We start from the raw sequence: 114,001 nt of genomic DNA, 5'->3' as shown, positions 1-114,001 counted from the left end.
GATTTGTGAACCCGCCGCAACGCGTTGTGTGTGCCCGCTGGCACGCGCGCCGACAGCCGTTCGTCTAGCCGCGACAATCTTCGAGGATCCGTCGATAGAACGCTCCTCGTGCTCCAGCGCCCAATGGTCCTGCGACACATTCCCGATCCAGGTTCAATTCTCCCACGGGCACGATTTGCCGCGCGATTTCGGGCGGTGTCGTTTCGTCAGACGTTCCCGTCCTCCAATCGTGAAATGCGGAGGAGTATCGAACGACCGCTCCGCTCGCTGGCAAGTCAAGCAACCCACCTTCGGCAAAGAACGTCAGTCCGTCTCCCATTTCTTCCCCGATGAGTTTGAGCCTGTCACCCAAGCGATGCTTGAGGATGGCGACAAACACGATCGCGGCGGAGAACGTGAATTTATCGACAAGTACGACGACCCGCTGACTTGCGCTTTGCGCGATTGCGTCGATCAAAGGCATCGTCAGAAGAAAATCACCGCCGGTGTTTCCGCGAACGTCAAAAAAGAGTGTTTTGTCAGAGCAAGCGCGCACGCGATCCGCTGCCTCGGATATGGCTTTGCGCAGCGCATCTTTGCCTGGGTCAAAGAAGCTCGGCAGTTGAATTGAAAGCCCAAGTGCCTGCCAATCCTCAATCTCCACAAAGCTCTCGGGTTCCCATGCTGGATCGGCTTTGCCGTGCTCGTTTCTCGGGTAGAGCGTCGACGCAGGAACGGTGTTTCCATTTGCTACTTTCAGATTGGTTGTCTGCCCGTTTTCGTCCTGCACATGATACTCGGTCATACCGTCGTCGGACGAAAATCCCAGCCGTTCCAACGCGTACGGCCAAGCCAGGATAATCGGACCGATGACCCGCTTCCTCTGGCGCGTTCCCGCCAGAAATTTGTCCGCCGCGGCCTCGATTTCGCTTACAGCTGCGCCATTGACTGCCAGCAGCTTGCCTTGTGGGGCGATCACCCTTGATGCCGATCCAAGGACTTGGACGGAACGCCCCACGCTCACGAACCGCAGAGGCAACACCGAGATGGCATCATTTGGGATCAGCCTTGTGTGCCCGTTGTTGGGAAGTGCCACAAGGCGCATCGCCGACAGCAGAAATGCCTCGACCGAGCCCTCAAGTGCGTATCGCCGACTGTCGCTGACACAGCTGTCTATCGCCGCCCTTTCGATCCGCCAAAAGCTGGGGTCGTTTGGCAGGACAGTCTCCAGAATGAGCTCCAGGTCATCGATCAGCGACATGGGTCACAGTGCGCATGGCCGATCGGCAATGTCCAGATTGGGTGCGGGTCCGGCGCTCTCCCGGCCCGGACCCTCGCTTTGCAAGGCTATGCATCGAACCAAAAGTTTCTGTTGCAGGGCGCAGCCCGATTGGCCTGTACACCGGTCAACAACGGCTATTTACTTCTTCGCAAGAACAGCATTGGAACCCGCATCATGAAAATCGCCACCGCCGCCTACAATCTCGACTGGCTGGACAGTTGGGCGCAGTACGAAGACAAGCTGGACGCTTGGGTTTCGCAGGCCGCTGGGCAGGGGGCTGAACTGCTGGTGTTTCCCGAGTACGGCGCGATGGAGCTTTCGACGCTGGCCGGGGCCGAGGTTGCGGGGGATCTCGAACGCTCGATCCAGGCGGTATTCGAGCGGATGGAAGATGTACAAATCCTGCATCGGCGCCTCTCGGCCGCATACAATGTGTACATTCTGGGTGCGTCCGCCCCGGTTCAGGCCGGCCCAGTTCGCCCGGTGAACCGCGCCGAATTCTACGCCCCCTCAGGCGCGCAGGATCATCAGGACAAGCAGATCATGACCCGGTTCGAGCGCGAAGATTGGGACATCGCGCCGGGCGGACCGCTAAAGATCTTCGAGACGGCGCTGGGCCGTATTGGCGTTCTGATATGCTATGACAGCGAGTTTCCCCTGCTGGGCCGTGCCCTGTCAGAGGCCGACGTGATTCTTGTGCCGTCCTGCACCGAGGCCCTGTCGGGCTATTGGCGGGTCCGCATCGGCGCGATGGCGCGTGCATTGGAGAATCAATGCGTTACGGTGATGGCTTCGCTGGTGGGTAACAATGAATGGTCCCAGTCCGTGGACGCAAACACTGGGACCGGAGGCGTTTTCGGCCCGCCGGACAAGGGCTTTCCACAAACCGGCGTGCTGTCGGAAGGCGTGCTCAACCAGCCCGGCTGGACCTACGCAGACGTCGATCTGTCGGCGATCGCCGAAGTTCGGGCGGATGGCCATGTCCTGAACCGATCCCACTGGACCGAGCAGACGCCCCGAGTCGAATCGGTCACAATGTCGCGTCTTTAAGTGATTCCACCCTTGAAATAAGGCCGAAATAGGCTCATTTAAGCGCCACCTGCGGATTCTGCAGGGCAACGCAAAGATGGAGACAACATGGCCAAGGAAGATACGCTCGAATTTCCCGGTGTCGTGAAGGAACTCCTGCCTAATGCGACGTTTCGGGTCGAGCTGGAAAACGGCCATGAGATCATCGCACATACGGCAGGCAAGATGCGCAAAAACCGCATCCGTGTTCTGGCCGGCGACAAGGTTCAGGTCGAGATGACCCCCTATGATCTGACCAAGGGTCGGATCAACTACCGCTTCAAGTAACGCCTGCCGCAATGGCGTTCATTCTAGGATCGGGCAGCCCCAGACGGCTGGACCTGCTGGCTCAGCTTGGCGTGCAGCCCGACGCCATTTCTGCCCCTGACATTGACGAAGACCCCCAAAGGGGCGAGCTTCCGCTGCCGTATTGCGCGCGCATTGCCCGCGAGAAGGTGCATGCCGTGAAGGCGGCCCCGGACGATATCGTCCTGTGCGCCGACACGACGGTTGTGCTGGGTCGACGCATATTGGGCAAGCCCGAGGGTGCGGGACAGGCAGCCGAATTTCTGCATGCCCTTTCAGGACGTCGCCACCGTGTGATCACCTCGGTCGCGGTGCGTCGCGGCGATCGGGTGTTGCAGCGTGACGTGGTCAGCCAGGTCAAGGTCAAGCGACTTTCGGACGTGGAAATCAACGCCTATCTCGCTACCGGCGATTGGCAGGGCAAAGCCGGTGCCTATGCCATCCAAGGGCCCGCGGGCGCCTTCATTCCGTGGATCTCGGGCTCGTTCACCGGTATCGTCGGGCTGCCCTTGTCTGAAACCGCAGGACTGTTGCAAGGCATCGGTTACCCCCTGTATCGCGAGGCATCATGAAAGGTCGAACGATCATTCTGGATCACATTCAAGGCCGCGAAGCTGCGGCACTGATGGTGGATGGCAAACTGGATGATTTCCTGATCGCTGCCGATGCGCCCGCCCCCGGAACCATCTACCGGGCCCGGGCCGAGCGGGCGATCAAGGGGCAGGGCGGGATGTTCCTGACAACGCCGGATGGTCCGGCTTTCCTGCGGCAGGTCAAGGGCTTGGCGCCGGGTGAGATGCTGCTGGTGCAGGTCACGGGTTATGCCGAACCGGGCAAAGCCCTGCCGGTGACGAACCGCATCCTGTTCAAGAGCCGCTATGCCATCGTCACGCCGGACGCGCCCGGGCTGAACATCTCTCGCTCGATCCGCGATGACGAGGAGCGCGACCGGCTGCTGGTGATCGCGCATGAGCAGATGGACGGCAGCCCCTTCGGTTTGATCCTGCGCTCCGGTTGCCAGGGCGCGGATGCCGATGAAATCGCCGAAGACATCGCTGCCATGCGAGCGCTGGCCGAGCAGGTCGTGAACGACACCGGAGACGCACCGGAAACGCTGTCCGAGGGCGACGGACCGCATGTCCTCGCCTGGCGCGAATGGGTGGAGCCGGCCGAGGTCTCGACCCAGGCGGGCGGGTTTGCGGACCATGGTGTGCTCGAGGCGCTGGACGTTGCACGTGGTGCATCCCATCCTTTGGCGGGAGGGGCGCATATGTATATCGAACCCACTCGGGCGTTGGTGGCCGTGGATGTGAACACCGGTTCGGATGGCTCGCTGGCTGCGGGAACAAAGGCCAATTTCGCCTGCGCCAAGGAACTGCCGCGCGCCCTGCGCGTGCGCGGGCTGGGCGGGCAGATCACGCTCGACCTTGCGCCGATGCCCAAAAAAGACCGGCGCGGATTCGAATCCGCACTCCGCGCTGCCTTCAGGGCTGACAGTGAAGAAACGATCCTCGCCGGCTGGACGCCGCTGGGGCATTTCGAATTGCAGCGAAAACGCGGCCGTATCCCATTGTTGGAGGTCCTGAGATGAGCTGCCCGATCTGCGGAGAAGATACGGTCAAACAGTTTCGTCCGTTTTGCTCGAAACGCTGCGCCGATATCGATCTGGCAAAGTGGCTGAACGGCTCCTATGCGGTTCCGTCGCAGCGCGAGGATGACCTTGATGATGAGATTCAGGATGCTGTTGAAATCAAGGATCGCCCCCACTGAAAAAATCTGAAAAAGCCTCTGGACACCGCGTTTGGCAAGTCATAGAAGGCCTGCACCCAACGGCAAACGCCGTTCCCGTGCCCGGGTAGCTCAGGGGTAGAGCAGTGGATTGAAAATCCTCGTGTCGGTGGTTCGATTCCGCCCCCGGGCACCATTCCCAACAGGTAAGCTACTGTTTCCCTTCAGCTTAAACTGGAGATGACCAAGGACGTAGCACATGCTGGAGAACAAAACGTCCCCTTCTCATTTGTGATAGCAGGGGTTTTCTACTTCACACGACGGGTCCCGAAAGACCTCGATCACCACAATACCACCGGAAAAACATAATTCTCGCTACGGACAAGATCAGCGGCGGTCGCAAAGTCCCGAACGCAAAGAGCTGCTCAGCAACTCGATGAACACTGGTACCACTTTGGCATCCAAAACGTAGACCTACCGGGCAAGCATCTCCTGAGGATGGGAACTGCCGCCGAGCTTGGGTCCTCGATGTCATGCACCGATCAAGCCAGCGCTGACGCTGTAAAGCTCTCAGAAGCCGTATCAGTTTATCTGCAATTTCAAGGATTTAGTGGCTGGGGTGGTAGGATTCGAACCTACGATACACGGTACCAAAAACCGCTGCCTTACCACTTGGCTACACCCCAACGGTGAGCGGCTATCTACGATTGTTGGTGACGGTGTTCAAGTGCTTTCGCGCAAAAAATCGAGACCTGCGAAAATTTTTTTGCGGGCGATCTATTTGGTCTCCAACAGCACCGCTCCGGTTCGGTTTCCGGCCTCGACCGCGCGGTGTGCGGCGGCGCATTCTTCCATCGAATAGACCTTTTGGATCGGGCAGTTCAGCGCGCCGTCGGCCAGCGCGTGGTGGAGGTTCGCGATGGCCTCGTCGCGCAGATCGGTCGGCAGCAGATACACCAGAACCATTTCCAACGTCACCGATTTGAACATGAGCGGATAAAACGGAAGCGTCGGCGTCATATTCTGCGCCGAGCCATACGCATTGATTCTGCCGCTTTCGGCGATAACTGCAACGTTGGTTTCGACGTTTTGGCCAAACTCCACATCGACGATGCGATCGACCGGACGCCCATGATTGGCGTCCAGGATCTGTGCGGGCAAATCGGTCGCCGTGTAATCCAGTACCGCATCAGCTCCGGCCTTTGTCACACGTTCGAAGTTGCGTGGACTGGCTGTGGCCAGCACCTTTGCTCCGCCCCATTTGGCCAACTGGACGGCAAGATATCCGACCGTCCCTGCACCGCCGTGAACCAGCAGGGTTTTACCCGACACCGGGCCTCCGGAAAACACGGTGTGGCTGGCAGTCAGGCCGGGAATGCCAAGGACGGCACCGGTTTGCAGCGCGACCGTGTCGGGCAGGTGAACAGCCTGTTCCGAAGGTAGGGTGATTTGGGTTGCGGCCGTCCCGAACGCACGACCCCACTGGCCGTTCCAGATCCAGACCCTTTGACCCACCCGCGAGTCCGGAACCCCCGGTCCGACAGCAGAGATGACACCTGAACCGTCGCTGTGCGGCACGATCACCGGGAAAGGCGGCTTGGTGATCCCGGGCCGTGCCCCCGCACGTGCCTTCACGTCCGAAGGGTTCACCCCGGAGTAAGCCAGCGCAACGGTCACTTCGCCCGGGCCCGGGGGTGTATCCGGTAGTTCTTGAATGGACAGAACATCGGCGGCGGGTCCAAATGTATGGTAGGTGACGGCTTTCATGGCGGCTCCGGTTTGTCGCGTCGTGACGTTCACCCTATCGTCGCCGGCCAGGAATGCTAGCCTGTCAAAAAACCATGGGAGATCAGAGTATGAAGGCGTTGCGCACACCGGACGAACGGTTCCAAAATCTGCCCGACTATGATTTCGCACCCAAGTACCTTGAGGTGGATGATACTGAAGGCGGCGCGTTGCGGGTCCACTATCTGGACGAGGGGCCGCGCGCGGCAGCTCCAGTACTGATGATGCACGGCGAGCCCAGTTGGTCTTATCTGTACCGTCACATGATCCCGCCAGTCGCCGCTGCAGGCCACCGGGTCATCGCTACGGACCTTGTGGGTTTCGGTAGATCCGACAAACCCGTCGACCGCGGCGACTATACCTATGCGCGGCATGTCTTCTGGATGGGTGAGGTTCTGCGTCAACTCGATCTGCGGGACATCACCCTGGTCTGTCAGGACTGGGGCGGATTGATCGGGTTGCGCCTATGGGCCGAGATGCCGGACAGGTTCGCCCGGGTGGTTGTCGCCAACACGGCCTTGCCAACCGGGGACCAGCCCTTGGGCGAGGCGTTTGCCGCCTGGCGACAGTTCAGCCAGGAGGTGCCGGATTTCCGCGCCGGTCGCATCGTCTACGGTGGAACGGTTTCAAAGCTGACCGAGGCCGAGGTCGCCGCCTATGATGCGCCGTTCCCTGACGATCGTTACAAGGCCGGGGCGCGACAGTTTCCGATGCTGGTGCCTGACCGCCCCGACGACCCCGAGTCGGAACCGAACCGACAGGCTTGGAACGTTATCCGCGGTCTGCAAACCCCTGTCCTGACGGCTTTTGGTGCTGAGGACAGGATCATGGCCGGGGTGGATGGGGTTTTTCAGAAACTTTGTCCTGGTGCGGCGGGACAGAACCATGTTGTGCTGCCGAAAGCCGGTCACTTCCTTCAGGAGGACGTGCCCCAGGAACTTGCAAAAACGGTTCTGGCCTTCATCCGCGAGACGGCCTGAGCAGGGGTCTCACTCCCGGATTTCGTCGGGCTCCACGCCCCAAAGATTGCTTTTGAGGGTCCAGCCGCGATAGCCACCGGCCGAAATGCGGCACCAATCCACCGTGCAGGTGCCCAAGCGGGCCACGACGCCTGTTTCGAAATGAGCGTTGACCGGGGATTTGGGATCGGGGCTGGCGTAGACCGGCAGCATGTCCGATTCAATCAGAACCGTGCGGACACCTGACAACAGAGCGTAGTGGACCCATCCGCCGGCCCCGTCGCGATCCTGAACCTTGCGCCAGTTGCCGTATTCGGCCGTCACCTGAAGTGGCATGCCGCGGCGCTTGAACACCCAGTCAACACGATGAGTCAGCGAAGGGCCGCGGCGTACGTTCGCCTCGGCCGCCTTCATCGACACGTAGCGCGGCAAAGGCAGGTTCGTCACCTGCCCACGTTTTTCCTGCGCGTGCGCGATTGCGCCTGTCAGGAACAGAAGCGTTGTTAGAAATGCCAGAACTGGGCGTTTCGCCCTCAAGAAAGCACTCACTGCCTGCCCGCTGATTTGCCTGTCTGCCGTGTTTCAAAAAAGGTTGGGGCGATGCCCATGGGGTTCTTGTGCCCCGGCTGATCCTGCGCCACGATGCCATGACGCGCATCGGAATGCAAAGCGGTAGGAGGGCTGAAGTGCCAAGAGAACGTCTGAGTGTTGTTGTAACGCGACGGTTGCCCGAAGTGGTCGAGACACGTCTGAGCGAGTTGTTCGACGTCCGTTTGCGGGACACCGACACACCGATGACGCGCGACGAGTTGGTCGAGGCGGTCAAACAGGCCGATGTGCTGGTTCCGACGATCACGGACACGATCGACGCGGGTGTTTTGGGCCAGGCCGGAGAGCGGCTGAGGCTGATTGCGAATTATGGTGCCGGTGTCGACCATATCGATGTCGCGACGGCGCGTCAGCGCGGCATCCTGGTCTCGAACACGCCGGGTGTTTTGACCGACGATACCGCCGACATGACGATGGCGCTGATCCTTGCCGTAACCCGCCGGATTCCCGAGGGTTTGTCGGTTATGCAAAAGGGGGACTGGACCGGCTGGGCGCCGACGGCTTTCCTTGGCGGGCGGATAGGAGGCCGGCGTCTGGGCATTCTAGGTATGGGGCGGATAGGACAGGCCGTCGCGCGCCGGGCCCGTGCCTTCGGAATGCAGGTCCACTACCACAACCGTCGCCGGTTGCGTCCCGAAATAGAACAGGATCTTGAGGCGACCTATTGGGAAAGCCTCGATCAGATGGTGGCGCGTATGGACGTGATCTCGATCAACTGCCCATCAACGCCGTCGTCATTTCATCTGATGAACGCGCGACGTCTTAAGCTGATGAAGCCGACGGCGGTCATCGTGAATACGTCGCGGGGCGAGGTGTTGGACGAAAACGCGTTGACGCGGATGATCCGGGCGGGCGAGATCGCAGGGGCTGGGCTGGACGTCTACGAGCACGGCACCGACGTGAATCCTCGACTTCGGCAGCTGCCGAATGTCGTGCTGCTGCCGCATATGGGGTCGGCGACGCTCGAGGGTCGCATCGAGATGGGCGAAAAGGTCATCATCAATATTAAGACGTTTGAAGACGGGCACCGGCCGCCTGATCAGGTCGTTCCCGCGATGCTGTAAGAACACGCCAAGGCATACGGGCTCCTGCTGTTTGCAAGGCAGAGCTTTGCCGTCTTTGGCGGTCGTCCCCGCACATGGTTGCGGGACAGCACGGTGCCGTGCACTGTCAGATTCAGCATTTGGATAAGGAGGTTTTTTATGTGCTCCAATTGGTTCCCTACTGTTGTGGCCTGCGCGCTGACCCTGGCGAGTCCAGTGTTTGCCCAGCAAACCGCCGATGAGGTCGCGCCCGAGGGTGCATCCGACGGCCAAGTTCAGGCCTTGACCGACGAGGTGATCGCCGCGCTGAAGGCCAAGGCCGACGGCGTGCCTGTCAAAGCTGAAACCTGGATGGTTGCGGCGGCCAACCCGCTGGCCGTCGAGGCGGGTGCCAAGGTTCTGGCTGCCGGTGGAACGGCAGCGGATGCAATGGTCGCCGTTCAGGTTGTCTTGGGCCTGGTCGAACCGCAGTCCTCGGGTTTGGGCGGGGGGGCCTTTCTGGTCTGGTACGATGCGGCCAGCGGACGCCTGACCACCTTGGATGGGCGAGAAACCGCGCCGAGAGAGGTAAGCCCGACCCTGTTTCTGGACGAAAGCGGCGAGCCGCTCAAATTTTTTGACGCGGTTGTTGGCGGGCTTTCGGTCGGGACACCCGGCACGCCTGCATTGTTGGAGGAAGCCCATCGGCGCTGGGGGCGTAGCCCTTGGCCCGGTCTGTTCGAGGATGGTATCCGCCTAGCCGACGAAGGGTTTGTCGTTTCGCCGCGGCTGGCGGGCTTGATCCAGGCCGACGCTGAACGTCTTGCACGCTTCCCTGACACGGCCAACTACTTCCTGCCGGACGGCGAGCCGTTGGCCCAGGGTCAGCGCCTCATCAACCCAGACTATGCCGAAACCCTGCGCGTTCTGGCGTCCGAAGGGGCTGCGGGCTTTTATGGAGGAGAGATCGCGGCGGACATCGTGCGGACTGTCCGAAACGCTCCGGGCAACCCGGGGGTTTTGTCCGGAGTTGATCTGGCGCTGTATCAGGTTATCGAGCGTGAGCCGATTTGTGCCACCTATCGCAGTTATGAGGTCTGCGGGATGGGTCCGCCGTCCTCGGGTGCGCTGACGGTTGGACAGATCCTTGGCATTCTCGACAATTACGATTTGGCGGCGATGGGTTCCGAAAGCGCCGAAGCGTGGCGGCTGATCGGCGATGCCTCGCGCTTGGCCTTCGCGGATCGCGGTCGCTACATGGCCGACAGTGATTTCATTCCGATGCCGACGCAGGGCCTGATCGATCCGGCCTATCTGGCCGAGCGTGCCGCCTTGCTGGATGACGCTGGGGCGTTGACAGAGGTTGCGCCGGGAAATCCTGAGTTTGACCACGCGCTGAACTGGGCCGACGATGCGTCGATCGAACTGCCGTCGACGTCCCATATTTCGATCGTCGACGCCTATGGAAACGTGCTTTCGATGACCACGACTATCGAGAACGGTTTTGGTTCGCGTCTGATGACCAACGGCTTTCTGCTGAACAACGAACTCACCGACTTTTCCTTCCGGACTCACAGGGATGGGGTTCCTATTGCCAACCGGATCGAACCGGGCAAACGCCCCCGTTCCTCAATGAGTCCGACGATTGTCATGCAGGACGGGTCTCCGGTTCTGGCGATCGGGTCTCCGGGTGGCAGCCGGATCATCGGTTATGTTGCAAAATCAATCATTGCCTGGGCGGACTGGGGTATGGACGTCCAGCAGGCGGTCGCCCTTCCTCATCTGGTGAACCGTTTCGGGACCTATGATGTCGAGGTCGGCACAAGCGCCGAAGGTTTTGCGGACATGTTGGGCGAGCTGGGTTTTGAAGTGAACGCGCGGGATCTGACCTCGGGCCTTCATGCCATCGAAATCCGCGACGGTCTGCACGGCGGAGCCGATCCCCGTCGAGAAGGGATCGCACTGGGCGAGTGATCACGTCGCAGCGATGGGTATTGCTCCTGTGGCGTGGGCCTTCTAGTCATTGTCTGGGCCTGCACCACTGCACCAAGGGAGGGTTGCCATGGTTGAAGCGACAGCATTGTTCCGCAATGCGGCGGGGATCGACACCGCCATCAGCATTCTGAAACAGCGGTTCGGGGACCGGTTGCAGACCGGCGCCTCGGTCCGCGAGCAGCACGGACACACAACGACCTGGATCGAAAACCAAAGCCCGGATGCGGTGGTCTTTCCCACCTCGACCGAAGAGGTTTCGGACATCGTCAAGACCTGTGCGGCGCACAAGGTTCCCGTGATCCCTTTCGGCACCGGAACGTCGCTGGAAGGTCACGTAAACGCGCCGGCCGGCGGCGTTTGCATCGATCTTGGCGAGATGAACCGGGTCTTGGCCGTGAACGAAGGTGATCTGGATTGCGTCGTGCAGCCCGGGGTCACCCGCGAGGACTTGAATACCCATCTGCGCGACAAGGGCCTGTTCTTTCCGATTGATCCCGGAGCCAATGCCTCATTGGGCGGGATGGCGGCGACCCGGGCGTCGGGTACCAATGCGGTTCGCTATGGAACGATGAAGGACAATGTCCTGAGCCTCGAGGCGGTTATGCCCGATGGCAAAATCATCCGCACAGGCCACCGGGCCAAAAAATCTTCGGCCGGGTACGATCTCACCCGCTTGCTTGTCGGTGCCGAGGGCACGCTGGGCATCATCACGGAGCTGACTTTGAAACTGCACGGCATCCCCGAGGCGATTACTTCGGCCCGGTGTTCTTTCCCGACGGTTGATGCGGCCTGTCAGGCCGTGATGACGACCATTCAATTCGGCGTTCCGGTCGCTCGGATCGAATTGCTGGACGCGATGTCGGTCAAGGCTGCCAACGCGTATTCCGGGCTGAAGCTGCCGGAAACGCCGTTGCTTCTGCTTGAGTTTCACGGCTCGGAGGCCGGCGCAGCGGAGCAGGCCGAAACCTTTGGCGAAATCGCCGAGGATTTTGGCGGCACGGGCTTTGTCGCTACGGCCAGCACCGAAGAAAGGTCCAAGCTCTGGCAGGCGCGGCACGACATGTACTGGGCGTCCCTCCAGCTTCGGCCCGGAGCGCGTGGAATCTCGACGGATGTCTGCGTCCCGATCTCGCGCTTGGCCGAATGCGTCACCAAGGCTCAGGACAAGGCAGCCGAGTTAGACCTGCTGGCCCCGGTCGTCGGTCATGTCGGCGACGGAAACTTCCATACGCTGGTGCTGATCGACATGGACGATGCCGACGAAGTGGCGCGGGCCAGTCAGTTTGTCGGATGGCTCAACGATCTGGCGATCTCGATGGACGGGACCTGCACGGGTGAGCATGGAATCGGGCAGGGCAAGAAACCGTATCTGGTCCGGGAACTTGGGGATGCGACCCGGTACATGGCGGCGATCAAGGCCGCACTGGATCCTGACAACATCATGAACCCCGGCAAGATCGTCTGACCAGGCCGGGAAGGCGCACGCAACCATCGGCTGTTGGTGCGTGCCTGTTGCCGGATTCGCGCCGCAACGTGTACGGCAGGTCGGTTTTGCACCGTTTTGCGTCGGATGGACTTGGCGCTGATTGGTCTCGTTCGGCATAAACCTTGCCAAACAGACTCAATCCGGAGAGCGGGCGTATGAAAACCCAAGTCAAAGCACTGGTCGTCGGCGGCGGCGCCGTTGGGACCTCGATAGCCTATCATCTGGCCAAGGCGGGCTGGGATGATGTCATGCTGATCGAGAGGGACGAGTTGACCTCGGGCTCGACCTGGCACGCTGCGGGTTTGCTTCCGCTGTTCAACATGTCCTATGCGACGACCCATATCCACAAATACTCGGTGGATTTCTACAAGACGCTGGAAGAGGAAACCGGCCTGAACGCGGGGTTCGCGGTGGTTGGAAACCTGCGCATGGCGCAGACGCAGGACCGCATGGATGAGTTCATGCTCTATGCCTCGACTGCCGAGACCTGCGACGTCAAATATGAATGGTTGACGCCCGAGCAGATCAAGGAGCGCTGGCCGCTGATCGAAACCTCGGATCTGAAGGGCGCGCTTTACCATACCGAGGACGGTTACATCAATCCGGCCGACGTGACCCAGGCGATGGCCAAGGGCGCCCGCCAGCGCGGTGTCGAGATCGTGCGCAAGATGCAGGCCGATGCCTTCCATTGGAACGGAACCCATTGGGAAGTCACCTGCACCAAGATGGTCGAAAAGGGTGGCAACCTTGTCCCCAGCGACGAGCAGGTAGTCATCACCGCCGAGCACGTGGTGACCGCTTCGGGAAACCATGCCCAGCGTACCGCCAAGCTGCTGGGCATCAAGATGCCCGCGATCCCGGTCGAGCATACCTTCATTGTCATGGACAAGGATCCGGAACTGGTGAAATGGCGTGAAGCCGGCAATCCGGAACACCCGGTCGTGCGCGACGCCGACAACGAATCCTACGCACGTGAGGAGCGCGGCGGCTGGATCCTAGGCATCTACGAGCACGGTGCCCCGGCACGCTTCGAATACGGTGTGCCCGACAGTTTCCGCGCTGACCTGTTCCCTCTGGACCTGGACCGGATCGCCGATCAGTACATGGCCATGGCCGAGCGTGTCCCGTCCTGTGCCGAGTCCGGCCTGAAGGACGATTTCAACGGTCCCATCTGCTATACGCCTGATGGCAACCCGCTGGTCGGCCCGGCGCCGGGCCTGCGAAATATGTGGCTGGCCGAAGGGTTCAGCTTTGGCATCACCGCCGCCGGCGGCACCGGCTATTATCTGGCGCAGATGATGGTCGATGGCGAAGCCGAGATCGACATGGCTTCGCTGGACCCCAAACGCTATTCGTCCAACTGGATGACCACCGAATTCGCCGCGCGCAAGAACGAAGAATGCTACGAGCACGTCTACATTCTGCACCACCCGGACGAAGAGCGCGAGGCCTGCCGTCCGCTGCGCACCGTTCCGGCCTATGATCGTCAGAAAGCCCGCGGCGCGCAGTTTGGGTGGGTCAACGGTTGGGAACGCCCCAACTATTTTGGCCCGGTCGATGCCCCCGACAACTTCGACAAGGAAAGCCGCAGTTTCCGCCGTGGTGGATGGTGGCAGTTTGCCGTCGAAGAAGCCAAGGCGATCCGCAACGGTGTTGGTCTGATCGACGCGTCAGCCTTCACCAAGCATGTCGTCAAGGGCCCCGGCGCCACGCAGTTCCTCGACTGGTTCACCTGCAACAAGCTGCCCAAGGTCGGGCGCATCAATCTGACCTATGCGCTAACGGCGCACGGCACCACGCGTACCGAGTACACCATCGTTCGCCTGAAAGAGAACGAGTACTACCTCGTCTCGGCCGGTGCTTGGACCGAGTATGACGCCGACTTCCTGCGCAAGGCGGCCGAGGACAAGATGGACGAGTTCGGCTACATCGAGATCCAGGACGTGACCACCCAGTGGGGCGTCTTTGCCATCGCCGGACCGAAATCGCGCGACGTGCTGAAAGAGGTCATCAAGGACGCCGAGCCGGATACCGCCCTGTCGAACAAGCGCTTCCCGTGGCTGTCGGCACGTCAGATCGAACTGGGCATGTGCCCGGTCAACGCGATCCGCGTGGCCTATACCGGCGAGCTGGGCTGGGAATTGCATCACCCGATCGAAATGCAGAACTACCTGTTCGACCTTCTGGAGGCGGCCGGCGAGATGCACGGCATGAAGCTGGTCGGCGCCCGCGCCCAGAACTGGCTGCGTCAGGAGAAATCCTATCGCGCCTTCGGCACCGAACTGGGCCGCGACGCCACCCCGCTCGAGGCCGACCTGCCGCGTTTCGTCGATTTGGACAAGGAGTTCCACGGCAAGGACAAGCTGATCGAAACCGGTGTGCGCGTGAAATGCTGCACGTTGCTGATCGACGGGCCCGAAGATGCCGACCCCTGGGGCCGCGAGGCGCTGTATACTCCGGAAGGTGAGCGCGTGGGGCGTCTGACCTCGGGCGGGTATTCGGTGGCTTTCGAGAAATCCATCGGCATGGGCTATGTAAAGCCCGAACTGGCCGTGGAAGGTACCAAACTGAAGGTCAAAATGCTGGACCAGCTGTGGGATGCGGTCGTGACGTGCGACAGCCCCTATGATCCCAAGAACGAGACCATCCGCAAGGACGGTTGATCGGACAGAGGCCCCGGACAACTCCGGGGCCTTTTTTGGCTATGCGCTGAGTTCGTCGAAGCACTCCAGCGCCTTGGCTGCGTACATCATCGACGGACCGCCACCCATCTGGATCGCCATGGCCAGAACGTCCGAGAATTCCTCACGCGAAGCGCCCGCCTTGACCAGTGTTTCGGTGTGCAACGAAATGCAGGGTTCGCAACGTACTGCGATGGACATGCCCAAGGCGATGAACTCCTTGGTCTTGAAGTCCAGTGCTCCGCCTTCCTTGACCGATTTCCCGAGCGCGCCGAAAGCGCGGGCGGTATCCGGTATGGCTCCGTTCAGGTTGCGCAATCCGCTGCGCGTTTCAACAAGCTTGTCTGACCAGGTCATGTCTTGCGCCTCTTTTACATATTGCATCTTGCATATGTATCAGCGGCGTCGGAACGGCTTTGATCTTGATCAGATCGAGGGCTTTTCTGCGACAAAAGCCAGATTGTTCGCAGGCATTGGAACCACTCCGACAACCCGCAGCCCTGTGCTTTCCAGATAGTTGCTGATCTGGCTGTCGTCTTTGTAGCCTATCTCGGGATCTTGCCGGGTCAGGTCGGCATGAAAGCGTCGGTCGCCGTCGCTGATCAGCTTGCCCTGGCGCATGAACGGTCCGTAGAGAACGAACCGCCCCCCGGGGCCAAGGGCCAATGCGGCCTCGGAAAGAATATTCCGGGCTTCTTTCCTGCTGATCAGATGCAGCAGGTTGATCAGAATGATAAGGTCCTGGTTGCCAAAGTTTTGGTGCCACCCGGGCAGGGTTGCGTCCAGCTCGACGGCGGGAAGGATGTTTGGCAGGCCCTCCGCATAGGCGTCGATGCTGGCCCGGCGGGCGGGATCGATCTCGCTCGGCTGCCAAGTGAGGTCGGGAAAGATACGGGCAAATGCGGCGACGTGTTGGCCCGTACCGCTGGCCAGTTCCAATGCGTTTCCAGTTGCGATGGGCATCTCGGCCAGCAACGCGCACAAGGCGTCCGTATTTCGGCTGGCCGCAGGGGCGATCATCTTCGCGCCGTCTCCCTGAGAGGCGACGCTTGCCGTCGGAGGCAGTTTCCGCCCGCCCATCAGCGTAACCGGGACACGGTAAGCGCGGAGACCATCGCGGCATCCAACTCGGGCGCGCGGCCAAGCGCAAGATCCGCAACCAATCGCGATGCTGCCGGTGCGGTTTGAAATCCGTACCCTCCCTGACCGGCAGACCAGACAAAGCTTTCATCCGACGGGTCGGGACCCAGAACAAGCGTGCCATCCGGGGCAAAGCTGCGCAGCCCGGCCCAATTGGTCTCGACACGGGTGACCGGGCTGGTCACCATTTCTTCGTATCGGGCCAGGCCCTCGGCCAGCACCATATCGTCGGCATAGGCGTCATGCGGTTCGACCGGGTCGGCCTCGGACGGTGACACCAACAGCTTGCCGGCATCCGGTTTGGAGTACCAGGTCTCACCCGCGCCCAGCATCATCGGCCAATTTTTCACATCATGGCCCTCGGGTGCTGGCAGTCGGGCCATGGAACGGCGGCGCGGCGTGATTCCGATCGGTGCGATCCCGGCCATCCTTGCGACCTCGTCGGCCCAGGCACCAGCGGCATTGACGATGGTGCGCGCTTGAAAGACCTCGGCCGCCTCCACCAGCCAATGGCCGTCCTTGCGGATCCGCGCCACTTTTTGGCGGGTCAGTACCGATCCTGCGTTGGCGCGAATGGTGCGGGCGAAATCCTGCAGCACGCGGTCGGTGTCGATGTCGTAAGCGCCCTCACTCAGCGCCGCGTATGCGACGGTTTCCGGGTTCAGGACCGGAACATGGACCATCGCATCGGCGACTGAGATTTCTGTCATTCCCAGCTCGCTCAGGTCTTTGCGGAACTGCTCGGCCTGATCACTTTTGGCCACCAGCATCAACCCGCGCGGGGTCAGATACTCGTTCGAAAAAAAGAACTCGGCGCTGGCCTTGTTCAGAGCCACGACCGAAGGTGGGCCATAACCTTCTTCGAACAATGCCGCCGATCGCCCCGAGGCGTGATAGCCCAGCGCGTCCTCGGCCTCGAGTACGGTTACCGATCCATGCTCGGACAGACGCGCGCCGGCGCTTAGGCCGGCAATGCCGCCGCCGATGATCAGAAAATCAATCACTGGACCTCCTCCAGCCGGTCCGTCGCCGGTGGCGGTGTCTGGCTGAGCGCCGTGATGCGGGCATAGAGCTCGGCCGGAAGGTCGAACGTCAGAGCAGCCAGCGACGGTGCCAGCTGTTCGGCAGATCTGGCCGATATGATCGGCGACGGGGCAAACGGGCTGGCGGCAACCCAAGCGACGGCAAGCGTCGCCGGATCCACACCGGTCTGATGCCCCAAGAGGGCCAACTCGGCAGCTGTTTCGGCCATCCATTCAGCCCCATAGCGGCTGGCGTATCGGTCATCTTCGGACAGTCGGCCGGCTGCACTGCCATCGGTGTACTTTCCGGTCAGCAACCCGCCACCCAGCGGCGAGTAGGCAAAAACCGAGATACCTTGATCCGCACACATTGGCAGGATCTCGACCTCGGCCTGCCGCTTGACGAGGTTGTACATCGGTTGCAGCGCGTCGATGGTCAGGTCGAAATCCGCGGCGACGCGCACGGCTTTCATCACTTGCCAGGCTGCAAAGTTGGACAAGCCGACATAGCGGATCTTGCCCGCATCTTTGAGCTGGGCAAAACACACCATCGTTTCGGCAAGATCGGTGTCCGGATCGAACCGGTGCAGGTACAGCAGGTCGACCATGTCCTGACCCAGACGTTTGCGGGACATGTCGAACTGCGCACGGATGTTGGCCGCGCCGGCGCCGCCTGTGTAGCCCGCTTTGGTGGCGATCGTCAGTTGCTGGCGCTGAGACGCGATCATCTGGCCCAGCAACGTTTCCGACGCACCGTCGGTATAGACATAAGCTGTATCGAAATGCGTGATGCCGGCCGCGCGACAGGCGTCGAACATGGCCCGGCTTTGTTCGGCATCGGCGCGGCCCCCGAACTGCATCGTGCCAAAAGTGAAACGGCCAATGTCAGTGCCGTCGGGATTGGAAAGCCTGAGTGTCATGAGAGTGCCTGAAATGAGCCCGGCGAACGGGGGACTTTGATCAATTGTCGTCCCAAGTTTTAATCAGGGTTGAATTTGAGCATCAACCCTTTCAAACATTCACAACCAAAAACGCAGGAGGGCGGGGTGACCAGCGCAGACCTACACCCAATGGCCACAGGGCACATTCCGTCATATGTGACCCAGGCGGATGGCAGCGATTTTCTCTTCAATTTCATGGTGATCTTCACGGTTGGTCTGATCCTGCTGATCGGTGTCGCGTATTTCACATTGCACTCGATCCCCGAGAAGATGGCCCATGAGAACAACCACCCGCAGTTTCAGTTGGTTGGTATCCTGGCGTTGTTGGCCCTGTTTACGCACAACGGGTTATTCTGGGTTGCCGCCATCCTGGTTGCAGGTTTTCAGTTTCCTGACTTTGCTGCGCCCCTGCGCGCGATTGCAGATGCAATTCGGTCACTGGCACCCGGGGCGTCTCCTCCGCCCGCCGAGCCCGACCCTGAGCCCGCCGCTCCGCAGGGGCACTGACGCATGATCGAAACATTTCTTTGCGCACTGGTCACTGTTCTGCCCGACTTTCTGTTCCGACGCTTCGTTCAGGGAAAGCGGATAGGTCACGAAATCACGCTGTTCACCATGTGGTACGAACTGCGCTGGGGGCTGACCGCCTGCGCAATCCTTGCGCTGACGGTGATTACCACGCTGTTCTACTTCCATCCGGCAAGCAAAACGGCGGCGTCCTATTTCCGGACCGTGACGATTCTTCCGCAACTGGGTGGGCGCGTGTCCGAGGTCTATGTGACCAACAACCAGATGGTCACCGCGGGCCAGCCGATCTTTCGTATCGAGGATTTTACCCAGCGCGCGCAGGTCGAAGCCGCACATGCCCAGATTGCTCAGATACAGGCCTCGCTGAAGGTTGCGCAAACGGATCTGGCCGAGGCCGAAGCCGGCATTGCAGGCGCGCAGGCGGCGCTGGCGCAGGCGCTCGAGGATTTGGAGCGCAACACGACACTGCGCGATCAGGGATCCAGCGCAGTCCGCCTGACCGAGATCGAGCGACTGGAGAACCTTGTCGCCGAGCGCGAGGCAAAGGTTCTGGCCGCGCAATCCCAAAAGGCGGCCGTTGTTCAGAAGATCGAAGAACTGATCCCTGCCCAGTTGGCCAGCGCCGAAGCGCAGCTGGATGCCGCTCTGGCCGAATTGGACAAGACGACAATCAGCGCCGGTGTGACGGGCCGTGTCGAGCAGTTCGGGCTGCGGGTCGGCGATTTTGTCAGCCCGCTGATGCGCCCGGCAGGAATTCTGGTTCCGACGGATTCCGGGCGCGACCGGTTTCAGGCGGCTTTCAACCAGATGTCTGCGCAAGTGATCAAACAGGGAATGATCGGAGAGCTGGGCTGTATGACGCGGCCATTCACGGTGATTCCGGTCGTTGTGGTCCAAGTGCAGGATGTGATCCCTTCGGGACAGATCCGGCCCACCGACGAATTGCGCGACGTTCAACAGAACACAACCCCCGGATCAATCCTCGTGTATCTCGAACCGCTTTATGAAGGGCTGGCCGACAAGGTCCCCCCGGGCAGCAACTGTCTTGCCAATGTCTACACCGACAATCACGACAGGCTTGAACACGAAGATTTGGGGTTCTGGGAAAGGGCATTCCTGCATGTCGTGGACACGATCGGTGTGGTTCATGCGGCAGGCTTGCGATTGCGTCTGATCCTGATGCCGGTGAACACGCTGGTTCTAAGCGGTCACTGATGGCGGGAACGTGAGTGCTCTCGCGCTATTGTGTCTGGAAATGGCGCCTGTCCCCGGTTAACTGGCGCACATGTTTGATGCGCAAATCCGCCCGATTATCGACCCGGCCCTGAACGCTCAGGGCCGTTTTCTCGCGCGGTTGGGCTTTACGGCGAACCAGGTGACGCTGATTGGGCTGGCACTTGGTTTGGTCGCAGCGGGCCTGATCGTGGCTGGCGCGACGTACTGGGCGTTGGTGCCTTTGCTGCTGTCGCGCCTCGCGGATGGCCTGGACGGTGCCGTTGCGCGTGCCCGGGGCGGCACCGATTTCGGTGGTTATCTGGATATCACCTGCGACTTTCTGTTCTACGGCGCGATCCCCTTCGCATTTATTCTGGCTGACCCGGCCTCCAATGGCGTGGCCGGTGCTTTCCTTTTGCTGTCCTTCTATTTCAACGGCACCAGTTTCCTGGGCTTTTCGCTGCTGGCCGATCGGCACGGTTTGAAGACCGACGCCAGAGGGCAGAAGGCCCTGTATTTTTCCGGTGGGTTGCTGGAGGGGGCCGAAACGATTGGTTTCCTTGTTCTTGTGTGTCTGGTGCCAGATGCGTTTGCCGCCTTGGCGTGGATATTCGGCAGCTTGTGTTTCCTGACCGCCACATCCCGGATCGTGTTGGCAGCGCGCAGTTTCGGCAACCGTTCCGGGAACTGAAAAAGCCCGCCGTTTCCGGCGGGCTTTGGGTTTGTTGACAGTACATGTCCCGCTTATTGCGGGATGTCGCCTTCCAGCCCTTCGACATAGAAGTTCATGCCGGCCAGAGTGCCATCATCGGCCACTTCACCCTCGGCCAGCCAGGCGCTGCCGTCTTGCTTGTTCAGCGGCCCGGTGAACGGGTGATAGCTGCCATCTGCAATCGCGGCTTTCAGGGCCAGCGCCTCTTCTTTGACGTCGGCCGGAACGGCGTCGGAAATCTCACCGATTTCAACCATGCCTTCCTTGATGCCGTCCCAGGTGTTCACCGACTCCCAGGTGCCGTCCATCACGGCCTGGGTGCGCGCGATGTAGTAGGGCGCCCAGTTGTCGATGATCGAGCTGACGCGCGGCATCGGAGCATATTCGCTCATGTCCGAGGCCTGGCCGAAAGTGATCACGTTGCCGGCTTCTTGTGCGGCCGCCTGCGGTGCGGTCGAGTCCGTGTGCTGCAGGATCACGTCTGCGCCCTGTTCGATCAGAACCTTCGCCGCGTCGGCCTCTTTCGCCGGATCGAACCAGGTGTAGGCCCAGACGATCTTGAACTCGACATCCGGGTTCACCTTCTTGGCGTGGATGAATGCCGAGTTGATGCCGCGGATCACTTCGGGGATCGGGTACGAGCCGATGTAACCGATGATGTTCGACTTGGTCATCTTGCCGGCGATATGACCTTGGACAGCGCGACCCTCATAGAAACGCGCCGAGTAGACCGACACGTTGTCGGCGGTCTTGTAGCCCGTGGCGTGTTCAAATTTCACGTCCGGGAATTTCTTGGCCACGTTGATGGTCGGGTCCATGTAGCCGAACGAGGTGGTGAAGATCAGGTCAGCGCCTTCCAGCGCCATCTGGGTCATGACGCGCTCGGCATCCGGGCCTTCGGGCACCGATTCCACGTACACGGTTTCGACCTTGTCGCCAAAGTGCTTTTCGACGGCCTGACGGCCCTTGTCGTGTTCATAGGTCCAGCCGCCGTCGCCCACCGGGCCGACATAGACGAAACCGACCTTTGTCTTGTCCTCGGCCACGGCGCCCGTGGCAAGGCCAAGTGCCATGGCGGCGCTTGCCAGAAGTGAAGTGAATTTCATTTAGTTACTCCCCAAGTTGGTACAGTTGGCCCCTAGTGCGAGGCGTGGAAGGTCCGGCCCAGTGAGGCAGGTGCGCTGCTCTTGTCGGCCGAAAGGATCACAAGCACAAGGATCGTGATGATGTAGGGCGACATTGCCAGATACTCGACAGGTATGGCAACGCCCGCTGCCTGTAGATTAAGCTGCAAGACCGTGATTCCGCCAAACAAATAGGCACCCAGCAAGGCACGCCACGGTTTCCAGCTGGCAAACACCACCAGAGCCAGAGCAATCCAGCCGACTCCGGCGGTCATGCCTTCGGTCCACTGAGGGACCCGGATCAGGCTGATATATGCACCGCCAAGCCCCGCACAGGCCCCGCCGAACAGGATCGCCATAATGCGGATCTTGATGACCTTGTAGCCGAGAGCATGCGCGGCATCGTGGTTCTCACCCACCGCACGAAGGATCAGCCCGACGCGGGTGTATTTCAGAGTGGCCCATACCGCTGCCGTCAACGCGATCCCGACATAGAGGATCGGATCATGTTGGAACAGGATCGGGCCGATGACCGGAATATCGCTGAGCAGCGGGATATGGATGTCCCCCATGCTGGGCGGTTTGATGCCCACATAGCTTTGGCCCAAAAGGGCACTGAAGCCCAAGCCAAACAGCGTCAGCGCAAGACCGCTGGCCACCTGGTTCGCCAGCGCGAACTGGGTCAGCAGAACGAACAGCAACGACAGCAGTGCACCGCCGACGGCCGCCGCGACAAAACCCAACCATGGCGAGCCTGTCTCGACCGAGATGGCAAATCCGCTGATTGCGCCCACGATCATCATGCCTTCGACGCCGAGGTTCAGAACGCCGGCCTTTTCGACGACAAGCTCTCCGATCGCCGCGAGCAGAAGCGGGGTTGCGGCAACCATCAACGAGGCCAGCAAAAGAACGGGATTGATTTCTCCAAGGTCCATGGTCACGCCACCTCGCTACGGGCCGCACGGATGCGGTAGTTGGTCAAAAGATCGAAGGCCAGCAGGAAGAACAGAAGCATTCCCTGGAACACCTGGATGGCCGCAGCGGGCAGCCCCAGCTGCGATTGTGCGATTTCGCCACCGATATAGGTCAGCGCCATCAGGCCGCCGGCCAGCAGGATGCCCACCGGGTGCAGACGGCCCAGAAACGCCACGATGATCGCGGTAAAGCCGTAACCCACGTTGAAGTCGATGCTGACCACGCCGGACGGGCCCGAGACCTCGAACATACCGGCAAGACCGGCCAACGCGCCCGACAGCCCCAGGCAAAACAGTATCAGCCGCGGGGGATTCACGCCGGCAAATCGTGCCGCGCGCGGAGCTTCGCCTGTAAGGCGGATGTGAAATCCCAGCATGTGCCGGTTCAGCAGGACATAGGCAAAGATCACCGCGATAAAGGCCGCGACGACGCCCCAGTGCATGCCGGTTCCGGCAAACAGTTCGGCATTGTGGGCACTTTCATAGGACTGCAGGTTGCGCGAGCCGGGAAACCCGAACCCCTCAGGGTTTTTCAGCAGACCCAGCGACATCGAGGCCAGAAACTGCTCGGCCACGTAAACCAACATCAGGGAAACGAGAATCTCGTTGGTTCCAAACCGAACCTTGAGCAGGGCCGGGATCATCGCCCAGATCCAGCCGCCGAACGCGCCGGCGATCACCATGATTGGAAAGACGTACCATGCATCCAGAGGGTAGAAGGCCAGGCCGGCCGCGGCGCCGAAGATAGCGCCCATGATGTACTGACCCTCGGCGCCGATATTCCAGATACCGGCGCGGAAGCCCAGCGACAGACCGATGGCGATCAGAACCAACGGTGCGCCCTTCACCAGCAGTTGCGGTCGGTAGTAGAATGAGAATTCTCCGAACAGGGGTTCCCAGAAGATGGTTCCGATCGCTTCCACCGGGTTTTTGCCCAGAATTGCAAACAGCAACCCGCCGAAAACCATGGTCGCCAGCACTGCGACCAGAGGGGTGGCATAAGACCACGCCTTGGACGGCTGTGGCCGTTTCTCCAACACTATCATTTGCTCATCCCCCCAAAGTCTTCGTCTTTTTTGGATTATTGCGCCAGAGGCGGCACCGTAGGCTACACATGGGCCACCTCCATCCCATGCGCGCCGCCCATCATCAGACCGATCTCTTCGACGGTCAGGCCAGTTGTGGGTCGCGGAGCGCTGAGGCGCCCTTCGTTCAAGGCGGCGAAACTGTCGGAAATCTCCATCAGTTCATCCAGATCCTGGCTGATGCAGACCACCGCCGTTCCCTTGGCCGCAAGGTCCAGAATGGCCTGACGGATCGCAGCGGCTGCGGCGGCGTCGACGCCCCAGGTCGGCTGGTTCACGACCAGAACTTCGGGGTTTTGCAGGACTTCCCGGCCGATGACGAATTTCTGCAGGTTGCCGCCCGACAGCGACCGCGCGGCGTTTTCCGGCCCCGGGGTCCGCACGTCGAATGCCTGAATGATCTTCTCCGCAAACACGCGGGTGTCGGCCCATTTCAAAAAACCGTTCTTCTCCAGAGACTCGCGCACCGAGCCGGTCAGCAGAGCGTTTTCCGTCAGGCTCATGTCCGGCGCCGCGGCATGTCCCAACCGCTCTTCTGGGGCCGTCAGCACACCCAGTCTGCGCCGGGCCGTCGGGCCCAGTTTGCCGATCGGCTGGCCGTTGAAGCGGATCGCATCCGCGTCCGTCAGGATTTCACCGGACAGAACGCCCAGCAGTTCGTCCTGACCGTTGCCGGCCACGCCGCCGATGCCAAGGACTTCGCCCTTGCGGACGGTCAGGTGCACGTTCTTCAGCGCGGTCCCGAATTCGGAAGGGGACGGAACCGAAAGCCCGGAAACATCCAGCGCGACGGGTCCGAACTCGCGCCCGGACCGTTCAGGAGTCTGAAGGGCTGATCCCACCATCATTTCGGCCATGTCGCGGGCGGATGTTTCGCTGGGTGTGCATTCACCCACGTTCTTGCCCAGCCGCAGAATGGTGGCGTGGTCGCACAGCGTGCGGATTTCCTCCAGTTTGTGCGAGATGTACAGGATCGAAGTTCCTTCCGACCGCAGTTTTTTCAGTGTTTCGAACAGGATATCTACCTCCTGCGGGGTCAGGACCGAGGTCGGTTCGTCCATGATCAGCAGCTTTGGGTCCTGCAGCAGGCAGCGGATGATCTCAACTCGCTGGCGTTCACCGGCGGACAGGTCACCAACCCGACGATACGGATCCAGCGGCAGGCCATAGGTCTCCGAGACCTCGCGAATACGCGATGCCAGATCACCCATCGGCGGCGGGCTTTCCATGCCCAGGGCGATGTTTTCGGCCACGTTGAGCGCGTCGAACAGCGAAAAATGCTGGAACACCATGGCGATGCCGTCGGCACGGGCCGCACGCGGCTCGGCCGGCGCATAGGGTTGGCCGCGCAACAGCATCGTGCCGCTGTCCGGCTTGACCAGCCCGTAGATCATCTTCACCAGCGTGGATTTTCCCGCGCCGTTTTCGCCCAGGAGGGCGTGAACTTCGCCCTCACCGATGTCAAAGGACACGTGGTCGTTGGCCACGACGCCGGGATAGGCCTTGGTCAGCCCCTGCAAGCTCAGTAGTGGAGTGGTCACGCGCTCTGGTCCTTCTTCAAGTCGTTCTGTCGGGCGGGGCGCAGAATTTGCGCTGCCACACCAACTGCGATCATCTGCGGGTGCTTGCCCAACGATGGGTCACCGATCGGGCAGGTGATCCGGGCGATCTGAGCCGGTGAGTGACCCAGCGCAGCCAGGCGCGAACGGAATCGCGCCCATTTCGTAGCCGAGCCGATCAGCCCGGCAAAGTGAAAACCGTGCGTCAATAGCCGGTTGCACAGTTCCAGATCCAGATTGTGTGAATAAGTCAGCACCAAGTGCTCGGCTTGGACCGGTGCGTGGCGCACGAGGTCGGCCGGGTTCGCTGCCGGAACCACGGTTACACCTGCTGGGATGTCAGCTGGAAACCGGTCGGCGGCGGTGTCCACCCAGGTGATGGCAAGATCGGGGAGAGGCGACAGCACATCCACAAGCGCCCGTCCGACATGACCGGCCCCCCAGATCCACAATTGGCGGGTCGGTGTGTGCACCGGCTCGATCATCCAGCCGTCAAGCAATTGTGGGTCAGGCGCGATACCCTGTGCGCGTGCGGTTGCCAGCAGCCGCTTGACCGACAATGGCATGTCACCACCGGCAGTCGGGCGTGCGATGACGGTATCGTCCAGGGCCTCGATGGATTTCAGGTCATAGACCTCGCTCAGCAGCGTTACGGCACCGCCACAGCATTGCCCGAGGTCGGGACCCAGCGCATGGCGGGACAGGCAGGTTGGGCTTTGCTGGACCCGGGCGGCCTCAGCCGCCTGATACTCCAGCGTACCACCCCCGATCGTGCCGGATTGCCCGCCCTTCCAGACCAGCATCGCGGCGCCGACCTCGCGCGGGGACGAGCCTCGAATTGCAGCAATGACCACGCGGGTCACCTTGCCATGCGTCTTGACCGCCTCCCTCAAAGTCTCCCGGTCAAATCCCATCAGGTACCTCCACGCATGCGTTGAATGGCGGTCCAGACCTCTTCGGCGGTGGCCGGGGCATTGATCGCAGGATACCCGTCGCCGCAGGCCGCAACCGCGTTCGACAACGCCAGCCAGGCCGAGATGCCCAGCATGAAAGGCGGCTCGCCCACTGCTTTTGAGCGATAGATGGTGTCTTCGCGGTTCTGACCATCCCAAAGCGCAACGTTGAACACACCCGGTCGGTCCGAACAGGCGGGGATCTTGTAGGTCGATGGCGCATGGGTGCGCAGCCGGCCTTTGTCGTCCCAGACCAGTTCCTCGGTCGTCAGCCAGCCCGCACCTTGCACATAGCCGCCCTCGACCTGCCCGATATCCAGCGCAGGGTTCAGCGAAGCACCCGCATCATGCAGGATATCCGTCCGAAGGATGCGGTTCTCGCCGGTCAGAGTGTCCACGGCGACTTCGGTCACCGAAGCTCCATAGGCGAAATAGAAGAACGGGCGCCCGCGTCCGGCGATCCGGTCCCACTCGATCTTGGGGGTCTTGTAGAACCCGGTTGCCGACAGGCTGACACGCCCCTGATAGGCCAGCGCCGCGGCTTCGGCAAAGCTGTAGCTTTCCTCGCCCACACTGACCCGGCCATCGGCAAAGACGACCGCCGATGGATCGGTCTGATGCCGCTCGGCCAGATAGGCGGCCATCCGGTCGCGGATCGTGTCGCAGGCGGCCTTGACCGCCATCCCGTTCAGATCGCTGCCGGACGAGGCCGCCGTGGCCGAGGTGTTGGGCACTTTGGCGGTATCGGTCGCGGTGATCTTCACCATCTCCAGCGGAATGCCGAACCGCGCGGCCGCCACCTGCGCCACTTTCTGGAACAGGCCCTGACCCATCTCGGTGCCGCCATGGTTCAGGTGGACCGAGCCGTCCTGATAGACATGCACCAGCGCCCCGGCCTGATTCAGGTGGGTGAGAGTGAAGGAAATCCCGAACTTGACCGGTGAAAAGGCGATGCCCTTCTTGATCACGCGGTTTTCGGCATTCCACTTCTCGACCGCCGCCTTGCGGGTTGCGTAATCGCAGGACTCCAGCAAGGCTTCGGTCATGGGATGCAGCTCGAAATCGGTGACTTCCATGCCATAGGGGGTGGTGTTCCCACCCGCGGGCACTGGCCGCACCACCGAGCGGCCGGTTTCGACGGCGCCGCGGCTGGTCAGATCCTCATGCGGATCCGGGTGGCCCAGCGGCTTGTCCCTCACCGGTTCTTCAACGCCTGCATGCGCCGGTTCATAGTAGTTCCGCCGCCGCAGTTCGACCGGGTCCAGACCCAGCACATGCGCGGCGTGATCCATCACCCGCTCGATGCCGACCATGCCCTGCGGCCCACCAAAGCCGCGATAGGCGGTTGCGGACTGTGTGTTGGTCTTCAGCCTATGGCTCTCGATCCGCGCGTTGGGCAGAAGGTAGGCGTTGTCGGAATGCAGCATCGCGCGGTCGGCGACCGGCAGCGACAGGTCCTGCGCCCAACCGCAGATGGCGTAGTGCAGGAAGGAAACACCCTGAATGTGGCCGTTTTCGTCAAAGCCGGCCTTGTAGCTGATGCGGAAGGCGTGGCGCTTGCCGGTGATGGTCATGTCATCATCCCGGTCATAGCGCATCTTGCAGGCTCGACCGGTTGCCCGTGCCGCAACTGCGCAGGCCACGGCCAGGGCGTTGCCTTGGCTTTCCTTGCCACCGAACCCGCCGCCCATCCGCCGGGTTTCGACCCGCACCGCATGCATGGGAACGCCCAAAGCGTCAGCCACCTTGTGTTGAATCTCGGTCGGGTGCTGGGTCGAGGAATGCACCAGCATGTCGCTGCCTTCGTTCGGCGCCGCCAACGCGGCCTGACCTTCCAGATAGAAATGCTCCTGCCCGCCGATCTCGAACGAGCCTTCGACCACATGCGCCGCCTGCGCGATGGCGGTTTCCGCATCGCCCTTGGCATAGATGCGGGGGCCGTCCTCGAACCGGCTGTCTGCGGCCAGAGCCTCTTCGATCGTCAGGATCGGCGTTTCCTCGGCATAGTCGATCTTGCCCAGCCGTGCCGCCTTGCGCGCCGCCAGATGGCTGGTGGCGACAACCAGAAACACGGGCTGGCCCACGTAATTCACGGTGCCGTCGGACAGCAATGGTTCGTCATGGATCGAGGGCGAGACGTCATTGGCAAAGGGCAGGTCCTCAGCGGTTATCACCATCACGACCCCCGGGGCCGCGCGGACATCTGACAGGTCCATCGCCGTTATCCGGCCCTTGGCGATCGGGCTCAGGCCGAACGCCAGATGCAACGTGCCCTTGGGCGTCGGAATGTCGTCAACATAACGGGCGACGCCGGACACATGCAGGGGTGCGGCGTCATGGGGCAGCGGCTTGGTCACGCTCATGCCGACACCTCCAGCACATTGGTCAGCTCGCCCTGATCTTCCAGGAAATAGCGTTCGAGCATGGCCTTTGCGGTCTCCAGCCGGTAGCGGGCCGAGGCACGCATGTCGCTCATCGGGGAATAGTCCTCGGCAAAGGCCGGCAAAGCGCTTTGAACGGTTTCCGCCGTCCACGGGCGACCGGTTAGCGCGGCCTCAACCTGAGTCGCGCGTTTCGGCACACCGGCCATTCCGCCAAAGGCGATCCGGGCTTGCGAGACGACGCCGTCAGAAACGGTAATGTTGAAACAGCCGCATACGGCCGAAATATCCTGATCGAACCGTTTGCTCAGCTTGTAGCATTTCAGCCGATCGGGTTGACGCAGAAAGCTGACCGCTTCCACGAACTCGCCGGGCGCGCGATCCTGCTTTCCATAGTCAATGAAGAAATCTTCAAGAGGGATCGACCGCCTCTCGTCGCCCTTGCGCAGGAGCAGCGTGGCCCCCAGCGCAATCAGCGCGGGCGGGTTGTCTCCGATGGGCGAGCCGTTCGCGATATTGCCGCCCACTGTGGCCGCGTGGCGCACTTGAACGCTGGCATAGCGCCGGATCATCTCGGCATAGGACGGATGCAGATCGGCCATCGCCGCGCCCAGGCGGTTCATGTCCACCATCGCGCCGATGTGGACCTCGTCTTCGGTGATCGAGATCTCCTTCAGATCGTCGCAGCCGCCCAGAAAGATCACCGGGTCCAGGTTCCGCAGCTGTTTTGTGACCCAAAGGCCGACATCGGTGGCACCCGCGATCAAAGTTGCACCGGGATGGGCGGCAAAGACCTTGGCCAGTTCGTCGGAGGACTTCGGCAGAAGGGGTGAGGCCGGCTTGGCTGCAACCGGCTTGTCCTTGACCCAGACCGGCACCGGCTGGTCTTCAACGGCTTTTGCCGCGCGGATGATCGGCGCATAGCCGGTGCAGCGGCACAGGTTGCCGGCCAGTTGCGTGTCATGATCCGTCGCGCCATTCGCGTGGCTGGCGACCATCGACATCACGAAACCGGGCGTGCAGAATCCACATTGCGAGCCATGAAGGTCCACCATCGCCTGCTGCACGGGATGCGGCTCGCCGTCGGGCCCGCTCGCCCCCTCGACCGTGCGCACTGCCTTGCCGTGCAGTTGAGGCAGAAAAAGAATGCAGGAATTCAGCGCCTTGGCGCCGGCCTCATCCGTCACCATGACGGTGCAGGCCCCGCAATCGCCCTCGTTGCAGCCTTCCTTCGTGCCGGTCAGACCGCGATCCTCGCGCAGCCAATCCAGCAATGTGGCCGTCGGATCGACATCCGCCAGCTCCACTGTCTCTCCGTTCAGAAGAAACGTGATATTCATTCTTGAAACCCGTCGCCTTACCCGGTTGCGCCCATGGGTGCTCCTGTCTCGATGCGACGTAGAGAAAGAAGCGGGCTTGTAGCTTGCCTGAAGATGTTAGAAACAGCCTGTGCGCGCTGGCAAGAAAAACTGCCTGCCGAATGTACCATTCCCGATCCCATGCCTTGATATGCACCACGTTTTTATTATCTAGGCATCTGAATTGAAAGAGATTTTGGTGTAACCCAGGTGGCGTCGGCTGAAGCACCTTCTGGAATCTCCGAATAATGCGCGGCTATTTTTTCAGCAATCACCTCTAACTGTTCCGGCTTTTTCCCGGGTCGCGAGTGCGATAGCCTGCCTCGTATGAGCAGTACCCCTCGATTCATCCACCTCCGAGTTCACACCGAATACTCCCTTCTTGAGGGGGCGGTGCGCCTGAAGAAACTGCCAACGCTGTGCGAGCAGATGGACATGCCGGCCGTTGCGGTGACAGACACCAACAACATGTTCGCGGCGCTGGAATTTTCGGTTACCGCAAGCGGTGCGGGTGTGCAGCCGATCATGGGCTGCCAAGTTGATCTGGCATATGTCCAAGCGCAGCCGGGGGAAAAACCCAAGCCCCCCGCGCCGATTGTACTGCTGGCACAGTCTGAGACGGGGTACGAGCATCTGATGAAGCTCAGCTCGTGCCTGTATGTGGACAAGGGCGGGCAGTTGCCGCAGGTCACGCTTGAGGAGTTGGCTGCGCATTCCGATGGGCTGATCTGCTTGACCGGCGGACCGGACGGCCCCGTTGGCCGCCTGTTGCAGCAGGGCCAGCGTCCGGCGGCCGAGTTGCTGGTAGATCGGTTGGCCGCGATGTTCCCCGATCGGCTTTATATCGAACTGCAACGTCATCCCGGCGAGGATGGCCAGCCCGAGGCCGAGCGCCTGACCGAGCGCGGCCATGTGGAAATGGCCTATGCCAAGAACCTGCCTCTGGTGGCCACGAATGACGTCTATTTCCCGACCTCGGATATGTATGAGGCGCATGATGCGCTGATCTGCATTGCCGAGGGTGCCTATGTCGACCAGCAGGAAGGTCGTCGCCGCCTGACCGCGCAGCATTACTTCAAATCTCCGCAGGAAATGGCCACGCTCTTTGCCGATCTGCCCGAGGCGATCGCAAACACGGTCGAGATTGCCAAACGTTGCGCCTTCATGGCCTACAAACGGGATCCGATCCTGCCGAAATTCGCCGATGACGAGGTCGAGGAGCTACGCCGCCAGGCCAACGAGGGTCTGCAGGCCCGACTGGCGGTGATCCCGCACGCTGTCCCAGCTGAGGAATACCAGAAGCGTCTGGATTTCGAATTGGACATCATCGAGGGCATGGGGTTCCCCGGTTACTTCCTGATCGTTGCGGACTTCATCAAATGGGCCAAGGATCATGACATCCCCGTCGGTCCGGGCCGTGGCTCGGGCGCGGGTTCGCTGGTGGCCTATGCGCTGACGATTACCGACCTTGACCCGTTGCGTTACAGCCTGCTGTTCGAACGCTTCCTGAACCCCGAACGGGTGTCGATGCCCGACTTTGACATCGACTTCTGCATGGACCGCCGCGAAGAGGTGATCCGGTATGTTCAGCAGAAATACGGCCGCGACAAGGTTGGCCAGATCATCACCTTCGGCGCGCTCTTGTCCAAGGCCGCGGTGCGCGACATCGGGCGGGTGCTGCAGATGCCTTACGGCCAGGTGGATCGCCTGTCCAAGATGATCCCGGTCGAAGGCGTCAAGCCGGTGTCGATCGAGAAGGCCCTGAAAGACGAACCGCGTCTGCGCGAAGAAGCCCGCAACGAAGAGGTGGTCGACCGCCTTCTGACTTATGGCCAGCAGGTCGAGGGGCTGCTGCGCAACGCTTCGACCCACGCCGCTGGCGTGGTGATCGGCGACCGGCCGCTGGACGAGCTGGTGCCGCTCTATCAGGACCCCCGCTCGGACATGCCTGCCACCCAGTTCAACATGAAGTGGGTCGAACAGGCCGGTCTGGTGAAATTCGACTTTCTGGGCCTCAAGACTCTGACGGTCATCCAGAACGCCATGGACCTGATCTTCAAGTCCGGACGGCCATTGCACGTGGCGGCCGACGGTCGGCAGCTTTATGAGCCGGCCGAGGGGGCCGAGAACCAGATCAACGCCATCCCGCTGGATGACCCGGCCACCTACAAGCTCTATTCCGCGGCCAAGACCGTGGCGGTGTTCCAGGTTGAAAGCTCGGGCATGATGGATGCGCTCAAGCGCATGAAACCCACCTGCATCGAGGACATCGTGGCGCTGGTCGCGCTCTACCGTCCCGGCCCGATGGAGAACATCCCGACCTATTGCGAGGTCAAGAATGGCCAGCGCAAGATCACCTCGGTCCACCCGCTGATCGACCACATTCTGGAAGAAACACAAGGCATCATCGTCTACCAGGAGCAGGTGATGCAGATCGCGCAGGTCATGGCGGGCTACAGCCTCGGCGGCGCCGACCTGCTGCGCCGCGCGATGGGTAAAAAAATCAAAGAGGCGATGGACGCCGAGCGCCCGAAATTCGAGGCCGGGGCAGCCGCGAACGGGGTAGATGCCAAGAAGGCGTCCGAGGTGTTCGACCTGCTGGAGAAATTCGCCAACTACGGCTTCAACAAATCTCACGCGGCGGCCTACGCGGTGGTCAGCTATCAGACCGGCTGGCTGAAGGCGAACCACCCGGTCGAATTCATGGCCGGTGTCATGAACTGCGATATCCATCTGACCGACAAGCTGGCGATCTATTTCGAAGAGGTCCGCAAGGGTTTGGAACTGCCCTACGTGCCGCCTTGCATAAACCGGTCGCAGGCAACGTTTGATGTGGTGGATGGCAAGCTGGTCTATGCGCTGGGCGCGCTCAAGAACGTGGGCGTCGAGGCGATGAACCTCGTGGTGCAGGGCAGGGGCGACAAGCCGTTCGTCAACCTCTTTGACTTTGCCCGCCGGGTCGATCTGAAGAAGGTCGGAAAACGGCCGCTGGAGATGCTGGCGCGCGCGGGCGCCTTTGACGAGCTGGACAAGAACCGCCGCCGGGTCTTCGAAAGCCTCGAACAGCTGGTGCAGTATTCGGCGGCGATCCACGAACAGAAGAACTCGAACCAGGTCTCGCTGTTCGGCGAGGCGGGCGACGACCTGCCCGAACCGCGCCTGTCGAAATCGCCCGACTGGCTACCCGCCGAACGGCTGAGCGAAGAGTTCAAGGCGATCGGCTTCTACCTCTCCGGGCACCCGCTGGACGACTATATGCCCGCGCTGAAACGCAAGCAGGTGATGACGCTGGACGAGGTTACCGAAAAGGCACGCTCGGGTCCGTTGATCGCCAAGATGGCCGGTGTGGTCGCCGGGCGACAGGAGCGGAAATCGGCCAAGGGCAACCGTTTCGCCTTTGCACAGCTGTCCGACCCGACGGGGGCGTACGAGGTGACGCTGTTCTCGGAAACCCTAGAGAAATCACGCGAATATCTGGAAACCGGCGCGCAGGTCGTGCTGACGGCCGAAGCCACGATGGAGGCTGACCAGCTGAAGCTGCTGGCGCGCTCGGTCGGGCCGGCGGATTCAGTCGTGGCCGAGGCCGGCGCGACCGGGCTTCGTATCTTTTTGGACCAATCACAGGCGCTGTCGACGGTCGCCAGCGTTCTTGCGGATGCTGCGGGGGCGGCCAAAAACGCCTCGAAAGGGCCGATCCATTTGTGTCTGCTGGATCCGGGCTTGCCGGGAGAGGTCGAGATGGACCTGGGGCAGGAATTCCCGATCAATCCCCAGATCAAGAGTGCCATCAAATCACTGGATGGGGTCTTGTCCGTCGAAGAGGTCTAGGGTGGCGGTCCCGCCAAACCCTAGTAGTCACGCTCGAAGAAAATCCCGATGCCGGTATCGCCGCGCCCATCTACGGTGCCGCGCACCGTCACGCTGTCGCTGACGTCCAGGTTCAGGTTCACCTCGGTGTCGCCTTCGGTGTTCACGGTGAAATCGGTGTACAGGTTGTCGCTTAAATAAGCACCGGCGCCTAGACGCCCGCCGCCGCCCTCGGTCGCGCCGACGTCGACAGTATCTACGCCCGTGGCGTCCCGAACGCCCTTGGTGGCATCGCCACCGGCACCGCTCAGCTGGGCCAGCGACGCGGCCATCTGGGCGATGACAAACGGGGACAGTTCGGAAAAGCGGTTGCCGAACAGCAGCATGGCCAGCGCCTCTTCGGCGGGGCGTTCGGGGTCCGAGAAAACATCGACTGTCGGAGAATCCAACGGGCCCGCGATTTCCAACGTTGCGGTTCCATCCGAAGTGCTGGCCGAGGATTCGAATTCGATATACGGCGTCAGGTCGCCCTGCAGGCTGACCACGCCTTTGGTCAGCGCCAGCCTCCGGCCAAGGATGTCCAGATTGCCGCGGATCAGTTCGATCTGGCCCGATGGGATGACGGATTTGGTGGTGCCCTTGATGAAGATCGCACCGCCCAATTCAGCATTCACACCGCGACCTCGCACGAAAACCGCCTTGGGGGCCAACAGGCTGATGTCGAGAGATATGCGAGAGTCCGATTGCGACGTTTTCTCTTTTTCTACCAGCTGCGCCCGTTCCCGAGTGACGTAGCTGGCATTGCTTTCGTTCACGTGTTCGATCTTCGGGATCGGCGCGGCCCCCACCGCGCCTGATGCCGCGGCCAGGTTGATATTGGTCTCGCCAAACGTGATCTGCCCGGCCAGCGAACTGTTCCCTGCCAGGGCGCCCGTAATTGCGATCTGGCCGTTCAACGTGGTCTCGTACAGAAGATTGTCGGTCAGGACGAGATTGTTGATTGCAGTTGTGATCTGCGCGTTGAAAGGCGGTGTCAGGTCGACCGGGCCACTGACCGTAAATCCGCCTCCGGCGCGCATGCCGCCGCGCATCGAAATCGTTGCTCGGCTGTTGGCAAGGTCTACAGTTCCGCCGATATCGGTGATGGTCTGCCCAACGCTGGGGATCGCCATCGACGTCCCTGAGGTGGTGATCTGACCACTCAGCGACTCCAGCGCCGGCTTGCCCTTCAACGCCAGGTCGAACCGGGCCGATCCGTCGATCTTGTTGGGCGTGATGAAGATGTTTGCAATGCCCAAATTGACGCCGCCCTGTGCGGAGATGTCGGCATTGCCCGAGGCTTCGTCGTAGGTTCCCTTGACTGCACTGCTGATCTCGGCCGGTCCGGCGGCATTGGCATCAATGGTCCACACGCCGTTCTGGCGCGTTGCATTGCCTTTCGCCGTCAAGCTGCCCGGAAACTCGGGCGCAAAACGTTCGACCCGATCAAACTTGGCGTCAAAGTCCAGGTCAGCCGAGCCATCCGTATTTACGCTGCCGACAAGATTGGCATAGGACGTCTCCGGGCCGGTCACTCTGACCGTGCCCTCGACACCGCTGGATGTGGGGGCCACATTCCCGTTCACCTTCAGCGGTCCCGTCAGGCTCTGTGAAACCCGGGCGAGGTCGTCCAACGCGGCGGAGAAGCTCAGCCCGCCGCTTTCGCGGCTCAAGATGCCGGATGCGTTGGCGGACAAGGCTGTCCCTGCAAGCCGGAAGTTGCGGATGTTCAACCCTTCCTCGCCGTTCGATGCGTCGACTGTCAGCGTCGTCTGTCCGGGGATCAGCGCATCCACCGCTTGGATTCCGGTCAAGATGTCCTCTGCATTGATTTTGCCCTGCACGTCGAAGACTTTGCTGCCACGGGCCCCTCGACCGGTCACATCCGCCGTGACCGCGCCCGCCAACGTACGGCCTGCCAGTCCGGAAAAGACGGACAGGTCGGGGGCATTGACCTGCGCCTGACCGTCAAAGGCCAGGTTTCCGGTCGGATCGTCGATGGTTGCCGCGACTTGGGCATTCAGCGCGGCTGCGTCAACGGTTGCCTTGCGGATTTCGATCCGGTCACCGGTGCGCGCGCCGTCGAAGTTCAGGACGACGCGCCCGGTCACAAGCGGATCCACCTGATCCAGCCCGGTTTGCAGGTCTGTAGTCGTCACCTGCGCAGTGCCATCAAACTCAAGGGTCTGCACGGTGCCCTTGCCATCCACCTGGGCCTGAACGGTCCCCGCAAGGTCGCGCTTGGCGAGGCCGGAGAATACCGAAAGGTCAGAGGCATTCACCCGGGCCTGGCCGTCGATGGTGAAATTGCCGTTCGGAGTGGTGACCGCGCCATCCGCCTGTGCGTTCAGGGTTTCGCCGTCGATGGTGAAAGCGCGGATCAGGATGCCGTTTGCATCCCGCTTGGCGTCCAGCGTGATGTCCGTCTCGCCCGCTATGATGGGGTCGATATCGTCCCGACCAGTGGACAGGTTTTGTCCGGAAACGGCCAGCTTGCCGTCAAAACTGCCCTCCAACGGCGAGCCCGCCCCCTCGACCCGGACCGATGCCCGGCCGCCCAGATCCAATTTGGCGACCTCAGAGAAACGAGACAGATCGGACGCCTGCATCGTTGCCGATCCGTCAATCTTCAGACCGCTTTCAAGCCCGCTGACGACAGCATCGGCGGTCGCTGAATAGTCGGTTCCCCCAAGTTCGAAACCCGAGAGTCGGAGCGACTTGTCCCGTCCGTATTCGAACAGGCCATCAAGGGTGACGCGATCGCCCACCGCTGTGTTCAGAGCAGGATCAGCCAAGTCCAAACCGTCCAGAGAGGCTTGAAGGTCTCCGGTCAGGTCCAGACCGCCGATCTGAGTCAGGGTGCCCTGCGCGGTCAACCGCGTGTGCGCAATCTGGACTTGGGGTGTGACAACATTCTCGGTCGTCAGGCTCAGGTCCCAATGATTGCCGTTTTCGTGGTCGAAAAGCGCAGAGAGCTGTGCGGCCTTGACGGATGTGTCTCCTCCACCGAATGGCAGGACCACGTCGTCCCCGGCCGGCGGCGAGATCCTTGCCTGGACGGCTACCAGTTGCAGCGCTCCGCCTGTTCCAAGGCTGAGCTGCGCTTCCAGTTTCAAAGCTTCGGACGTGATGTCCGCCTCGGTAATCTCCAGCGCACCTTGGGCTCCGGTGCGGCCATCGATATACAGACGTGTATCCGTACCGAAGAAGGTATCCATGTTGGTGGCCAGAAATGGGGTCAGGTCGCCGCCCAGGTCGGCGGTAAAGGCAATGCCTTCGTCTGCCGCCCCTTCCGTCTTCTCTATCCCGCGCAGGCGCACCTGGCCCGAGACACGGTCGACATTGTCACTGCTCAGCCCGATATCCGCCGTGAAATCGGTGATCGGACCGGACCCTTTGGCCGTCAGGCCGATGGGTGGGCTGTCCGGTATTTTCAATGCGGTCGAAATCAACCCGCCTGACGCCTCGGAGACGGTCAAGTCCAGGTCGATTTGCCGGCTTTCGTTCTGGAAACTGGCCACAAGATTTATCTGATCGCCGGCCCGGTCCAACCGGTTGATGTCCAGCTTGGTGTCCAGCGCGCCATCGGCCAGATTCAGGTTTCCGTCCACTGAAAGGTCTGCTGCAACGCCGATCAGCGGTTCGCCCAGGGACAACTCGTCGACGCGCAGTTCACCGATCTCGATCGCCACGGGCAGTTCGGGCAGTTGAAAGGGTTCGGTCTCGGCGGTGGCGGCCGGTTCGTCTGTGGTGGTCTTGCCGGGTGCGCGTGCGATGTCGATTTCTTCGGCGGTCAGGGCGTTCACGGAAAACCGGCCGCGGATCAGGGCCAGCCGGTTCCAATCCAGCTCGGCGTTTTTGATGGTCAGCCAGACTCCTTCGTCGTCGGCCACCGTGATCTCCTGGATGCGTGCGCGAGAGCTCAGCGCGCCCTCCAAGCCGATGACCCGGATATTTCGGTTGTCTCCGGATAACGTGTTCTGCAGGAAATCGGTCAGCAGACCGCCGCTCTCTTCCTCTTGCGCGGCCACGGGGCCGGACAGGGCAAAGGCGGTTGCCCCGACTGCCAGAGGATATGAAAGGTAACGCCTCAAAATGCTTGCCCAATCCCGATATAGAACTGCAGCCCGTTGCCCGTGTCACCTTGCACAGGCACCGCCAAGTCCAGCCTTAGCGGGCCGAAGCCGCCCAGATCGTACCGAACGCCAAGGCCCGCGCCCGCGTGGTACTCGGCGCCACTGCCGATGAACGAGGACGTGTCTACGATACCGTAGTCGTAAAACCCAACAAGAGACAGCTTTTCGGTGACCTTGCCGCGTACCTCGCCCGACAGGCCAAGAAAGGACTTGCCGCCGGCAATGCCCGTGCCGACGGGGACACCAAGGCTTTCATAGGGCTGACCGCGCACGGTGCCCGCGCCGCCGGAGAAGAACAGGAAATCCGGTGTGACACCATCCGCCGGGGGGCCGAGGATCGATCCAAGTTGCACCCGCCCGGCCAGCACGATCCGGCCGCCAGTGCCCAGGCTGGTATAGGCGCGACCGTCGAAAAACAGGCGCAGCCCGGTATCCGTGCCCGAGATGCCGACAAAGGGCATGAACTGGCTGTCCAGGTAATACCCGCGGGTGGCGCTGACCTTGCTGTCGCGTTTGTCCCACTCGGACCGGAACGGAATGATGAAATATCTGAACTTGCGGCCGTCACCATAGGCGTCGTCAGCGTTCGAGATGGAAAAGCCCACAGCCGCCTCGGCATACAACTCGTCCGAGAACGTCCGCCGCGCACCATAGGTCAGCGAGGCAACCGACACGCTGTAATTGTCGGTATTTCGGCGCTCGAGCAGCGCGCTCCAGAAGGTGTTGTCGTCCGGGCCCAGTCGGTCGGGCTGATCCAGACGCAGACCCAACCGCCCGTCGATATCCTCAGACCCGCCGATGTTTCGGATGGCGGCCTCAAAGCGCAGCCGCTGGGCGCGCCGGAACACGTTGCGGTGGGTCCACGTCGCGGTCAGGTCCAAGCCATCGCGCGAGGCCAGTTCGACCCCGAACGTCAGGCGGCGTTTGGGCAAGTCCTCGAAGGTGGCGTCGAAATCCAGCGTGCCGTCCGGGTTCGGCGTGTCCCGTTCCTGGATCGAGACGGTGCTGAACGTACCAGTCCGCCGCAGCCGTGTGCCGACCTTTTGCAACTTTTCGGGCGAGTAGACCTCGCCCGACGGGAAACCGGCGATTTTCTCGATCGAACTGTGGCGGACATCGGTGCCGCCTTCGATATACATCTTGCCGAACTTCAGGCGCGGCCCCTGATCCAGGTCGATCCGGGCGTCCAGCTGGGCCTGTGCGTGCCGGGCGATGATCTGTTGATCGCGCAGTTTCGCTTTGGCGTGGCCCGCGTCCTTCCAGGCCTGAATCCCGGCCGAAGTCGCCTGTTGAATGGCGCCGGTCGTGGCCAGCTTGCCGGGGGCAAACTCTTCGGGCAATTCGGTATCGGGGGCCAAAGGCTGAACGACTGCGGTTCCGAAATTGTACGCTTTGCCGGGGCGAATGGTGATCGTTGCCCGATTGATCTGCGCAGGAACGCTCAGCGAGCTGAGATCTGCCGCTTCTTTCCCGTCCAGCTTGATGCTGACCGACGGGCCGAAATATCCGGCATCATAGAGGATTTGTACGATCGTTCGGTAATCCGACAACGCGGCTGACAGAACTTCAAGCGGCGTGTCCAGCCCCCGGTTGTCGGCAGTCATGACCGAGGACGTTTCCTCAATCTGCTTTTTCAAGTCGTCCGACAATCCTGGCGCTGCAAGCGATGTTTCCAGTGCCATCGCACAGGTCGGGGCGAGGGCAAAAAACACACCCGCACACCAGTTCTTCAGACCGCCCCTACGTCTGCTCGCCTGCATCAAATGGCTCCACCTGTCCCGGGCCGCATTGATTTGCGCTGCTTGTCGCGGCGCCGCGATCCCTTGGAAACAGTTAGATCATCTCAAACCGCTCAGGCAAAGAAATAAACGCGGTTTTCCCAGTTCCCATGCGAAGTTGTGGAAAAGCTGCCGCTACAGGCCCGCGTTTCGGAACCAGCGGATAATGGCCTCGCGGTCTTCGGGTTCCATATAGGTGACGTTGGCCGGCGGCATCGCGTGGCTGACTCCAGCCTGCAGATAGATTTGCTCGGCATTGCGCGCGATGTCACCTTCGGTCTCCAGAAGAACACCCTTGGGGGCCCAGAGGATTCCGTCCCAGACGGGCTCGCGCGCGTGGCACATGGAACAGCGCCCCAAGACTACGTCATGGGCTTCTTCAAAGCCGCTGGCCTGCACAAAGCGCTCCTCGAACTGGGTCAGAGGCTGCGCCTCGGCCTCTTCCAGCGGTTTGTACATCGGCGCAGTGGACAGCCACATGATGGCGATGAACAGCAGGGCCGTCACAAGCCAGGTCCAGGTCGGGTTGCCGGCCCGGGCGTGGCGCGTATTGAAGTAGTGCCGGATGGTGACACCCATCAGGAACACCAGCGCCGCGATGATCCAGTTGTATTCGGTCGCAAAGGCCAGCGGGTAATGGTTCGACAGCATCAGGAAGACCACCGGCAAAGTCAGATAGTTGTTGTGGGTCGAGCGCAGCTTGGCGATCTTGCCGTATTTCGGGTCCGGGGTGCGGCCGTTTTTCAGGTCATCCACCACGATCCGTTGGTTGGGCATGATGATAAAAAACACATTGGCCGTCATGATCGTGGCGGTGAAAGCGCCCAGATGCAGCATCATCGCGCGGCCAGTGAAGATCTGGTTGTATCCCCAACCCATCGCCACAAGCAGAACGAACAGTAGCAGCATCAGCAGGGTCGGACGCTCACCCAGGCCAGATTTGCACAGGAAGTCATAGATCAGCCAGCCCACGGTCAGCGACGCCGCCGAGATCAGGATGCCCTGCCAAAGCGCCAGATCGGCCTTCTGTGCGTCGATCAGATACAGCTCGCCGCCCACCCAATAGACGATCATCAACAAGGCCGCACCGCTGAGCCAGGTTGCATAGCTTTCCCATTTGAACCAGGTCAGGTGGTCGGGCATCCGCTCGGGCGCCACAAGGTATTTCTGAATATGGTAGAAGCCGCCGCCATGCACCTGCCATTCCTCGCCATCCGCAGGACCGGGGATGTCGCGGTTCAGGCCGAGGTCCAGCGCGATGAAATAGAATGACGATCCGATCCAGGCGATTGCCGTGATGACATGCAGCCACCGCACCGCAAATGCCATCCAGTCCCAGAACACGGCGAATTCATACATGCAAAGCTCTCCGATTGCTTGCCGACACACTAGGCAAACGGGATTTTCTTCGGTATTCCCGTATATTGTCAAACTGTATCAAAAAAAACGAAAAGATGTCCTATCTCGACAATATCCGTACCTTTGTCCGGGTCTATGATCTTGGCAGCATGTCCGCGGCCGGGCGCGATCTGCGAATCTCGCCAGCGGTGACTTCGGCGCGGATTTCCCAGCTCGAAGATCATTTGGGTGTGCGATTGTTCCAGCGTACGACCCGAAACCTCAGCCCGACCGAGCAGGGCCGGGCGTTCTACCCCGGTGCGGTTGCGGTTCTGGATGCCGTGAACGAGGCCGAAGCGCAGGTCGTGCACCTGACCGAAGCGCCCCGGGGATCGCTTTTCGTAGCGGCTCCACTGGGGGTCGGGCGACGGCTGTTGGCGCCTCAAGTGCCTGAATTTCTTGCCGACTACCCCGAGATTGACGTGCGGCTGCGTCTGACGGACAGGTCTGTTGATCTCACGACCGAAGGGCTGGATCTGGCGTTCTTCATCGGTCAACCCGAAGACAGCACATTGCGGATCCGCAAAATCGCGGATTGCCAGCGTGTCTTGTGTGCTGCGCCAGACTATGTCGCGCGCCGAGGCATGCCCCGGACCGGGGCGGAGCTGATCTCGGACCGGCACGAATGCCTGAACCTGCGATTCCCCGGGGCGACCGAGTTCCAATGGCTGCTGCAGACAGCCGAAGGACTCAAACGGTTTGCGGTGTCCGGACGGTTCGAGTGCGACGATGGCGATGTTCTGACTGATTGGGCGCTGGCTGGGCAGGGGATCGCGATGAAACCCGTTTTTGAAGTGGCCGAGCATCTCAAGGCCGGGCGACTGGTGCCCGTTGCCGTCGACACGCCACCGGTTTCGGTCCAGATGGCTTGTCTCTACACGCATCGGCGTCATCAGGACCCCAAAGCGCGACTGTTCATGGATTTCATGATCTCGCGGATCGGCGATGTGGTGCGGATGTCGCAGGTCTGAGGGGTCAGCTGCCCCGGTAGGTCGAATACCCGAATGGCGACAGCAAAAGCGGAACATGGTAATGCGCCTCGGGGTCGGACATGCCGAACCGGATCGGTATTTGATCAAGGAAAAGAGGGTCTTCAACGGCTTGCCCGGAGGCCCGCAGGTAGTCCCCCGCAAAGAAGATCAATTCGTAGATACCGGTTTTGAAAGTCTTTTCCGGCAGGATGGGACTGTCGGTGCGCCCGTCCGCATTGGTTTCCATCTCAACCAATTTCCGGTGCGAATTGCCCGACACGCGGTACAACGCGATTTTCAGCCCCTCGGCCGGACATCCCCGCGCCGTGTCCAGAACATGGGTCGTCAGATAACCTGCCACGAGTAGCTCCTGCTGTTGTCTGTACGTTTCGTCTTCGGATGCCATTTTAGGCAATCCGGTTTGCATTGCCCACCTTGCGGCAAAGGCCATGGCGCAGGGAACGCCGAAACAACCGGAAACAGCGTTCGGATTGATTTGATAATCCATCACGGTTTTATGGGATAAACCGAATGGAAGCCTGAAATTGAAGACGGAAAGCAGAATGCAGCCCCCCCGATACCCCCGCGACATGATTGGATATGGAGCCAACCCGCCAGAAGCCCAGTGGCCGGGCGGGGCCAAGCTGGCAGTGCAGATCGTGCTAAACTATGAAGAGGGCGGCGAAAACTGCGTGCTGCATGGCGACGCCGCGTCCGAAGCGTTTCTGTCCGAAATCGTGGGCGCCGCACCCTGGCCCGGCCAGCGTCATTGGAACATGGAATCCATCTATGAATACGGCGCCCGCGCCGGTTTCTGGCGGCTGCATCGCTTGATGGCCGACTTGCCGGTGACCGTCTATGGCGTGGCCACCGCGCTGGCGCGCTCGCCCGATCAGGTGGCGGCGATGAAATCCGCCGGTTGGGAGATCGCCAGCCACGGCTTGAAATGGGTCGAACACAAGGACATGCCCGAAGACGAGGAGCGCGCCCAGATCGTCGAGGCGATCCGCCTGCACACTGAGGTGGTCGGAGACCGTCCGCGCGGCTGGTACACGGGGCGGTGCTCGGACAACACCGTTCGGCTGGTGGCCGAGGAAGGCGGGTTTGCCTATGTGGCCGACACCTACGCCGACGATCTGCCTTATTGGGTGCAAACCGGCGGGCGCGACCAGCTGATCGTGCCCTATACGCTGGACTGCAACGACATGCGCTTTGCCACGCCGCAGGGGTTCAACTCGGGCGATCAGTTCTTTGCGTATCTGCGCGACAGTTTCGATGCGCTCTATGCCGAGGGGCAGGCGGGCGCGCCCAAGATGCTGTCGATCGGTCTGCATTGCCGCCTGGTCGGCCGGCCGGGCCGGGTGATGGCGCTGAAGCGGTTCCTGGACTATGCGCGCGGCTTTTCCGACGTGTGGTTCGCGACCCGGTTGCAGATTGCCGAACACTGGGCGGCGCAGCACCCGCCGCAGGATCGCCCACGCCCCTCGCAGATGGACCGCGACGCCTTCGTGGCGGCCTATGGCGGCATCTTCGAACATTCACCCTGGATCGCCGAGCGCGCCTGGGCGCTGGAATTGGGCCCCGCTCACGATACGGCGGGCGGGCTGCACAACGCGCTGGCGCGGGTGTTCCGTTCGGCCTCGTCCGAGGAACGTCTGGGCGTTCTGACTGCACACCCGGATCTGGCGGGCAAGCTGGCGCAGGCCAAACGCCTGACGGCCGAAAGCACCTCGGAACAGGCCTCGGCCGGGTTGGACGCCCTGACCGACGCCGAGCGCGACGCCTTCACCGATTTGAACACGCGTTACACCGAAAAATTCGGCTTTCCCTTCATCATCGCGGTGCGCGACCACGACAAGGCCTCGATCCTGCATGCGTTCCAGCGGCGCATCGAGAATGACCGCGAGACCGAGCTCGCCGAAGCCTGCTGTCAGGTCGAGCGCATCGCCGAGTTCCGGCTGCGCGACGTGCTGCCCTCATGACTCGGAACATTCCTATCGCGCCGCTGACGGCCCAAGCCTTTGCGCCGTTCGGCGACGTGCTCGAGGTTTCGGGCGCACCGGACAAGATCATCAACCAGGGTCAGTGCGGGCGGTATCACGACCGGGCGGTTCTGGACTTTGCGGACGGGCGCGCGGGGATCAGCCTGTTCGACGCCAACCCACGGACATTGCCCTATCAACTGGACATGGTCGAACGTCACCCTCTGGGCAGCCAGGCCTTCATTCCCATGTCCCACCAGCCGTTCCTGGTGATCGTCGCGCCGGATGAGGATGGCGTTCCCGGCCGGCCGCTGGCCTTCGTGACGCAACCGGGGCAGGGGGTAAACTATCATCGCGGCACGTGGCACGGCGTGCTGACGCCGCTGCACGCGCCAGGCCTTTTCGCGGTAGTCGACCGTATCGGTTCAGGCGCAAACCTCGAGGAGCACTGGTTCGACACCCCTTACGAGGTGGTTGAACGCTAAGCCAATTTTGAAGCCGTCGGAGAAGCGGCAAGACCCCCATGAGAAAACAGGGAGACAGTTGAGATCATGGCCGAAACTTCGATAGGAACACCCGATCAGCTTCGGGATCCGAATTACACGCCTGCGCTGCACAAGGCGATACCACTTGGGATTCAGCACGTTCTGGCAATGTTTGTGTCAAACGTGACCCCCGCCATCATCGTGGCCGGTGCGGCCGGGTTTGGCTTCGGGTCGAACTCGCCCGATTTTCCCGAGCTGCTGTATCTGATCCAGATGTCGATGCTGTTTGCAGGGTTGGCGACCTTGTTGCAGACCATCACGCTGGGCCCGGTTGGTGCGGCATTGCCCATCGTTCAGGGAACAAGCTTTGCGTTCCTGCCCATCATGATCCCATTGGTGGCTGGCAAGGGCGTTGAGGCCCTTGCCGCGCTGTTCGGAGGCGTTCTGATCGGCGGCATCTTTCACGCCTGCCTTGGGATGTTCATTGGCAAGATCCGCTTCGCTCTGCCGCCATTGGTCACGGGCCTTGTTGTGACGATGATCGGATTGGCACTTGTCAAGGTCGGCATCCAATATGCGGCGGGTGGTGTCCCTGCGATCGGTACGCCGGAATACGGATCGCTGCTCAACTGGTCTGCGGCACTGGTCGTCGTGATCGTCACGCTGGGCCTCAAGTTCTTTGCCCGCGGAATGCTGTCGGTGTCTGCGGTTCTGGTCGGATTGGCTGTCGGCTATGTCTACGCCCTGATGGTCGGAATGGTGACGTTCGAAGCCATTGGAACAAGCTGGTCGCGGGCCGCTGGTTTCGCGCTGCCGGTGCCCTTCAAATATGGGTTCGAATTCTCGCTGGCGGCGGTGATCGGGTTCTGCCTCATGGCTTTCGTGTCAGCGGTCGAAACCGTCGGTGACGTTTCGGGCATTACCAAAGGTGGTGCGGGTCGCGAGGCCACGGACAAAGAGATCGCGGGAGCGACCTACGCAGATGGTGTTGGCACGGCTGTCGCCGGTATCTTTGGCGGTTTGCCGAATACCTCGTTCAGTCAGAACGTTGGTCTGATCGCGATGACCGGTGTCATGAGCCGCCATGTCGTCACGATTGGTGCGCTGTTCCTGATCCTATGCGGACTTGTTCCCAAGGTCGGCGCCATCATACGCACTGTTCCGATCGAAGTTCTGGGGGGCGGTGTGATCGTCATGTTCGGCATGGTGGTGGCTGCCGGTATTTCGATGTTGTCCGACGTGGACTGGAATCGCCGCAACATGGTGATCTTCGCAATCTCGCTGTCGATCGGGCTCGGTTTGCAGCTGGAGCCCGGCGCGGTTCAGCACTTGCCGGACACAATCCGCATCCTGATGACAAGCGGACTGTTGCCCGCAGCGCTGATCGCCATCGTGCTGAACCTCATTCTGCCGCATGAACTGGCCGAGGAATCGACCGAAGAGGTCTCGGGCGGAATGGCCGGTCACGGCGCTGGCAGTTTGCCGCACGACTGAAACCTGTAACTCAGCCCTGCAGCGCCAAGCGCGCTGCGGGCTATTCCGTCTGAGCCATCATCCCGGCGACATCGAGCATACGGGCCGAAAAACCCCACTCATTGTCATACCATCCGAAAACCCGGACCTGATTTTGCCCGACGACACGTGTTTCCGGTCCGGCAATCACCAGCGATTCCGGTCGCGCACGCAGATCGGACGAGACCAGCGGCAAGTCGGTCCAGCCGAGCACCTTTGATGCCTCGACGGCGCGGCTCAATTCGGCAGAGAACAGCTCCGGATCCATTCCATTTTGCAGGGTCACGACCAGATCGATGGCCGAGACGCTGGCAGTGGGCACCCGCACAGCCGCACCGGAAATACGTCCGGCCAGATGCGGCAGAACCACGTCGATCAGATGGGTCGCGCTTGACGTGGTGGGTACCATCGACAAGGCCCCAGCCCGCGACCGCGCCAGGTCTCCACGCGGAGCGTCCACCATCGGCTGGCTGTTGGTGTAGCAGTGAATCGTGGTCATGTGCGCTGAGGCGATGCCCCCGATCTCGTCGATCACCTTGGCCAGCGGCGCCAGCGCGTTGGTGGTGCAGGACGCGTTCGATACAATCCGGGCATTGCCCAGCATGTCTTCGTTGGCGCCCAGAACGATCGTTGTCTCGGCGGCCGGGGACGGGCCGGAAATCAGCACCTTGCCAGCCCCTGCCTGCAGGCCCCGGATTGCGACATCCGAACTGCGCGCGATACCCGTGCAATCCAGCATCACGTCCACGCCGGACAGATCGACATCGGCAAGGTCGTCGCTGTGGCTCAGTGGAATCGAATGTCCATCTACCTGCAAGGCCCCGGCGCTGGTTTCGACCGAACCGGCATAGGGGCCGAACGTGCTGTCGTACTTGAACAGATAGGCACAGGTCTCCAGCGGTGCGATGTCGTTGATCAGCACCACTTGAACATCCGAACCCGCTGGCAGGGCCATGACCTGCCGCAGGATCGTGCGGCCGATGCGGCCGAATCCGTTGATTGCGAGTTTCATGCGCAAGCTATGGCAGGCCGTTTGACCGACCTCAATGCCCGTATGGCGTCGCCGCTATCCGCAGCTGACCTGCGAGAAGAACTGGCCCGAAATATTCTGGTACATGCTTGACCGGATCACCTTGCACCCGGTTGCCTGCTGGATGGCCGCAATGGCCTGAACCGTGCGCAGGCGCGGCGGCGGGCCGAACGGGTTGAGGTTGTTGTTGTCGCGGGTCGCACGATACACGACAGGGGCGTCCGCAACCTGCGTCACAGCCCATGTGCGGCTCATGACGGATACGGTTTTGGTCGCTTCCTTTGCCACGACCGGGGCGGTGTCGACGGCGACCATGAGGCCGATCATGGCCAGTGCCGTCAGAGGGGCGCGCAGTTTCATCGACCAATCTCCACGAATGAACAAAACGAAATCACCTCTGATTTCAGCAAATTCCGCCGTCCCTGTGAACCCCTGCCGACGCAAAAGCCCGTTTTCAGAACCTTTTGCTGGTCATCGTGTGGACAGTTTCAACGGCATGTGCCGATTGACGTCCTTGTAGAGCAGATACCGGAATCGCCCCGGCCCGCCCGCGTAGCAGGCTTGAGGACAGAACGCGCGCAACCACATGTAGTCACCGGCCTCGACCTCGACCCAATCCTGGTTCAGTCGATAGACGGCCTTGCCCTCAAGCACATAAAGCCCGTGCTCCATGACATGCGTTTCGGCAAAGGGGATGACCCCGCCTGGTTCAAACGTGACAATGTTCACATGCATGTCATGGCGCAGATCACTTGGATCCGCGAAGCGCGTGGTGGCCCACCGACCTTCGGTGCCGGGCATTGGGGTTGGGGCGACGTCGCGTTCGTTGGTGATGATCGGATCGGGGGCCGGCAATCCGGGTACGGCCTCATAGGCCTTGCGTACCCAATGGAACCGGGCCACGGCGTCAGAGCGGTTGTGCAAGGTCCAATCGGACCCGGGCGGAATGTAGGCATAGCCCCCTGTGTCCAGCTCGTGGACCTGCCCCGCAAGGGTCAGGGTAACCGACCCTTCGACGACGAAGACCACGCCTTGGGCGTCCGGGTCCGTCTCGGGCGTATCGCTGCCGCCGCCCGGCTGGACCTCCATGATGTATTGCGAAAACGTCTCGGCAAACCCGCTGAGGGGGCGCGAAAGGACCCACAGTCGGGTCTGTTCCCAAAACGGCAGAAAGCTGGTCACGATGTCGCGCATCGTGCCTTTCGGGATGACGGCATAGGCGTCAGTGAACATGGCGCGGTCGGTCAGCAGCTGAGTCTGGTCCGGAAGCCCGCCGGTGGGCGCGTAGTAATTTTGATGAGCCATTCCTGTGCCTCAAGCTTGGTTTGCGATTACTATGGTCCCATCAGCGGCGGGCCGATAGCGCCGGCAGTCCGATAGGTTTGTTCGGCATTATTTGAAGGTCCGGCCGCTGGGGCTTGGCCCTGATTGCATGGATGTATATTCTTGGTGCAGATCAATTTTCACGAAAGCGAGTTTCGCATGACTGTCCGGTTGCCTGCTGCCCTGTTTGCGCTGTTTTTGTCGGGTGTCGTGGGGGCGGTCGATGCCAAGCCTCTGTCCCGGATCATCGCTGAAATGGGGCTGAGCCCGGACGACTATCAGGTTCTGGACGCGACGACGTCTTCGATGCTGGCAGGCGGGACCCCAAGCGTCGGGCAGGAGCGCAACTGGGTCAACGAGAAAACGGGCACCAAAGGCACGGTCAGGATACGGGACGTGAAGGACAACTGCGTTCACTTCCAGCACTTTGTGCAGCCGTCCGGGGCGGCGCCCAACCCGGAAATCCGCACCCGTCAGTGCAAGGATGCCAGCGGCAATTGGATTCTGACGCCGTAATCGCGGCTCAGTAACCGCGGCTGCGGTCAACCTCGTGCAGCAGGGGCTGACCTGCGCTCAGCCGCAGAAAGTTCTGGGCAACATCCGCCAACGCATCACCCAGATGCCATCCCGACACATGCGGTGTGATCGTGACCGCCGGGTGCCGCCATAAGGGGCTGTCTTTGGGCAACGGCTCTTGTGCGGTCACATCGAGAACCGCGTGCCCAGGACGACCCCGGTCAAGTGCCTCGATCAAGGCTTCCTCGTCGATCAGGTCGCCACGTCCCGCATTCAACAACTGGCTGCCGTCCTTCATCGCGCCGAGCATTTCTGCGTCAAACAAGCCGATGGTTTCGGGGGTCGAGGGCAGAATCGCGCAGACATGGTCGCAACCGCGCAGCATTCCCGGCAAAGCATCCTGCCCGTGCAGACAGGTCACATCTTCGATTTGCTTGGGCGACCGGCTCCAGCCGATGACCTGGAACCCGACATCGCGCAGCATGCGGGCGGTACGGCTGCCGATATGGCCCAGCCCCAGAACTCCGACTACGGTGTCAGATGTCAGCACCGGCGCTTTCGGCCGCCACTCGGCCCGCCGCTGAGCGTCCGCGTGAAAGCCCATGTTCCGGTGAGCGTACAGGATATAGGCCAGAAACCACTCTGCGATGCCTTGCGCCGGGGCGTCCGGTTTCAGGCGGGCCACGCGGACATGCGCGGGCAGGGCGGGGTTCGACACGATTGTCTCGACTCCGGCGCCCAACTTTTGCACCAGCTGCAGATTGGGTAGGCGGGTCGCGTGATCGTCCCGCAGGCCGACAACCGCCACCATGGTGACCTCGGCCGGGTCACCAATTGTGCTTGGCGTGCGCACATCGGCCGTTGGTGCATGTTGCCGTACTTCTTCGGCAATCTCGGCATCGCTCATCCAGTCGGACAGCCCGGTATCGATTAACAACGCCATCTGCGCCCCTCTTCCGTTTCAAATTGATTGCAAGTGACGTGCCGTCACGCGGCTGGACACAGTTGCCGCAGCTAAGCCATCCTCGGCGCAAAGGTAAAGCCCGGTTCCGGGATCTACGGAGGATTCTTCATGAACATGTCATTTGTCTTGCGCGAGGAGAACCGGGCGCTGCTGGAGCGGGTCCGCGACATGATCCGCAACGAAATCATGCCCCTGGAAGAGGAATACCAGGCCGAGATCAACAAGGGCGACCGCTGGCAGTACACCGAACGCCAGGCCGAGATCCTGGAAGGGTTGAAGGCCAAGGCCAAGGCGGCAGGTCTGTGGAACTTCTGGCTGACCGACAGCGACAAGGGCTTTGGCTTGACTACGGTCGAATACGCCTATTTCGCCGAAGAGATGGGCAAGACCCCGCTGGGCGCCGAGGTGTTCAACTGTTCCGCCCCCGACACCGGCAACATGGAGGTGTTCGAGCGCTACGGCACCGAGAAGATGAAAGAACAATGGCTCAAGCCGCTGCTCGAAGGCGAGATCCGCTCGGCCTACCTGATGACCGAGCCGGATGTGGCCTCGTCGGATGCCACGAATATCTCGATGTCCTGTGTGCGGGACGGGGATGACTATGTTCTGAATGGCGAGAAATGGTGGTCGTCCGGCGCGGGCGATCCGCGCTGCAAGGTCTACATCGTGATGGTCAAGACCGGCGGCGACGACCTGCCCAAGCACAAGCGCCAGTCGATGATCGTGGTGCCCGCCGACACGCCTGGGATCGAGATCCTGCGCCCGATGGAAGTATACGGCCATGACGACGCGCCGCACGGGCACATGCATATCCGGTTCACCGATGTCCGAGTGCCGGCCGAGAACATCCTGCTGGGCGAGGGCCGCGGGTTCGAAATCGCGCAGGGGCGCCTCGGGCCCGGTCGCATCCATCACTGCATGCGCGCGATCGGCCAGGCCGAGATGGCGCTGGAGCAGATGTGCAAACGCGCCCTGCAGCGCGAAGCCTTCGGCAAGAAGCTGGCGCAGCTGGGTGCCAATTTCGACATCATCGCCGAGTGCCGGATGGAGATCGAGATGGCCCGCCTGCTGTGTCTGAAGGCCGCGTGGTACATGGATCAGGGCGATGCGCGCGCGGCGGCTCCGTGGATCAGCCAGATCAAGGTCGTGGCGCCGCGCGTCGCGCTGAAGGTGATCGACGAGGCGGTGCAGATGTTCGGCGGGCAGGGTGTCAGCCAGGATACGCCGCTGGCCACCGCCTGGACGCATGTGCGCACGCTGCGGCTGGCCGATGGCCCGGATGCGGTGCATCGCCGTCAGGTTGCGCGGGCCGAACTGAAAAAGCATACCCAGGAAAAGATCTGACATGCAGGACGCGGCGATGCAGCCAGTGGTGGGTAAGACCGCTTATTTCCGGGTCGCGCCCGACGGGGCCTTTGTCGGAAATGACCCGGCGCGCGGGCCGTGGTCGGCTGACCACTGTCATGCCGGCCCGGTTGCGGGCCTGATCGTGCGCGCGGCCGAGATCGAGGTCGGCCCCGACAAGATGCTGACCCGCCTGACCGTCGATCTGCTGCGCCCGCTGCCTCTGTCCGGTCTTCGCGTGGCCGCCGAGACCGTGCGCCACACCAAGACGCTGGCCACCACGCGCGTCACGGTGCATGACCTGGACGATACGCTGTGCGCGACCGCCACCACGATGCATCTGGCGCGCCGGGATCTGGGGCCGGTGCCGAATGTGGCGATCCAAGGCCCCGACCTGTCGCAGATCGAAGACGGCCCGTTTCCCATCGGCGAAATGCGGCATGACCTGCCCGGCTTTGCCCATCATTCCGAGGTGGCCTATCCCAAAGGCGGCAACCAGGGGGCGGGGCCGAAAACCATCTGGATGCGCACCCCGCCTCTGCTCGAGGGCGAAACCCCCTCGCCGATCCAGTCGTTGTGCCCGCTGGCCGATTGCGGCAACGGAATTTCGTGGAATGCGCCGACCTCGGAAATGGGGTTCATGAACACCGACCTGACGGTGCAGATCCACCGCGAGCCGACCTCCGACTGGCTCGCCTCGGACTCCGTGTCGCACTGGCAGCCCAGCGGCATCGGGATGTCGCAGTCGGTTCTGTACGATACTCAAGGCCCGATCGGCACGGCGCTGCAGACGCTGGTCCTGTTTCCGCCGAAATGAGCGGCAAAATCCGTGCTTACCGCCGAACCGCGTTGCCAGCGCCGGTCGGGCACCCTATCTTCGCGTTCATGCGCTGGATACCCACCTTGTTCGCCTGTTGCCTGCCGTTTACCGCGGTGGCGCACCCGCATGTCTTCATCGACACCGGGCTGGAATTCATCGTGGACGAGTCGGGCAACCTGACCCATGTCCGCGTAACTTGGGCCTATGACGAGTTCTACTCGCTGCTTGTGCTCGAAGACATGAGGTTGGATCAGGACGGCGACGGCGTACTGTCCGAGGCGGAGGAGCAGCGCCTCGCCGGTTTCGACGCGCAGTGGGTCGAAGGATACAACGGCGATCTGGTCATCCTGGCTGCCGATCAGCCGGTTGCCTTGTCCGGCCCGCTGGAGCCACGCGCCACGACCGAAGATGGCCGCATCGTGACCACCCATCTGCGCAAGGTCGAGGGCGACCCGGTGGTTGCCCAAAGCCTATCGGCCAAACCCTATGACGAGACATTCTATACCGCCTACGAAGTGACGCGTCCGGTCACCGTTTCCGGGCCTGAATCCTGCCGGATCGACAGGTTCGAGCCGGATATCGACGGCGAACTGGCCCAGATGCAGGCCTTTCTGCTGACCCTGGACGCCGACTATGACCTCGAGGAGAACGACATCCCCCTGGTCGGTCAACGCTTTGCCACCGAGATCCGCGTTTCATGTCCCGCTACCTGATCCTGCCGGTCGGCCTGGCAATAGCGCTGCTGCTGTGGTTCTGGGGCAGCGGAGGCTTTGACAGCCTCGCGTCCTGGGCCGCGGGCGAGCAGCGGGAATTCCAGAACCAAATCGCCCGTGCCCTGCGGGCCGCGCGGGCCGAACAGCCCGAGGCCGTGGCCACGCTGCTGGCCGTCTGTTTTGCCTATGGGTTCTTCCATGCGGTGGGGCCGGGCCATGGCAAGGTGCTGATCGGAGGGTATGGGCTGGGCCGCAATGTCGCCTTTCTGCGCCTGTCGGCGATCAGCGTACTGTCCTCGCTGGGGCAGGCCGTGACGGCGATCGTTCTGGTGTATGCAGGCGTTCTGGTGTTCCAGATGTCGCGGGAAAGCTTGGTCGGCACCACCGAGCAGATCATGGCCCCGGTCAGCTATGGTGCGATCGCGGCCATCGGGCTGTGGCTGGTTCTGCGATCGCTGCGCAGTTTCGCCCGGCGCGGTCGTTCGGACAGTGCCCCGCATGACCATCACCATCATCATGATCACGGGCATCATCACCATCACGACAGTGAGGCTTGTTCCGATTGCGGGCATCGTCATGGCCCCACCGCCGAAGAGGTGGCCCAGGTCGGCAGCCTGCGCGAGGCGCTGATCCTGATCGCCGGCATCGCCGCGCGACCGTGTACCGGAGCTTTGTTCGTGCTGATCCTGACCTGGCAGATGGGCATCGCGATGGTCGGTATCGCCGGGGCCTTTGCCATGGCGCTGGGCACCGCGACCGTCACCACCCTGGTTGGCTGGACGTCGTTCGGGTTGCGGGGAGGGCTCTTGGCCTCGGCCTCGGCTACGCGGTTCGCGGCCGTGCTGGCGCCCACGATCGAACTGGTGGCCGGGCTGCTGATCGCGGTGATCGCCGGTGGATTGCTGCTGCGCGCGCTCTGACGTCAGTCGAAAACAGGATCGGGGTAGCCCACCCGCGCCAGGTACAAACCTTGCGGAGGGCAGACCGGCCCGCAGGCCGCGCGGTCGGCAGCCTCGAGCGCATCGCGCACGTCCTGCGGTGTCCAGGCGCCCGCGCCGACCCGTTCGAGCGTGCCGACGAAACTGCGCACCTGGTTGTGCAGGAAGGACCGGGCGCGGACGTGGAAATGCACCTCGGGGCCGGAAAAGCCCGGAACCTGTTCGACGCGCAGCTCGTCCAGCGTCTTGACCGGGCTGGCCGCCTGGCAGATCGAGGACCGGAAGGTGGTGAAATCGTGCCGCCCGATCAACATGTCGGCCCCAGCCTGCATCGCGGCGACATCCAGCGGATGCCCGATCTGCCAGACCTGGCCCTTGTCATGGGTCGCGGGCGCACGGCGGATCAGTATGCGGAACAGGTACTGCCGCTCGATGGCCGAGAACCGCGCATGCCAGTCATCCGCCACCCGCGCGGCCTTGAGAATCGCCACCGGCAACGGCTTGAGGTGATAGTTCAGCGCCTCGGACAGGCGGAACGGGTCCCAATCTTTTTCCAGGTCGCAATGGGCCACTTGCCCCAGCGCGTGAACGCCCGCATCCGTGCGCCCGGCGGCCGCGATCGTGTGTGACCCGGGCTGTAGTTTCGACAACGCCGCCTCGATGGCGCCCTGGACCGAGGGCAGATCCTTCTGCCGCTGCCATCCGGCAAACGGCTCACCTTGGTATTCGACTTTCAACGCGTATCTGGGCATGGGCTGCTGGTACCCTGCCGGAGGCGCCCGGGCAAGGGCAGGCGGCAAAAGCGCTGGCAACCGGGGCAGCGGCTACCTATCTTGGGACAAACAAGAAATGCGGGGCGGCGGTTTGGTCATCTCATCACTGGCAGACAGTCTTGTGCGCGGCGTCGAATCCGTCGGCGACCGCGTGTCCGAGACGTTTTTCGAACCGGTCGTGCGGCTGGGCGTCACCGGTCTTGCGCGGTCGGGCAAGACGGTGTTCATCACGTCGCTGGTGGCCAACCTGCTGGACCGGGGGAGGATGCCCGGCCTGGTCGCCCAACAGGAGGGGCGCATCAACGCCGCCTACCTGCAGCCGCAGCCCGACGACACAGTGCCCCGGTTCGATTATGAATCGCACCTGTCGGCCCTGACCGGGCCTCAGCCCCATTGGCCCGACAGCACCCGCGCCGTGTCCGAGCTGCGCCTGTCGTTCAAGGTCCGCCCTGCCGGGCTGCTGGCTGGCCTGCAGGGGCCACGCACCGTGCATCTGGACATCGTCGACTATCCCGGCGAATGGCTACTGGATCTGGCACTGCTCGAAAAAAACTATGACGACTGGTCGCGCGAAACGTTGGAGCGGATCGCGCAGCGTCCGGCCGCGGCCGATTTCCTGGCCCAGATCAAATCCGTTGATCCGGCCGACCCCCATGATGAACCCACCGCGCAGGCCCTGGCGCGGGGCTTTGCCGACTATCTGACTGCCGCGCGGGATGCGGGGTTTTATGACTGCACGCCGGGCCGGTTCCTGCTGCCGGGCGATCTGGCCGGGTCGCCGGTGCTGACCTTTGCGCCGTTGCCGGTCGAGAGCGCCGCGCGCCGCCGCAGCCTGCACCGCGAGATGGAGCGCCGGTTCGAGGCCTACAAATCGCAGGTGGTGAAGCCCTTTTTCCGGGATCATTTCGCCCGGATCGACCGGCAGGTGGTGCTGGTAGACGCGCTGGGCGCGATCCACAAGGGTCCGCAGGCGGTCGAGGACATGCGCCGCGCCATGGGCGACATCCTGTCGGCCTTTCGGCCCGGCCGCAATGCGTGGCTCAGCCAGATGTTGCTGGGCAAGCGGGTCGAACGCATCCTGTTCGCGGCCACCAAGGCCGATCACCTGCACCACCTGCAGCACCCGCGCCTGACCGCGATCATGGAGGCCCTGACCCGCGAGGCGCGCGACCGCGCCAGGTTCGCCGGGGCCGAAACCGCCGCAATGTCCATCGCCGCGCTGCGCGTGACGACCGAAGAGATCCGCAATCACAACGGCGTCGAACTGCCCTGCGTGCGCGGTAGTTTGGAGAATGGAAAACAGGCGGCCTTCTACCCCGGAGAGCTGCCCGAAGACCCCGCCCATCTGCTTAATCCTGCGCGTAAGGGGGCCGACACCTGGCTGGGCGAGGAGTACGGGTTCATGACCTTTGCCCCGGCACATCTTTCGCTGCGCCCCGGTGACGGCCCGCCGCATATCCGGCTGGACCGCGCCGCGCAGTTTCTGATCGGAGACCGGCTGTGACCGTCACCCTCAGGCCCGCGCGCAGCCTCGACGCTGGGGCGGTCGGAGAGATCCTGCACGGCTTTGCACGCGAAAACGACTGGATGCCCGAGCTGCATTCGGGGGCTGAAGCCATCGCTTTTTGTGGGCAGATGATCGACAAAGGATGGGTCACGGTTGCCGAACAGGGCGGCAAGGTCGCAGGCTTTTTGGCCATGGACGGAACCGAGGTTCATTGCCTGTACCTGAGTCCCCCTGCGCGGAATCAGGGGATCGGCACACAACTGCTGGACAGCGCCAAGGCAGGTCGCCGAGAACTGGCGCTGTATGCGTTTCAGGCCAACACGGGCGCGTGCCGGTTCTACGAACGGCACGGCTTTATAGAAGTGGCCCGCAGCGACGGGGCCGACAATGATGAACAACTGCCGGACATTCGGTTCGTATGGCGGAAAAAGGAGTGACGCATGGCCAAGGGTCCGGTTCTGATCGAGCTTGACGAGGATGCCCCGGCCGCCGACGTGGCGAAGGCCGCGCCGGTACCGGATATCGCGCCACCCCAGGGGCAGGCGATGCAGGCCGCGGCCCGGCTGGCCGCGCGCAAGCCATCGGTTCTGGGCCGGTGGTTCTGGGGGTTGGCGCTGGCGGTGGTGGGGGCGGCGGTCTCTGTCGCCGCGTGGGATTTCGCCACCTCGTTGATCGCCAGCGTTCCGGTGCTGGGCTGGATCGTGACCGGCCTGATCTGCGCGCTGGTGCTGGTGGCCCTGCTGATCGCGCTGCGAGAACTGGCGGCGCTGGGCCGGCTGTCGCGGGTGGACGGGATGCGCCGCGCCGCCGATGCCGCGCTGGCCGATGCCGATCTGGCGCAGGCCCGGGCCGTGACGCAGCGCCTGATCGCGTTCTATCGCGGGCGCGAGGATACGCGCTGGGGCCGCGACCGTCTGGCCGAACGGATCGAGGAACAGTTCGACGCCTCGGGCCTGCTGGGACTGGTCGAGGACGAATTGCTGGCCCCGCTGGACGCCGCCGCCAGCCGCGAGGTCGAGGCCGCCGCGCGCCAGGTCGCGACGGTGACGGCGCTGGTGCCGCTGGCGCTGGCCGATGTGGCGACGGCGCTGCTGGCCTCGTTGCGGATGATCCGCCGGATTGCCGAAATCTATGGCGGGCGGGCCGGATTCCTGGGGGGCTGGCGATTGACCCGAGCAGTGTTCGTTCACCTAGTGGCCACGGGCGCGGTGGCCGTGGGTGACGACCTGCTCGAACCGGTTCTGGGCGGGTCGGTCCTCAGCAAGCTGTCGCGCCGCTTTGGCGAGGGGCTGGTCAACGGCGCCCTCAGCGCCCGCGTCGGCGTGGCCGCGATGGAGGTCTGCCGACCGCTGCCCTTCTCGGACCGCCACAGGCCGTCGACCCGCGGCATGATCTCGCGCGCGCTGAGCGGGCTGTTTTCCAAGGGTTGATCTGCCGCAAAGCCAACGGGCCGCTGCGCAGGGCACAATCTCCCGGGAAGGGAGACCAGCCATGGCGGATCACGGCCACAGCCAACAGGAAATCGCAGACCGGATCGACGCCCCACCCGGGCGCGGGTTCCTGCGTGACGTGGTCTATGGCGGGATCGACGGTTCGGTGACCACGCTGGCCATCGTGGCAGGCGTGGCCGGGGCCGGGCTTTCGCCCTTTGTCATCGTGGCCTTGGGCCTGGCCAACGTGCTGGCCGACGGATTCTCGATGGCTGCGGGCAACTACTCGGGGACCAAGGCCGAGTTGGACAATATCCGCCGGATCCGCGCCATCGAAGAGCGCCACATCCGCCTCTACCCTGACGGCGAGCGCGGCGAGGTGCTGGAGATCCTGTCCCGCAAGGGCTTGTCGGGCCGGGTGCTGGAGCAGGCAACCGATGCGATCACTGCCGATCGTGACACCTGGATCAACCTGATGATCGAGGGCGAATACGGGCTGGGCAGCGTCGATCCGCATCCGCTCAAGGCTGCTGCGGCCACCTTCGCGGCCTTTGTCGTGGCCGGCATGGTTCCGCTCGTGCCGTTCTTGTTGGGTGTCGAGGGCGCGTTTGCAGCCTCGGTCCTGATGACACTGGGCGTGTTCTTTGCCATCGGCGCGATGAAAAGCCGGTGGTCTCTGGCACCCTGGTGGCGTTCGGGGCTTGAGACGCTGGCTATTGGTGGAGCGGCGGCGGCAATTGCCTATGTCGTCGGGTCCCTGTTCCATCCCTAGATCACTGGCGCCAGATCGCAACAGGCTGAAACCATTCGGGATTTCCCGACTGTCTTACCGCACCTGCACAGGATAGCCTGTAATGCAGATTTGCCCGGAGGTGCGGTTTGGAATCTCTGCTTGTTCTTGTTGGCTTGGTCGTTTTGGCGATGCCGGTATCTATTGTCGTCTTGCTGGTCGGCCATGCCCGTCTGCGGCGGCGGGTCGAGCAGTTGGAGAGTCGGTTGGGTGCCGGGCCGCAACCGGACGCGGAGCGGCCACCACAGACGCAGTCCGCGCCAATCGAAGCACCGACGCCTGAACCGCGACCGGCCCCTTGGGGCCTGCCGAAACAGGAAAGCCCACCGACGCCGGACCAACGGCCTGACGCTGAAGAATCGGCAACTGTTACTGAGAGTGCATCGCCTCCGGCCGCGGTTGTGTTCCGCGCCGAACGGTTCGACGATCTGGGCGCGTGGCTGCGCGAGAACTGGTTCTATGCCGTATCCGCCCTGTCGCTGGCGCTGGCGGGGATTTTTCTGGTGCAATACGGGGTCGAAAACGGGTTGCTGCCGCCCACCGCGCGCGTGTTGGCGGCCTTGGGTTTCGGCGCGCTGCTGATCGTGGCCGGAGAGGTCGTCCGGCGCCGATACGGCGATGACGAGTCCTCGGCGACTGCCTATCTGCCTTCGGTGTTTTCCGGCGCGGGGCTGGTCACGCTGTTTGGCGGCGTTCTGGCGGCGCGCCAGCTCTATGACCTGATCGGCCCCGAGGCGGCCTTGGCGGGCATGATCGCCATCGCTCTTGTCGGGCTGGTTCTGGGCTGGTTCCACGGCCCGCTGCTGGCGGCGATCGGGTTGATCGGAGCCTTTGCTGCACCTTTCGTCGTGGGTGGCGATTCGGCTGACCCGTCTTGGCTGTACGGATATTTCTTCGTGATCACCGGGCTGGGGCTTGGGATCGACGCGGTGCGGCGCTGGGCCTGGGTGTCGGTGCTGTCGCTGGTGGGCGCCTATTTAGCGGGCCTTTTGCTGGTGACGGGTTCGCCGATCACGGAACCGGCTTTCCTCGTCTACGTGGCCGCCATTGCCGTGATCGCCATTGCCATTCCCGTGCGCCGGATCTGGCCCGATCACGACGGCGCGATGTTCAGCGAACTCCTAGTCAGAAAAACCAGTGGTCCGTGGCCCGAATTTCCGACGCGCCTGGCCTTTGGGGCGGTGCTGGCAAGCTCGGCCATTCTGGCGCTGCAATGGGCCGATACGAGCGGTGAGTTCTGGCTGGCTGTGATCCTGCTGGCCGGGCTGGCTTTCGCCCTGCTGATCTGGGCAAAGGACGCGCCGGCCCTGCAGGACATGACCGCGCTGCCTGCCTTGGGGCTGGGTGGTTTCGTATTCACGCATGGATTTGATGACGGCGCGGTGGCGCGTGGGTTCTGGCAGACCTATTCCGAAACGCCCGAGGCCGATTTTCCGTTGGCCGTGACCTGGCTGGTCGCGTTGGGCGCGGTGATCTCACTTCTGGCGGCATGGCGGTCGTTCCGGGGTGGGCGGTACCCGCTGGTCTGGGCCGGCGCCGCCGCGCTGTACGCCCCGGCGCTGGCCATCGCGCTTGAGCTTGGCTGGCGCCCGGCCAGCGTGATCGGTGCCTACCCCTGGGCCCTGCATGCGGTCGCGCTTGCGGCGCTGATGGTGGTACTGGCCGAGCGCTTTGCGCGCGTGGATAGCGAGGCCCGGATGCGTCCGGCTTTGGCCACGCTGTCGGCCTTGTCCTGCCTGACCTTCGGCTGCGTGATCGTGCTCAGCTCGGCGGCGCTGACCATCGCTTTCGTGGTCACGATCATCGCGGCGGCGGCGCTGGACCGGCGGTTCAACCTGCCACCGATGAGCTGGTTCATCTGGGCCGGAGTCGTCACCGTCACGTTCCGGCTGATCCTGAACCCGGGTCTGGACTGGGCGCTGCACGCGCCGGTTCCGGAAATGGCGCTGGTCTATGGGGCTGCGGTTGCAGGCTATCTTGCCGCATGGTGGATGCTGCGCCCCCTGGACCGCCCGGTCGCCAATGTCATGTTGGACAGCGCGGCTTGGGCGACGGGCGGCGTTCTTTTGTCTCTGCTGCTGCTGCGCTGGTTGGAAGGGCTCGGCGAGGGCGGTGCCGACGACAGCCATTGGGGGCTGGGCCTGCTGTCGGCCATTTGGCTGCTGCTGGCCTTTGCGCAGGTGCAGCGCTTTGCGCTGGGCGGGCGACTGAACTGGGTGCGGGTCGCATTGGGCGTATTCTTCGCCGCGCATGGCCTGTTGTGGCTGGCGCTGGCTGCGACAGTGGCCAACCCTGTTTTGCGTTTTGGGGCAGATCCTGTTCTGGGGCCTCCAGTCTTGAACACGCTTGCCATTGCCTATCTGCTGCCGGCCCTCGTCATCGGCCTGTCCGCGTGGCGGACCCCCAAGATGTCGGCGCAGTTGCGGCTGGCCTGTCAGGGGGTGTCCGTTGCGCTGGGCGCCTTGTGGCTGGGCCTGACAATCCGGCATTTCTGGCAGGGCGCGGCAGGCATGTATGAAGGCAACGGCGTATCCCAGCCCGAGCTTTATACCTATACGCTCGCCCTGCTGGTGATCGGTGCGGCGCTGTTCTATCAGTCGCTGGCGCGTCGGTCGGACGTGATGCGCAAGGCCGGGCTGGCGGTGATCGGGCTGGCGGTGGCCAAGGTGTTCCTGATCGACATCTCGGGGCTGGGCGGTCTGATCCGGGTGTTTTCGTTGCTGGCCTTGGGGCTGGCGCTGGCGGGTCTGGCCTGGCTGAACCGCTGGGCCAAGCTGCGCCATTCGCCGCAGGGGCCGGAAGCTCTGGACCAATAGGCGCAACCGGCCTATAAGCCCGGCCATGCAAGACGTTCTGGCCATTATCATTCGAATTATATCCCCGGCGCTCTGAGTTTCCGAGACGCCGGGCAAAGGTGCTTGAGTTCATCGCACCGACCGCTTCGATCCAAACACGCCAAGATCATCCAAGGGACGCCTCTCCATGTGCGCCGACACGACCCAGACACCCGACTACAAAGACACGCTGAACCTGCCCCGAACCGAATTCCCCATGCGCGCCGGCCTGCCCAAGCGCGAGCCCGCATGGCTGGACCGCTGGGAGAAGATCGGCGTCTATGACCGCCTGCGCGACAAACAGGGTCGCAAGCCCTTCACGCTGCATGACGGCCCGCCCTACGCCAACGGGCACCTGCATATCGGCCACGCGCTGAACAAGACGATCAAGGACATGATCGTGCGCAGCCACCAGATGATGGGCTTTGACGCGCGCTATGTGCCCGGCTGGGACTGTCACGGCCTGCCGATCGAATGGAAGATCGAGGAACAGTACCGCAAGAAGGGCAAGAACAAGGACGAGGTTCCGGTTATCGACTTCCGCCAGGAGTGCCGCAAGTTCGCCGACGGCTGGATCGACATCCAGCGCGAGGAGTTCAAGCGTCTGGGCATCACCGGCAACTGGGCCGATCCCTACGTCACCATGGACTATCACGCCGAGGCGGTGATCGCGGACGAGTTCATGAAGTTCCTGATGAACGGCACGCTGTATCAGGGCTCGAAACCGGTGATGTGGTCGCCGATCGAAAAGACCGCCCTGGCCGAGGCCGAAGTCGAGTATCACGATAAGGAAAGCTTCACCATCTGGGTGAAGTTCAAGGTGGTGAACACCGGCGACACCACGCTGGACAACGCCTACGTGGTGATCTGGACCACGACGCCCTGGACCATGCCGTCGAACAAGGCCGTGGTATACGGCAAGGACATCTCGTACGGGCTGTACGAAGTGACCGGCCGCCCCGAGGATTGCTGGGCCCGGATCGGTGACCGGTACCTGCTGGCCGACAATCTGGCCGCCGACGTGTTTGCGCGGGCGCGGCTGGACGACACCATGTACCGCCGCCTGTGCGACGTCACGCAGGACGATCTGGCCAAGATCCAGCTGCAGCACCCGCTGGCAGGGGCCGAAGGGTCCAACGGTGAATGGGATGACATCCGCGATTTCCGCGCGGCCGATTTCGTGACCGATACCGAAGGCACCGGCTTCGTTCATTGCGCGCCCTCGCACGGGATGGAGGAATTCGAGCTGTACCGCGATCTGGGCATGCTCGAGCAGGTCATCACCTACAACGTGATGGACGACGGCAGCTTCCGCGCTGACATGCCGTTCTTCGGCGGCAAGTACATCCTGTCGCGCAAGGGCGGCGAGGGCGATGCGAACAAGGCTGTGATCGACAAGCTGGCCGAGGTCGGCGGGCTGCTGGCGCGTGGCAAGATCAAGCACAGCTATCCGCATTCTTGGCGGTCCAAGGCGCCGATCATCTATCGCAACACACCGCAATGGTTCGTGTCCGTCGACCGCAAGCTGGACGATGGCATGGACGAAATGGGCGGCACTATCCGCGAACGCGCCCTGCGCTCGATCGACGAGTTGGTAAAATGGACGCCGCCCTCGGGCCGCAACCGCCTGTATTCGATGATCGAGGCGCGCCCCGACTGGGTTCTGTCGCGCCAGCGTGCCTGGGGTGTGCCACTCACGTGCTTCACCAAGAAGGGCGCTCTGCCCACCGACCAGGACTATCTGCTGCGCAACCCGGACGTGAACACCCGCATCAAGGCCGCGTTCGAAGAATACGGCGCCGATGTCTGGTACACCGACGGCTTCAAACAGCAGGTGCTGGATGGCATCGTGAACCCCGACGATTATGACCAGGTGTTCGACGTTCTGGACGTGTGGTTCGACTCGGGCTCGACCCATGCGTTCGTTCTGCGCGACCGTGAAGATGGCACCGTCGACGGCATTGCCGATGTCTACATGGAGGGCACCGACCAGCACCGTGGATGGTTCCATTCCTCGATGTTGCAGGCCTGCGGCACGATCGGCCGCGCGCCGTATCGCAACGTGGTCACGCACGGGTTCACGCTGGACGAGAAGGGCAACAAGATGTCCAAATCGCTCGGCAATACCATCGTACCGGAAGAGGTCGTCAAGCAATACGGTGCCGACATCCTGCGCCTTTGGGTGGCTCAGACCGACTATACCGCCGACCAGCGGATCGGGCCGGAAATCCTGAAAGGTGTCGCCGACAGCTATCGCCGGCTGCGCAATACGATGCGCTTCATGCTGGGTTCGCTGGCCGACTTCACCGAGGCCGACCGGATCGACCCGGCCGAGATGCCGCGTCTGGAACGCTGGGTGCTCAGCCGCCTGGCCGAGTTGGACGAGCAGGTCCGCAAGGGCTATGCCGCGTTCGACTTCCAGGGCGTGTTCAGCGCGGTGTTCAACTTTGCCACGGTCGACCTGTCGGCCTTCTATTTCGACGTGCGCAAGGATGCGCTGTATTGCGACGGGGACACCCCGCGCCGCCGGGCCGCGCGCACGGTGCTGGACATCCTGTTCCACCGTCTGACTACCTGGCTGGCGCCGATTCTGGTCTTCACGATGGAAGAGGTCTGGCTCGAGCGGTTCCCGGGCGAGGACGGCTCGGTGCATCTGGTCGACTTCCCCGACACGCCTGCCGATTGGCGCGACACCGGGCTCGAGGCGAACATGGCCAAGATCCGCCGTGTACGCCGTGCGGTGACCGCCGCGCTGGAAGTGCAGCGCCGCGACAAGGTCATCGGCTCCAGCCTCGAAGCCGCGCCGATCGTGCATGTCGAGGATGCGGAAACCCGCGACCTGCTGGCGACCTTCGACGTAGATGACCTGTGCATCACCTCGGGCCTGACCGTCACCGCCGACCCCGCCCCGGCCGAGGCGTTCCGCCTGCCCGAGATCGAGGGCGTCGGTGTCGTGTTCGAAAAGGCCGAAGGGGCCAAGTGCCAGCGCTGCTGGAAGATCCTGCCGGATGTGGGACGCCACGCCCACCCCGGCGTCTGTGGCCGATGCGATACGGCGCTGAGCTGAAAATGATCCCTGAAACCCCCGCCATCGCGCGGGGGTTTTCTTGCGGCTTGCGACGCAGCCGCCGATCTGAAACTCTGCGCCCATGCCGATGATTGCAGTGGAAACCCAGTTCGGATGCCTCGGGGTCGAAGAAGAGGACGGTGCCATCACCAGTCTGGTGTGGGACGGTCACACAACGGGTGAGACGACCCCGCTGCTGATCGAAGCGGCATCACAGATCAGGGCCTATGCCGAGGGCCGGTTGCAAAAGTTCGACTTGCCACTGCGTGTCGTTGGGTCCGAATTCCAGAAACAGGTCTGCGACTTGATGTCCGCGATTCCTTTCGGTTACACGCGGACTTACGGTGATATCGCGCAGGATCTTGGGTGTCCGGCGCAAGCTGTCGGGCAGGCCTGTGGTGCCAACCCGATTCCGGTGATCATTCCCTGTCACCGCGTTCTGGCGGCAAGCGGCCTTGGCGGGTTCTCGGGGCAGGGCGGGGTTGAGGGCAAGGTTGCCCTGTTGCGTCACGAGGGGGCTGCCAGTCTGCTGATCTGACCGCCGGAATCCGGTTGCAATCTTTCGCAAAGCGTCCCAACCTGAGACAGTTTTCGAACCCGAAGGACTGCAATTCATGACTGCGAAAATTGACCCCGCCGCCCGGAAGAAGGCCATCATTGACCAATTGATGGCGTTGGAGGCACAGGAGTTGGCGACGGCGCAGGCGCACCACGATGCCTTTCAGAAAGAGTCCCAATTGGATGACCGGGAAGGCCACGACAAGGATGATATCGCGGCATCGCGCGAAAGCGCAGATCTGGCCGCCGCGTTTGACGGGCCGGTGCATGCGCATCATGCCAAGATTGACGTGATCGAAAACACCGATTTCAGCCTGACGGATACAGTGCAGCCGGGCGCCGTAGTCTGGCTGGGCGATCGGCATTTCGTCGTCTGCGTGTCGACCACCAAGTTCGACGTGGATGGTGAAACATATATGGGGATTTCAACCCAAAGCCCGATCTATCTGGCCATGGCCGGAATGCGCAAGGGCGACGTCTTCACCCACAATGGCACCGAGTTCGAGATCCGGGAAATTCTCTGATCTGTGATTTTCGCCCGTTCGGGCCGCGTCTCAATCGCGGCTCGGCGGCATGATTTGCTGGGCGATCCCCGCCGAGACCAGATACAGGCTGGTCACCACCAGACCCCAATGCGCCCAGCTTTGCGGGTGAAAATCCACCCAAGCGGCCCATCCGGCAAAAAAAGTCCAGGCGAAGGCCATGGGCAGGGACAGGTTGCGCCAGCGTTCGGTGCGCACGGGGTGAATGAATTTCAGGGGCAGAAACATTGCAACGGCCAGCAGCGCCACAAGGACGAGGCTGAACCAGAAGTCGGGCTTCAGCGCAAAGATCACCACCACGACCATGTTCCAGCAGCCAGGAAACCCGGAAAAGGAATTGTCCTTGGTCTTCATCCGCGTGTCAGCGAAATACATCGCGCTGGCGAATGTGATGACGATGATCGCGAACCAGCCGGTCCAGCCGTCCATCAGACCGGATTTGAACAGCGCATAGGCCGGAATGAAGACGTAGGTCAGATAGTCGATGATCAGATCCAGCAGCACCCCGTCGAACTCGGGTGCGTTCTTTTTGACGTGATAGTGCCGGGCCAAGGGGCCGTCGATTCCGTCGACGATGAACGAAACGACCAGCCACAGAAACATCAGGCTCCACTTTTCCTCGACCGCGGCCAGCATGGCCAGCATCGCAAATACGGCTCCGGTCGCGGTGAACAGGTGAACTGCTAAAGCTTTGAATCTGAGTGTCATGACCCGTGTCATGTACGATGCGCGCCCGAGATGCAAAGCAAAAAGCCCCCGGTATCGGCGCCGAAATGTGGTTGCTGCAATTCCGCCGCGTCTCAGGCTTTGGGGTGCGCGCGGTTGTACACCTCCATGAGGCGCGCAGTGTCGACGGCTGTATAGGCCTGGGTGGTCGAAAGGGAGGCGTGACCCAGCAGTTCCTGAATGGCCCGGAGGTCTCCGCCGACCGACAGAAGATGGGTGGCAAAGCTGTGCCGCATCGCGTGTGGAGTGGCCGTTGCCGGAAGACCCAGTTGCATACGCGCTTTGGCCATGACGCCCTGAATCGCCCTTGGATTCAGAGCCTTGCCCCGTACGCCGCGGAACAATGGGGCGGTCGGGCTTTGGGGATGTGGGCACAACTCAAGGTATCGGTCGACCGCTTGGCGCGCAGCGGGGATGACAGGAACGATCCTTTCCTTGTCACCCTTGCCGACAATTCTCAGCGTGTTGGGCAGGGGGGCATCCGCGCCGGTCAGGGACAGCGCTTCGGAAATGCGAAGGCCGCAGCCATACAGCAGGGTCACGACGGCAACGTCGCGGGCGGCAACCCAATCTGACCCGGACTGCAGCTCGACCGTCTCGATCATGGCGCGGGCGGCGTCTTCGGCCAGCGGGCGAGGCAGTTTCTTGGTGTATTTCGGGGCGCGGGTGGACAGGACGGCGGTGGGCTCGAATCCTTCGCGTTCGGCCAGCCAGCGATAGAAGCTTTTGACGGCGGACAGTTTTCGCGCCAGTGACCGTGCCCCGACACCGGATTCGCGTTGCTGTGCCATCCAAGCCCGCATGTCCGAAACGGTGATGCGCTCGAGCGCCGCCAGCCCCTGCCGTTCGCTGTGATGCAAAGTCATGAAAGACAGGAAATCTGAGACATCCCCGCGATAGGCATTGATGGTGTTTTCCGAACGGCCCGCCAAAGCGTTCAATCCCTCCAGCCACAACTGCAACGCATCGCGGCAGGCTGGAGAGATCAGGCTCACGACAGCCAGTGGCGCATCGACCGTTCGAATACGCCTGCAAAAAAGGCCAGCAGATCAGTGCCCAATTGAGGCGAGAAGTGCCTTGGGTCGCGCGCGCCCATGACAATCATGCCCGGCAGACGCCCTTTGCCGAGATCCAGCTGCATACACGCCTCAGATTGCAGTTGGTCCAGCTGATCCCCGTGCACTCTGCGGTTGGGCTGGCGGATTTCGCGCAGGACAACCTCGCGCGCGGAGTGGTTCGGTGCGTTGTCCATGTAGGATTGCACGAAACCCGGTTCCGCCACGGCCAGAACACCGTCCAGCCGGTCGATGCTTGGGTCCTGCTGGACCATCGTTGTTTCCAGGACCAGCGTAATGCGGTCGACGCGGAGGATTTCGGCAACTTCCGTACCCAGCACGCGCAGGAAGTCCTCGAATTCCGTCGGCTCGAGCAGGCGCAGGATGGCGCGGTGAACCTGGTTGGTTCCGGCGAGGTTCTCGTAGGCGGCGGCGATGACCGAGCGGTGAGTGTCCTCCAGCCGGTCCAGCCGTGCCTCGAGCCGTTGCATGGCGATTCCGCGCAGGTCGATGATGTTGTCTCCGCGGGCGCGTTCGTTCGCGGCGACCAGCGCCTGCATCAGATCCTTGTCGTCCAGCACGGCGTCCGGCTCGGCCAGAATCGCGGCGCGGAGGTTGTCCTCGAGTTTGGGATTGCTGCTCATATCCTGTCCGGTCTTTTTTGTTAGGGGCGTTATAGCACGGGTGCCCGGAAATACCTTGGGAAAAATGCACGTTTAGGTGGATTAGGCGCCGTGTGTGGGGGCGTGGCTCCCGCCTGCAGGAATTTGATCAAAGATCAAGCCCCCTGCAGTTGGGCCAGGCGCGGCCCCGGACGGGGCCGCGCGGTTGTACTTGGGATCAATGGATCACAGAATCTTCTGGCCGGTCTTGGCCCAATCCGACAGGAAGGCCTCGAGCCCCTTGTCAGTCAGCGGATGATCAGCCAGCTTCTTGATCACGGCAGGCGGGGCGGTGATCACGTCGGCGCCGATGCGGGCGCTGTCGGCCACATGGTTCACGCTACGGATCGAGGCGGCGAGGATTTCGGTTTCGAACCCGTAGTTGTCATAGACCTGACGGATGTCTGCGATCAGGTCCATGCCGTCGAGGTTGATGTCGTCCAGACGTCCGATGAAGGGCGATATGAAGGTCGCGCCCGCCTTGGCCGCCAGAAGCGCCTGGTTGACCGAGAAGCACAGGGTGACGTTGACCATCTGGCCTTCGTCGCTGAGCGTCTTGCAGGTTTTCAGACCGGCCCAGGTCAGCGGCACCTTGACGGCGATGTTCGGTGCGATCTGCGCCAGCTTGCGGCCTTCGGCGATCATGTCCTCGGCTTCGGTGGCGACGACTTCGGCGGAAACCGGGCCATCGACCAGGTCGCAGATATCCTTGGTCACCTCCAGAATGTCGCGACCCGATTTCAGGATCAGCGAGGGGTTGGTGGTGACACCGTCCACCATGCCCAGGTCGTTCAATTCGGCGATGGCGTCGATTTCGGCTGTGTCTACGAAGAATTTCATCGGGGCAGTCCTTTGATGGGTTGGCCTTGCTCGCGGATGCCTTTACCTCAAAGAGACCCGTGCTGAAACCCCTGCTGAAGAAAGGCGCGCATTGAGCGACCCGGTGCATTTCGACCAAGGTGAGCTGGTGGCGGTTCTGACGACCCAGCCGCTGGACCGGACGTTGGATTACAAGGCGCCCGAGGGGGGGTGTTTCCTGGGGGCCTTCGTTGAGGTGCCGCTGGGCCCGCGCAAGGTTCTGGGTGTGGTCTGGGGCGCGGGGCGCGGAGATTTCGACCGCAGCAAGATCCGCTCGGTCCTCCGGGTGCTGGACGTGGCGCCCATGCGCGAAGAGATGCGCCTGTTCCTGCAGCGCGCGGCCGATTACACGCTGACGCCGATGCCGGCCATGCTGCGGCTGGCTACCCGCGCGCCCGGGCTGGGCGACCCGCTGTCGATGCGCAAGATCTATCGGCTGGGCAGCGGCACGCCCGACCGTATGACCGATGCCCGGGCCCGGGTGCTGGAAGTGCTGCGTGACTATGGCGGGCTGGCCTTTACCCTGAAGGAACTGGCCGAGATGGCCGGGGTCACCTCGTCGGTCGTCAAAGGTTTGGTCAAACAGGGCGCCGTGCGCGAGGAGGACAGCCCCCGCGACCTGCATTATCCGACGCTGGATCCGGACCGGCCGGGTAAGGCGCTGACAGCCGATCAGACCGCTGCCGCCGACACGTTGCGCGCAGCACTGCGCAGCGGCGCCTATGGCACCACGCTGCTGAAGGGCGTGACCGGGTCGGGCAAGACCGAGGTTTACCTTGAAGCGGTGGCCGAAGCGCTGCGCATGGGCCGGCAGGCGCTGGTGCTGCTGCCCGAGATTGCCCTGACCGCCGAGTTTCTGACGCGGGTCGAGGAGCGGTTCGGCGCGCGCCCGGCCGAATGGCATTCCGGTGCCACGATGACTGAACGCCGCCGGGTCTGGCGCATGGTCGGGCAGGGCGATGCGCAGATGGTGGTTGGCGCGCGGTCGGCGCTGTTTCTGCCGTTCCGCGATCTGGGCCTGATTGTGGTGGATGAGGAACACGACACCTCGTACAAGCAGGAAGACGGCGTGCATTACAATGCGCGCGACATGGCGGTGCTGCGGGCGGCAATCTGCGGGTCGCGGGTGATCCTGGCCAGTGCCACGCCCTCGCTGGAAAGCTGGGCCAATGCCGAGGCCGGCAAGTACGACCGGTTGGACTTGACCTCGCGCTTTGGGGCGGCGGTGCTGCCGGACATGAAGACCATCGACATGCGCGCCGAGAAGATGCAGCCGGGCACTTGGATTTCCCCCAGCCTGCGCCAGGCAGTTCAGGCGCGGATCGAAAAGGGCGAACAGTCGCTGCTGTTCATCAACCGCCGTGGATATGCGCCGGTGACGCTGTGCCGGGCCTGCGGCGAACAGATCGCCTGCGACCACTGCGATGCGCGCATGGTCGAACACCGGTTCCTCAAACGTCTGATGTGCCACCAGTGCGGCGAGACCAAGCCCATGCCCGAGGCCTGCCCCGCCTGCGGGGTCGAGGGCAAGCTGGCTCCGGTCGGCCCCGGCATCGAACGTCTGGCCGAAGAGGCCGAGGCGACCTTTCCCGACGCCCGCATCGCCATGCTCAGTTCCGACCTGTTCGGCTCGGCCCGGGCGCTGAAGGCCAAGATCGAAGAGATCGCCGAGGGCGACGCCGATATCGTCATCGGTACGCAGCTGGTGGCCAAGGGGCACAATTTCCCGAACCTGACGCTGGTGGGGGTGATCGACTCGGATCTGGGCCTGCACGGGTCCGACCTGCGCGCGGCCGAGCGGACCTTTCAACTGATGCGGCAGGTGGCGGGCCGGGCCGGGAGGGCCGACAAGCCGGGGGCGGCGCTGCTGCAGACCTTTCAGCCCGAACACCCGGTGATCCGCGCGATCCTGTCGGGGGACGAGGAAGGGTTCTGGCGGGCCGAGGCCGCCGGGCGTCAGGCGGCCGGGGTGCCGCCTTATGGCCGGATGGCGGGGATCGTGCTGTCCGGCCCCGAGGTCGGGCCCGTCTTTGACATCGGCAACGTATTGGCGCGCAATGACGCGCCGCTGCGGCAGATCGGGGCACAGGTCTTTGGGCCTGCCCCGGCACCGATTGCCCGTATCCGCGGGCGGCACCGGGTGCGGCTGCTGGTCAAGGCGCCCAAGGGGGCGCCCATCCAGGACGCCATCGCCCGCTGGATCGCACCGCTGCGCCTGAAGGGCGACATCCGCCTGACCGTCGATATCGACCCGCAGAGCTTCTACTAACCCTGCATCAGCGCAGACCCGGTGTGCACGGGGGATTTCCTCTCGCCAGCCGGGCGGATTGGGCGTAGAGAACTCTCATGCTGAAACCGATGCCCCTGTCCCAGGCCCAGAGCCTGCCGTTCTGGCGCCGCCCCGTCACGTTGCTGTTCGTGATGGCGCTGACCATGCCGATCGCCTTCAACGCGTGGAGCGCACTGCTGAACAACTTCGTGATCGAAGTCGCGGATTTCGACGGGGCAGACATCGGCCTGCTGCACACGGTGCGCGAAATCCCGGGCTTTCTGGCCGTGGGCGTGATCGCGGTGATAATTTTCGTGCGCGAGCAGGTGCTGGCCATGATTTCGCTGGTGCTGCTGGGTGTGGCCACGGCAGTGACGGCCTGGTTTCCCAGCCTCGGCGGGCTGCTGTTCGTGACCCTGTTCAGCTCGATCGGGTTTCACTACTACGAAACGGTGAATCAGTCGCTTCAGCTACAATGGCTGCCCAAGGACCGCGCCCCGCAGGTGCTGGGCTGGCTGGTGGCGATGGGATCGGCCTCGACGCTGGTGGTCTATGGGCTGATCGTGCTGACCTGGGACCGGTTTGATCTGTCCTACAACACGGTCTTCATGGCGGCTGGAGGACTGACCGCGGTGCTGGCGTTTTTTTGCCTGATCGCCTATCCGCAATTCGATGCGCCGACACCGCAGACCAAGAAGATTGTGCTGCGCCGCCGCTACTGGCTGTATTATGCGCTGCAGTTCATGGCGGGCGCGCGGCGGCAGATCTTCGTCGTGTTCGCGGGGTTCATGATGGTCGAGCGCTTTGGCTTTGAAGTGCATCACCTGACCAGCCTGTACCTCATCAACCTGATCATCAACATGGCCGCAGGCCCTTTGCTGGGCAAGGCCGTCGCGGTGTTTGGCGAGCGGCGCACGCTGATCTTCGAATATCTGGGCCTTGCTATCGTATTTGCGGCTTATGGTGGCATCTACTGGTTTAGCTGGGGCGTGCTGCTGGCGGCCATTCTCTACGTCATCGACCATGTGCTGTTCGCGCTGGCTTTGGCGCTCAAGACCTATTTCCAAAAAATCGCCGACCCGGCCGATATTGCCCCCACCGCGGCGGTGGCCTTCACCATCAACCACATCGCGGCGGTGTTCCTTCCGGCACTGCTTGGCCTGTTGTGGGTCGTGTCGCCGGGGGCGGTGTTCGGTCTGGCCGCGGGCATGGCGCTGATCTCTCTGGCACTGTCGCTGCTGATCCCGCGCCACCCAGAGCCGGGGAACGAGACCATCTTTTCGAAATACGCCCCCGCACCGGCCGAATGACACCCGGGACGCTTGACCTCGGCGGCTGACGGCCCTAGGCGCAAAGGCGGTTTCTGCAGGAGGTTCCCATGCCCACATTCACCGCCCTGACCACCCTGAAAGGCAAAGCCGCAGCCGAAAGCCTGGGCGAAGCGATGGAGCGTCTGGATCCCGAACCCACCGGCGTGGGCGTCTTCGAGGTCGAGGACGGTTCGGGCCTGTGGGAGGTCGGCGGCTATTTCACCGAAAGCCCTGACGAGGCCGCCCTGGCCCTGCTGGCCGCGGCCTTCGAGGCCAAGCCCTTCGTGGTGTCGGAACTGCCGGAAACCGACTGGGTCGCCCATGTCCGGCGCGAGCTGGCCCCGGTCGAAGCCGGGCAGTTTTTCGTCTATGGCAGCCATGACGCCGACAAGCTGCCCGAGGGACGCATCCCGCTGCTGATTGAGGCGGCGATGGCCTTCGGTACCGGGCACCACGGAACGACGCTGGGATGTCTGCGGGCGCTGGACAAGCTGATTGAGACTGGGTTCGAGGCCGGCAAGGTCGCCGATATCGGCTGCGGTACGGCGGTGTTGGCGATGGCGGCGGCGCGGGTCTGGGACGGTGACATCCTGGCCAGCGACATTGATCAGGTCGCCGTCGACGTAGCCGAGGCCAACCTGAAGGCCAACGGCATGGCCGGGGCCGTCCGTTGTGTCGAGGCTGCCGGATTTGACCATCCCGACCTCCAGGCGGCGGCGCCTTACGATCTGATTTTCGCCAACATTCTGAAGGGACCGCTGGTGGCCCTTGCGCCGGAGATCGCGCAGAATCTGCACGGAGGCGGACATGCGATCCTGTCGGGAATCCTCAACGAGCAGGCCGACGAAGTGGAATCGGTTTATGCACGAAACGGGTTCAATACGATGGATAGGTCAATGATTGGTGAATGGACGACGCTAGTCTTAACCAAACAGGGCGCAAATTAGACCATTTGCAGGAGTTTTGTGGATTTTTGCCACGGTTTTGACGCATTCTCTTTCTACCGTCATCCAATGAATTTGGGGGGCGGTTTTTGGAGGCTGCCATGACAGGAAAACAACTTGAATTCGATCAGCGCGTTCATCGGCTGACAAAGAAACACAACAAGATGAGCCGTGGCTATCGCGCGACCATGCGCAAAGATGGTCTGGTCGTCATGAAACCCCAGCGGGTACGCTCGGCGGTTCCGGCCAAGGTTCTGTTGCTGTGCCTGTGCGGATTTTTTGCTTTCAAAGCGTTCCTGCTATCCAATCTCGGCCCGACCGGATACCAGTATCGGGTGGATGCCCTGAACGAAGGTACATCGGTTGAACAGGCGGGCGCGTGGATCATGCAGATCGATCCATTGTCGCAGGCCCTTTCGACACAGCTGAACAAGATTCTCTACTGAACTCTCTCTCCTAAAGAGCCTTCAAAAGACAAAAACACCGCGTACCTTTCGGTCCGCGGTGTTTCTGTGCTGCCCCGAGGGAGGATAGGGGCGAGAGCGGGTGGTTTCAGTACAGACGGCGGCGGCCAGCAGCGACTTCGTCGATGTCACCGCGGCACAGGCCGATATCTTCCAGTTCACGGTTGCTCAGACCGATCAATGCATTGCGCGTCACGCGTGCGTCGTTCCAGGCGACAACGGCGTTCACGACGGATGCCAGAAAGGCGCCGATACGGCCGACGAGGCCAAACGAGCCAATCGAGGCGCGGGTTGTGTCAATTGCAGCCATATCCTGCTTCCTTCTGTTCAGTGTTGACGTTTGAATGTCGAATTCTCGGGCCAGTTAGTGATGTCGGATTGACCTTGCAAGTGCTGAAACTGCATGTGTCCTATGCAGTTTTTGCAATGCTTCGAAAATGATGAAAGTCCCTTAAATTATTGGTGAAAACTGCTTTGGGAATGTGTCGGTTTCAGACTTTTTGGGGTCGCAATGCGTCCGAACTGTCGCGGACGGGACAGGCGTGTCGCATTTGGGCGTCGGATCAATTTTATTGGAAAATGTTCACGCTTCGTGCTAATCGAGAGAAAAGACAATGAAAACCCGAGCAGGCCGAGGCACAACATGCGAATTCTGGGCATTGATCCGGGGCTGCGCACCCTGGGATGGGGCGTCATCGAATCACATGGCAGCCGACTGAGCCATGTTGCCAACGGCCTGTGCAAATCCGACGGGGATGATCTGGGCGAGCGGCTTTTGTCGCTGCACAACCAGATCGTCGAGGTGATCGCCGAACATCAGCCCGACCAAGCAGCCATCGAACAGACCTTCGTCAACAAGGACGGCGCCGGGACGCTGAAGCTGGGTCAGGCGCGCGGAGTGGCGTTGCTGACCTTGGCGCAGGCTGGGTTGCCGGTGGGCGAATACGCGCCCAACCGGGTCAAGAAAACCGTAGTGGGCGTGGGGCACGCCGAGAAGGAACAGATTCTGCATATGGTCAAACTTCAACTGCCGGGATGCCAGCCCAAGGGGGCCGACGCCGCGGATGCGCTGGCGATCGCGATTTGCCATGCGTTCTACGGGGCGACGCCGCAGGCCCGCATCAAACAGGTGGCCACATGATCGGCAAGCTGACCGGACGCATCGACTATCGCGCGGCGGATCATCTTCTGATCGACGTGCGCGGGGTCGGCTACATCGTCTATTGCTCGGACCGGACCATGGCGGCCCTGCCCGGGGTGGGCGAGGCGGTCTCGCTGTACACCGATCTGGTTGTGCGCGAGGACCTGATGCAGCTTTATGGCTTTCTGTCGCTGGTCGAGAAAGAATGGCATCGGCTGCTCTGCTCGGTTCAAGGGGTGGGGGCCAAGGTGTCGCTGGCCATTCTCGGCGCGCTGGGGCCGGACGGGGTCAGCCGGGCCATCGCGCTGGGCGATTGGGGCGCGGTGAAGGCGGCCAAGGGTGTCGGGCCCAAGACCGCGCAGCGCATCGTGCTGGACCTGAAAGACAAGGCGCCCGGCGTCATGGCGATGGGCGGCACGGTGACCGAGGCGATGGACGGCCCCGTGGCCGAGGTGGTTGAACCCGCAGACCCAGCGCCGGTCCGGGTGCGGGCCTCGAAACCCGGTGCGGGTGCGGCGTCGGCGGGTGCTTTGTCGGCGCTGTCGAACCTGGGCTATGGCCCGTCCGAGGCCGCATCGGCCGTGGCCGAGGCCGCCGCCAACCTGCCCGATGCCGGCGAGGCCGAATTGATCCGCGCGGCGTTGAAACTGCTGGCTCCGAAAGGCTGAATGAATGGTTGATGCCGACCCGACCCTGCGCCCGCAGCCTCTGCCCGAGGACAACGATCGCGCCTTGCGCCCGCAGGGGTTGAACGAATTCATCGGCCAGGCCGAGGCACGGGCCAATCTGCGCATCTTCATCCAGTCGGCCCGCCAGCGGAACGAGGCGATGGACCACACGCTGTTCCACGGCCCTCCGGGCTTGGGCAAGACGACGCTGGCGCAGATCATGGCGCGCGAGCTTGGGGTGAACTTCCGCATGACCTCTGGGCCGGTTCTGGCCAAGGCCGGGGACCTTGCGGCGATCCTGACCAACCTCGAAGAGCGCGACGTGCTGTTCATCGACGAGATTCACCGCTTGAATCCGGCGGTGGAAGAGGTGCTGTACCCGGCGATGGAGGATTTCGAGCTGGATCTGGTGATCGGCGAGGGCCCCGCGGCCCGCACCGTGCGGATCGAGCTGCAGCCCTTTACCTTGGTCGGGGCGACCACGCGGATGGGCCTGCTGACCACCCCTCTGCGCGACCGGTTCGGCATTCCCACCCGGCTGCAATTCTACACCGTGGAAGAATTGCACGAGATCGTCACCCGCAATGCCCGCAAGCTGGGCGCGCCGGCCGATGACGACGGTGCGCGCGAGATCGCGCGCCGGTCGCGGGGCACTCCCCGTATCGCCGGGCGGCTGCTGCGGCGGGTCGTGGATTTCGCCATCGTCGAGGGCGACGGCCGCATCACGCGCGAATTGGCCGATGGCGCGCTGACGCGGTTGGGCGTCGATAATCTGGGCTTGGACGGCGCCGACCGCCGCTATCTGAAACTGATCGCCGAAAATTATGGCGGTGGCCCGGTGGGGATCGAGACCTTGTCGGCCGCCTTGTCCGAGAGCCGCGACTCGCTGGAGGAAGTGATCGAGCCCTATCTGCTGCAACAAGGCCTGATCCAACGCACGCCGCGCGGCCGGATGCTGGCGCAGAAGGCCTGGACGCATCTGGGCATGACCGCGCCCAAGGGACAGAGCGACCTGTTCGGTTGAAGCCGCCGGCCTCAGACTTTAAGGCTGGGGCGAGAGAATCTTCAAAAGACGAAGGGCAGGGCGTGACACCCGAAGAGATCCAGGCGTTGTTTAACCGATCCGATGGCGCGTTCCTGTTTGCGCGTTGGGGACGGCCCATCGTGCCGATCGTATTTGGTGTCGAAGACAGGACGCTAGCAACGGTCAAAGGCGCGTTCGAGGCGGTGGTTGCACTGGCCGGCCATAAGATGGCCGAGACCGACCCCGAGTTGGGCGCCAACTGCATGGTGTTCTTTTTTAGCGATTGGGCCGAGCTGCTTGAGGTGCCTGACCTTGACCGGCTGATACCGGACCTCGCGCCGCTGGTCGAGCGGCTCGATGCTGGCGGAGCCAACCAGTATCGAGCATTCAGGTTCGATCCGGACGGCGCGATCCGTGCTGCGTTTGTCTTTGTGAGGATGGACCGTGAGCTGTCGAAAGTGTCGGCCGAAACGCTGGCGTTGTCGCAGGTCGTTCAGACCATTCTTTTGTGGTCGGACACAGCCTTCCGAGAACGCTCGCCCCTGGCCGTGGCGGGCGACACGACGATCCTGCGGCCCGACATTGCCGCGCTGATCCGCGCCGCTTATGATCCGGTTTTGCCGGCGGTGGCGCGGGACCCGTCCCATGCGCTGCGGCTGTTCGCACGCATGGAGCCGACGCAATGAAGCATGTCTTTCCCGTCCGCGTCTACTACGAGGACACCGACATGGGGGGCGTGGTCTATCACGCCAACTATCTGCGCTATATCGAGCGCGCCCGGTCGGATTGGGTGCGCAACCTGGGCAATGACCAGAACGCAATGCGCGAGGCTGGTATCATCTGGGTCGTGCGGAGGGTCGAGGCCGACTATCTGGCGTCTGCGCGGTTCGACGACGAGTTGCTGGTTGAAACCGAGGTCGTCGCGATCTCCGGCGTGCGACTGACCATGGCTCAACTCATCCGGCGCGGCGAGACCGAAGTCTTCCGCGCGACCGTGACGGCCGTTTGCGTCAATCAGGATGGCCGGCCGATCCGGCTCCCGGCAGAGATTCGCGCATTGCTGTAACAATTTGCTCAGCCCCTGTGGTTCTGTTGGCAATTTGCCCCTAACTACGCTAGCGTTTGGCAAAACAAGGCCAATCAACGGCTGTCAGGCAAAACAAAGAGCAGGTTCATGGAAGCTGAAACGCTGGCGCTGGCGCAGGAGATCGATTTCTCCATGTGGGGGCTGTTCGCCCGTGCGACATTCATCGTGAAAGTGGTGATGCTGATCCTTGTGGTCGCATCCTTCTGGTCATGGTCGATCATCATTCAAAAGCTCATCACCTATCGCAGCGCGCGACGCGAAGCGCAGGTGTTCGACGAGGCGTTCTGGTCGGGCAACCCGCTGGACGAGTTGTTTGAACAGATCGGAACGCAGCCGGATGGCAGTTCCGAAAAGATCTTCGCAGCCGGCATGATCGAGTGGCGCCGCTCGCACCGCGCCGACGGTGGACTCATAGCCGGCGCACAGGCCCGGATCGATCGTTCGATGGATGTGGCCATCGCAAAAGAGGCCGAAGGCTTGCAAAAGGGGCTTTCGATCCTTGCGACCGTGGGTTCGACCGCGCCGTTCATCGGCCTGTTCGGTACGGTTTGGGGCATCATGAACGCCTTCATCGAAATCGCCGAACAGCAGAACACAAACCTGGCCGTCGTGGCGCCGGGCATCGCCGAAGCTTTGCTGGCGACCGGGCTTGGCCTGCTGGCCGCAATTCCGGCCGTGATCTTCTACAACAAACTTAGCGCGGACAGCGATCACATCGTTGGCGGATACGAGGCTTTTGCCGACGAATTCGCAACCATTCTGTCCCGCCAGTTGGACAGCTGACATGGGTGCGGCGATCCAGCAATCGTCTGGCGGCAACGGACGACGCCGAGGGCGGCGGCGCGGGCGTGCGCAGCCGATGGGTGAAATCAACGTCACACCCTTTGTCGACGTGATGCTGGTGCTGCTGATCATCTTCATGGTCGCGGCTCCGCTGATGACCGTGGGGGTCGAGGTTGATCTGCCCAAAACTGCCGCCGGCGCTCTGCCCGGCGACAACGAGGAACCGCTGACCGTCACGCTGACAGCCGAAGGGCGGGTTCAGATACAGACCACCGAGGTGTCCCGCGACGAGTTGATCGGTAAGCTGCGCGCCATTGCTGCCGAGCGCAGCAGCGACCGCGTCTACCTGCGGGCCGATGGCGCCATTCCTTATGCGCAGGTCATGCAGGTCATGGGTGCGTTGAATGCCGGCGGGTTTTCGAATGTGGGCCTTGTCACCGATACTGGCGGGCCGGCGCTGGACGCGGGCGGAGAGTGAGGCTGCGCGGTGGATACCGGCACCAAGATTTCGGCGATTGCCCATGTGACATTGATCGGATGGGCCCTGTTCGGCGGCACGTTCCGATCCGAGCCGCTGCCTTTTGCAGTGCAGGAGGTGTCGGTGGTTTCGGCTGAGCAATTCGCTGCCCTGACGGCGCAAAGCGATGCGCCCGAAGTTCCGACGCCCCCCAACGCATTGGAAGATCCGATCGTACAACCCCCGGCACCCGAAGTGCCGGAGCCGTCGGTCGAAGAACAGCCGCGCCCCGAGCCGGCCACGCCACCTGAACCGGAGCCGGAGCCGCAACCCGAGGCAGTTGAGACTCCACCTGAACCCGAAGTGATCGAGCAGCCTCCGGTACTGGATGAACCGGAACCCGAGGTTGCGGTTTTGCCGGCGCTGCCCGAGTCCCAGCCCCGCCCGGCGGACAAGGTGGCCCCCGAACCCATCGCTCCGCCGCCACTGGATGCAAAGCCGGACGATATCGAAACACCGGCGGTTTCGCTGGATGAAGGGGCTGAGATCCAGCAGGAGCAGCAAGACCAGACCGCGCCCGAGGAAGCCACGGACCAGATCGTGACCGAGGCGGAAGAGGCCAAGGACCTGTCGCCACAAAGCTCGCCGCGTCCCCGGGTTCGGCCCAATCGGCCCAAGCCTGCGGAAACCGAACAGACCGCGACCGCCGAGCCTGTCGAACAGGCTGCGGAACCCGACGAGGCCGCGATCAATGACGCGCTGGCCGAGGCTTTGGGCGGTGCGTCCGAGCCGTCCGGTCCGCCTCTCACAGGCGGTGAAAAGGATGCGATGCGTCTGGCTGTTTCGCGGTGCTGGAATGTGGGCTCGTTGTCGACCGATGCGCTCAAGACCGTTGTGGTGGTCGGTTTCTCGCTGAACCGCGACGGCTCGATCGTTCCCGGCAGTCTGCAACTTCTGGATAGCTCCGGCGGCTCGGACGGGGCCGCAAAACAGGCATACGAGGCCGCCCGGCGTGCGATTTTGCGCTGCGGAGCAAAAGGATATGACCTTCCTGCTGACAAATACGAGCATTGGAAGGATATTGAGATCACCTTCAATCCCGAGAGGATGCGGATCAAATGATGAAACTTCTGACCAGCCTCTTCGTTGGCCTGACCCTTCTGTCGGCCCCCGTGTCTGCGCAAACCGGCCCGCTTCGGCTGGAATTGGATGAAGGCATTATCGAACCTTTGCCGTTTGCGGTGCCCAGCTTTGTACCGGACAGTCCGGCGGCCAGCCAATTTGCGGCTGACATCAGCCGCGTCATCGCCGAGGACCTGACCGGAACCGGCCTGTTCCGTGAGATTTCGCCGGATGCATTCATCAGCCGTGTCAGCAGTTTCGAAGCGCCGGTCCAATTTGCGGATTGGAAGGCGATCAATGCCGATGCGCTGGTCACCGGCGCGGTGAATGTCTCGGGCAATACCCTGTCCGTCCGGTTCCGGGTCTGGGATGTATTCTCGGGTCAGGAATTGGGCAACGGCCTGCAATTTGCCGGTACAACCGAGGGCTGGCGTCGAATGGCGCACAAGGTGGCTGATCAGGTCTACAGCCGCATTACTGGTGAGGGAGGCTATTTCGACAGCCGAGTGGCTTTTGTCTCGGAAACCGGCCCAAAGGATCAGCGCCGCAAGCGGCTGGCCATCATGGATTATGACGGGGCGAATGTTCAGTACCTGACCGACAGTGCCGCGATCGTTCTGGCCCCGCGCTTTTCGCCAACGGGCGATCGGCTGCTCTACACCAGCTATGAAAGCGGCCGGCCACGGATTTACGTTCTGGATGTTGGCCGGGTCAAGCGGCAGGAATTGCAGACTCAGGAAGGTACGATGAGTTTCTCGCCGCGCTTTTCGCCTGATGGACGCTCGATCGTCTACTCGCTGACGCAGGGCGGCAATACGGATCTGTGGAAAATGGATCTGGCATCCGGGCAAAGCGTGCGCCTGACCAATACGCCCGCAATTGAAACCGCGCCCAGCTATTCGCCTGACGGATCGCGGATCGTCTTCGAGAGCGACCGGTCCGGCAGCCCTCAGCTGTACATCATGCCGGCAAATGGCGGTGAGGCGACCCGCATCAGCTTTGGCCAAGGGCGCTATGGGACGCCCGTCTGGTCACCACGCGGAGATCTGGTGGCCTTTACCAAGCAGAACAAGGGCCGGTTCCATATCGGCGTGATGCGACTGGACGGTAGCGAGGAGCGGCTGTTGACCGCCTCGTTCCTGGACGAGGGGCCCACATGGTCGCCCAATGGCCGGGTCATAATGTTTGCGCGGGAAACCCAGGGCGCCAGCGGGCGTTCGACCCTGTACTCGGTCGACATTTCGGGCCGAAACCTGCGCCCCGTACGCACCCCGGACGGTGGCAGTGACCCGTCCTGGGGGCCACTGTTGAATTAAGAGACCGCCGGTCGCGCCGAAGTTCACAAGGCAGGCTGGCTGTGATAGACAGACGTCAATAAACAAACGGGACAAGAGGCAACAGAAATGAACGTATTGAGCAAGTTTGCGGCTCTGGGCGCGCTGGCGCTGGTGGCCGCATGTACCAACAACGATCCCTCGGCTTTGGGCGGTGGTGCCGGCGGCAACGGCGCAATCGTCCCGGGTTCTCCCAGCGACCCACGTTCGCCCGCCTATTTCCAGCAGGCGATCGGTGACCGGGTCCTGTTTGCCGTGGATCAGTCCACGCTCTCGCCCGAGGCGCAGACGATCCTTCAGGGGCAGGCCCAGTGGCTGTTGGCCAATACCGACTACGTCGCAACGATCGAAGGTCACGCGGATGAACAGGGCACGCGGGAATACAACCTTGCGCTGGGCGCCCGTCGGGCAAATGCGGCGCGTGAATACCTGATTTCTCGCGGTGTGGCCGGAAACCGTCTGCAGACGATCAGCTATGGCAAGGAGCGCCCGATCGAAATCTGTAGCACCGAGGAATGCTATTCCAAGAACCGCCGCGCGGTCACCGTGCTCACCGGTTCCACAACGGGGTAACAGGATGAGAATTGCGGGATTGGTTCTGGCGGCGGCTTTGACCCTTGCCAGCGGCGCGCAAGCGCAGGATCAGCAGACTCTGGCCGATATTCGCCAGGAACTGACGGTGCTGCATGTCGAAATCCAACGGCTCAAGCGCGAGTTTTCCACGACAGGCTCGCCCGCGCCGAACCTGTCCGGCAGTTCGATACTGGAACGCGTTGACGCCATCGAGGCCGAGTTGCAGAGGCTGACTCGGCAGACCGAGCAGCTGAATCAGCGTGTTCAGAATGTCGTGACGGACGGAACCAACCGGATCGGAGATCTGGAGTTCCGTCTCTGCGAACTGGAACCCGGTTGCGAGTTCACTGGCGAAGACACACCGACATTGGGTGGAGATAGCGACACAGCGGCCATCACCGCTCCGGTGACGACGCCCGGCGATGCCGCCGGCGGCGACCAGGTCGAACTGGCCGTAGGTGAACAAGCCGATTTTGATGCCGCGTCGCAAGCCCTTGCGGACGGCGATTTCCAGACGGCGGCCGATCTTTTTGCGCAATTTGACAGCGCGTATCCCGGCAGCCCGCTGGCCCCCGAAGCCAATCTGAGGCGAGGGCAGGCCCTGGAAGGGCTGGGTGATACCCGCGAAGCGGCCCGGGCTTTCCTTGCCAGCTTTACTGGCGATTCCGAAGGGCCGGTGGCCCCCGAGGCGTTGTACGAACTTGGGGCAGCATTGGGCCGGTTGGGCCAGGTTGACCAGGCTTGTATCACGCTTGGAGAAGTCGGCGTCCGGTTCCCGTCGTCGGCCTTTGTGGCCACGGCAACCGAGGAAATGGCGTCGCTGAGCTGTTCTTGAGCTCACCAGCCGACACCCTTCCGAAGCGCGTCAGGGCACTGTTGCCCGAAACGCTTCCGTCGCGACTGGGCGTGGCCGTGTCCGGTGGAAGCGACTCGCTTGCATTGCTGCATCTTTTGGTCCGGATCGCCCGGGATGAAGATGTTCGGCTGTTTGCGGCCACTGTCGACCACGGCCTGAGGTCGGATGCGGCCGCCGAGGCCGCCAGTGTTTCCGAGACATGCGCACATTTGGGCGTGTCCCATGTCACTCTGAAATGGACGGGATGGGACCGGTCGGGAAACCTGCAGGATCAGGCACGGCAGGCGCGCTACGGCCTGCTGCGGGACTGGGCGGTGTCGCAGGACATTCCCGCGGTCGCTCTGGGGCATACCGCAGATGATCAGGCGGAAACCGTGTTGATGCGTCTCGGGCGCGCCGCTGGCGTGCGCGGATTGTCGGCCATGTCTTTTGCGCGCGATCTGGACGGGGTCACGCTATGGCGACCTGTGCTGGGTGAAACGCGCACCGCTTTGCGGGACTACTTGCGGGCTGAGGGGGTGCGATGGATCGAAGACCCTTCGAATCAGGACCTGCGCTTTGACCGGATCAAGGCCCGCGAGGCGTTGGGCCATCTGTCCGGCTTGGGGATTACGGCTGAAACTTTGTCCCGCGTTGCCGCGAACCTCGGGCGTGCGAACCGGGCGCTTGAGCATTTTGCGCAGGAATCCGCCCGCCGTGTTGCGAAAGAGAAAGCCTGTGCGGTGCGTGTGGATCGCGCCGGTTTTGCCGCGCTGCCTGAGGAAATACAGCGTCGGCTTGTAGTCGGTATCCTCCAGCGGATCACGGGTCCGGGGTACCCGCCGCGGCAAAGCAAAGTCGAGCAGGTCGTACAGGCCGTTATTGCGGGACGTTCGTCGACGTTGAGCGGTTGTCAAATCCTGACGGACGGGAATAGTTCGTGGTTTTGCAGAGAGCTGACCGCCGTTTCGGCATGCGTGGCCCGACCGGCCGAACTCTGGGATGGGCGTTGGATCGCGACAGGGCCGGACACGCCCGGAGCACAGATCCGTGCGCTTGGCGAGACCGGGTTGCCACAAGTACCCGACTGGCGCGCGACAGGGGTGCCGCGCATGGTGCTGATGGCCACGCCCGCCGTTTGGCTGGGCGACCAAATCGTGTCCGCGCCATTTGCCGGTTTTTTGAACGGATGGACGTTTGAAATGGACCCGAAATTCCCCGAGTTTTCGGCTTCTTTTTTATCGCATTGAACCTGCTTCAATCATCTCTATTTTAAGAGGCAACCCGGCAGCGCCTCATCTGCCGATGTCTTTTGGGAGAATTTTCTTGGGCAACGCTCGCAATATAGCCTTCTGGGTCGTTCTCTTCCTGTTGATCCTTGCACTGTTCAATCTGTTCAGCGGACCGGGAGGAACCCTCCAGAGCAATGAAAAAACCTATTCGGATTTCGTAAGCGCCGTCGAAGCAGGCGATGTAAAAGGCGTGACGCTGGATGGTGAGCAGATCCGTTACACAACCAGTTCCGGCGGAAATTTTGTCACGATCAAGCCCGGTGATGCCGAAGTCACCAAGCTGTTGATCGAGAAAGACATCCCCGTTCGGGCAGAAAAGCAGCAGCAGTCCGGCTTTCAGTCGTTCCTGATCACGCTGCTGCCGTTCCTGCTGCTGATCGGTGTCTGGGTCTACTTCATGAACCGGATGCAGGGCGGCGGCAAAGGCGGTGCCATGGGCTTTGGCAAGTCCAAGGCCAAGATGCTGACCGAAAAGCACGGCCGTGTGACCTTTGACGACGTGGCGGGCATCGACGAGGCCAAGGAAGAGCTGGAAGAGATCGTCGAATTCCTGCGCAACCCACAGAAATTCTCGCGCCTTGGCGGCAAGATCCCCAAAGGCGCGCTGCTGGTTGGCCCTCCGGGTACTGGTAAAACGCTGTTGGCCCGTGCAATTGCGGGTGAGGCCGGCGTGCCGTTCTTCACCATCTCGGGTTCGGACTTCGTGGAAATGTTCGTCGGTGTGGGTGCGTCCCGCGTGCGCGACATGTTCGAACAGGCCAAGAAGAACGCGCCCTGCATCGTCTTCATCGACGAGATCGACGCCGTTGGCCGCCACCGTGGCGCCGGATATGGCGGGGGCAATGACGAGCGCGAACAGACCCTGAATCAGCTGCTGGTCGAGATGGACGGGTTCGAGGCCAACGAAGGCGTCATCATCCTGGCTGCAACCAACCGCAAGGACGTGCTGGACCCGGCGCTGCTGCGCCCGGGCCGCTTTGACCGTCAGGTGACCGTCGGCAACCCGGACATCAAGGGCCGCGAGAAGATTTTGGGTGTTCACGCCCGCAAGACGCCTTTGGGTCCGGATGTTGATCTGCGCATAATCGCGCGCGGCACACCCGGCTTCTCGGGGGCTGACCTTGCCAACCTGGTGAATGAGGCCGCGTTGATGGCCGCACGTGTCGGTCGGCGTTTTGTCACCATGGAAGACTTCGAGAACGCCAAGGACAAGGTGATGATGGGGGCCGAGCGCCGTTCGATGGTGCTGACCCAGGACCAGAAGGAAAAGACCGCCTATCACGAGGCCGGCCATGCCGTGGTCGGCATGACCCTGCCGTTGTGCGATCCGGTCTACAAGGCCACGATCATCCCGCGCGGCGGCGCGCTGGGCATGGTGGTAAGCCTGCCTGAAATGGACCAGCTGAACTATCACAGGGACGAATGTGAGCAGAAGCTGGCCATGACCATGGCGGGCAAGGCGGCCGAGGTCATCAAATACGGTGAAGACCACGTCTCGAACGGCCCGGCCGGCGACATCATGCAGGCCAGCCAATTGGCGCGGGCCATGGTGATGCGTTGGGGCATGTCCGACAAGGTCGGCAACATCGACTATGCCGAGGCGCATGAGGGCTATCAGGGCAACACGGCCGGGTTCTCGGTTTCGGCCCATACCAAGGAACTGATCGAGGAAGAGGTCAAACGGCTGATCCAGCAGGGATATGACCGCGCCCATCAGATCCTGACCGAACACAAGGAAGAATGGGAGCGTCTGGCTCAGGGTCTGCTTGAATACGAAACTCTGACGGGTGACGAAATCAAGCGCGTCATGAATGGCGAACCGCCGAATGAGAGTGACGACGAAAGCGACAAGTCCGATCACGGCAATGCCGCGAGCGTGACGGCGATTCCCAAGACCAAGGTCAAGAAGACCCCGCCCGAGGGCGGGATGGAGCCTGAACCTTCGGCATGATACAACAGACCCGGCCCCAGAGCCGGGTCTTTTCTTTTCGGCCTTTCCATCAGGGCAGCGAGCGTTAGGCTGCAGCGAACTTTGATCCGCTGTCGAAAGGAAATGGCATGCCTGTCCTGCGTGAAACCGAATTCAAGGCCCGGGTCGTCTGGTTGGGCCACGTTCCCGCCGGGCACTCCCTGCGGGCTCAGCCGGTGCCGCAGCTCGACCTTGGGTTCCCGGGCGACATTGGCGCGCGTCATGAAGGGCTCAATCGACCATCCTGCGTGCGGGTCAAGAACCTGTACCCGGAAGGCACCGAAATCCGCAACGTGCGACAGCTGACGATCCTGGCTGCCGAGGAAATGGCGGCCATTGCTTCTGACATGGGCGTGGACCGGCTGGATCCGGCCCTTTTGGGTGCAAGCATCGTTGTCGAGGGCATTCCGGATTTCACGCATGTTCCGCCCTCGTCACGGCTGCAGGCGGATACGGGATTGACCATGACAGTCGACATGGAGAACCGCCCTTGTGTTCTGCCCGGACGTGAAATCGAAGCAGAGTCACCGGGGCACGGCGCCCGCTTCAAACCGGCCGCACAGGGCCGGCGCGGGGTGACCGCCTGGGTCGAACGGCCGGGACTTCTGAGGCTCGGAGACAGTCTGACCCTGTTCGTCCCCGATCAGCGCGCATGGGACCCAAAACAGACGGCGGTTTCCGATTAGATACGTCCGAACAAGGCCTACGCCGTTTCGCGGCCTGAAAATGTCGGAATCCACATCCATTCAAACCGTACACAACGGTATGGATTTGACAGCACCGACGCGCGGCGTCGGTTTTGCACGGAATTCAATCAGGGATCTTGCCCAATGAGCTACAAATCCGACATTGAAATCGCTCGCGAGGCGAACAAGAAGCCAATCCAGGAGATTGGTGCAAAAATCGGCATCTCGAGCGACGACCTGCTGCCCTACGGCCATGACAAGGCCAAGGTAAGCCAGAATTTCATCAACTCGGTCCAGGACCGCGAAGATGGCAAGCTGATCCTTGTGACTGCAATCAACCCGACGCCTGCGGGCGAGGGCAAGACCACCACCACCGTCGGTCTGGGCGACGGCCTGAACCGGATCGGCAAGAATGCGATGATCTGTATCCGCGAGGCCTCGCTTGGTCCGAACTTCGGCATGAAGGGTGGTGCGGCGGGCGGTGGCTATGCGCAGGTCGTGCCGATGGAAGAGATGAACCTGCACTTCACCGGTGACTTCCACGCCATCACCTCGGCCCACTCGCTGCTGTCGGCGATGATCGACAACCACATTTATTGGGGCAACGAACTGGAAATCGATACCCGCCGCGTCGTTTGGCGCCGGGTCGTCGACATGAACGACCGCGCCCTGCGCCAGATCACGGCCTCTTTGGGCGGCGTGTCGAACGGTTTCCCGCGTGAAGCAGGTTTCGACATCACCGTTGCGTCCGAGGTCATGGCGATCCTGTGCCTGGCCAACGACCTGAAGGATCTGGAAAAGCGTCTGGGTGACATCATCGTTGCCTACCGCCGCGACAAGACCCCGGTTTACTGCCGCGACATCAAAGCCGAAGGCGCGATGACCGTTCTTCTGAAAGACGCGATGCAGCCCAACCTGGTGCAGACGCTGGAAAACAACCCGGCCTTCGTGCATGGCGGCCCGTTTGCCAACATCGCGCATGGCTGCAACTCGGTCATTGCGACCAAGACCGCTCTGAAGGTGGCCGACTATGTCGTGACCGAGGCCGGTTTCGGGGCCGATCTTGGCGCCGAGAAGTTCATGAACATCAAATGCCGCAAGGCAGGCATTGCGCCGTCGGCCGTGGTGCTGGTTGCAACGGTTCGCGCGATGAAGATGAATGGCGGCGTGGCCAAGGCCGATCTGGGCGCGGAAAACGTCGACGCGGTAAAGTCGGGCTGTGCCAACCTGGGCCGCCATATCGAGAACGTGAAATCCTTCGGCGTGCCGGTCGTCGTGGCGATCAACCACTTTGTCACCGATACCGATGCCGAGGTTCAGGCGGTCAAGGACTACTGCGCCGAACATGGGGTTGAGGCGGTTCTGTCGCGGCATTGGGAACTGGGCTCGGAAGGATCTGCAGATCTGGCAAAAAAAGTCGTTGAACTGGCAGATGCCGGTACCGCGAATTTTGCGCCGATCTACCCTGACGAAATGTCCCTGTTCGAGAAGATCGAGACCATCGCCAAGCGCATCTACCGCGCCGACGAGGTTCTGGCCGATGCCAAGATCCGCAACCAGCTGAAGGAATGGGAAGCTGCCGGATACGGCAACCTGCCGGTCTGCATGGCCAAGACACAGTATTCCTTCTCGACCGATCCGTCGCTGCGCGGCGCGCCTACCGGCCATTCGGTTCCGGTGCGCGAGGTGCGCCTGTCGGCGGGTGCCGGCTTTATCGTGGTGGTCTGCGGTGAGATCATGACCATGCCCGGTCTGCCCCGCAAACCGGCGGCTGAGACAATCCGCCTCAACGACGAAGGGCAGATCGAGGGCTTGTTCTAAGCCGCTGAATAAGACATCTCGTGGTCCGGGGAATCCCCGGGCCATGAGGAGATTGCGATGCCCACTCTGACACTGCCGCAGGACTGTCATTCCATGCAGGAATTGCGGGTTCAGATCGACAAGCTGGACCGCCAACTGATCGAACTGTTGGCGACGCGCGCAACCTACATCGATCGCGCGTCCGAATTGAAACCGGGCGAGGGCCTGCCGGCCCGTATACCCGAGCGTGTCGAGGACGTGGTGCAAAAGGTGCGTTCAAACTCGGTTGAGGTGGGCATGGACCCCGATCTGACCGAAAGGCTTTGGCGCATCTTGATTGATTGGTCGATTGCGCGCGAGGAGAACGTGCTCGGCCCTGACTGAATGACCGGGCGCCCTTCGCGCCCGATCCGTTTTTTGAAAGAAGGGATCAAAGGATGGTAGCTCAAGTCATCGACGGCAAGGCCTTTGCGGCCAAGGTCCGCGCGCAAGTCGCCGACCAGGTTGCAAAACTCAAGGAAGAAAACGGCATCACCCCCGGTCTGGCAGTAGTCCTGGTCGGCGAAGATCCGGCCAGCCAGGTCTATGTCCGCTCCAAGGGCAAGATGACTGTCGAAGTGGGCATGAACTCATACGAGCACAAGCTGGATGTCGACACGTCCGAGGCAGATCTGCTGGCCTTGATCGAGAAGCTGAACAACGATCCCGCGGTGCATGGCATTCTGGTCCAGCTTCCGCTGCCCAAACATCTGAATGAGGACCTGGTAATCAACTCGATCGACCCGGCCAAGGATGTCGACGGGTTCCACATCTCGAACGTTGGTCTGTTGGGCACCGGTCAGAAGTCCATGGTTCCCTGCACGCCGTTGGGCTGCCTGATGATGTTGCGCGATCATCATGGCTCGTTGTCCGGCATGGATGCGGTGGTGATCGGCCGGTCGAACATCGTGGGTAAGCCGATGGCCCAATTATTGCTGGGCGACAGCTGCACCGTGACCATCGCGCACAGCCGTACCAAAGACTTGCCCGATGTCGTGCGTCGCGCCGATATCGTCGTGGCCGCGGTGGGCCGCCCCGAGATGGTACCTGGCGACTGGATCAAGGAGGGTGCCACCGTCATTGACGTTGGCATCAACCGGATCGAGCGTGATGGAAAAACCAAGCTGGTCGGCGACGTGGACTATGCAAGCGCGGCCGAGCGCGCAGGCGCTATTACACCGGTTCCCGGTGGTGTTGGTCCGATGACCATCGCCTGCCTGTTGGCCAACACTCTGACGGCCTGTTGCCGGTCGAACGGCCTGCCCGAGCCCGAAGGCCTGACGGCCTGACCACTGGCGGCCCTGGGGCGGAGCGTCCGCCCCGGGGCCAACGTGGGGATGAAACGACCCCCACTAGCACGCCGCAAACGTGTTTGATTGTCTGACATTTCGTGATAAGCTTGAGTTTCCAGCCGGTTACGAAGTGAATAAGTGGGCGTCTGAGGGACAAGGGCTGGGTCCCGAAAGGCTGCTCATTGATTTTGATATGTTGTCAAAACTGAGCCCATTCATTGCAGAATGCACGCCTCAGAGGGTGGTCGCCGGTATTCTGTTCATCCCGTTGCTCGCCTATACTTTTCCACCGTTCCGAGAAATGGATCTGCCCTTCTCCGTACGCCTGGCGTTCTGGGCAGGAGTGATGATCCTGGCGGTTGTGGCAACGTGGGGATCTCGGCAGTTGGTGAAGGATCGTTTGGACCATGTCGGACTGACGGTCCGGGACGTGGCGTTTGCCTTAGTGATCCTTGTATTGTTCACGCCCGCGTTGTGGATCCTGACGTGGATCCTGTGCGCTGCCAGTGGCCACGATGCCCCCGGTTTGCTGGCAGTCGGCACCTACGGTGCGCTGTTTAGCACAGGACTGGTACTGGTCAGCAAAGGCGAAGCCCCGCCTGAAAACGACGAGGTCATCGAAGCACCCCAACCCCGTCTGGTGAGTCGTCTGCCGGATGGGTTTCGTGGTGATATCTTGCGGCTAGCGGTCCGGGATCACTACGTTGATGTGGTTACCACCAGCGGAACCTATACGATCCGGTCGCGCTTTACTGACGCGATTGCTGAGATGGAGCCGATTTCGGGCCATTGTACCCACAGATCCCATTGGGTTACGGACGCGGCCATTCTGGAAATCCAGAAAAACAACGGCAAAACCTACCTGCGCCTTCGGAACGATGATCTGGTTCCCGTCAGCCGCAAGTACAAACCCAAACTGGAAGAAGACGGTGTGATCTGAACCAGCTGTCGCCTAACGCGGCATCGCCGTCAGCTGTGGCTGTGGGCCCGTCAGAATGGCGCGGGCGTCCGGCTGCATCAGCCGAGACAACGCGGTATCCGAGCTGCGCAGCCCTCCGGTATATGTTCCATAAGCCGGCATGATCAGCCGGCACCCGTCAAACAAGAAGGCCGGGCGCGAAATCATGCGACCCCGCGCATTGAGCCGGACCTTGGGGTGAAAATGCCCTGAAACTTCGCCCTGCGCGTCGGGTTCCGCTATATGGCGGAAGACCAGCACGTCCTGGCTCCACTCGGCCAGATGGGTGCCGCTCAGCGCGACGGGACCCGGATCATGGTTGCCCTCTATCCAGATCCACAGCCGCCCGGCCTGCAGCGCAGAAATCTCGAGCCGATCTGCGTCGCTCAGCGTTTCCGAGGCTTCGAGATCATCGAAACTGTCCCCCAAGCAAACCACCGTCTTGGCGCCGGTCGCGTCCAGATCGGCGGCCAGTCGGGACAGTGTCTCTCGGTTGTCGTAAGGGGGCAGTGCCGGTCCGCCCCGCCGAACGACCCGAGATGACTTGCCCAAGTGCAGGTCCGAAACACAAAGAAGATCGTGCGCCGGCCACCAAAGCGCGCCCGATCCCATGGCGTGCAGTCGGGCACCCGCAAACGAAAATTCAAGGCTGTTCATGGTCCGTTCTTTGCCTGTCAGGGCGTGATTTGCAAGTCGTTTCTTCAGGCGGGTTCCAGGCCGGCGTCGCGCAGCAAACGGGCGCTTTCTTCAGACAGCAGCCGCTCTTCGGCCGCGCCCCTGACCGGGACCTTTCCCACCTCGAGCAGCAACGGCGCCGCCAGCGGTGACACCCGGTCCAGCCGGATCAGGTCGATACGGTCGCCGATGCGCGCGATCATGGCCTCGATCCGTCCGAAATCGACCAGCCCGCGCATGGCTTCTTCGCGGGTGATCTGCATCAGCAGGTGGTCGGGGTCGTATTTCAGCAGCGTGTCGTACAGGATGTCCGACGAAAAGGTCGCCTGCCGCCCGCTTTTGCGCTGCCCGCCCGTGTTCCGTTCGATCAGCCCGGCGATGGTGGCCGAGGCGCGGAAGGTGCGTTTCATTACCGCGTTGCCTGCCAGCCAATTGTCCAGCCCGTCGCGCAGGGCGTCGATCTGGAACAGGGGGCTGGGATCGGTCACCGCGTCCAGTCCCCAGATCAGCGTGGCATAGTCGGTCGCGACAAAGCCCAGCGGCGCAAGCCCTGTTTCCTCCATCCGTTTGGTCAGCAACAGGCCCAGCGTCTGTTGTGCGTTGCGTCCGGCAAAGCCGTAAACGCACAGGTTTTCGCGGCCGTCATTGGGAAAGCTCTCGATCAACAGCCGGTCACGCCCGGGCAGCCGCGACATCCGGCGCTGCAGGTCCAGCCATTCACCCGTATGTTCGGGCAGTTGCGGCCAGTCGGGCTGTGCGAACATCCGCAGGATGCGGTCGCTCAGCTGGGTCGAGGTGGCGAACTTGGTGCCCGAGAAGGTGGCGACCTTGGGCTTTTTGTCGGCACGGCGCGTGACCTCGACAACCGTTTCGCGCAGCCCTTCATAGCGCACGATCTGACCGCCGATCAGGAAGGTGTCGCCGGGGGTCAGCGATGCGGCAAAGGCCTCTTCGACCTCGCCCAGGGGTTTGCCGCCCCGGTTGCGTTTCAGCCTGACTTTCAGGGTGTCGCTGTCCTGGATCGTGCCCAGGTTCATGCGGATGCGTTGCGCCGCGCGCGGGTCACGCAGCTGCCACAACCCGTCGGGGCGCTGTTGCAGGCGCTGCCAGCGGTCATAGGCCCGCAGCGCATAGCCACCAGTTGCGCAGAACTCCAGACAGGCATCGAAGGCCGCGCGGGACAGATCGGCATAGGGACCGGCCGAGGTGACCTCGGCATAAAGCGCATCGGCATCGAACGGTCCGGCGCAGGCCGCGATCAGGATGTGTTGGCACAAAACGTCACGCGGGCCGGGGCCGCGCGGCTCGCCGTCCAGATCGTGCGCGCGCGCGGCCTCCAGCGCGGCGACGCATTCGACCACCTCGAACCTGTTGGCAGGCACCAGCAGGGCCTTGGACGGCGCGTTGTAGCGGTGGTTGGCCCGCCCGATCCGCTGGACCAGGCGCTTGACGTTTTTGGGGGCGCCGATCTGGATCACAAGGTCCACGTCGCCCCAATCGATTCCCAGATCAAGGCTGCCGGTGCAGACGATGGCGCGCAGGTCGCCACGGACCATTGCCGCTTCGACCCGTTCGCGCTGTTGCCGGTCGAGGCTGCCATGGTGGATGCCGATGGGCAGGCCTTCGTCATTGGCCAGCCACAGGTTGTGAAAGAAGATCTCGGCCTGAGCGCGGGTGTTGTGGAAAATCAGCGTCGTTTTGTGCCGCCGGACCTGCTCCAGCACCGCCGGAATGGCATAGGCCGCGCCGCCCCCGGCCCAGGGCGGCATTTCGGCCGTTTGCAGCATGGCGATATCGGGGTCGGGGCCGGGGTCGGCCAGAACGATGTCGCAAGGGTCGGGGTGGCGGGCCAGAAAGCGCGCGATTGCGTCCGGGTCCTCGACCGTCGCCGACAGGCCCACGCGCCGCAGATCGGGGCACAGGGTCTGCAGGCGCGCAAGGGCCAGCATCAACTGGTCGCCCCGCTTGCTTTCGGCCAGCGCGTGTATCTCGTCCACGATCACGCGTTGGACGCCGTGAAACATGCGTGGTGCATCTTCGTAGGACGTCAGCAGCGCCAGGCTTTCCGGAGTCGTCAGCAGGATATGCGGCGGGTCCACGCGCTGGCGTTTCTTCTGTGTGGGGGTGGTGTCGCCGGTGCGATCCTCGATCCGGATCGGCAAGCCCATCTCGTCAGCCGGGCCGCGCAGGTTGCGCTTGATGTCGGCGGCCAGCGCTTTGAGCGGCGAGACATAGATCGTGTGCAGCCCCTCATGCTCCTCGGCCAGTTCGATCAGCGAGGGCAGGAACCCGGCCATCGTCTTGCCGCCGCCCGTGGGCGCGATCAACAGCGTCGCCGGGGCCTGCGCCCGGTCGATCATGGCCTGTTGATGCGGGTGGATGGACCAACCCCTGGCTGTAAACCAGGTGTCAATCCGAGCGGGAATCTGCGTCATATGCGCAGACTAGCCCGCCCGGTGACAAAGCGGAATGCGGTTTGGGCCCGTCTTACTTAACGATTTCCTCGTCCTTGACGAACATGTTCGCCCAGGCGCGGTCGATCAATTCCGGGCTCATTTGATAGGGGATGCCCTCGAATTCGCAGATCGAGATCATCTGATCGATCAGGAAGATCGGCTGATAGTTCGCATAGACATTGTTGATGGTCGGGTATTTGACCTTCAGCAGATGTACCAGCGCGGCCTCGTCCAACGGAATGCCGCGCTTGCGGGCCACCATGGCGAAGATCTTCAGGAAGTTTTCCTGGTTCGGGCCGTCAATCTTGATCTTGAAGAAGATCCGGCGAAGCGCGGCCTGGTCGAAGATCTCGTTCGGGTGGAAGTTGGTCGAGAAGATGACCAGTGTGTCGAAGGGAACTTCGAACTTTTCACCCGACTGAAGACCCAGAATGTCCTTGCCCTCTTCCAGCGGAACAATCCACCGGTTGATCAGGGCCTGCGGCGGCTCGGCCTGGCGGCCAAGGTCGTCCACGATGAAGATGCCGCCGGTCGATTTCAGCTGAAGCGGCGCCTGATAAGTGCGCGCCGTGGGGTTGTAGACAAGGTCCAGCATGCTCAGCGACAGTTCACCACCCGTGACCACAGTGGGGCGTTCACACTGGACGTACCGCGTGTCGAACCGCTTGCGGCGGCGCAGGCTGTTCGGGTCGTCAGCCTCTTGCTCGATCGCTGTGTGCACGATCGGGTCGTACACGGTAATCACCTGACCGGCATATTCGATGGCATACGGAACAAAGACGTTGTCACCCAACGCATCCCGAATTCCGTTTGAAATCGAAGACTTACCGTTACCCGGCGGGCCGTACATCAGGATCGAGCGACCGGCGCTGACCGCAGGGCCCAGGTGGTCAAGCAGGCTGTCCGGCAGGACAAGGTGCCCCATGGCGCCGGTCAGCTGATCGCGCGTGACTTGGATGTTCCGGATCGACTGTCGTTTGACCTGCTCGCGGTAGACTTCCAGCGGAACGGGCATGGCGCCAAAGTATTCGGATTGGCTCAGCGCGTCCAACGCCCGTGCCTTGCCGGCGTCGGTCAGTTGATAGCCCATTTCGTTGCCGCTGTTGGCGTTCAATGTCCCAGTCGCCTCAAGCAGCTTCTGTTCGCGGGCGATGTCGACCAATTCCTGCGTCACCGAACTCGGCAGACAGATCGAGGCGGCGATCTCGCTCACCGTGTCCACATTCTTGCGGAAAACGGTCTTCAGAAGGATGTCCCGCATCATAACAAGCGGAAGCTGCATTTCCCCCAGACCCTTCGGGGCAGGAGGAGCCATAACGGATGAGGTCTGCATGTTCATGAGCGCGGCTCGTATATCCAGTTGTCAATCCTTGTGTCCCGAAAGGGACCACTTGCGGAAAATCTGGCGCAGCTTTGTGGCAGGACCAAGGCGCGGGCAAGGCGCAGACATGATGGTTTACGAGCCGTTAATTGCGCCCAAAATCAAATAGATGCCAAGACTCGCACCCAAGGCCAGCCCCATGGGGAATTTCTTGCCCTGATCCCAGCTTTCCCAGTTCGGAGCGATCTGGCGCAGGCGAGAGTATTTGGCCAGCCGATGGGTGGCAAACGCGGCCAGCGTCGTGACCATCAGAATCACCATCACCAGCAAGAAATCACCAACCCATACGAACGGAGCCGCAGCCGCGCAGAACTTGGCGTCGCCCGCACCCATGGCGCCTGCGGCATTGAGAAGAATGCCAAAAAACAGCACGACCACCAGATGGAACAGCTGCCAGGCATAGACCGGCAGAGAAAACTGCAAGGGCCCGATGCTGGCCCCAACCCATTCGCCCGACCAAGGTGGCAGCACAATCAGCCCGACCACCACAAAAACCAGCGCCAGAGCTGTGACCGCATGGTTCTTGATCTTCATTTCCCGCATGTCGGTGAACGCGACATAGAAACAGATCGGCAGCACAAATGGTAGAAACCACAGGGCTGCCACTGCAGGAATTGCCATGCCTTATGCTTCCTCGAGCGCGCGGAGCGACCGGACCGCTTCGTCGAAATGCTGCGGATGGGTGGCGATGGCTTCCCGGAACAGGTTCTTGGCAGTGTTGATGTCACCGCGCTTCACGGCCGAGATGCCCATCGTGTTCAAGAGTTCCGCACGTTCGGTCTGGGACATCGGGATCACCGGCATGGAATAATTCCCCTGGGCCGAGCGGGCAAGAACCAGATTGTTCTTTGCCGTGAACAGTGAACTGTCCTGTCGGATGGCTTCGGTGAACAGGCGCTCGGCCTCGGAATATTGGCCGCGGGTCAACTTGGAATACCCCCAGTTGTTCATCACGCCAGCCGGCCGTGTGGTCAGCCCGATCGCGGTTTCATAGAACTGGTCCGCACGCTTCCAATCCTTGCTGGCGTCTGCCACCAAGGCTTCAAGCCGATAGCGTTTGAACGTCTCGTAGGTCGGGGGGATCTGGTCCAGCGCTGCCTTTGCCGCCTTCCAATCACCACTGCGGACCAACGAGTCCGCATAATCGACGCGATCCGCGTTCGTTGCACCGGACATCGCGGTCACGCGCTTCCAGGCGGCCGATGCTTCGGTGCTGCGCTTGGCGCGGGTCAGCGAAATGGCAAGGCCGCGCTGCAAATCGATCCGATCTGGATTCTTGCCGGCTGCTCCACGGAAATAGGTCACTGCCTCATTCGGGTCAGCCGCATTGAGCATCACGTCGTTGAGGTTCGTCTCATCGATGACGTTCACTTCCTGGAACGTGCGTTCGACCTTTTCCTCTTCGGTTTCTTTTGCGCATGCAGACAGGATCAGCCCGCACACGACGACTGTCGGAATCAGGAATTGTTGGCGCATTTTTGCGTCCCTTACTGCTCTTGCCTCTGTTACTGGTTCTTCCGCAGCAGGAAAGCTCCGTTCCCTTGCTGCTCCAGCGTATATTCTTGTTCTTGTGGTGTATTATTAACAGGATTTTCCATTTTTGCGAGCGCTAAGCGAAGATTGTCACGGATTGCGTCACTTTCGCCATTGTCCAGCGCATAGGCCCTTTGGAAGACCTGCGCGGCCTCGGCATACTCACCTTTTTCCATCAGCAGAACGCCGAGATTGTTCCACGCAACCGACCAATCCGGGTCTTTCTCGACCGCTTGTCGCAAGAGGGGTTCGGCTTGTCCCAGCCGCCTGAGGCCGAGATTGGCGGTTCCGATCGAGGTCAGGATTTCCGGGGTCATCCCTTCCGTCAGGGCCGCGCGGGTGAACGATTCCATGGCCAGTTCGTATTCTCCGGCTGCCATCAATCGGTTCCCGACAGCAATTTCGTCAATCGGCCCACCTTTGGGGTCGACGCCGGGGGCGAAAGGCCCGTTCGAAAGACTTGGGTCCGTACACGAAGCCACCACGGCAATAACCGCGGTGGCTATCATCAGGCGGTGGAGCCCGAAGCGGGCGCACCGGTTGCATGAGGGCATGGGCTTATTGGCCTCTGTTACCGAACTCCATGATGCCTTTTGCCGAGGGACCGACCAGAATGATCAGCAGCGGCGGCACCGTCAGCATCATTGTGGCAAGGGTCATTTTCGTTGGCAACTTGTTCGCGGCTTCTTCGGCGCGCATGACGCGTTTGTCGCGCATCTCGCCGGCATAAACCCGCAGGGCGTCAGCAATCGAAGTACCAAATGTGGCCGATTGGATCATCACCGTTACGAAAGAGCTCACATCCTGGACCCCGCAACGCGTCCCGAAATCGCGCAGAACCTGATCTTTCTCTTTGCCGGCCTTCATCTCATAGGCGACGATCTCAAATTCCTGGGCAATATCGGGGTAGGAGGCCTTCATCTCGCCGGCCACACGCACGATCGCCTGGTCCAGAGACTGACCAGCTTCCACGCAGACCAGCATCAGGTCAAGCGTGTCGGGAAAGCCCGCGGTAATGTTCTCCTTGCGCTCTTCGATCCGGCGCGTGATCCAGTATTTGGGGATGTAGTATCCAATGGCACCCGGTACCAGAACGCGGATCATCATTTGCTGGCCGGTGAATTCCTGCCCGTTTGAAAATACGGTCACCAGGAGAACACCCAAAACGATCCCGGTGATCCCCAACGCAAATTGCGCAAAGTGGAAGAACCGAACAGAGTCTTTCGAGCGGTAACCGGCCTGGCGCAGCTTGAGCTCCATGGCCGAGTATTCTTCTTCATCTTTCGGCTCGAGGAAGGTCGCGAACTTTTCAAGCTGTTCGTTCCGGCCGGAGTTGCGCAGCTGATCCTTCTTGCCGCGCTTTTCCTTTTTGGGTGCAGCATTTGCACGCTGCAGCTTTTTCAAGGGATCTTCCGGCTGGTTCAAGAGGATCGGAATGGTCACCAGAACCATGAACAATCCCAGCACGCCGACGACGATCAGCGGGCCGAACTCGCCCAATTGATCCGTCAGCATATCGTTGATTTGGGTCAGAAATTCCATGGTCGTGTCCTCAGACCTTGATGTTGGTGAGAATGCGCATGACGATCAGGTTCAGCGTCAGCATGATCCCCACGACAAAACAGGCAGGAATGAACCATTTGTGGTCCAGAACCGAGTCATAATACCCGGGGTCCTTGACCAGAATGAAAACCAGGCAAAACAGTGGGAACCCCGACAGGAACTTGCCCGACCACTGCGCCTCGGCCGTGATCGCCTTGACCCTGCGGAACAGACGGAACCGTGCACGGATCACCTTGGCAAGCCCGTCAAGGATCTCGGCCAAGTTGCCGCCCGACTGCTGCTGGATGCCAACGGCGACCGCGAGAAAGCGCAAATCCTGCATGTCCAGACGTTCGGCCATGTCCTTCAACGCCTCGCCCACGTCACGGCCATAGGCGCATTCGTCGGCAATCACGCCGAATTCGGTCGCAAGCGGATCCTGCACCTCGTTCGCGACGATCTGGATCGTCGAAACGAAAGGGTTGCCGACCCGAAGTGAGCGCACCATCAGTTCCACTGCATCGGGCAACTGCTCCTCAAGCATGCCCATCCGCTTCTTGGCCTTGTGATTGACCCAGGCATAGACAGCGCCGACACCGATTGCGATCGACAGAGCCGCACGTAGGATGGTGTCGGTTCTGGTGCCGATGCTCAGGCCCATGAACGCGACCATGGACACCAGCGCCATGATCATGACCAGCTGCCGCGGGCTGAAGGCAATCGCCGCTTTCTGGGCCTTGTCGGCCAACAGCGAGTAGAGCGGAATGCTCTGCGACTTCATGTGCTGCTGCATTTCCTTGCGCAGCTGCTCCAGAACCTGTTCGCGTCCGACACCTTTGTCGATCATGTCCAGACGACGATTGACGCGGCTGTTCAGGCTGATGGATTTGCCGAAAGCCACCAGATAGATACCTTCGACCAGCGCCAGAACCCCGACGAAGATCGCGACATAGATGAGCGCCTCGGTTGGCAGTTGCATGCCCTGATCTCCTACATTGTCGTCGGTTCGTAGATCGATGCGGGCAGGTCATACCCCCACAGACGGAACCGTTCGGAATAGTGGCTGCGAACGCCGGTGGCCGTGAAATGACCAATGATCTTATTGTCGGGCGTCAGGCCAACTCGTTGGAATTTAAAGATTTCCTGCATCGAGATTACGTCACCTTCCATTCCCGTGATCTCGGTGATCGAGGTCATGCGGCGCGAACCATCCTGCAGGCGGCTGGCCTGGACGATCAGGTTCACAGCGCTTGCGATCTGGCTGCGCACGGCCTTGATCGGCATTTCGATCCCGGCCATCGCGATCATGTTTTCCAGTCGCGAGATACCGTCGCGAGCCGAGTTGGCGTGGATCGTGGTCATCGAGCCGTCATGGCCAGTGTTCATGGCCTGCAGCATGTCGATCACCTCGGCGCCGCGCGTTTCGCCCACGATGATGCGGTCAGGGCGCATCCGCAGAGCGTTCTTCAGACAGTCGCGCGGGCTGACTTCGCCTTTGCCTTCCACGTTGGGCGGGCGGCTTTCCATCCGGCCCACATGGGTCTGCTGCAGCTGCAGTTCCGCCGTGTCCTCGATGGTCAGAATGCGTTCTGCGTCATCGATGAAGCTGGACAGCGCGTTGAGCGTGGTCGTCTTACCCGAACCCGTACCACCAGACACGATGATGTTCAGACGAGTGGAGACGGCGGCCTGAAGATACGCGGCCATTTCTTCGGTAAACGCGCCGAAATTGACCAGATCGTCGATGCCAAGCTTGTCTTTCTTGAATTTCCGGATGGAAACCAGGGACCCGTCCACCGCGATCGGTGGAACCATGGCGTTGAAACGAGACCCGTCGCGCAAACGGGCGTCAACATAGGGGTTGGATTCATCGACCCGGCGACCAACGGCGGACACGATCTTGTCGATGATCCGCATCAGGTGCTTTTCGTCTTTGAACGACACGTCGCTCAGTTCGAGCTTGCCGAAGCGTTCGACAAAGATCTGATGCGGACCGTTGACCAGAATATCGCTGACCGAGTCGTCTTGAAGCAGTGTTTCAAGCGGACCCAGACCGGTGACTTCGTCGTACAATTCCTTGTTCAACTGGGTCCGGTCTTCGCGATTGAGAACGATGTTCTTGGCTTCCAGAACCTCGCTCGCGATCGCGCTGATTTCGGTGCGCAATTCGGCTTCGGCTGCATTTTCCAGAGCCGCCAAGTTCAGGTTTTCCAGAAGCTCCCGATGCAGCTCGATCTTGATTTCGCTCAGCCGTTCCTTGCGCTTGCGCTCGCGGTCGTTGCCCTTGGCTTCCGCCGCGGTTTTGGCCACCGGTTTGCGGGCAATCGCGGTGGACGGCGAGGGGGCAGCTGCCGGAGCAGCTGGGGTTTCGGCGGCCTTGGGGGCTTGTGAAGGGGTCGCAACCGGCTGCGCACCTGATGGTTTCTTGTAACGTGAGAACACGGCGGTTTCTCCCCCTGATAGCCTTTGTTATGCCGCTTCGGCGCTGTTGCTGCCGAGGCTGTGCAAGGATTGAGCAAGCTTTGCGATTTCGCGGCGAAGAGGGTTCTTGCCGGCCGAGCTGGCCAAAGGCAGACCATGGTCGCCGCTTTGCATGACCGGCTTGCCGCCATCCGGCAGCTGCAGGTCAATCGAGATTCCCAGGCTTTCACCCATGCGCTTGACGCGGCTTTTGCCGCTCAGGTCCGTGAACTTGGGTGCGCGGTTCAACGCAAAGCGAAGCTTGTTGAACGGCAATTCCTCGGCCTGAAGGGCGCGTTTCAGACGCAACGCGTTCTGAGCGGACCGCATATCCAGTTCGATCAGAGCAAAATAGACATGCGCGGCCTGCAAAACGGTCTCGGACCAGTGCACCAGCGTTTTCGGCATGTCGACCACGACATAGTCGTAGTGCTTGCGGGCCATGTCGATCACCCGCTGGATATCTTCGTGCGTGAGAATATCCAGAGGCACCATGTCGGTCGGGGCCGTCAGAACATCCAGCTTTTCGTCGAATGTCTGCAGAGCCTGCCCAAACACTTCGTCATCCATGGCCACGGTGTCCGACAGCATTTCGAACACGGTTTCACGGCGGGGCAGGTCCAGATAGGTCGAGATGGTTCCGTATTGCAGATCCAGATCGATCAGGCAGACCTTGGGTGCATCCTTTTGCGATACGGTGGCCAATTCCCAAGCCAGGTTCACGGCCAGAGTCGTTGCACCGACGCCGCCGGCCAAGCCCTGAACAACAAACAAAGCGCCTTCTTTCGAAGCTCCTGAGGCCAGCGGGACGGAAACCTGTTGCGGAGTCACGACAGGTTCGGGCGCATTCATGCGGTCGATCGCTTCCTGCAGTTCGTTCTCGGGAAGAGGGTAGGGGACGAATTCATCGGCCCCCTTGCGCAGCAACTGATGAAGAGCGGCGGGGGTCACGTCCTCGGCAATCAGGACAACTTTGATCTTCTTTTCCTTGGCCTGGGTGATGATCTCACCCATCAAGGTCAGATTGTCCTCGTCCTCACCGTCGATCGCCAAGGCCACGAATTGAAGAGACTCGGCTTCGGGCTGGCTAAAAAAGGCAAGGGCCTCGGCAAAGCCAAGGTCACCCCAGCGCTCGCCCAAAGCGGCTTCCATGTCCTCGATCAACAGGTCGAAGTTCTGGACATCTCGGCTGATGGTACAGGCCAGAATGCCGGTGTCGTCGTTTTGCGGCGTTGCGCTCGTCATTAACACAATCCTCGTCGTGAGAGCGCAGCAAACGTCGATACAATACCAGTCCGTGTTTCAGCTTGCTGTCGCCCTAAGCGGTCAATTCTGGCCGCAGGTCACCCAATTGTTCACAATGTTGCGTGGAAGTGGGGCAAGAATTGGGCGCAAAAAAACCAATTGTAGGGAATTGGGCGACGATGCCGCCCAATTTCTGATTATTGTTCGCTGGTGTCGCCGATGGCCGTTTCGCGGCGCAGCTGGCTCTTGAATGTCGCGCTTTCGATGTACTCGCGATAAACGAAGTCAGCATACTTGCCGTCCAGGATGTTGGGATGGCGATCGACCAGACCCGACACTTCGGTAACGGTGCGGCGGTTGCGGCGATCCCGATTTGGCGTGGCCACCAGTGGCTGCGTTTTGCCATACGAAACAACAGCTTCCAGACGCGAGCGGGAAATACCCTGTTGCGCGAAGAAGTTGACGACCGCTTGCGCGCGGCGCAGACCCAGACTGTTGTTGTAGGACTGGGATCCGACGGCGTCGGTGTGGCCGTACACGCGGAAACGTGCTTCGGGGAACTGTTTGATCCAGTTCGCCTGATACAGCAGAATCTGGCGTGCTGCCGAATCCAGCTGCGCACTGTCGAAAGCAAAGTTGATCTGGGTCGGAACCTCGGCAGCGAATCGCTGCGCCAGGATCTGGCCATAGGTCAACTCGCCATTCATGACCTGGATGTTGTTCAGCGTTGCGTTGCCGAACGCGCCCTGGTCCACTTCATAGCCGGCCTCACGGGTACAGCTGGCGACAGCGACTGTAAGACCCAGTGTGATGATCCACTTCTGCATTGGTCTGTCCTCCCTATCAATCCAGGACGTAGCCGTAGGAATTGCCAAAGTCCTGCTTGGCGACTTCCGATGCGGCTCCATTACCAACCCGTTCCGTCCGGGCAGTTCTGCCGTTCATGAACAGGTCGAATTCGCTGGGCGGCTTCACGCGGTCGGTCGGCAGCGCCAGGGCTTCGCCACGGGTCGGGGAAACCAGATGCGCGGTGATGATGATCACCAGTTCGCTCTGCTCGCGCTGGTACTCCGCGCTGCGGAACAATGCGCCCAGAACAGGTACGTCACCCAACCACGGGATTTGGTTGCTCAGGTCTGTGAAGTCGTCCTGAATCAGGCCGGCGATCGCAAAGCTCTCACCATCTCGCAGTTCGACCGTTGTGCTGGTCTGGCGCGTGATGAAGCTGGGGACTGTGTCACCGTTGATGGTGAAGTTCGAGCTGGTGTCGATGCTGGACACCGCTGCCGCCATCTCAAGGTTGATCAGGTCACCGTCGACGACGCGCGGAACGAAGTCGATCTCGACACCGAAAGCCTTGTATTCAATGGCAACCACACCGTCATCCTGAGGAACCGGAATCGGCACTTCACCACCGGCGAGGAAGGTTGCTTCCTGCCCGGACAGCGCCGACAGGTTCGGCTCGGCCAAGCTCCGTGCCAAGCCTTTGGCTTCCAGCGCTTCCAGCAGCAGCCGGACTTGCGTGGAACCTGCGCCAAAGCCAAACAGAATTGCGCCGGTATTCGACTGAACCGCCGGGATGTTGTTGGCCAACGCGTTGCTCAGGGACAACTGGTTGTTCAGCGTGTTGATACCACCGGTCGCGTCACCGCCGGAAAAACCAAGCGAGGCGGACAGGTTCTTGGCGACCGACCGGTTCATCTCGGCAAAGCGGACCTTCAGCATGACCTGCTGTACGCCGCCGACATTCATCAGGTTCGACACACGCTCTGGCGCATAGCGCTCGGCCAGTTCCAGAGCACGCGCCAGTTTAGCTGCGCTGGAGACCGTGCCCGAGAGAACGATGCCGTCATTGGCGGTACGCACTTCGATTCGCTCATTTGGCAGAATCTGGCGCAGGCGCTCTTTGAATTCGGTCACATCGGGCGCAACGCGAACGCGGACGTTCGTGATCAGGTTTCCGGCGCCGTCAAACAGTGTCAGCGTCGTCATGCCTGGTGCTTTGCCCAAGACGTAGATTGTGCGGTCCGAAAGCGATGAGATGTCCGCAATGCCGGCATTCGCGATGCTGAGCTCTGCAAACGGCTGTTCGCTTTCAACCACGATGGCGCGGTTCATGGGCACATCCAGCGTTTCCGCCGTGCCCTTTTTCACCACGCGAAGATTTTGGGCCCAGGCGGAATCGCCGACCGGGCTCAGAACTAGGGCCAACCCCAAAAGGGTCGAACCAATCAAGGAACGTATTGTCATGTGACCTGCCTCTCCGATCACCACTCTATTTTTTTGGGTCTTATGCCCTATGGTGATGAACTCTGCGCGAATTCCGGATTTATTGCAATAATCAAGGGTTTCTGGAATTTTCCTTATGTGGACAATGCGCAACAACCCAAACGAAACGAGCCGCGCATTATGCGCGGCTCGGGCATGGTAACGCTCTGAATGGGCGTCAGTTTGTGCAGGGGATCGGGGTCTCGACGATCTGGTCGCCGCGGCGAGTCCGGATGGTGCAGACCTTCTCGGCCTCTTTCTTCGGTGCGGGCGCTGCTTCTTCGATTCCCAACAGTTTGCGTTGGTCAACCTCAATCGCACTTGCGATGGTTTCATCCTGAACCCCGACCAAGGCCAGAGACAGGCGTCCGGTGTTTTGCGCCTGCGCCAGGGCCGCGATCTGTTCCGGCGTGGCGGCAACGGTGACGGTCCGGGCAATGGTCGTGCCGGTCACATCCGATCCCGCCGTCTGATCGACGGCGATCAACTCGATATTGGTCTGGATCAAGCGGGTGATTTCCCCGTTTGCCCCTTCGACCGCGCTGCGCAGCGATCCGGTCCAGTACACATCAACAACGTCGCCGGGGCGAAGAAAGCCCGAAACGCCCGAGGCGACATCGACACTGATGGCGAACGCGCGCATACCTTTTTCGAGACGCGAGGTCAGGCCGGCCAGCTCACCCGGCCGGGTGATCTTGACCTCCATGATGGCCTCGTCCTTTTCCATGGTGCGCAGAACAAAGCGTTCATTGTTGCCGGTTTCCGGGAACAGAGCCGTCATATCGGTGAACGAACCTTCCGGAACCGCATTCTCAGGCCATTCCACGACGCGCACATCTTCTTGGGTCAGGCGCTCGCCGTATTTAAGCGGACGTTCAGATACGATCACGCCGACGGTCGGAACGACGTCGACCTTGGCGTTGGCAAGGGCCTCTTCGGCCATCTGCCGTTCACGCGCCAGGGCGTTCTGATACTCGGCAATATAGTTGCGGGCCATATAGACCGCACCGCCAGCCAGGGCGACCCCGACAATCAGGACAAGACCAAATACAGCTCGCATGCGTATACCTCTTTATTGCTCTGGCCGGACCTGTATCGGTCCGGGCAGGACATTGAAACAGCATATTTCCTAAATCGGAATTGTGTCGAAATGTGGGACAAATGGATATTTTTCGTTGTTTTATTGGCACAGAACGTTGCGAACGAGCATCTCGTGACGTGGCGTCTTCTGTATCCCAGCATGGGTTGCGCGGTGCGGAGAAGGCAGGGGCAAACGCGAACAACCGCGCCCGGCTGGCGCGGTTGTCATGTGGCCGGTTGGCCAAGTTCCCGAAAATCAGTTGCCGCCGGATCCGTTCGATCCACCGGTGATGATCCCGCCAACGGCCGTGTTGCTGTCGCCGGTGCTGATGCTGATCGCCGAGTCGGATAGGGCCGCCTCAACATCGTCGGCCAAGCCCTCGGTCCCGCCTTGGATCAAAGCGTAGGCAATCGCTGCTAGGCCGGTGACGGCTGCGGTCAGGACCACCCAGTCGACGGTGATCGCACCGCTATCATCTTTTTTGAAGTTCCTGATGAACTTGATCATTTCGCGTCCCTCCTGACAGAGTGATCCCGCCCAGTTCCGGTTTCTGATGGCGACCAGAATTCTCGCGGGCACCTAAATACTAATTATCAAAGACTTAAACGCGGTCTCCGTGGCGGAATTTGGGCCAAACGTGGGCCATGCTTGGCCCGGCGCCCGAAATCCGATGCGCAGCGTGTGTCTTGCTTCAAAGGAAAAGGCCGCGCCCTCAGGCGCGGCCTTGTATCCCGATTGGGATGAAGTCAGCTTAGTTGCTGCCGGCGGTGGTGATACCACCAGCTGCCGAGTTCGAACCGGTGCTGATCGTTGCGCTGGTCAGGGCGCTGGAAACGTCGGTTGCCAGGCCGGTCGCGCCGCCTTCAATCTGCTGGTAAGCAACGGCTGCCAGGCCAACAACGGCTGCGGTCAGAACGACCCAGTCAACAGTTACGGCGCCGTCTTCGTCTTTGCGGAAGTTCTTGATGAACTTGATCATGTTACGTCCCTCCTAAAGGATCAAAAAGTCAATAAAACCTCGGGGTCTTTCAGAGCTTCATCTCTCAGTCGGCTCATGACCGTCTCGGTATGGCACTATGTTTGCCCCTCGTGCGTGGCAGGAATTGGGCCAAACAACGAATTTTTTGCCTCAGGCTTAACTTTTTGGTCACCAATCTGGTAAACCATTGAAATAAATAATAAAAATTTTTCAACACCAACCCGCCACGCTGTTTCGGCGGTGCAAAATTGTGCCAAATGAGGCAAAACCGCCCCAATTCGCTTTGTTTTTCTGGCCTTGCGGGAAGATTCGCGTATCAAATCAACTCAAAAGAACAGATGAGGCAGGCAGAAATGATTTACCGGGACGCACTGACATGCGCCGGCGTTTTGGCGTTGCTGGTTGCCGTGGCGGCTCCGGCACCTGCTGCGGATATTGAGCCACGCGGCGTTTACAAACGGATCAAGGCTCCCAAAGCGGGGGAACGCCCGCGAGTGACGGTACAGATCAGTCCGCAAGAACACGCATCAGCACCTTCAGCGCCCAGTACGGGCCCCGATTTGGTCGTGCCCGATATCATAGCCCGGACCAAAGTCCCTCCGGCGGCCTTTCCGGACATAATGAAGAAAAAGACCCCCGTGGGCGCGTACAAGGCGTTCTGGGACAAGGTATCGCCAGATATGACCCGAGCCGGCCCAGGCCGCCTTGACGAAGCCCTGCAGGCTTTGGCGGCGACCCAGATTTCATCTCCGCGGCTGCAGAACCTTCAGAAGATCGTCGAGCAGCGCGGGGTCGATATTCTCCGTACGACTGTAGGAACAAAAGTGTCGCCAGCGCTGGTCCTTGCGGTCATGTCCGTTGAATCAGGTGGTCGCCCCACTGCCGTCAGCTCCGCTGGAGCACAGGGTTTGATGCAACTGATGCCTGCCACGGCCAAGCGGTTCGGCGTGACCGACAGCATGTTGCCGGAACAGAATATCGCCGGCGGCGTGAAATACCTGGACTGGCTGATGGGTGAGTTCAACGACGACCCGATTCTCGTCCTGGCGGGATACAACGCCGGTGAAGGCGCGGTGCGAAAGCACAATGGCGTTCCACCTTATGCTGAAACGCGCGACTATGTCCCCAAGGTTCTCGCTGCCTTCCAGGTCGCCCGAGCGTTGTGTGCCACTCCGCCGATGCTGATTTCCGACGGGTGCGTCTTTCAGTCCATGAATTGAAAAAGGCCCGCCGATTGGCGGGCCTTTCGGTTTCTCTGTTTGCTCAGAAGTCAGCCGACGATGGTCGCCTCGGTCGCCGCGCGCATCTCTTCTTCGCTGACGCCATCGGCCAGTTCGACGATCTTCAACCCGCCTTCGACCACGTCCAGCACGCCCAGGTTGGTGATAATGCGGTCAACCACGCCCTTGCCGGTCAGCGGCAGGGTGCATTCCTTCAGCACCTTGCTGTCGCCGTGCTTGTTGGTGTGGTCCATCACCACGATGACCCGTCCGACCCCGGCCACCAGGTCCATGGCGCCGCCCATGCCCTTGACCAGCTTGCCCGGAATCATCCAGTTGGCCAGATCGCCTTTCTCGTCGACCTCCATCGCGCCAAGGATCGCCGCCGCGATCTTGCCGCCGCGGATCATGGCAAAGGACGTGGCGCTGTCGAAATAGGCAGTGCGGGGCAGTTCGGTGATGGTCTGCTTGCCGGCGTTGATCAGGTCGGGGTCCTCTTCGCCCTCATAGGGGAAGGGGCCCATGCCCAGCATGCCATTTTCCGACTGCAGGGTGATATCCTTGTCGCCCACATAGTTCGCCACCAGCGTCGGAATCCCGATGCCGAGGTTCACATACATGCCGTCTTCCAGTTCCTCGGCCGCACGCGCGGCCATCTGATTGCGGTCCCAGGGCATTACGCTTCCTCCTTCTTGCGGGTGGTGCGCTGTTCGATGCGCTTCTCGTGCTGACCTTGAATGACCCGGTGCACATAGATGCCGGGCAGGTGGATGCAGTCGGGGTCCAGCGAACCGCGCGGCACGATCTCTTCGACCTCGGCCACGCAGATCTTGCCGCAGGTTGCCGCCGGCACGTTGAAGTTGCGGGCGGTCTTGCGGAACACCAGGTTGCCGGTGTCGTCGGCCTTCCATGCCTTGACGATGGCCAGATCGGCAAAGATCCCTTCCTCGAGGATGTAGGTCTCGCCGTTGAACTCCTTGTGCTCCTTGCCCTCGGCGATCACGGTGCCGACGCCGGTCTTGGTGTAGAATCCCGGGATGCCCGCGCCACCGGCGCGCATGCGCTCGGCCAGGGTGCCTTGCGGGGTGAATTCCAGCTCAAGCTCGCCCGACAGGTACTGGCGCATGAACTCGGCGTTCTCGCCGACATACGAGCTGATCATCTTCTTGACCTGCCGCGTCTGCAGCAGGATGCCGATGCCGAAATCGTCGACGCCTGCGTTGTTCGAGGCAAAGGTCAGATCCTTCACGCCCGACTCCTTGATCGCCTGCAGCAGCAATTCGGGAATGCCGCACAGGCCGAACCCGCCGGCCGCGATCAGCATGCCATCCCGAAGTATCCCATCGAGGGCCTCGGTGGCATTGGCATAGACTTTCTTCATGGAAAACTCCCCCAATGACATGGTGATGGGCAGGTTGTGCCGCCACGTCATTGGGAAGTCAATGAAACCTGCGGGCGGGTGGTATTTCTACCTAACCGCCCGCAGGGGCCGGGATCAGCTTGCTTTCTTCTTGGTGGCTTTCTTCTTGGGCGCGGCCTTTTTGCGGGTGCCTTTCTTGGCCGCCTTCTCATTGGCTAGCTCCACCGCCATTTCCAGCGTCACGTCCTCGGGCTTGATGTCCTTGGGCAGGGTCGCGTTGACCTTTTCCCACTTCACGTAAGGCCCATAGCGCCCATCCAGAACCTGGATCGCGCCGCCATCGGGATGCTCGCCCAGCTCTTTCAGCGGTTTGGCCGCAGCCCGCCCGCGCCGCCCGGGGTTGGCGCGCTTTTCCGCCAATAGTTCGACGGCCCGGTTCATGCCGATCTCGAACACGTCGTTGGGGTCCTTGAGGTTGGCATAGACCGGCTTCGCCTCATCCGGCAGCTGATGCATGATATAGGGACCGAAGCGCCCGAAATTGGCGCTGATCATGCCGCCCTCGGGGTGTTCGCCAATCTCGCGCGGCAGGCTCAGAAGGGTCAGCGCCTTCTCAAGGTCCATGTCATCCTTGCTCCAACCCTTGGGCAAAGAGGCGCGCGGCGGCTTCTTGTTCTCGGGCGTGGCTTCGCCGCGCTGGACATAGGGGCCGAAGCGTCCGGATTTCAGCCAGATCTCATCCTCGCCATCCATGCCCAGCAGACGTTCCTCGCCCTCGGCACCTTCACCGGCGATGGGGCGGGTATAGGTGCATTCGGGATAGTTCCCGCAGCCCACGAATCCGCCGGTCCGCGAGGTTTTCAGGTGCAGCCGTCCGACCCCGCATTTGGGGCAGATGCGCGGATCCGAGCCATCCTCGCGCGGGGGGTAAAGCTGCGGGGCCAGCGCCTCGTCCAGTTTGTCGAGCACTTCCGAAATCCGCAGCTCGGACGTCTCGGCGATCGCGGCCGAGAAATCGCGCCAGAACTTGGACAGCAGGTCCTTGTAGTCGCGGGCGCCGGCGCTCACCTCGTCCAGCTGCTCTTCGAGGTTGGCAGTGAATTCGTATCCCACATACTGACGGAAGAAATTCAGCAGGAAGATCGTGACGATCCGGCCCTTTTCCTCGGGGATCAGGCGGTTCTTGTCCTTGCGGACGTAACCGCGGTCCTGAATCGTGGTGACGATCGAGGCATAGGTCGAGGGTCGCCCGATGCCCAGTTCCTCCATCCGTTTGACCAGGGTCGCCTCGGTATAGCGCGGCGGCGGCTGGGTGTGGTGTTGCAGCGCCAGAACCGCCTCGTTGTCCGACAGGATGGCTTTCTTGTCCGCGCCGTCGGCGGTGGCCTTGTCAAACTGATCCTTCAGCGTGGTCTTGGCAAAGCGCGCCGGATCACCCTGCATGATCTGGGGCAGGCGCTTGTCATCCTCGTCCTCGACATCGTCGCGGCCTTCCTCGTAGACGCGCATGAAGCCGTCGAACAGCACGACCTGACCGGTGGCGCGCAGGCCCACTTGACCGTCATCGCTGCCGATTTCGACGGTGGTGCGTTCCAGCCGCGCGGCAGCCATCTGGCAGGCGATCGTGCGCTTCCAGATCAGATCGTACAGCTTGCGCTGATCGTCATCCGACAGTTTCAGGGCGGCCGCATCTTTGCTCATGTCCGTGGGCCGGATGCATTCGTGCGCTTCCTGCGCGTTCTTGGCCTTGTTCTTGTACATGCGCGGGCTGTCCGGCACGTATTCGGCACCGAACCGGTCCTTGATCGCGTCCCGCGTGGCGGCGACGGCCTCGGGGGCCATGTCGATGCCGTCGGTTCGCATGTATGTTATGTGCCCGGCCTCATACAAACGCTGCGCCACCTGCATCGCGTGGCGGGCGCCCATGCCGAATTTGCGGCTGGCTTCCTGCTGCAGGGTCGAGGTCATGAACGGGGCGCTGGGATTGCGCGCGGCTGGCTTCGCTTCGACCGAGGTCACGCTCAGCGCGCGGCTGGTGATGGCCTGCACCGCCAGTTCGGCCTGGGTGGCGTTGGCGATGTCATGCTTGTCCAGCTTCTTGCCGGCCAGCGTGACCAGCCGCGCCTCATAGGTCTGGCCGCGCGGCGTTTCGAACAGCGCCTTGACCGACCAGTATTCCACGGGCTTGAAGGCCTCGATCTCCATCTCGCGCTCGACGATCAGGCGCAGGCAGACCGATTGCACGCGTCCGGCCGATTTCGCGCCGGGCAGCTTGCGCCACAGAACCGGCGACAGGTTGAAGCCGACCAGGTAATCCAATGCGCGCCGGGCCAGATACGCCTCGACCAGCGGCATGTCCACCTCGCGCGGGTTCTGCATGGCCTTGGTCACCGCATCCTTGGTGATGGCGTTGAACGTCACGCGGCTGACGGCCGTATCCTTCTTGATCGAGCGGCGTTTGGTCAGCGCCTCCTGCAGGTGCCAACTGATCGCCTCGCCCTCGCGGTCGGGGTCGGTTGCCAGGATCAGCGCGTTGTCATCCTTGAGCGCGTCGGCGATGGCCTTGACGTGTTTGCGGCTGTCCGTGCCGACCTCCCAAGTCATCGAAAACTCGTGGTCGGGATCCACCGATCCATCCTTCGGAGGAAGGTCGCGAACGTGGCCGTAAGAGGCCAAGACCGTGTAGTCGGGGCCAAGGTATTTATTGATTGTTTTTGCTTTGGCCGGGGATTCTACAACAACTACAGGCATTTAGTTAAAAACCTCGCTCGACGGATTGGGCGCCTTCTATGGCCGTGCAAAATGTGTTGGGCAAGATGGATTTGTCAATGCACAGTCTGAAAGGCCCGAAATCCAGCCTAATTGAGACCGGCGGCCCGGGTTGGAACCACCTCGGCAGATTAGACGGCGAGGCTCAGCAACCCGCCCGGTTGGCGACGGATCAAACCATCCAGCTCCAGATCGGTCAAAGCGGGGCCGATCACGTTGGCGGGCGCATCGACATCCCGGATTAACTGGTCCTCGGCCAAAGGCGAAGGCCCCAACCGTTCCAGGATTCGGGCGTGGAGCGCCTCGGGAGGAGTGATTGTCTGCGCGACGGGCGCCGTGTCGGGGACAGGTTCGGGCGCTCTGCGCGGCTGCGGGGGCAGGGCGTCGATTACATCCTGCACGCAGCGCACAAGTGTGGCGCCTTCGCGGATCAGAAAATTACAGCCGGCGGCGCGGGCGTCGAACGGATGGCCGGGCACGGCAAGAACCTCGCGTCCCTGGTCCAGTGCGTCGCGCGCCGTGATGAGGCTGCCGGACTTGGCGGCAGCCTCGACGACGACGACGGCCTGAGACAGCCCCGATATGATCCGGTTGCGGCGAGGAAAGTGGCGGGCCTGCGGGGTCACGCCCATTGGTTGTTCGGAGATGCGCAATCCTCTGGTTGCGATGTCGCAGGCCAGTTCCTTGTTTTCCGCCGGATAGATGATGTCGACGCCACCTGCCATGACCGCAACGGTTCCCGTTTGCAGCGTGGTCAGATGCGCGGCGGTGTCGACGCCGCGGGCCAGTCCGGAGACGACTACATAGCCACTCTCACCCAGACCACCTGCCAGAGCCCGCGCCATCCTGGTTCCCAAGGACGAACAGTTGCGGGCGCCGACAAGCGAGATCATCGGGCGCTGAAGCACCGAAACGTCGCCTATTGCCCAAAGCAGAGGAGGGGCATCGTTCAGATCGGTCAGTGCCATAGGATAGTCGGCGGCCCCAAGGCACAAAAGCCGCGCTTTGGCGGTTTTTGCGGCCTTGAGTTCCGCCTCGATGACGCCGTGCGGGCATATTTCATACCCTTCAATTCCGGCAGCGCGTGCCAATTCCGGCAATGCGGCCAGCGCATTCTGCGCCGAGCCATGTTCGTGCATCAGGCGCCGGAACGTTGCCGGGCCAACTTTGCGCGAGCGCAACAGGCGAAGCCAGGAAAACCGGTCCTCTTCCGTGGTGGGTGGGAGTGGGGGGTGATTGGAAGAAAGCTGCTCTTCGGTCATCCGTCGCTCCGCCTGATTGCAGAACTGGTTTACGGCGTGACGGGTTAACAGCTTGTGAATCGCAGAAAATTTTAGCGTGTTCCAGTGTGGGTTTCGCGGAATGGGTGCGCAAATATTTGAAAGTAATAACTTTTCTCAGGCCACCTATTTCGATGCGCTACGGTTCATTCCTTTTGTGGCCGGCAGCACGGATTAACCATGATACCGGCCGAAGGCGCGCGATTCGCATCAGGCGGCCGATCCTCCGACCGTCAGCCCCTCCATCAGCACTGTGGGTTGACCCACACCCACGGGCACCCACTGACCGTCCTTGCCGCAGGTTCCCATGCCGGGATCCAGGGCCATGTCGTTGCCCAGACCCCGGATACGTTTCAACGCTGAAGGACCGTCGCCGATCAGCGTTGCGCCCTTGACCGGCGCGCCGATTTTGCCGTTCACGACCCGGTAGGCCTCGGTACAGCTGAACACGAATTTGCCGTTGGTGATGTCGACCTGGCCGCCGCCGAAACCCACGGCCCAGATGCCGTCCTTGATCTCGGCCACCAGATCCGCCGGGTTGGCATCGCCGCCCAGCATGATCGTGTTGGTCATGCGTGGCATCGGTTTGTGCGCATAGCTTTGCCGGCGCCCGTTGCCGGTGGGGGACACGCCCATCAGGCGCGCATTCTGCCGGTCCTGCATGTAGCCAGTCAGGATGCCGTCTTCGATCAGCACGGTGCGCGAGCTCGGTGTCCCCTCGTCATCCACGGTGATCGATCCGCGACGATCCGGGATCGTCCCGTCATCCACCACGGTCACGCCCTTGGAGGCGATCCGCTGCCCCATCAGCCCGGCAAAGGCCGAACTCCCCTTGCGGTTAAAGTCTCCTTCCAACCCATGCCCGATGGCCTCGTGCAGCAGGATGCCGGGCCAGCCGGGGCCCAATGCGACTTCCATCACGCCGGCCGGAGCGGCAACGGCGTCAAGGTTGACCAAAGCAATGCGCAGCGCCTCTCGGACCTTGTCCTGCCAATCGGACGGGTCAATCAGGCCGTCCAGACCAACGCGGCCACCACCTCCGGCCGATCCGCTTTCGCGCCGGCCGTTCTGTTCGACGATGACCGACACGTTCAGGCGGGTCATCGGACGAACGTCGCGTACCATGGTGCCATCGGGGCGGAGGATCTCGACCTCTTGCACGGACGCGGCGATCACGGCGCTGACTTGAACCACCCTGGGGTCCAGATCGCGCGCAAATCCGTCGATTTCGCGCAGAGTCTCGACCTTGACCGGG

General features: G+C 61.9%; 103 protein-coding genes and 2 tRNA genes (2 of these 105 only partly in view). 56 read left to right on the top strand and 49 right to left on the bottom strand.

Features of this window, described 5'->3' with window-relative positions; genetic code table 11:
* On the top strand, positions 1–9 hold the 3' end of the coding sequence (locus tag ACR0CU_RS10015; protein WP_480642928.1) for a GNAT family N-acetyltransferase. 585 nt of this gene lie to the left of the window's left edge; 9 of the gene's 594 nt are visible here — the last part of the coding sequence; its start codon lies beyond the left edge, outside the window; it ends in the stop codon at positions 7–9.
* Positions 10–64: 55 nt separating this feature from the next.
* Here ACR0CU_RS10015 and ACR0CU_RS10010 read toward each other — a convergent pair whose 3' ends face one another.
* Positions 65–1,240: a S41 family peptidase gene (locus tag ACR0CU_RS10010; protein WP_170446997.1), complete on the bottom strand. Its 1,176-nt coding sequence runs from the start codon at positions 1,238–1,240 to the stop codon at positions 65–67.
* A 195-nt stretch (positions 1,241–1,435) separates the two neighbouring features.
* Here ACR0CU_RS10010 and ACR0CU_RS10005 point away from each other — a divergent pair, with 195 nt between their 5' ends.
* From ACR0CU_RS10005 to ACR0CU_RS09980, 6 genes are all read left to right on the top strand, one after another.
* Positions 1,436–2,311 (top strand): carbon-nitrogen hydrolase family protein, encoded by an 876-nt coding sequence (locus tag ACR0CU_RS10005; RefSeq protein ID WP_170366711.1) that lies wholly within the window; start codon positions 1,436–1,438, stop codon positions 2,309–2,311.
* An 87-nt stretch (positions 2,312–2,398) separates the two neighbouring features.
* Positions 2,399–2,617 carry a translation initiation factor IF-1 gene (infA, locus tag ACR0CU_RS10000; RefSeq protein ID WP_005978431.1) on the top strand — a complete coding sequence of 73 codons (219 nt, stop codon included), beginning with the start codon at positions 2,399–2,401 and terminating at the stop codon, positions 2,615–2,617.
* 11 nt (positions 2,618–2,628) lie between these two features.
* On the top strand, positions 2,629–3,207 hold the full coding sequence (locus ACR0CU_RS09995; RefSeq protein ID WP_170446994.1) for a Maf family protein: 579 nt from the start codon (positions 2,629–2,631) through the stop codon (positions 3,205–3,207).
* Positions 3,204–4,226 (top strand): ribonuclease E/G, encoded by a 1,023-nt coding sequence (locus tag ACR0CU_RS09990; RefSeq protein WP_170446992.1) that lies wholly within the window; start codon positions 3,204–3,206, stop codon positions 4,224–4,226. Before ACR0CU_RS09995 ends, ACR0CU_RS09990 begins: the two co-directional genes overlap by 4 nt.
* Positions 4,223–4,405 (top strand): DNA gyrase inhibitor YacG, encoded by a 183-nt coding sequence (locus ACR0CU_RS09985; RefSeq protein WP_170337460.1) that lies wholly within the window; start codon positions 4,223–4,225, stop codon positions 4,403–4,405. Before ACR0CU_RS09990 ends, ACR0CU_RS09985 begins: the two co-directional genes overlap by 4 nt.
* A 79-nt stretch (positions 4,406–4,484) precedes the next feature.
* Positions 4,485–4,559 (top strand) — tRNA-Phe (locus ACR0CU_RS09980).
* A gap of 415 nt (positions 4,560–4,974) precedes the next feature.
* Here ACR0CU_RS09980 and ACR0CU_RS09975 read toward each other — a convergent pair.
* Together ACR0CU_RS09975 and ACR0CU_RS09970 are read right to left on the bottom strand one after the other, a co-directional pair.
* Positions 4,975–5,049, bottom strand: a tRNA-Gln gene (locus ACR0CU_RS09975).
* Positions 5,050–5,140: 91 nt separating this feature from the next.
* The gene (locus tag ACR0CU_RS09970) at positions 5,141–6,130 is read right to left on the bottom strand and encodes an NADPH:quinone reductase (RefSeq protein WP_480642925.1); all 990 of its coding nucleotides are present in this window, start codon (positions 6,128–6,130) and stop codon (positions 5,141–5,143) included.
* 89 nt (positions 6,131–6,219) lie between these two features.
* On the opposite strand from ACR0CU_RS09970, the gene ACR0CU_RS09965 reads away from it, so the two are divergent.
* Positions 6,220–7,128, top strand: coding sequence for a haloalkane dehalogenase (locus ACR0CU_RS09965; protein ID WP_480642923.1), 909 nt, complete (start codon positions 6,220–6,222; stop codon positions 7,126–7,128).
* Between the two features lie 9 nt (positions 7,129–7,137).
* Here ACR0CU_RS09965 and ACR0CU_RS09960 read toward each other — a convergent pair whose 3' ends face one another.
* Positions 7,138–7,602 carry an SH3 domain-containing protein gene (locus ACR0CU_RS09960; RefSeq protein WP_244952386.1) on the bottom strand — a complete coding sequence of 155 codons (465 nt, stop codon included), beginning with the start codon at positions 7,600–7,602 and terminating at the stop codon, positions 7,138–7,140.
* Positions 7,603–7,793: 191 nt separating this feature from the next.
* Here ACR0CU_RS09960 and ACR0CU_RS09955 point away from each other — a divergent pair, with 191 nt between their 5' ends.
* The 4 genes from ACR0CU_RS09955 (at position 7,794) to ACR0CU_RS09940 (ending at position 14,882) form a co-directional block, all read left to right on the top strand.
* Positions 7,794–8,780: a 2-hydroxyacid dehydrogenase gene (locus ACR0CU_RS09955; RefSeq protein WP_170337463.1), complete on the top strand. Its 987-nt coding sequence runs from the start codon at positions 7,794–7,796 to the stop codon at positions 8,778–8,780.
* A 138-nt stretch (positions 8,781–8,918) separates the two neighbouring features.
* Positions 8,919–10,712 carry a gamma-glutamyltransferase gene (gene ggt / locus ACR0CU_RS09950; RefSeq protein ID WP_170446989.1) on the top strand — a complete coding sequence of 598 codons (1,794 nt, stop codon included), beginning with the start codon at positions 8,919–8,921 and terminating at the stop codon, positions 10,710–10,712.
* An 88-nt stretch (positions 10,713–10,800) separates the two neighbouring features.
* The gene (locus ACR0CU_RS09945; protein ID WP_170446986.1) at positions 10,801–12,198 is read left to right on the top strand and encodes an FAD-binding oxidoreductase; all 1,398 of its coding nucleotides are present in this window, start codon (positions 10,801–10,803) and stop codon (positions 12,196–12,198) included.
* A gap of 176 nt (positions 12,199–12,374) precedes the next feature.
* Positions 12,375–14,882, top strand: coding sequence for a GcvT family protein (locus tag ACR0CU_RS09940; protein WP_170446984.1), 2,508 nt, complete (start codon positions 12,375–12,377; stop codon positions 14,880–14,882).
* 39 nt (positions 14,883–14,921) lie between these two features.
* Here ACR0CU_RS09940 and ACR0CU_RS09935 read toward each other — a convergent pair whose 3' ends face one another.
* The 4 genes from ACR0CU_RS09935 to ACR0CU_RS09920 all read right to left on the bottom strand — a co-directional run bounded on the left by ACR0CU_RS09935 (position 14,922) and on the right by ACR0CU_RS09920 (position 17,982).
* A complete protein-coding gene (locus tag ACR0CU_RS09935; RefSeq protein ID WP_170446982.1) occupies positions 14,922–15,257 on the bottom strand; it encodes a carboxymuconolactone decarboxylase family protein in 336 nt (111 codons plus the stop codon).
* Positions 15,258–15,326: 69 nt separating this feature from the next.
* Entirely contained in the window at positions 15,327–15,980 is a 654-nt protein-coding gene (locus tag ACR0CU_RS09930) for a DUF938 domain-containing protein (RefSeq protein WP_170446980.1), read from the bottom strand.
* Positions 15,980–17,044, bottom strand: a complete 1,065-nt coding sequence (locus tag ACR0CU_RS09925) for an NAD(P)/FAD-dependent oxidoreductase (protein WP_170446978.1) — start codon at positions 17,042–17,044, stop codon at positions 15,980–15,982. Before ACR0CU_RS09925 ends, ACR0CU_RS09930 begins: the two co-directional genes overlap by 1 nt.
* Complete coding sequence (locus ACR0CU_RS09920; RefSeq protein WP_170446976.1) at positions 17,041–17,982, bottom strand: aldo/keto reductase; 942 nt, start codon at positions 17,980–17,982, stop codon at positions 17,041–17,043. Before ACR0CU_RS09920 ends, ACR0CU_RS09925 begins: the two co-directional genes overlap by 4 nt.
* A 126-nt stretch (positions 17,983–18,108) precedes the next feature.
* Between ACR0CU_RS09920 and ACR0CU_RS09915 the strand changes: the two genes are divergently transcribed.
* The 3 genes from ACR0CU_RS09915 (at position 18,109) to ACR0CU_RS09905 (ending at position 20,437) form a co-directional block, all read left to right on the top strand.
* The gene (locus ACR0CU_RS09915) at positions 18,109–18,510 is read left to right on the top strand and encodes a hypothetical protein (protein ID WP_437436492.1); all 402 of its coding nucleotides are present in this window, start codon (positions 18,109–18,111) and stop codon (positions 18,508–18,510) included.
* Between the two features lie 3 nt (positions 18,511–18,513).
* The gene (locus tag ACR0CU_RS09910) at positions 18,514–19,746 is read left to right on the top strand and encodes an HlyD family secretion protein (protein WP_170446974.1); all 1,233 of its coding nucleotides are present in this window, start codon (positions 18,514–18,516) and stop codon (positions 19,744–19,746) included.
* A 70-nt stretch (positions 19,747–19,816) separates the two neighbouring features.
* Complete coding sequence (locus ACR0CU_RS09905; protein ID WP_170362846.1) at positions 19,817–20,437, top strand: CDP-alcohol phosphatidyltransferase family protein; 621 nt, start codon at positions 19,817–19,819, stop codon at positions 20,435–20,437.
* A gap of 53 nt (positions 20,438–20,490) precedes the next feature.
* Here the strand turns inward: ACR0CU_RS09905 and ACR0CU_RS09900 are convergent, their stop codons facing one another.
* The 7 genes from ACR0CU_RS09900 to xdhA form a co-directional block, all read right to left on the bottom strand.
* Positions 20,491–21,564 carry a BMP family ABC transporter substrate-binding protein gene (locus ACR0CU_RS09900; protein WP_170337473.1) on the bottom strand — a complete coding sequence of 358 codons (1,074 nt, stop codon included), beginning with the start codon at positions 21,562–21,564 and terminating at the stop codon, positions 20,491–20,493.
* A gap of 32 nt (positions 21,565–21,596) precedes the next feature.
* Positions 21,597–22,517, bottom strand: coding sequence for an ABC transporter permease (locus ACR0CU_RS09895; RefSeq protein ID WP_170337474.1), 921 nt, complete (start codon positions 22,515–22,517; stop codon positions 21,597–21,599).
* 2 nt (positions 22,518–22,519) lie between these two features.
* Entirely contained in the window at positions 22,520–23,602 is a 1,083-nt protein-coding gene (locus ACR0CU_RS09890) for an ABC transporter permease (protein WP_170337792.1), read from the bottom strand.
* A 62-nt stretch (positions 23,603–23,664) separates the two neighbouring features.
* Positions 23,665–25,182: an ABC transporter ATP-binding protein gene (locus tag ACR0CU_RS09885; protein WP_170370916.1), complete on the bottom strand. Its 1,518-nt coding sequence runs from the start codon at positions 25,180–25,182 to the stop codon at positions 23,665–23,667.
* Positions 25,179–26,114 (bottom strand): xanthine dehydrogenase accessory protein XdhC, encoded by a 936-nt coding sequence (xdhC, locus tag ACR0CU_RS09880; protein ID WP_170446973.1) that lies wholly within the window; start codon positions 26,112–26,114, stop codon positions 25,179–25,181. Before xdhC ends, ACR0CU_RS09885 begins: the two co-directional genes overlap by 4 nt.
* Complete coding sequence (xdhB, locus tag ACR0CU_RS09875) at positions 26,114–28,516, bottom strand: xanthine dehydrogenase molybdopterin binding subunit (RefSeq protein WP_170446971.1); 2,403 nt, start codon at positions 28,514–28,516, stop codon at positions 26,114–26,116. The genes xdhC and xdhB overlap by 1 nt, the downstream gene beginning before the upstream one ends.
* On the bottom strand, positions 28,513–29,874 hold the full coding sequence (gene xdhA, locus ACR0CU_RS09870) for a xanthine dehydrogenase small subunit (protein WP_170446969.1): 1,362 nt from the start codon (positions 29,872–29,874) through the stop codon (positions 28,513–28,515). The genes xdhB and xdhA overlap by 4 nt, the downstream gene beginning before the upstream one ends.
* A gap of 345 nt (positions 29,875–30,219) precedes the next feature.
* Between xdhA and dnaE the strand changes: the two genes are divergently transcribed.
* On the top strand, positions 30,220–33,720 hold the full coding sequence (gene dnaE / locus ACR0CU_RS09865; protein WP_170446967.1) for a DNA polymerase III subunit alpha: 3,501 nt from the start codon (positions 30,220–30,222) through the stop codon (positions 33,718–33,720).
* 20 nt (positions 33,721–33,740) lie between these two features.
* Here the strand turns inward: dnaE and ACR0CU_RS09860 are convergent, their stop codons facing one another.
* The 3 genes from ACR0CU_RS09860 to ACR0CU_RS09850 form a co-directional block, all read right to left on the bottom strand.
* Positions 33,741–37,832 (bottom strand): translocation/assembly module TamB domain-containing protein, encoded by a 4,092-nt coding sequence (locus ACR0CU_RS09860; protein ID WP_480642919.1) that lies wholly within the window; start codon positions 37,830–37,832, stop codon positions 33,741–33,743.
* A complete protein-coding gene (locus ACR0CU_RS09855) occupies positions 37,829–39,556 on the bottom strand; it encodes an autotransporter assembly complex protein TamA (RefSeq protein WP_254437564.1) in 1,728 nt (575 codons plus the stop codon). The genes ACR0CU_RS09860 and ACR0CU_RS09855 overlap by 4 nt, the downstream gene beginning before the upstream one ends.
* Before the next feature lie 231 nt (positions 39,557–39,787).
* On the bottom strand, positions 39,788–41,011 hold the full coding sequence (locus ACR0CU_RS09850) for a urate hydroxylase PuuD (protein WP_170366689.1): 1,224 nt from the start codon (positions 41,009–41,011) through the stop codon (positions 39,788–39,790).
* A gap of 95 nt (positions 41,012–41,106) precedes the next feature.
* Here ACR0CU_RS09850 and ACR0CU_RS09845 point away from each other — a divergent pair, with 95 nt between their 5' ends.
* Complete coding sequence (locus tag ACR0CU_RS09845) at positions 41,107–42,021, top strand: LysR family transcriptional regulator (protein ID WP_170446963.1); 915 nt, start codon at positions 41,107–41,109, stop codon at positions 42,019–42,021.
* Positions 42,022–42,025: 4 nt separating this feature from the next.
* On the opposite strand, the gene uraH is transcribed toward ACR0CU_RS09845, so the two are convergent.
* Complete coding sequence (gene uraH / locus ACR0CU_RS09840) at positions 42,026–42,382, bottom strand: hydroxyisourate hydrolase (protein WP_093963044.1); 357 nt, start codon at positions 42,380–42,382, stop codon at positions 42,026–42,028.
* A gap of 202 nt (positions 42,383–42,584) precedes the next feature.
* Here uraH and puuE point away from each other — a divergent pair, with 202 nt between their 5' ends.
* The 3 genes from puuE (at position 42,585) to ACR0CU_RS09825 (ending at position 45,982) form a co-directional block, all read left to right on the top strand.
* Positions 42,585–44,003: an allantoinase PuuE gene (gene puuE / locus ACR0CU_RS09835; RefSeq protein WP_170446961.1), complete on the top strand. Its 1,419-nt coding sequence runs from the start codon at positions 42,585–42,587 to the stop codon at positions 44,001–44,003.
* Positions 44,000–44,488 (top strand): ureidoglycolate lyase, encoded by a 489-nt coding sequence (locus ACR0CU_RS09830; protein ID WP_170446960.1) that lies wholly within the window; start codon positions 44,000–44,002, stop codon positions 44,486–44,488. The genes puuE and ACR0CU_RS09830 overlap by 4 nt, the downstream gene beginning before the upstream one ends.
* A 66-nt stretch (positions 44,489–44,554) precedes the next feature.
* Positions 44,555–45,982, top strand: a complete 1,428-nt coding sequence (locus ACR0CU_RS09825; protein ID WP_093962810.1) for a uracil-xanthine permease family protein — start codon at positions 44,555–44,557, stop codon at positions 45,980–45,982.
* Between the two features lie 40 nt (positions 45,983–46,022).
* Here the strand turns inward: ACR0CU_RS09825 and ACR0CU_RS09820 are convergent, their stop codons facing one another.
* From ACR0CU_RS09820 to ACR0CU_RS09810, 3 genes are all read right to left on the bottom strand, one after another.
* Positions 46,023–47,012, bottom strand: coding sequence for a type I glyceraldehyde-3-phosphate dehydrogenase (locus ACR0CU_RS09820; protein ID WP_170446956.1), 990 nt, complete (start codon positions 47,010–47,012; stop codon positions 46,023–46,025).
* A gap of 54 nt (positions 47,013–47,066) precedes the next feature.
* Positions 47,067–47,390, bottom strand: coding sequence for a hypothetical protein (locus ACR0CU_RS09815; protein ID WP_170337821.1), 324 nt, complete (start codon positions 47,388–47,390; stop codon positions 47,067–47,069).
* Positions 47,391–47,501: 111 nt separating this feature from the next.
* Positions 47,502–48,335 (bottom strand): bifunctional allantoicase/(S)-ureidoglycine aminohydrolase, encoded by an 834-nt coding sequence (locus tag ACR0CU_RS09810; protein ID WP_170446954.1) that lies wholly within the window; start codon positions 48,333–48,335, stop codon positions 47,502–47,504.
* Between the two features lie 177 nt (positions 48,336–48,512).
* Here ACR0CU_RS09810 and ACR0CU_RS09805 point away from each other — a divergent pair, with 177 nt between their 5' ends.
* Positions 48,513–48,869, top strand: a complete 357-nt coding sequence (locus ACR0CU_RS09805) for a hypothetical protein (RefSeq protein ID WP_170337492.1) — start codon at positions 48,513–48,515, stop codon at positions 48,867–48,869.
* Between the two features lie 7 nt (positions 48,870–48,876).
* On the opposite strand, the gene ACR0CU_RS09800 is transcribed toward ACR0CU_RS09805, so the two are convergent.
* Positions 48,877–49,812, bottom strand: a complete 936-nt coding sequence (locus tag ACR0CU_RS09800; protein ID WP_170358124.1) for a 2-hydroxyacid dehydrogenase — start codon at positions 49,810–49,812, stop codon at positions 48,877–48,879.
* A 129-nt stretch (positions 49,813–49,941) separates the two neighbouring features.
* Between ACR0CU_RS09800 and ACR0CU_RS09795 the strand changes: the two genes are divergently transcribed.
* The 4 genes from ACR0CU_RS09795 (at position 49,942) to ACR0CU_RS09780 (ending at position 53,630) form a co-directional block, all read left to right on the top strand.
* Positions 49,942–51,177: an acyl-CoA dehydrogenase family protein gene (locus ACR0CU_RS09795; RefSeq protein ID WP_170446952.1), complete on the top strand. Its 1,236-nt coding sequence runs from the start codon at positions 49,942–49,944 to the stop codon at positions 51,175–51,177.
* Position 51,178: 1 nt separating this feature from the next.
* Entirely contained in the window at positions 51,179–51,994 is an 816-nt protein-coding gene (locus ACR0CU_RS09790) for a thioesterase family protein (RefSeq protein WP_254429346.1), read from the top strand.
* A 68-nt stretch (positions 51,995–52,062) separates the two neighbouring features.
* Positions 52,063–52,710, top strand: coding sequence for a DUF1007 family protein (locus ACR0CU_RS09785; RefSeq protein WP_170446950.1), 648 nt, complete (start codon positions 52,063–52,065; stop codon positions 52,708–52,710).
* The gene (locus ACR0CU_RS09780) at positions 52,695–53,630 is read left to right on the top strand and encodes a nickel/cobalt transporter (protein ID WP_170446948.1); all 936 of its coding nucleotides are present in this window, start codon (positions 52,695–52,697) and stop codon (positions 53,628–53,630) included. The genes ACR0CU_RS09785 and ACR0CU_RS09780 overlap by 16 nt, the downstream gene beginning before the upstream one ends.
* A gap of 2 nt (positions 53,631–53,632) precedes the next feature.
* On the opposite strand, the gene truA is transcribed toward ACR0CU_RS09780, so the two are convergent.
* Positions 53,633–54,400 carry a tRNA pseudouridine(38-40) synthase TruA gene (gene truA, locus ACR0CU_RS09775; RefSeq protein ID WP_170358129.1) on the bottom strand — a complete coding sequence of 256 codons (768 nt, stop codon included), beginning with the start codon at positions 54,398–54,400 and terminating at the stop codon, positions 53,633–53,635.
* A gap of 112 nt (positions 54,401–54,512) precedes the next feature.
* On the opposite strand from truA, the gene ACR0CU_RS09770 reads away from it, so the two are divergent.
* The 8 genes from ACR0CU_RS09770 (at position 54,513) to ACR0CU_RS09735 (ending at position 65,131) form a co-directional block, all read left to right on the top strand.
* The gene (locus ACR0CU_RS09770) at positions 54,513–55,925 is read left to right on the top strand and encodes a YcjX family GTP-binding protein (protein ID WP_170446946.1); all 1,413 of its coding nucleotides are present in this window, start codon (positions 54,513–54,515) and stop codon (positions 55,923–55,925) included.
* Positions 55,922–56,365, top strand: a complete 444-nt coding sequence (locus ACR0CU_RS09765) for a GNAT family N-acetyltransferase (protein WP_170435350.1) — start codon at positions 55,922–55,924, stop codon at positions 56,363–56,365. The genes ACR0CU_RS09770 and ACR0CU_RS09765 overlap by 4 nt, the downstream gene beginning before the upstream one ends.
* Before the next feature lie 3 nt (positions 56,366–56,368).
* Positions 56,369–57,358 carry a YcjF family protein gene (locus ACR0CU_RS09760; RefSeq protein WP_170446944.1) on the top strand — a complete coding sequence of 330 codons (990 nt, stop codon included), beginning with the start codon at positions 56,369–56,371 and terminating at the stop codon, positions 57,356–57,358.
* A gap of 61 nt (positions 57,359–57,419) precedes the next feature.
* Positions 57,420–58,130, top strand: coding sequence for a VIT1/CCC1 transporter family protein (locus tag ACR0CU_RS09755; protein ID WP_170390665.1), 711 nt, complete (start codon positions 57,420–57,422; stop codon positions 58,128–58,130).
* A 107-nt stretch (positions 58,131–58,237) separates the two neighbouring features.
* Positions 58,238–60,964, top strand: coding sequence for a DUF2339 domain-containing protein (locus ACR0CU_RS09750; RefSeq protein WP_170446942.1), 2,727 nt, complete (start codon positions 58,238–58,240; stop codon positions 60,962–60,964).
* A gap of 166 nt (positions 60,965–61,130) precedes the next feature.
* On the top strand, positions 61,131–64,049 hold the full coding sequence (gene ileS / locus ACR0CU_RS09745) for an isoleucine--tRNA ligase (RefSeq protein WP_170337851.1): 2,919 nt from the start codon (positions 61,131–61,133) through the stop codon (positions 64,047–64,049).
* 82 nt (positions 64,050–64,131) lie between these two features.
* Positions 64,132–64,587 carry a methylated-DNA--[protein]-cysteine S-methyltransferase gene (locus ACR0CU_RS09740; protein ID WP_170337853.1) on the top strand — a complete coding sequence of 152 codons (456 nt, stop codon included), beginning with the start codon at positions 64,132–64,134 and terminating at the stop codon, positions 64,585–64,587.
* A gap of 76 nt (positions 64,588–64,663) precedes the next feature.
* Positions 64,664–65,131, top strand: a complete 468-nt coding sequence (locus ACR0CU_RS09735; protein ID WP_170337856.1) for a hypothetical protein — start codon at positions 64,664–64,666, stop codon at positions 65,129–65,131.
* 30 nt (positions 65,132–65,161) lie between these two features.
* Here the strand turns inward: ACR0CU_RS09735 and ACR0CU_RS09730 are convergent, their stop codons facing one another.
* The 4 genes from ACR0CU_RS09730 to fsa all read right to left on the bottom strand — a co-directional run bounded on the left by ACR0CU_RS09730 (position 65,162) and on the right by fsa (position 68,432).
* Positions 65,162–65,857, bottom strand: coding sequence for a CDP-alcohol phosphatidyltransferase family protein (locus tag ACR0CU_RS09730; protein ID WP_093962794.1), 696 nt, complete (start codon positions 65,855–65,857; stop codon positions 65,162–65,164).
* A gap of 92 nt (positions 65,858–65,949) precedes the next feature.
* Positions 65,950–66,870 carry a tyrosine recombinase XerC gene (locus tag ACR0CU_RS09725; protein WP_480642913.1) on the bottom strand — a complete coding sequence of 307 codons (921 nt, stop codon included), beginning with the start codon at positions 66,868–66,870 and terminating at the stop codon, positions 65,950–65,952.
* Positions 66,867–67,574, bottom strand: a complete 708-nt coding sequence (locus ACR0CU_RS09720; RefSeq protein ID WP_480642911.1) for a DUF484 family protein — start codon at positions 67,572–67,574, stop codon at positions 66,867–66,869. Before ACR0CU_RS09720 ends, ACR0CU_RS09725 begins: the two co-directional genes overlap by 4 nt.
* Positions 67,575–67,778: 204 nt before the next feature.
* Positions 67,779–68,432 (bottom strand): fructose-6-phosphate aldolase, encoded by a 654-nt coding sequence (gene fsa, locus ACR0CU_RS09715; RefSeq protein ID WP_170358148.1) that lies wholly within the window; start codon positions 68,430–68,432, stop codon positions 67,779–67,781.
* 91 nt (positions 68,433–68,523) lie between these two features.
* Between fsa and ACR0CU_RS09710 the strand changes: the two genes are divergently transcribed.
* The 4 genes from ACR0CU_RS09710 (at position 68,524) to ACR0CU_RS09695 (ending at position 73,419) form a co-directional block, all read left to right on the top strand.
* A complete protein-coding gene (locus ACR0CU_RS09710) occupies positions 68,524–70,719 on the top strand; it encodes a primosomal protein N' (RefSeq protein ID WP_480642909.1) in 2,196 nt (731 codons plus the stop codon).
* Positions 70,720–70,796: 77 nt separating this feature from the next.
* Positions 70,797–72,029: an MFS transporter gene (locus ACR0CU_RS09705; protein WP_170446934.1), complete on the top strand. Its 1,233-nt coding sequence runs from the start codon at positions 70,797–70,799 to the stop codon at positions 72,027–72,029.
* Between the two features lie 68 nt (positions 72,030–72,097).
* Positions 72,098–72,976 (top strand): 50S ribosomal protein L11 methyltransferase, encoded by an 879-nt coding sequence (locus tag ACR0CU_RS09700; protein ID WP_480642908.1) that lies wholly within the window; start codon positions 72,098–72,100, stop codon positions 72,974–72,976.
* A gap of 98 nt (positions 72,977–73,074) precedes the next feature.
* The gene (locus ACR0CU_RS09695; protein ID WP_093962787.1) at positions 73,075–73,419 is read left to right on the top strand and encodes a hypothetical protein; all 345 of its coding nucleotides are present in this window, start codon (positions 73,075–73,077) and stop codon (positions 73,417–73,419) included.
* 106 nt (positions 73,420–73,525) lie between these two features.
* Here the strand turns inward: ACR0CU_RS09695 and ACR0CU_RS09690 are convergent, their stop codons facing one another.
* Entirely contained in the window at positions 73,526–73,747 is a 222-nt protein-coding gene (locus tag ACR0CU_RS09690; protein WP_480642906.1) for a DUF1127 domain-containing protein, read from the bottom strand.
* Positions 73,748–74,080: 333 nt separating this feature from the next.
* Here ACR0CU_RS09690 and ruvC point away from each other — a divergent pair, with 333 nt between their 5' ends.
* The 18 genes from ruvC to ACR0CU_RS09600 all read left to right on the top strand — a co-directional run bounded on the left by ruvC (position 74,081) and on the right by ACR0CU_RS09600 (position 90,479).
* Complete coding sequence (gene ruvC, locus ACR0CU_RS09685) at positions 74,081–74,578, top strand: crossover junction endodeoxyribonuclease RuvC (protein ID WP_149775764.1); 498 nt, start codon at positions 74,081–74,083, stop codon at positions 74,576–74,578.
* On the top strand, positions 74,575–75,246 hold the full coding sequence (gene ruvA / locus ACR0CU_RS09680; protein ID WP_170358156.1) for a Holliday junction branch migration protein RuvA: 672 nt from the start codon (positions 74,575–74,577) through the stop codon (positions 75,244–75,246). The genes ruvC and ruvA overlap by 4 nt, the downstream gene beginning before the upstream one ends.
* 4 nt (positions 75,247–75,250) lie before the next feature.
* Complete coding sequence (ruvB, locus tag ACR0CU_RS09675) at positions 75,251–76,270, top strand: Holliday junction branch migration DNA helicase RuvB (RefSeq protein ID WP_170441469.1); 1,020 nt, start codon at positions 75,251–75,253, stop codon at positions 76,268–76,270.
* Positions 76,271–76,332: 62 nt separating this feature from the next.
* Positions 76,333–76,956 carry a hypothetical protein gene (locus ACR0CU_RS09670; protein ID WP_170446932.1) on the top strand — a complete coding sequence of 208 codons (624 nt, stop codon included), beginning with the start codon at positions 76,333–76,335 and terminating at the stop codon, positions 76,954–76,956.
* On the top strand, positions 76,953–77,336 hold the full coding sequence (gene ybgC / locus ACR0CU_RS09665) for a tol-pal system-associated acyl-CoA thioesterase (RefSeq protein ID WP_093962779.1): 384 nt from the start codon (positions 76,953–76,955) through the stop codon (positions 77,334–77,336). The genes ACR0CU_RS09670 and ybgC overlap by 4 nt, the downstream gene beginning before the upstream one ends.
* 108 nt (positions 77,337–77,444) lie before the next feature.
* A complete protein-coding gene (tolQ, locus tag ACR0CU_RS09660) occupies positions 77,445–78,140 on the top strand; it encodes a protein TolQ (protein WP_170337879.1) in 696 nt (231 codons plus the stop codon).
* A gap of 1 nt (position 78,141) precedes the next feature.
* Positions 78,142–78,618 carry a protein TolR gene (tolR, locus tag ACR0CU_RS09655; RefSeq protein ID WP_170446930.1) on the top strand — a complete coding sequence of 159 codons (477 nt, stop codon included), beginning with the start codon at positions 78,142–78,144 and terminating at the stop codon, positions 78,616–78,618.
* A gap of 9 nt (positions 78,619–78,627) precedes the next feature.
* Complete coding sequence (locus ACR0CU_RS09650; protein WP_170370889.1) at positions 78,628–79,719, top strand: energy transducer TonB; 1,092 nt, start codon at positions 78,628–78,630, stop codon at positions 79,717–79,719.
* Positions 79,716–81,035 carry a Tol-Pal system beta propeller repeat protein TolB gene (gene tolB / locus ACR0CU_RS09645; protein WP_093962775.1) on the top strand — a complete coding sequence of 440 codons (1,320 nt, stop codon included), beginning with the start codon at positions 79,716–79,718 and terminating at the stop codon, positions 81,033–81,035. The genes ACR0CU_RS09650 and tolB overlap by 4 nt, the downstream gene beginning before the upstream one ends.
* An 87-nt stretch (positions 81,036–81,122) precedes the next feature.
* A complete protein-coding gene (pal, locus tag ACR0CU_RS09640) occupies positions 81,123–81,626 on the top strand; it encodes a peptidoglycan-associated lipoprotein Pal (RefSeq protein ID WP_093962774.1) in 504 nt (167 codons plus the stop codon).
* A 4-nt stretch (positions 81,627–81,630) separates the two neighbouring features.
* Positions 81,631–82,461, top strand: a complete 831-nt coding sequence (gene ybgF / locus ACR0CU_RS09635) for a tol-pal system protein YbgF (RefSeq protein WP_170362914.1) — start codon at positions 81,631–81,633, stop codon at positions 82,459–82,461.
* Positions 82,462–82,502: 41 nt separating this feature from the next.
* Positions 82,503–83,711: a tRNA lysidine(34) synthetase TilS gene (tilS, locus tag ACR0CU_RS09630; protein WP_254437563.1), complete on the top strand. Its 1,209-nt coding sequence runs from the start codon at positions 82,503–82,505 to the stop codon at positions 83,709–83,711.
* 76 nt (positions 83,712–83,787) lie between these two features.
* Complete coding sequence (ftsH, locus tag ACR0CU_RS09625) at positions 83,788–85,704, top strand: ATP-dependent zinc metalloprotease FtsH (protein WP_093962771.1); 1,917 nt, start codon at positions 83,788–83,790, stop codon at positions 85,702–85,704.
* A 107-nt stretch (positions 85,705–85,811) separates the two neighbouring features.
* Positions 85,812–86,408: an MOSC domain-containing protein gene (locus ACR0CU_RS09620; RefSeq protein WP_170446926.1), complete on the top strand. Its 597-nt coding sequence runs from the start codon at positions 85,812–85,814 to the stop codon at positions 86,406–86,408.
* A gap of 144 nt (positions 86,409–86,552) precedes the next feature.
* A complete protein-coding gene (locus tag ACR0CU_RS09615; RefSeq protein ID WP_170337521.1) occupies positions 86,553–88,229 on the top strand; it encodes a formate--tetrahydrofolate ligase in 1,677 nt (558 codons plus the stop codon).
* Between the two features lie 57 nt (positions 88,230–88,286).
* The gene (locus ACR0CU_RS09610; protein ID WP_170337522.1) at positions 88,287–88,592 is read left to right on the top strand and encodes a chorismate mutase; all 306 of its coding nucleotides are present in this window, start codon (positions 88,287–88,289) and stop codon (positions 88,590–88,592) included.
* Positions 88,593–88,645: 53 nt separating this feature from the next.
* Entirely contained in the window at positions 88,646–89,536 is an 891-nt protein-coding gene (gene folD / locus ACR0CU_RS09605) for a bifunctional methylenetetrahydrofolate dehydrogenase/methenyltetrahydrofolate cyclohydrolase FolD (protein ID WP_170337523.1), read from the top strand.
* A 133-nt stretch (positions 89,537–89,669) separates the two neighbouring features.
* Positions 89,670–90,479, top strand: a complete 810-nt coding sequence (locus ACR0CU_RS09600; protein ID WP_367646405.1) for a LytTR family DNA-binding domain-containing protein — start codon at positions 89,670–89,672, stop codon at positions 90,477–90,479.
* A gap of 12 nt (positions 90,480–90,491) precedes the next feature.
* On the opposite strand, the gene pdeM is transcribed toward ACR0CU_RS09600, so the two are convergent.
* From pdeM to ACR0CU_RS09525, 15 genes are all read right to left on the bottom strand, one after another.
* On the bottom strand, positions 90,492–91,154 hold the full coding sequence (gene pdeM, locus ACR0CU_RS09595; RefSeq protein WP_170446924.1) for a ligase-associated DNA damage response endonuclease PdeM: 663 nt from the start codon (positions 91,152–91,154) through the stop codon (positions 90,492–90,494).
* Positions 91,155–91,198: 44 nt separating this feature from the next.
* Positions 91,199–93,607 carry a ligase-associated DNA damage response DEXH box helicase gene (locus ACR0CU_RS09590; RefSeq protein WP_480642903.1) on the bottom strand — a complete coding sequence of 803 codons (2,409 nt, stop codon included), beginning with the start codon at positions 93,605–93,607 and terminating at the stop codon, positions 91,199–91,201.
* A gap of 52 nt (positions 93,608–93,659) precedes the next feature.
* Positions 93,660–94,967 carry a P-loop NTPase family protein gene (locus ACR0CU_RS09585; RefSeq protein WP_093962764.1) on the bottom strand — a complete coding sequence of 436 codons (1,308 nt, stop codon included), beginning with the start codon at positions 94,965–94,967 and terminating at the stop codon, positions 93,660–93,662.
* A gap of 117 nt (positions 94,968–95,084) precedes the next feature.
* The gene (locus ACR0CU_RS09580) at positions 95,085–95,630 is read right to left on the bottom strand and encodes a prepilin peptidase (protein ID WP_170368829.1); all 546 of its coding nucleotides are present in this window, start codon (positions 95,628–95,630) and stop codon (positions 95,085–95,087) included.
* A gap of 3 nt (positions 95,631–95,633) precedes the next feature.
* Positions 95,634–96,485 (bottom strand): tetratricopeptide repeat protein, encoded by an 852-nt coding sequence (locus tag ACR0CU_RS09575; protein ID WP_170358176.1) that lies wholly within the window; start codon positions 96,483–96,485, stop codon positions 95,634–95,636.
* A gap of 29 nt (positions 96,486–96,514) precedes the next feature.
* On the bottom strand, positions 96,515–97,051 hold the full coding sequence (locus ACR0CU_RS09570) for a tetratricopeptide repeat protein (protein WP_170446919.1): 537 nt from the start codon (positions 97,049–97,051) through the stop codon (positions 96,515–96,517).
* 49 nt (positions 97,052–97,100) lie between these two features.
* A complete protein-coding gene (locus ACR0CU_RS09565; protein ID WP_170337908.1) occupies positions 97,101–98,084 on the bottom strand; it encodes a type II secretion system F family protein in 984 nt (327 codons plus the stop codon).
* A gap of 10 nt (positions 98,085–98,094) precedes the next feature.
* Positions 98,095–99,063, bottom strand: a complete 969-nt coding sequence (locus tag ACR0CU_RS09560) for a type II secretion system F family protein (RefSeq protein WP_170362931.1) — start codon at positions 99,061–99,063, stop codon at positions 98,095–98,097.
* An 11-nt stretch (positions 99,064–99,074) separates the two neighbouring features.
* Positions 99,075–100,526 carry a TadA family conjugal transfer-associated ATPase gene (locus tag ACR0CU_RS09555; protein ID WP_170446917.1) on the bottom strand — a complete coding sequence of 484 codons (1,452 nt, stop codon included), beginning with the start codon at positions 100,524–100,526 and terminating at the stop codon, positions 99,075–99,077.
* 27 nt (positions 100,527–100,553) lie between these two features.
* Positions 100,554–101,789: a CpaE/TadZ family protein gene (locus ACR0CU_RS09550; protein ID WP_093962757.1), complete on the bottom strand. Its 1,236-nt coding sequence runs from the start codon at positions 101,787–101,789 to the stop codon at positions 100,554–100,556.
* Between the two features lie 197 nt (positions 101,790–101,986).
* Positions 101,987–102,616, bottom strand: a complete 630-nt coding sequence (locus tag ACR0CU_RS09545) for an OmpA family protein (protein WP_093962756.1) — start codon at positions 102,614–102,616, stop codon at positions 101,987–101,989.
* 16 nt (positions 102,617–102,632) lie between these two features.
* On the bottom strand, positions 102,633–104,039 hold the full coding sequence (locus ACR0CU_RS09540; protein ID WP_093963039.1) for a type II and III secretion system protein family protein: 1,407 nt from the start codon (positions 104,037–104,039) through the stop codon (positions 102,633–102,635).
* 196 nt (positions 104,040–104,235) lie between these two features.
* On the bottom strand, positions 104,236–105,117 hold the full coding sequence (gene cpaB, locus ACR0CU_RS09535) for a Flp pilus assembly protein CpaB (protein WP_170337530.1): 882 nt from the start codon (positions 105,115–105,117) through the stop codon (positions 104,236–104,238).
* A 276-nt stretch (positions 105,118–105,393) separates the two neighbouring features.
* The gene (locus ACR0CU_RS09530) at positions 105,394–105,645 is read right to left on the bottom strand and encodes a hypothetical protein (protein ID WP_170337531.1); all 252 of its coding nucleotides are present in this window, start codon (positions 105,643–105,645) and stop codon (positions 105,394–105,396) included.
* 244 nt (positions 105,646–105,889) lie between these two features.
* Positions 105,890–106,117 carry a Flp family type IVb pilin gene (locus tag ACR0CU_RS09525; protein WP_093962753.1) on the bottom strand — a complete coding sequence of 76 codons (228 nt, stop codon included), beginning with the start codon at positions 106,115–106,117 and terminating at the stop codon, positions 105,890–105,892.
* Positions 106,118–106,470: 353 nt separating this feature from the next.
* Between ACR0CU_RS09525 and ACR0CU_RS09520 the strand changes: the two genes are divergently transcribed.
* Positions 106,471–107,337, top strand: a complete 867-nt coding sequence (locus ACR0CU_RS09520; RefSeq protein ID WP_170447106.1) for a lytic transglycosylase domain-containing protein — start codon at positions 106,471–106,473, stop codon at positions 107,335–107,337.
* A 50-nt stretch (positions 107,338–107,387) separates the two neighbouring features.
* Here ACR0CU_RS09520 and ACR0CU_RS09515 read toward each other — a convergent pair whose 3' ends face one another.
* The 5 genes from ACR0CU_RS09515 to tldD all read right to left on the bottom strand — a co-directional run.
* Positions 107,388–108,014, bottom strand: coding sequence for a CoA transferase subunit B (locus ACR0CU_RS09515; RefSeq protein ID WP_170401756.1), 627 nt, complete (start codon positions 108,012–108,014; stop codon positions 107,388–107,390).
* Positions 108,014–108,718, bottom strand: a complete 705-nt coding sequence (locus ACR0CU_RS09510) for a CoA transferase subunit A (RefSeq protein ID WP_040634234.1) — start codon at positions 108,716–108,718, stop codon at positions 108,014–108,016. The genes ACR0CU_RS09515 and ACR0CU_RS09510 overlap by 1 nt, the downstream gene beginning before the upstream one ends.
* 114 nt (positions 108,719–108,832) lie before the next feature.
* Positions 108,833–111,448 carry a type I DNA topoisomerase gene (gene topA, locus ACR0CU_RS09505; protein WP_170446915.1) on the bottom strand — a complete coding sequence of 872 codons (2,616 nt, stop codon included), beginning with the start codon at positions 111,446–111,448 and terminating at the stop codon, positions 108,833–108,835.
* A 149-nt stretch (positions 111,449–111,597) separates the two neighbouring features.
* Positions 111,598–112,728 carry a DNA-processing protein DprA gene (dprA, locus tag ACR0CU_RS09500; protein WP_170446913.1) on the bottom strand — a complete coding sequence of 377 codons (1,131 nt, stop codon included), beginning with the start codon at positions 112,726–112,728 and terminating at the stop codon, positions 111,598–111,600.
* A 228-nt stretch (positions 112,729–112,956) separates the two neighbouring features.
* Positions 112,957–114,001: the 3' portion of a metalloprotease TldD gene (gene tldD, locus ACR0CU_RS09495; RefSeq protein ID WP_170358198.1), read on the bottom strand. 377 nt of this gene lie beyond the right edge of the window; the window shows 1,045 of its 1,422 coding nt (coding positions 378–1,422); its start codon lies off the right edge, out of view — the gene reads right to left on this strand; the stop codon is at positions 112,957–112,959.

Source organism: Ruegeria sp. BC2 (assembly GCF_056539245.1).
Note: the sequence above shows the minus strand (reverse complement) of the source record. Positions and strands in the feature narration are given on the sequence as shown.

What these genes read in the sequence shown, in the direction of transcription:
- ACR0CU_RS10010 (WP_170446997.1), bottom strand. Translation starts at nt 1,240, where the DNA reads ATGTCGCTGATCGATGACCTGGAGCTCATTCTGGAGACTGTCCTGCCA.
- ACR0CU_RS10005 (WP_170366711.1), top strand. Translation starts at nt 1,436, where the DNA reads ATGAAAATCGCCACCGCCGCCTACAATCTCGACTGGCTGGACAGTTGG.
- infA (WP_005978431.1), top strand. Translation starts at nt 2,399, where the DNA reads ATGGCCAAGGAAGATACGCTCGAATTTCCCGGTGTCGTGAAGGAACTC.
- ACR0CU_RS09995 (WP_170446994.1), top strand. Translation starts at nt 2,629, where the DNA reads ATGGCGTTCATTCTAGGATCGGGCAGCCCCAGACGGCTGGACCTGCTG.
- ACR0CU_RS09990 (WP_170446992.1), top strand. Translation starts at nt 3,204, where the DNA reads ATGAAAGGTCGAACGATCATTCTGGATCACATTCAAGGCCGCGAAGCT.
- ACR0CU_RS09985 (WP_170337460.1), top strand. Translation starts at nt 4,223, where the DNA reads ATGAGCTGCCCGATCTGCGGAGAAGATACGGTCAAACAGTTTCGTCCG.
- ACR0CU_RS09970 (WP_480642925.1), bottom strand. Translation starts at nt 6,130, where the DNA reads ATGAAAGCCGTCACCTACCATACATTTGGACCCGCCGCCGATGTTCTG.
- ACR0CU_RS09965 (WP_480642923.1), top strand. Translation starts at nt 6,220, where the DNA reads ATGAAGGCGTTGCGCACACCGGACGAACGGTTCCAAAATCTGCCCGAC.
- ggt (WP_170446989.1), top strand. Translation starts at nt 8,919, where the DNA reads ATGTGCTCCAATTGGTTCCCTACTGTTGTGGCCTGCGCGCTGACCCTG.
- ACR0CU_RS09945 (WP_170446986.1), top strand. Translation starts at nt 10,801, where the DNA reads ATGGTTGAAGCGACAGCATTGTTCCGCAATGCGGCGGGGATCGACACC.
- ACR0CU_RS09940 (WP_170446984.1), top strand. Translation starts at nt 12,375, where the DNA reads ATGAAAACCCAAGTCAAAGCACTGGTCGTCGGCGGCGGCGCCGTTGGG.
- ACR0CU_RS09935 (WP_170446982.1), bottom strand. Translation starts at nt 15,257, where the DNA reads ATGACCTGGTCAGACAAGCTTGTTGAAACGCGCAGCGGATTGCGCAAC.
- ACR0CU_RS09930 (WP_170446980.1), bottom strand. Translation starts at nt 15,980, where the DNA reads ATGGGCGGGCGGAAACTGCCTCCGACGGCAAGCGTCGCCTCTCAGGGA.
- ACR0CU_RS09920 (WP_170446976.1), bottom strand. Translation starts at nt 17,982, where the DNA reads ATGACACTCAGGCTTTCCAATCCCGACGGCACTGACATTGGCCGTTTC.
- ACR0CU_RS09910 (WP_170446974.1), top strand. Translation starts at nt 18,514, where the DNA reads ATGATCGAAACATTTCTTTGCGCACTGGTCACTGTTCTGCCCGACTTT.
- ACR0CU_RS09905 (WP_170362846.1), top strand. Translation starts at nt 19,817, where the DNA reads ATGTTTGATGCGCAAATCCGCCCGATTATCGACCCGGCCCTGAACGCT.
- ACR0CU_RS09900 (WP_170337473.1), bottom strand. Translation starts at nt 21,564, where the DNA reads ATGAAATTCACTTCACTTCTGGCAAGCGCCGCCATGGCACTTGGCCTT.
- ACR0CU_RS09895 (WP_170337474.1), bottom strand. Translation starts at nt 22,517, where the DNA reads ATGGACCTTGGAGAAATCAATCCCGTTCTTTTGCTGGCCTCGTTGATG.
- ACR0CU_RS09890 (WP_170337792.1), bottom strand. Translation starts at nt 23,602, where the DNA reads ATGATAGTGTTGGAGAAACGGCCACAGCCGTCCAAGGCGTGGTCTTAT.
- xdhC (WP_170446973.1), bottom strand. Translation starts at nt 26,114, where the DNA reads ATGGGATTTGACCGGGAGACTTTGAGGGAGGCGGTCAAGACGCATGGC.
- xdhB (WP_170446971.1), bottom strand. Translation starts at nt 28,516, where the DNA reads ATGAGCGTGACCAAGCCGCTGCCCCATGACGCCGCACCCCTGCATGTG.
- xdhA (WP_170446969.1), bottom strand. Translation starts at nt 29,874, where the DNA reads ATGAATATCACGTTTCTTCTGAACGGAGAGACAGTGGAGCTGGCGGAT.
- dnaE (WP_170446967.1), top strand. Translation starts at nt 30,220, where the DNA reads ATGAGCAGTACCCCTCGATTCATCCACCTCCGAGTTCACACCGAATAC.
- ACR0CU_RS09855 (WP_254437564.1), bottom strand. Translation starts at nt 39,556, where the DNA reads ATGGCACTGGAAACATCGCTTGCAGCGCCAGGATTGTCGGACGACTTG.
- ACR0CU_RS09850 (WP_170366689.1), bottom strand. Translation starts at nt 41,011, where the DNA reads ATGTATGAATTCGCCGTGTTCTGGGACTGGATGGCATTTGCGGTGCGG.
- ACR0CU_RS09845 (WP_170446963.1), top strand. Translation starts at nt 41,107, where the DNA reads ATGTCCTATCTCGACAATATCCGTACCTTTGTCCGGGTCTATGATCTT.
- puuE (WP_170446961.1), top strand. Translation starts at nt 42,585, where the DNA reads ATGCAGCCCCCCCGATACCCCCGCGACATGATTGGATATGGAGCCAAC.
- ACR0CU_RS09830 (WP_170446960.1), top strand. Translation starts at nt 44,000, where the DNA reads ATGACTCGGAACATTCCTATCGCGCCGCTGACGGCCCAAGCCTTTGCG.
- ACR0CU_RS09825 (WP_093962810.1), top strand. Translation starts at nt 44,555, where the DNA reads ATGGCCGAAACTTCGATAGGAACACCCGATCAGCTTCGGGATCCGAAT.
- ACR0CU_RS09820 (WP_170446956.1), bottom strand. Translation starts at nt 47,012, where the DNA reads ATGAAACTCGCAATCAACGGATTCGGCCGCATCGGCCGCACGATCCTG.
- ACR0CU_RS09815 (WP_170337821.1), bottom strand. Translation starts at nt 47,390, where the DNA reads ATGAAACTGCGCGCCCCTCTGACGGCACTGGCCATGATCGGCCTCATG.
- ACR0CU_RS09810 (WP_170446954.1), bottom strand. Translation starts at nt 48,335, where the DNA reads ATGGCTCATCAAAATTACTACGCGCCCACCGGCGGGCTTCCGGACCAG.
- ACR0CU_RS09805 (WP_170337492.1), top strand. Translation starts at nt 48,513, where the DNA reads ATGACTGTCCGGTTGCCTGCTGCCCTGTTTGCGCTGTTTTTGTCGGGT.
- ACR0CU_RS09800 (WP_170358124.1), bottom strand. Translation starts at nt 49,812, where the DNA reads ATGGCGTTGTTAATCGATACCGGGCTGTCCGACTGGATGAGCGATGCC.
- ACR0CU_RS09795 (WP_170446952.1), top strand. Translation starts at nt 49,942, where the DNA reads ATGAACATGTCATTTGTCTTGCGCGAGGAGAACCGGGCGCTGCTGGAG.
- ACR0CU_RS09790 (WP_254429346.1), top strand. Translation starts at nt 51,179, where the DNA reads ATGCAGGACGCGGCGATGCAGCCAGTGGTGGGTAAGACCGCTTATTTC.
- ACR0CU_RS09785 (WP_170446950.1), top strand. Translation starts at nt 52,063, where the DNA reads ATGCGCTGGATACCCACCTTGTTCGCCTGTTGCCTGCCGTTTACCGCG.
- ACR0CU_RS09780 (WP_170446948.1), top strand. Translation starts at nt 52,695, where the DNA reads ATGTCCCGCTACCTGATCCTGCCGGTCGGCCTGGCAATAGCGCTGCTG.
- truA (WP_170358129.1), bottom strand. Translation starts at nt 54,400, where the DNA reads ATGCCCAGATACGCGTTGAAAGTCGAATACCAAGGTGAGCCGTTTGCC.
- ACR0CU_RS09760 (WP_170446944.1), top strand. Translation starts at nt 56,369, where the DNA reads ATGGCCAAGGGTCCGGTTCTGATCGAGCTTGACGAGGATGCCCCGGCC.
- ACR0CU_RS09755 (WP_170390665.1), top strand. Translation starts at nt 57,420, where the DNA reads ATGGCGGATCACGGCCACAGCCAACAGGAAATCGCAGACCGGATCGAC.
- ileS (WP_170337851.1), top strand. Translation starts at nt 61,131, where the DNA reads ATGTGCGCCGACACGACCCAGACACCCGACTACAAAGACACGCTGAAC.
- ACR0CU_RS09740 (WP_170337853.1), top strand. Translation starts at nt 64,132, where the DNA reads ATGCCGATGATTGCAGTGGAAACCCAGTTCGGATGCCTCGGGGTCGAA.
- ACR0CU_RS09735 (WP_170337856.1), top strand. Translation starts at nt 64,664, where the DNA reads ATGACTGCGAAAATTGACCCCGCCGCCCGGAAGAAGGCCATCATTGAC.
- ACR0CU_RS09730 (WP_093962794.1), bottom strand. Translation starts at nt 65,857, where the DNA reads ATGACACTCAGATTCAAAGCTTTAGCAGTTCACCTGTTCACCGCGACC.
- ACR0CU_RS09720 (WP_480642911.1), bottom strand. Translation starts at nt 67,574, where the DNA reads ATGAGCAGCAATCCCAAACTCGAGGACAACCTCCGCGCCGCGATTCTG.
- fsa (WP_170358148.1), bottom strand. Translation starts at nt 68,432, where the DNA reads ATGAAATTCTTCGTAGACACAGCCGAAATCGACGCCATCGCCGAATTG.
- ACR0CU_RS09705 (WP_170446934.1), top strand. Translation starts at nt 70,797, where the DNA reads ATGCTGAAACCGATGCCCCTGTCCCAGGCCCAGAGCCTGCCGTTCTGG.
- ACR0CU_RS09700 (WP_480642908.1), top strand. Translation starts at nt 72,098, where the DNA reads ATGCCCACATTCACCGCCCTGACCACCCTGAAAGGCAAAGCCGCAGCC.
- ACR0CU_RS09695 (WP_093962787.1), top strand. Translation starts at nt 73,075, where the DNA reads ATGACAGGAAAACAACTTGAATTCGATCAGCGCGTTCATCGGCTGACA.
- ACR0CU_RS09690 (WP_480642906.1), bottom strand. Translation starts at nt 73,747, where the DNA reads ATGGCTGCAATTGACACAACCCGCGCCTCGATTGGCTCGTTTGGCCTC.
- ruvC (WP_149775764.1), top strand. Translation starts at nt 74,081, where the DNA reads ATGCGAATTCTGGGCATTGATCCGGGGCTGCGCACCCTGGGATGGGGC.
- ruvA (WP_170358156.1), top strand. Translation starts at nt 74,575, where the DNA reads ATGATCGGCAAGCTGACCGGACGCATCGACTATCGCGCGGCGGATCAT.
- ruvB (WP_170441469.1), top strand. Translation starts at nt 75,251, where the DNA reads ATGGTTGATGCCGACCCGACCCTGCGCCCGCAGCCTCTGCCCGAGGAC.
- ybgC (WP_093962779.1), top strand. Translation starts at nt 76,953, where the DNA reads ATGAAGCATGTCTTTCCCGTCCGCGTCTACTACGAGGACACCGACATG.
- tolQ (WP_170337879.1), top strand. Translation starts at nt 77,445, where the DNA reads ATGGAAGCTGAAACGCTGGCGCTGGCGCAGGAGATCGATTTCTCCATG.
- tolR (WP_170446930.1), top strand. Translation starts at nt 78,142, where the DNA reads ATGGGTGCGGCGATCCAGCAATCGTCTGGCGGCAACGGACGACGCCGA.
- tolB (WP_093962775.1), top strand. Translation starts at nt 79,716, where the DNA reads ATGATGAAACTTCTGACCAGCCTCTTCGTTGGCCTGACCCTTCTGTCG.
- pal (WP_093962774.1), top strand. Translation starts at nt 81,123, where the DNA reads ATGAACGTATTGAGCAAGTTTGCGGCTCTGGGCGCGCTGGCGCTGGTG.
- ybgF (WP_170362914.1), top strand. Translation starts at nt 81,631, where the DNA reads ATGAGAATTGCGGGATTGGTTCTGGCGGCGGCTTTGACCCTTGCCAGC.
- ACR0CU_RS09620 (WP_170446926.1), top strand. Translation starts at nt 85,812, where the DNA reads ATGCCTGTCCTGCGTGAAACCGAATTCAAGGCCCGGGTCGTCTGGTTG.
- ACR0CU_RS09615 (WP_170337521.1), top strand. Translation starts at nt 86,553, where the DNA reads ATGAGCTACAAATCCGACATTGAAATCGCTCGCGAGGCGAACAAGAAG.
- ACR0CU_RS09610 (WP_170337522.1), top strand. Translation starts at nt 88,287, where the DNA reads ATGCCCACTCTGACACTGCCGCAGGACTGTCATTCCATGCAGGAATTG.
- folD (WP_170337523.1), top strand. Translation starts at nt 88,646, where the DNA reads ATGGTAGCTCAAGTCATCGACGGCAAGGCCTTTGCGGCCAAGGTCCGC.
- pdeM (WP_170446924.1), bottom strand. Translation starts at nt 91,154, where the DNA reads ATGAACAGCCTTGAATTTTCGTTTGCGGGTGCCCGACTGCACGCCATG.
- ACR0CU_RS09590 (WP_480642903.1), bottom strand. Translation starts at nt 93,607, where the DNA reads ATGACGCAGATTCCCGCTCGGATTGACACCTGGTTTACAGCCAGGGGT.
- ACR0CU_RS09585 (WP_093962764.1), bottom strand. Translation starts at nt 94,967, where the DNA reads ATGAACATGCAGACCTCATCCGTTATGGCTCCTCCTGCCCCGAAGGGT.
- ACR0CU_RS09580 (WP_170368829.1), bottom strand. Translation starts at nt 95,630, where the DNA reads ATGGCAATTCCTGCAGTGGCAGCCCTGTGGTTTCTACCATTTGTGCTG.
- ACR0CU_RS09575 (WP_170358176.1), bottom strand. Translation starts at nt 96,485, where the DNA reads ATGCGCCAACAATTCCTGATTCCGACAGTCGTCGTGTGCGGGCTGATC.
- ACR0CU_RS09570 (WP_170446919.1), bottom strand. Translation starts at nt 97,051, where the DNA reads ATGATAGCCACCGCGGTTATTGCCGTGGTGGCTTCGTGTACGGACCCA.
- ACR0CU_RS09565 (WP_170337908.1), bottom strand. Translation starts at nt 98,084, where the DNA reads ATGGAATTTCTGACCCAAATCAACGATATGCTGACGGATCAATTGGGC.
- ACR0CU_RS09560 (WP_170362931.1), bottom strand. Translation starts at nt 99,063, where the DNA reads ATGCAACTGCCAACCGAGGCGCTCATCTATGTCGCGATCTTCGTCGGG.
- ACR0CU_RS09550 (WP_093962757.1), bottom strand. Translation starts at nt 101,789, where the DNA reads ATGACGAGCGCAACGCCGCAAAACGACGACACCGGCATTCTGGCCTGT.
- ACR0CU_RS09545 (WP_093962756.1), bottom strand. Translation starts at nt 102,616, where the DNA reads ATGCAGAAGTGGATCATCACACTGGGTCTTACAGTCGCTGTCGCCAGC.
- ACR0CU_RS09540 (WP_093963039.1), bottom strand. Translation starts at nt 104,039, where the DNA reads ATGACAATACGTTCCTTGATTGGTTCGACCCTTTTGGGGTTGGCCCTA.
- cpaB (WP_170337530.1), bottom strand. Translation starts at nt 105,117, where the DNA reads ATGCGAGCTGTATTTGGTCTTGTCCTGATTGTCGGGGTCGCCCTGGCT.
- ACR0CU_RS09530 (WP_170337531.1), bottom strand. Translation starts at nt 105,645, where the DNA reads ATGATCAAGTTCATCAGGAACTTCAAAAAAGATGATAGCGGTGCGATC.
- ACR0CU_RS09525 (WP_093962753.1), bottom strand. Translation starts at nt 106,117, where the DNA reads ATGATCAAGTTCATCAAGAACTTCCGCAAAGACGAAGACGGCGCCGTA.
- ACR0CU_RS09520 (WP_170447106.1), top strand. Translation starts at nt 106,471, where the DNA reads ATGATTTACCGGGACGCACTGACATGCGCCGGCGTTTTGGCGTTGCTG.
- ACR0CU_RS09515 (WP_170401756.1), bottom strand. Translation starts at nt 108,014, where the DNA reads ATGCCCTGGGACCGCAATCAGATGGCCGCGCGTGCGGCCGAGGAACTG.
- ACR0CU_RS09510 (WP_040634234.1), bottom strand. Translation starts at nt 108,718, where the DNA reads ATGAAGAAAGTCTATGCCAATGCCACCGAGGCCCTCGATGGGATACTT.
- topA (WP_170446915.1), bottom strand. Translation starts at nt 111,448, where the DNA reads ATGCCTGTAGTTGTTGTAGAATCCCCGGCCAAAGCAAAAACAATCAAT.
- dprA (WP_170446913.1), bottom strand. Translation starts at nt 112,728, where the DNA reads ATGACCGAAGAGCAGCTTTCTTCCAATCACCCCCCACTCCCACCCACC.